This is a genomic window from endosymbiont of Galathealinum brachiosum, assembly GCA_003349885.1.
Taxonomy (GTDB): Bacteria; Pseudomonadota; Gammaproteobacteria; order SZUA-229; family SZUA-229; genus SZUA-229.
The window spans coordinates 403,700-519,042 of sequence record QFXC01000011.1; the positions used below are offsets into that span (position 1 = coordinate 403,700).

General features: G+C 37.7%; 120 protein-coding genes and 1 pseudogene (2 of these 121 running past the window's edge). 79 read left to right on the top strand and 42 right to left on the bottom strand.

All coding sequences use genetic code 11. The features are described 5' to 3' along the window. The 6 genes and pseudogenes from DIZ80_10195 to DIZ80_10220 form a co-directional block, all read left to right on the top strand. Positions 1 to 1,208 carry the 3' portion of a hypothetical protein gene (locus DIZ80_10195; GenBank protein RDH82642.1) on the top strand. 268 nt of this gene lie to the left of the window's left edge, so the window shows 1,208 of its 1,476 coding nt (coding positions 269–1,476); its start codon lies off the left edge, out of view; it ends in the stop codon at positions 1,206 to 1,208. Beyond that, entirely contained in the window at positions 1,205 to 1,840 is a 636-nt protein-coding gene (locus tag DIZ80_10200) for a hypothetical protein (protein ID RDH82643.1), read from the top strand. The genes DIZ80_10195 and DIZ80_10200 overlap by 4 nt, the downstream gene beginning before the upstream one ends. After that, positions 1,840 to 2,361, top strand: coding sequence for a hypothetical protein (locus DIZ80_10205; GenBank protein RDH82644.1), 522 nt, complete (start codon positions 1,840 to 1,842; stop codon positions 2,359 to 2,361). The genes DIZ80_10200 and DIZ80_10205 overlap by 1 nt, the downstream gene beginning before the upstream one ends. Before the next feature lie 833 nt (positions 2,362 to 3,194). Continuing rightward, positions 3,195 to 3,506 (top strand): annotated as a pseudogene (locus DIZ80_10210) (hypothetical protein). A gap of 635 nt (positions 3,507 to 4,141) precedes the next feature. Then, a complete protein-coding gene (locus tag DIZ80_10215) occupies positions 4,142 to 4,975 on the top strand; it encodes a hypothetical protein (protein ID RDH82645.1) in 834 nt (277 codons plus the stop codon). 49 nt (positions 4,976 to 5,024) lie between these two features. Continuing rightward, positions 5,025 to 5,285 (top strand): hypothetical protein, encoded by a 261-nt coding sequence (locus DIZ80_10220; protein RDH82646.1) that lies wholly within the window; start codon positions 5,025 to 5,027, stop codon positions 5,283 to 5,285. A gap of 34 nt (positions 5,286 to 5,319) precedes the next feature. On the opposite strand, the gene DIZ80_10225 is transcribed toward DIZ80_10220, so the two are convergent. The 6 genes from DIZ80_10225 to DIZ80_10250 all read right to left on the bottom strand — a co-directional run bounded on the left by DIZ80_10225 (position 5,320) and on the right by DIZ80_10250 (position 10,084). Continuing rightward, the gene (locus DIZ80_10225) at positions 5,320 to 5,949 is read right to left on the bottom strand and encodes a hypothetical protein (protein RDH82647.1); all 630 of its coding nucleotides are present in this window, start codon (positions 5,947 to 5,949) and stop codon (positions 5,320 to 5,322) included. Between the two features lie 55 nt (positions 5,950 to 6,004). Continuing rightward, positions 6,005 to 7,072 carry a molybdenum ABC transporter ATP-binding protein gene (gene modC / locus DIZ80_10230; protein RDH82648.1) on the bottom strand — a complete coding sequence of 356 codons (1,068 nt, stop codon included), beginning with the start codon at positions 7,070 to 7,072 and terminating at the stop codon, positions 6,005 to 6,007. After that, positions 7,072 to 7,740: a molybdate ABC transporter permease subunit gene (gene modB, locus DIZ80_10235; GenBank protein RDH82649.1), complete on the bottom strand. Its 669-nt coding sequence runs from the start codon at positions 7,738 to 7,740 to the stop codon at positions 7,072 to 7,074. The genes modC and modB overlap by 1 nt, the downstream gene beginning before the upstream one ends. Further along, complete coding sequence (modA, locus tag DIZ80_10240; GenBank protein ID RDH82650.1) at positions 7,737 to 8,492, bottom strand: molybdate ABC transporter substrate-binding protein; 756 nt, start codon at positions 8,490 to 8,492, stop codon at positions 7,737 to 7,739. The genes modB and modA overlap by 4 nt, the downstream gene beginning before the upstream one ends. Then, a complete protein-coding gene (locus DIZ80_10245; GenBank protein RDH82651.1) occupies positions 8,482 to 8,763 on the bottom strand; it encodes a hypothetical protein in 282 nt (93 codons plus the stop codon). The genes modA and DIZ80_10245 overlap by 11 nt, the downstream gene beginning before the upstream one ends. Before the next feature lie 94 nt (positions 8,764 to 8,857). Continuing rightward, positions 8,858 to 10,084 carry a hypothetical protein gene (locus tag DIZ80_10250; protein RDH82652.1) on the bottom strand — a complete coding sequence of 409 codons (1,227 nt, stop codon included), beginning with the start codon at positions 10,082 to 10,084 and terminating at the stop codon, positions 8,858 to 8,860. A gap of 256 nt (positions 10,085 to 10,340) precedes the next feature. On the opposite strand from DIZ80_10250, the gene DIZ80_10255 reads away from it, so the two are divergent. From DIZ80_10255 to DIZ80_10265, 3 genes are read left to right on the top strand one after another with little or no spacing between them, the layout of a single operon-like run. Next, positions 10,341 to 12,530, top strand: a complete 2,190-nt coding sequence (locus DIZ80_10255; GenBank protein RDH82653.1) for a DNA helicase II — start codon at positions 10,341 to 10,343, stop codon at positions 12,528 to 12,530. 38 nt (positions 12,531 to 12,568) lie between these two features. Next, complete coding sequence (locus DIZ80_10260; protein RDH82654.1) at positions 12,569 to 15,949, top strand: hypothetical protein; 3,381 nt, start codon at positions 12,569 to 12,571, stop codon at positions 15,947 to 15,949. Positions 15,950 to 16,006: 57 nt separating this feature from the next. Next, positions 16,007 to 17,086: an ABC transporter substrate-binding protein gene (locus tag DIZ80_10265; protein ID RDH82655.1), complete on the top strand. Its 1,080-nt coding sequence runs from the start codon at positions 16,007 to 16,009 to the stop codon at positions 17,084 to 17,086. Between the two features lie 40 nt (positions 17,087 to 17,126). On the opposite strand, the gene DIZ80_10270 is transcribed toward DIZ80_10265, so the two are convergent. From DIZ80_10270 to DIZ80_10280, 3 genes are read right to left on the bottom strand one after another with little or no spacing between them, the layout of a single operon-like run. Then, complete coding sequence (locus DIZ80_10270; protein ID RDH82656.1) at positions 17,127 to 17,792, bottom strand: hypothetical protein; 666 nt, start codon at positions 17,790 to 17,792, stop codon at positions 17,127 to 17,129. Positions 17,793 to 17,839: 47 nt separating this feature from the next. After that, positions 17,840 to 19,213, bottom strand: a complete 1,374-nt coding sequence (locus DIZ80_10275) for a C4-dicarboxylate ABC transporter (protein ID RDH82657.1) — start codon at positions 19,211 to 19,213, stop codon at positions 17,840 to 17,842. Continuing rightward, complete coding sequence (locus DIZ80_10280) at positions 19,213 to 19,785, bottom strand: C4-dicarboxylate ABC transporter permease (GenBank protein RDH82658.1); 573 nt, start codon at positions 19,783 to 19,785, stop codon at positions 19,213 to 19,215. The genes DIZ80_10275 and DIZ80_10280 overlap by 1 nt, the downstream gene beginning before the upstream one ends. A gap of 129 nt (positions 19,786 to 19,914) precedes the next feature. Between DIZ80_10280 and DIZ80_10285 the strand changes: the two genes are divergently transcribed. Both DIZ80_10285 and DIZ80_10290 read left to right on the top strand, forming a co-directional pair. Beyond that, a complete protein-coding gene (locus tag DIZ80_10285; GenBank protein ID RDH82659.1) occupies positions 19,915 to 20,430 on the top strand; it encodes a hypothetical protein in 516 nt (171 codons plus the stop codon). Between the two features lie 177 nt (positions 20,431 to 20,607). Next, positions 20,608 to 20,811 (top strand): hypothetical protein, encoded by a 204-nt coding sequence (locus DIZ80_10290; GenBank protein ID RDH82660.1) that lies wholly within the window; start codon positions 20,608 to 20,610, stop codon positions 20,809 to 20,811. Between the two features lie 59 nt (positions 20,812 to 20,870). On the opposite strand, the gene DIZ80_10295 is transcribed toward DIZ80_10290, so the two are convergent. Next, positions 20,871 to 21,665 carry a hypothetical protein gene (locus tag DIZ80_10295; protein ID RDH82661.1) on the bottom strand — a complete coding sequence of 265 codons (795 nt, stop codon included), beginning with the start codon at positions 21,663 to 21,665 and terminating at the stop codon, positions 20,871 to 20,873. Positions 21,666 to 21,667: 2 nt separating this feature from the next. Beyond that, the gene (locus DIZ80_10300) at positions 21,668 to 22,381 is read right to left on the bottom strand and encodes a TIGR00730 family Rossman fold protein (GenBank protein RDH82662.1); all 714 of its coding nucleotides are present in this window, start codon (positions 22,379 to 22,381) and stop codon (positions 21,668 to 21,670) included. A gap of 70 nt (positions 22,382 to 22,451) precedes the next feature. Between DIZ80_10300 and DIZ80_10305 the strand changes: the two genes are divergently transcribed. Continuing rightward, on the top strand, positions 22,452 to 25,139 hold the full coding sequence (locus tag DIZ80_10305) for a DNA polymerase I (GenBank protein ID RDH83151.1): 2,688 nt from the start codon (positions 22,452 to 22,454) through the stop codon (positions 25,137 to 25,139). A 395-nt stretch (positions 25,140 to 25,534) separates the two neighbouring features. On the opposite strand, the gene DIZ80_10310 is transcribed toward DIZ80_10305, so the two are convergent. Then, positions 25,535 to 26,137 carry a YihA family ribosome biogenesis GTP-binding protein gene (locus DIZ80_10310; GenBank protein ID RDH82663.1) on the bottom strand — a complete coding sequence of 201 codons (603 nt, stop codon included), beginning with the start codon at positions 26,135 to 26,137 and terminating at the stop codon, positions 25,535 to 25,537. 241 nt (positions 26,138 to 26,378) lie between these two features. On the opposite strand from DIZ80_10310, the gene DIZ80_10315 reads away from it, so the two are divergent. From DIZ80_10315 to DIZ80_10330, 4 genes are all read left to right on the top strand, one after another. After that, positions 26,379 to 26,990 carry a cytochrome c4 gene (locus tag DIZ80_10315; GenBank protein RDH82664.1) on the top strand — a complete coding sequence of 204 codons (612 nt, stop codon included), beginning with the start codon at positions 26,379 to 26,381 and terminating at the stop codon, positions 26,988 to 26,990. Positions 26,991 to 27,133: 143 nt separating this feature from the next. Continuing rightward, the gene (locus tag DIZ80_10320; protein RDH82665.1) at positions 27,134 to 27,769 is read left to right on the top strand and encodes a hypothetical protein; all 636 of its coding nucleotides are present in this window, start codon (positions 27,134 to 27,136) and stop codon (positions 27,767 to 27,769) included. A gap of 136 nt (positions 27,770 to 27,905) precedes the next feature. Next, positions 27,906 to 29,753 (top strand): hypothetical protein, encoded by a 1,848-nt coding sequence (locus DIZ80_10325; protein ID RDH82666.1) that lies wholly within the window; start codon positions 27,906 to 27,908, stop codon positions 29,751 to 29,753. Between the two features lie 17 nt (positions 29,754 to 29,770). Beyond that, entirely contained in the window at positions 29,771 to 31,264 is a 1,494-nt protein-coding gene (locus DIZ80_10330; GenBank protein ID RDH82667.1) for a hypothetical protein, read from the top strand. Between the two features lie 87 nt (positions 31,265 to 31,351). On the opposite strand, the gene DIZ80_10335 is transcribed toward DIZ80_10330, so the two are convergent. After that, entirely contained in the window at positions 31,352 to 31,762 is a 411-nt protein-coding gene (locus DIZ80_10335) for a hypothetical protein (protein ID RDH82668.1), read from the bottom strand. A gap of 308 nt (positions 31,763 to 32,070) precedes the next feature. On the opposite strand from DIZ80_10335, the gene DIZ80_10340 reads away from it, so the two are divergent. Further along, complete coding sequence (locus DIZ80_10340) at positions 32,071 to 32,655, top strand: hypothetical protein (GenBank protein RDH82669.1); 585 nt, start codon at positions 32,071 to 32,073, stop codon at positions 32,653 to 32,655. Positions 32,656 to 32,761: 106 nt separating this feature from the next. Further along, complete coding sequence (locus DIZ80_10345; GenBank protein ID RDH82670.1) at positions 32,762 to 34,318, top strand: hypothetical protein; 1,557 nt, start codon at positions 32,762 to 32,764, stop codon at positions 34,316 to 34,318. An 89-nt stretch (positions 34,319 to 34,407) separates the two neighbouring features. Here the strand turns inward: DIZ80_10345 and DIZ80_10350 are convergent, their stop codons facing one another. From DIZ80_10350 to DIZ80_10375, 6 genes are all read right to left on the bottom strand, one after another. Then, positions 34,408 to 35,688, bottom strand: coding sequence for a C4-dicarboxylate ABC transporter (locus DIZ80_10350; GenBank protein RDH82671.1), 1,281 nt, complete (start codon positions 35,686 to 35,688; stop codon positions 34,408 to 34,410). Next, on the bottom strand, positions 35,685 to 36,170 hold the full coding sequence (locus tag DIZ80_10355; GenBank protein ID RDH82672.1) for a TRAP transporter small permease: 486 nt from the start codon (positions 36,168 to 36,170) through the stop codon (positions 35,685 to 35,687). Before DIZ80_10355 ends, DIZ80_10350 begins: the two co-directional genes overlap by 4 nt. Beyond that, positions 36,152 to 37,168 (bottom strand): C4-dicarboxylate ABC transporter, encoded by a 1,017-nt coding sequence (locus DIZ80_10360; GenBank protein ID RDH82673.1) that lies wholly within the window; start codon positions 37,166 to 37,168, stop codon positions 36,152 to 36,154. Before DIZ80_10360 ends, DIZ80_10355 begins: the two co-directional genes overlap by 19 nt. 15 nt (positions 37,169 to 37,183) lie before the next feature. After that, positions 37,184 to 38,089 carry a hypothetical protein gene (locus tag DIZ80_10365; protein ID RDH82674.1) on the bottom strand — a complete coding sequence of 302 codons (906 nt, stop codon included), beginning with the start codon at positions 38,087 to 38,089 and terminating at the stop codon, positions 37,184 to 37,186. A 274-nt stretch (positions 38,090 to 38,363) separates the two neighbouring features. Further along, positions 38,364 to 40,400 (bottom strand): oligopeptidase A, encoded by a 2,037-nt coding sequence (locus tag DIZ80_10370; GenBank protein RDH82675.1) that lies wholly within the window; start codon positions 40,398 to 40,400, stop codon positions 38,364 to 38,366. A 103-nt stretch (positions 40,401 to 40,503) separates the two neighbouring features. Continuing rightward, positions 40,504 to 41,091 (bottom strand): hypothetical protein, encoded by a 588-nt coding sequence (locus DIZ80_10375; GenBank protein ID RDH82676.1) that lies wholly within the window; start codon positions 41,089 to 41,091, stop codon positions 40,504 to 40,506. 103 nt (positions 41,092 to 41,194) lie between these two features. Between DIZ80_10375 and DIZ80_10380 the strand changes: the two genes are divergently transcribed. Further along, entirely contained in the window at positions 41,195 to 41,749 is a 555-nt protein-coding gene (locus DIZ80_10380; GenBank protein ID RDH82677.1) for a carboxymuconolactone decarboxylase, read from the top strand. 121 nt (positions 41,750 to 41,870) lie between these two features. Here DIZ80_10380 and gyrB read toward each other — a convergent pair whose 3' ends face one another. The 4 genes from gyrB to DIZ80_10400 all read right to left on the bottom strand — a co-directional run bounded on the left by gyrB (position 41,871) and on the right by DIZ80_10400 (position 48,227). Beyond that, positions 41,871 to 44,291 (bottom strand): DNA topoisomerase (ATP-hydrolyzing) subunit B, encoded by a 2,421-nt coding sequence (gyrB, locus tag DIZ80_10385; protein RDH82678.1) that lies wholly within the window; start codon positions 44,289 to 44,291, stop codon positions 41,871 to 41,873. Between the two features lie 129 nt (positions 44,292 to 44,420). After that, positions 44,421 to 45,494, bottom strand: coding sequence for a DNA replication/repair protein RecF (locus DIZ80_10390; GenBank protein ID RDH82679.1), 1,074 nt, complete (start codon positions 45,492 to 45,494; stop codon positions 44,421 to 44,423). A 21-nt stretch (positions 45,495 to 45,515) separates the two neighbouring features. After that, positions 45,516 to 46,616, bottom strand: coding sequence for a DNA polymerase III subunit beta (locus DIZ80_10395; GenBank protein RDH82680.1), 1,101 nt, complete (start codon positions 46,614 to 46,616; stop codon positions 45,516 to 45,518). A gap of 243 nt (positions 46,617 to 46,859) precedes the next feature. Further along, positions 46,860 to 48,227: a chromosomal replication initiator protein DnaA gene (locus tag DIZ80_10400; GenBank protein ID RDH82681.1), complete on the bottom strand. Its 1,368-nt coding sequence runs from the start codon at positions 48,225 to 48,227 to the stop codon at positions 46,860 to 46,862. A gap of 274 nt (positions 48,228 to 48,501) precedes the next feature. On the opposite strand from DIZ80_10400, the gene DIZ80_10405 reads away from it, so the two are divergent. From DIZ80_10405 to DIZ80_10450, 10 genes are all read left to right on the top strand, one after another. Further along, on the top strand, positions 48,502 to 48,636 hold the full coding sequence (locus DIZ80_10405) for a 50S ribosomal protein L34 (GenBank protein RDH82682.1): 135 nt from the start codon (positions 48,502 to 48,504) through the stop codon (positions 48,634 to 48,636). 47 nt (positions 48,637 to 48,683) lie between these two features. Continuing rightward, a complete protein-coding gene (rnpA, locus tag DIZ80_10410; protein RDH82683.1) occupies positions 48,684 to 49,103 on the top strand; it encodes a ribonuclease P protein component in 420 nt (139 codons plus the stop codon). A 2-nt stretch (positions 49,104 to 49,105) separates the two neighbouring features. Continuing rightward, positions 49,106 to 49,345, top strand: a complete 240-nt coding sequence (locus DIZ80_10415; GenBank protein RDH82684.1) for a membrane protein insertion efficiency factor YidD — start codon at positions 49,106 to 49,108, stop codon at positions 49,343 to 49,345. A gap of 29 nt (positions 49,346 to 49,374) precedes the next feature. Then, positions 49,375 to 51,009: a membrane protein insertase YidC gene (locus DIZ80_10420; protein ID RDH82685.1), complete on the top strand. Its 1,635-nt coding sequence runs from the start codon at positions 49,375 to 49,377 to the stop codon at positions 51,007 to 51,009. 109 nt (positions 51,010 to 51,118) lie between these two features. Further along, positions 51,119 to 52,471 (top strand): tRNA uridine-5-carboxymethylaminomethyl(34) synthesis GTPase MnmE, encoded by a 1,353-nt coding sequence (locus DIZ80_10425; GenBank protein RDH82686.1) that lies wholly within the window; start codon positions 51,119 to 51,121, stop codon positions 52,469 to 52,471. A gap of 186 nt (positions 52,472 to 52,657) precedes the next feature. Further along, positions 52,658 to 53,863 carry an integrase gene (locus DIZ80_10430; GenBank protein ID RDH82687.1) on the top strand — a complete coding sequence of 402 codons (1,206 nt, stop codon included), beginning with the start codon at positions 52,658 to 52,660 and terminating at the stop codon, positions 53,861 to 53,863. Next, a complete protein-coding gene (locus DIZ80_10435) occupies positions 53,856 to 54,293 on the top strand; it encodes a hypothetical protein (protein RDH82688.1) in 438 nt (145 codons plus the stop codon). Before DIZ80_10430 ends, DIZ80_10435 begins: the two co-directional genes overlap by 8 nt. Before the next feature lie 76 nt (positions 54,294 to 54,369). Next, positions 54,370 to 54,579: an AlpA family transcriptional regulator gene (locus tag DIZ80_10440; GenBank protein RDH82689.1), complete on the top strand. Its 210-nt coding sequence runs from the start codon at positions 54,370 to 54,372 to the stop codon at positions 54,577 to 54,579. After that, entirely contained in the window at positions 54,576 to 54,839 is a 264-nt protein-coding gene (locus DIZ80_10445; GenBank protein ID RDH82690.1) for a hypothetical protein, read from the top strand. The genes DIZ80_10440 and DIZ80_10445 overlap by 4 nt, the downstream gene beginning before the upstream one ends. A gap of 12 nt (positions 54,840 to 54,851) precedes the next feature. Then, the gene (locus tag DIZ80_10450; GenBank protein RDH82691.1) at positions 54,852 to 55,313 is read left to right on the top strand and encodes a hypothetical protein; all 462 of its coding nucleotides are present in this window, start codon (positions 54,852 to 54,854) and stop codon (positions 55,311 to 55,313) included. Between the two features lie 267 nt (positions 55,314 to 55,580). Here DIZ80_10450 and DIZ80_10455 read toward each other — a convergent pair whose 3' ends face one another. From DIZ80_10455 to DIZ80_10465, 3 genes are all read right to left on the bottom strand, one after another. Next, positions 55,581 to 55,883: a hypothetical protein gene (locus DIZ80_10455; GenBank protein RDH82692.1), complete on the bottom strand. Its 303-nt coding sequence runs from the start codon at positions 55,881 to 55,883 to the stop codon at positions 55,581 to 55,583. Further along, on the bottom strand, positions 55,880 to 56,758 hold the full coding sequence (locus DIZ80_10460) for a hypothetical protein (protein ID RDH82693.1): 879 nt from the start codon (positions 56,756 to 56,758) through the stop codon (positions 55,880 to 55,882). Before DIZ80_10460 ends, DIZ80_10455 begins: the two co-directional genes overlap by 4 nt. A gap of 190 nt (positions 56,759 to 56,948) precedes the next feature. Next, positions 56,949 to 57,590: a hypothetical protein gene (locus DIZ80_10465; protein ID RDH82694.1), complete on the bottom strand. Its 642-nt coding sequence runs from the start codon at positions 57,588 to 57,590 to the stop codon at positions 56,949 to 56,951. A gap of 236 nt (positions 57,591 to 57,826) precedes the next feature. Between DIZ80_10465 and DIZ80_10470 the strand changes: the two genes are divergently transcribed. Both DIZ80_10470 and DIZ80_10475 read left to right on the top strand, forming a co-directional pair. Further along, positions 57,827 to 58,249, top strand: a complete 423-nt coding sequence (locus DIZ80_10470) for a hypothetical protein (protein ID RDH82695.1) — start codon at positions 57,827 to 57,829, stop codon at positions 58,247 to 58,249. Between the two features lie 15 nt (positions 58,250 to 58,264). Further along, on the top strand, positions 58,265 to 60,217 hold the full coding sequence (locus DIZ80_10475; GenBank protein RDH82696.1) for a hypothetical protein: 1,953 nt from the start codon (positions 58,265 to 58,267) through the stop codon (positions 60,215 to 60,217). A gap of 212 nt (positions 60,218 to 60,429) precedes the next feature. Here the strand turns inward: DIZ80_10475 and DIZ80_10480 are convergent, their stop codons facing one another. Both DIZ80_10480 and DIZ80_10485 read right to left on the bottom strand, forming a co-directional pair. Next, on the bottom strand, positions 60,430 to 61,536 hold the full coding sequence (locus DIZ80_10480) for a tRNA 2-selenouridine(34) synthase MnmH (protein ID RDH82697.1): 1,107 nt from the start codon (positions 61,534 to 61,536) through the stop codon (positions 60,430 to 60,432). Positions 61,537 to 61,648: 112 nt separating this feature from the next. Beyond that, on the bottom strand, positions 61,649 to 61,954 hold the full coding sequence (locus tag DIZ80_10485; protein ID RDH82698.1) for a hypothetical protein: 306 nt from the start codon (positions 61,952 to 61,954) through the stop codon (positions 61,649 to 61,651). Between the two features lie 97 nt (positions 61,955 to 62,051). Between DIZ80_10485 and DIZ80_10490 the strand changes: the two genes are divergently transcribed. From DIZ80_10490 to DIZ80_10555, 14 genes are all read left to right on the top strand, one after another. Next, a complete protein-coding gene (locus DIZ80_10490; protein RDH82699.1) occupies positions 62,052 to 62,438 on the top strand; it encodes a DUF454 domain-containing protein in 387 nt (128 codons plus the stop codon). Between the two features lie 8 nt (positions 62,439 to 62,446). After that, on the top strand, positions 62,447 to 62,920 hold the full coding sequence (locus tag DIZ80_10495; protein ID RDH82700.1) for a hypothetical protein: 474 nt from the start codon (positions 62,447 to 62,449) through the stop codon (positions 62,918 to 62,920). 19 nt (positions 62,921 to 62,939) lie between these two features. After that, positions 62,940 to 63,284 (top strand): hypothetical protein, encoded by a 345-nt coding sequence (locus tag DIZ80_10500; protein RDH82701.1) that lies wholly within the window; start codon positions 62,940 to 62,942, stop codon positions 63,282 to 63,284. 42 nt (positions 63,285 to 63,326) lie between these two features. Beyond that, on the top strand, positions 63,327 to 63,773 hold the full coding sequence (locus tag DIZ80_10505; GenBank protein RDH82702.1) for a hypothetical protein: 447 nt from the start codon (positions 63,327 to 63,329) through the stop codon (positions 63,771 to 63,773). 42 nt (positions 63,774 to 63,815) lie between these two features. Further along, positions 63,816 to 64,556: a permease gene (locus DIZ80_10510; protein RDH82703.1), complete on the top strand. Its 741-nt coding sequence runs from the start codon at positions 63,816 to 63,818 to the stop codon at positions 64,554 to 64,556. A 135-nt stretch (positions 64,557 to 64,691) separates the two neighbouring features. Next, positions 64,692 to 65,273 carry a cytochrome B gene (locus tag DIZ80_10515; GenBank protein RDH82704.1) on the top strand — a complete coding sequence of 194 codons (582 nt, stop codon included), beginning with the start codon at positions 64,692 to 64,694 and terminating at the stop codon, positions 65,271 to 65,273. Positions 65,274 to 65,275: 2 nt separating this feature from the next. Continuing rightward, complete coding sequence (locus tag DIZ80_10520; GenBank protein RDH82705.1) at positions 65,276 to 65,689, top strand: hypothetical protein; 414 nt, start codon at positions 65,276 to 65,278, stop codon at positions 65,687 to 65,689. A 10-nt stretch (positions 65,690 to 65,699) separates the two neighbouring features. Continuing rightward, a complete protein-coding gene (locus DIZ80_10525; protein RDH82706.1) occupies positions 65,700 to 66,242 on the top strand; it encodes a cytochrome C in 543 nt (180 codons plus the stop codon). Continuing rightward, entirely contained in the window at positions 66,223 to 66,582 is a 360-nt protein-coding gene (locus DIZ80_10530; GenBank protein ID RDH82707.1) for a peptidase M4, read from the top strand. Before DIZ80_10525 ends, DIZ80_10530 begins: the two co-directional genes overlap by 20 nt. A 2-nt stretch (positions 66,583 to 66,584) precedes the next feature. Then, complete coding sequence (locus DIZ80_10535; protein RDH82708.1) at positions 66,585 to 67,250, top strand: DNA-binding response regulator; 666 nt, start codon at positions 66,585 to 66,587, stop codon at positions 67,248 to 67,250. After that, positions 67,250 to 68,575 carry a hypothetical protein gene (locus DIZ80_10540; GenBank protein RDH82709.1) on the top strand — a complete coding sequence of 442 codons (1,326 nt, stop codon included), beginning with the start codon at positions 67,250 to 67,252 and terminating at the stop codon, positions 68,573 to 68,575. Before DIZ80_10535 ends, DIZ80_10540 begins: the two co-directional genes overlap by 1 nt. A 12-nt stretch (positions 68,576 to 68,587) precedes the next feature. After that, on the top strand, positions 68,588 to 69,052 hold the full coding sequence (locus DIZ80_10545; GenBank protein ID RDH82710.1) for a cytochrome C: 465 nt from the start codon (positions 68,588 to 68,590) through the stop codon (positions 69,050 to 69,052). Positions 69,053 to 69,360: 308 nt separating this feature from the next. Next, positions 69,361 to 70,917, top strand: coding sequence for a cytochrome C (locus DIZ80_10550; GenBank protein RDH83152.1), 1,557 nt, complete (start codon positions 69,361 to 69,363; stop codon positions 70,915 to 70,917). Positions 70,918 to 70,919: 2 nt separating this feature from the next. Beyond that, positions 70,920 to 71,570 (top strand): cytochrome B, encoded by a 651-nt coding sequence (locus DIZ80_10555; GenBank protein ID RDH82711.1) that lies wholly within the window; start codon positions 70,920 to 70,922, stop codon positions 71,568 to 71,570. A gap of 106 nt (positions 71,571 to 71,676) precedes the next feature. Here DIZ80_10555 and DIZ80_10560 read toward each other — a convergent pair whose 3' ends face one another. Then, positions 71,677 to 72,414 (bottom strand): transporter, encoded by a 738-nt coding sequence (locus DIZ80_10560; protein ID RDH82712.1) that lies wholly within the window; start codon positions 72,412 to 72,414, stop codon positions 71,677 to 71,679. 223 nt (positions 72,415 to 72,637) lie between these two features. Here DIZ80_10560 and DIZ80_10565 point away from each other — a divergent pair, with 223 nt between their 5' ends. The 19 genes from DIZ80_10565 (at position 72,638) to DIZ80_10655 (ending at position 90,604) form a co-directional block, all read left to right on the top strand. Next, positions 72,638 to 74,509 carry a tRNA uridine-5-carboxymethylaminomethyl(34) synthesis enzyme MnmG gene (locus DIZ80_10565; protein RDH82713.1) on the top strand — a complete coding sequence of 624 codons (1,872 nt, stop codon included), beginning with the start codon at positions 72,638 to 72,640 and terminating at the stop codon, positions 74,507 to 74,509. A gap of 28 nt (positions 74,510 to 74,537) precedes the next feature. Beyond that, positions 74,538 to 75,065 carry a hypothetical protein gene (locus tag DIZ80_10570; protein ID RDH82714.1) on the top strand — a complete coding sequence of 176 codons (528 nt, stop codon included), beginning with the start codon at positions 74,538 to 74,540 and terminating at the stop codon, positions 75,063 to 75,065. A gap of 148 nt (positions 75,066 to 75,213) precedes the next feature. After that, positions 75,214 to 75,660 (top strand): hypothetical protein, encoded by a 447-nt coding sequence (locus DIZ80_10575; GenBank protein ID RDH82715.1) that lies wholly within the window; start codon positions 75,214 to 75,216, stop codon positions 75,658 to 75,660. Between the two features lie 160 nt (positions 75,661 to 75,820). Continuing rightward, positions 75,821 to 76,438, top strand: a complete 618-nt coding sequence (locus tag DIZ80_10580) for a 16S rRNA (guanine(527)-N(7))-methyltransferase RsmG (protein RDH82716.1) — start codon at positions 75,821 to 75,823, stop codon at positions 76,436 to 76,438. Between the two features lie 35 nt (positions 76,439 to 76,473). After that, a complete protein-coding gene (locus tag DIZ80_10585; GenBank protein ID RDH82717.1) occupies positions 76,474 to 77,262 on the top strand; it encodes a chromosome partitioning protein in 789 nt (262 codons plus the stop codon). Positions 77,263 to 77,317: 55 nt separating this feature from the next. Next, the gene (locus tag DIZ80_10590; GenBank protein RDH82718.1) at positions 77,318 to 78,226 is read left to right on the top strand and encodes a chromosome partitioning protein ParB; all 909 of its coding nucleotides are present in this window, start codon (positions 77,318 to 77,320) and stop codon (positions 78,224 to 78,226) included. A 300-nt stretch (positions 78,227 to 78,526) separates the two neighbouring features. Continuing rightward, complete coding sequence (locus DIZ80_10595) at positions 78,527 to 78,931, top strand: hypothetical protein (protein ID RDH82719.1); 405 nt, start codon at positions 78,527 to 78,529, stop codon at positions 78,929 to 78,931. Next, complete coding sequence (locus DIZ80_10600) at positions 78,921 to 79,784, top strand: F0F1 ATP synthase subunit A (protein RDH82720.1); 864 nt, start codon at positions 78,921 to 78,923, stop codon at positions 79,782 to 79,784. The genes DIZ80_10595 and DIZ80_10600 overlap by 11 nt, the downstream gene beginning before the upstream one ends. A 78-nt stretch (positions 79,785 to 79,862) precedes the next feature. Further along, complete coding sequence (locus tag DIZ80_10605; GenBank protein RDH82721.1) at positions 79,863 to 80,102, top strand: ATP F0F1 synthase subunit C; 240 nt, start codon at positions 79,863 to 79,865, stop codon at positions 80,100 to 80,102. Between the two features lie 71 nt (positions 80,103 to 80,173). Continuing rightward, positions 80,174 to 80,644: a F0F1 ATP synthase subunit B gene (locus DIZ80_10610; protein RDH82722.1), complete on the top strand. Its 471-nt coding sequence runs from the start codon at positions 80,174 to 80,176 to the stop codon at positions 80,642 to 80,644. A 22-nt stretch (positions 80,645 to 80,666) separates the two neighbouring features. Beyond that, entirely contained in the window at positions 80,667 to 81,203 is a 537-nt protein-coding gene (locus DIZ80_10615; protein ID RDH82723.1) for a F0F1 ATP synthase subunit delta, read from the top strand. A gap of 12 nt (positions 81,204 to 81,215) precedes the next feature. After that, a complete protein-coding gene (locus tag DIZ80_10620; protein RDH82724.1) occupies positions 81,216 to 82,757 on the top strand; it encodes a F0F1 ATP synthase subunit alpha in 1,542 nt (513 codons plus the stop codon). A 12-nt stretch (positions 82,758 to 82,769) separates the two neighbouring features. After that, entirely contained in the window at positions 82,770 to 83,630 is an 861-nt protein-coding gene (locus DIZ80_10625; protein ID RDH82725.1) for a F0F1 ATP synthase subunit gamma, read from the top strand. A 54-nt stretch (positions 83,631 to 83,684) separates the two neighbouring features. Next, a complete protein-coding gene (gene atpD, locus DIZ80_10630) occupies positions 83,685 to 85,061 on the top strand; it encodes a F0F1 ATP synthase subunit beta (protein ID RDH82726.1) in 1,377 nt (458 codons plus the stop codon). A gap of 11 nt (positions 85,062 to 85,072) precedes the next feature. Further along, positions 85,073 to 85,492 carry a F0F1 ATP synthase subunit epsilon gene (locus tag DIZ80_10635; protein ID RDH82727.1) on the top strand — a complete coding sequence of 140 codons (420 nt, stop codon included), beginning with the start codon at positions 85,073 to 85,075 and terminating at the stop codon, positions 85,490 to 85,492. A gap of 167 nt (positions 85,493 to 85,659) precedes the next feature. Next, positions 85,660 to 87,018, top strand: coding sequence for a UDP-N-acetylglucosamine diphosphorylase/glucosamine-1-phosphate N-acetyltransferase (gene glmU / locus DIZ80_10640; protein RDH82728.1), 1,359 nt, complete (start codon positions 85,660 to 85,662; stop codon positions 87,016 to 87,018). Positions 87,019 to 87,116: 98 nt separating this feature from the next. Further along, positions 87,117 to 88,442: a bifunctional (p)ppGpp synthetase/guanosine-3',5'-bis(diphosphate) 3'-pyrophosphohydrolase gene (locus DIZ80_10645; protein ID RDH82729.1), complete on the top strand. Its 1,326-nt coding sequence runs from the start codon at positions 87,117 to 87,119 to the stop codon at positions 88,440 to 88,442. A gap of 5 nt (positions 88,443 to 88,447) precedes the next feature. Then, positions 88,448 to 89,629, top strand: a complete 1,182-nt coding sequence (locus DIZ80_10650; GenBank protein RDH82730.1) for an aminoacetone oxidase family FAD-binding enzyme — start codon at positions 88,448 to 88,450, stop codon at positions 89,627 to 89,629. A gap of 147 nt (positions 89,630 to 89,776) precedes the next feature. Further along, on the top strand, positions 89,777 to 90,604 hold the full coding sequence (locus DIZ80_10655) for a sulfurtransferase (protein ID RDH82731.1): 828 nt from the start codon (positions 89,777 to 89,779) through the stop codon (positions 90,602 to 90,604). A 16-nt stretch (positions 90,605 to 90,620) separates the two neighbouring features. Here DIZ80_10655 and DIZ80_10660 read toward each other — a convergent pair whose 3' ends face one another. Together DIZ80_10660 and DIZ80_10665 are read right to left on the bottom strand one after the other, a co-directional pair. Beyond that, on the bottom strand, positions 90,621 to 91,343 hold the full coding sequence (locus DIZ80_10660) for a DUF1223 domain-containing protein (GenBank protein ID RDH82732.1): 723 nt from the start codon (positions 91,341 to 91,343) through the stop codon (positions 90,621 to 90,623). 113 nt (positions 91,344 to 91,456) lie between these two features. Continuing rightward, positions 91,457 to 91,906 (bottom strand): hypothetical protein, encoded by a 450-nt coding sequence (locus tag DIZ80_10665; protein RDH82733.1) that lies wholly within the window; start codon positions 91,904 to 91,906, stop codon positions 91,457 to 91,459. Positions 91,907 to 91,928: 22 nt separating this feature from the next. Here DIZ80_10665 and DIZ80_10670 point away from each other — a divergent pair, with 22 nt between their 5' ends. The 3 genes from DIZ80_10670 to DIZ80_10680 all read left to right on the top strand — a co-directional run bounded on the left by DIZ80_10670 (position 91,929) and on the right by DIZ80_10680 (position 97,489). Beyond that, complete coding sequence (locus DIZ80_10670; GenBank protein ID RDH82734.1) at positions 91,929 to 93,824, top strand: ABC transporter ATP-binding protein; 1,896 nt, start codon at positions 91,929 to 91,931, stop codon at positions 93,822 to 93,824. Then, positions 93,821 to 96,199, top strand: a complete 2,379-nt coding sequence (locus tag DIZ80_10675) for an isomerase (GenBank protein RDH82735.1) — start codon at positions 93,821 to 93,823, stop codon at positions 96,197 to 96,199. The genes DIZ80_10670 and DIZ80_10675 overlap by 4 nt, the downstream gene beginning before the upstream one ends. An 84-nt stretch (positions 96,200 to 96,283) precedes the next feature. Next, a complete protein-coding gene (locus tag DIZ80_10680; GenBank protein RDH82736.1) occupies positions 96,284 to 97,489 on the top strand; it encodes a sodium:proton antiporter in 1,206 nt (401 codons plus the stop codon). 65 nt (positions 97,490 to 97,554) lie between these two features. Here the strand turns inward: DIZ80_10680 and DIZ80_10685 are convergent, their stop codons facing one another. Both DIZ80_10685 and DIZ80_10690 read right to left on the bottom strand, forming a co-directional pair. Further along, the gene (locus DIZ80_10685) at positions 97,555 to 97,914 is read right to left on the bottom strand and encodes a hypothetical protein (protein ID RDH82737.1); all 360 of its coding nucleotides are present in this window, start codon (positions 97,912 to 97,914) and stop codon (positions 97,555 to 97,557) included. Between the two features lie 122 nt (positions 97,915 to 98,036). Further along, complete coding sequence (locus tag DIZ80_10690; GenBank protein RDH82738.1) at positions 98,037 to 98,936, bottom strand: LysR family transcriptional regulator; 900 nt, start codon at positions 98,934 to 98,936, stop codon at positions 98,037 to 98,039. 145 nt (positions 98,937 to 99,081) lie between these two features. Here DIZ80_10690 and DIZ80_10695 point away from each other — a divergent pair, with 145 nt between their 5' ends. Continuing rightward, positions 99,082 to 100,149, top strand: a complete 1,068-nt coding sequence (locus DIZ80_10695) for a hypothetical protein (protein RDH82739.1) — start codon at positions 99,082 to 99,084, stop codon at positions 100,147 to 100,149. Positions 100,150 to 100,313: 164 nt separating this feature from the next. On the opposite strand, the gene DIZ80_10700 is transcribed toward DIZ80_10695, so the two are convergent. Next, positions 100,314 to 100,649 (bottom strand): sulfur relay protein DsrC, encoded by a 336-nt coding sequence (locus tag DIZ80_10700; protein ID RDH82740.1) that lies wholly within the window; start codon positions 100,647 to 100,649, stop codon positions 100,314 to 100,316. A gap of 197 nt (positions 100,650 to 100,846) precedes the next feature. Between DIZ80_10700 and DIZ80_10705 the strand changes: the two genes are divergently transcribed. Both DIZ80_10705 and DIZ80_10710 read left to right on the top strand, forming a co-directional pair. After that, a complete protein-coding gene (locus DIZ80_10705; GenBank protein ID RDH82741.1) occupies positions 100,847 to 101,188 on the top strand; it encodes a hypothetical protein in 342 nt (113 codons plus the stop codon). 23 nt (positions 101,189 to 101,211) lie between these two features. After that, the gene (locus tag DIZ80_10710; protein RDH82742.1) at positions 101,212 to 101,550 is read left to right on the top strand and encodes a hypothetical protein; all 339 of its coding nucleotides are present in this window, start codon (positions 101,212 to 101,214) and stop codon (positions 101,548 to 101,550) included. A gap of 47 nt (positions 101,551 to 101,597) precedes the next feature. Here the strand turns inward: DIZ80_10710 and argH are convergent, their stop codons facing one another. After that, entirely contained in the window at positions 101,598 to 103,001 is a 1,404-nt protein-coding gene (gene argH, locus DIZ80_10715; protein RDH83153.1) for an argininosuccinate lyase, read from the bottom strand. A gap of 281 nt (positions 103,002 to 103,282) precedes the next feature. Between argH and DIZ80_10720 the strand changes: the two genes are divergently transcribed. From DIZ80_10720 to DIZ80_10745, 6 genes are all read left to right on the top strand, one after another. Continuing rightward, on the top strand, positions 103,283 to 104,323 hold the full coding sequence (locus DIZ80_10720) for a sensor histidine kinase (protein ID RDH82743.1): 1,041 nt from the start codon (positions 103,283 to 103,285) through the stop codon (positions 104,321 to 104,323). Then, the gene (locus DIZ80_10725; GenBank protein ID RDH82744.1) at positions 104,320 to 105,066 is read left to right on the top strand and encodes a DNA-binding response regulator; all 747 of its coding nucleotides are present in this window, start codon (positions 104,320 to 104,322) and stop codon (positions 105,064 to 105,066) included. The genes DIZ80_10720 and DIZ80_10725 overlap by 4 nt, the downstream gene beginning before the upstream one ends. A 125-nt stretch (positions 105,067 to 105,191) precedes the next feature. Then, positions 105,192 to 106,121, top strand: coding sequence for a hydroxymethylbilane synthase (locus DIZ80_10730; GenBank protein ID RDH82745.1), 930 nt, complete (start codon positions 105,192 to 105,194; stop codon positions 106,119 to 106,121). After that, a complete protein-coding gene (locus DIZ80_10735) occupies positions 106,114 to 106,956 on the top strand; it encodes a hypothetical protein (protein RDH82746.1) in 843 nt (280 codons plus the stop codon). The genes DIZ80_10730 and DIZ80_10735 overlap by 8 nt, the downstream gene beginning before the upstream one ends. Positions 106,957 to 106,982: 26 nt before the next feature. Then, complete coding sequence (locus tag DIZ80_10740; GenBank protein ID RDH82747.1) at positions 106,983 to 108,152, top strand: hypothetical protein; 1,170 nt, start codon at positions 106,983 to 106,985, stop codon at positions 108,150 to 108,152. Then, a complete protein-coding gene (locus DIZ80_10745) occupies positions 108,152 to 109,417 on the top strand; it encodes a heme biosynthesis protein HemY (GenBank protein ID RDH82748.1) in 1,266 nt (421 codons plus the stop codon). Before DIZ80_10740 ends, DIZ80_10745 begins: the two co-directional genes overlap by 1 nt. Positions 109,418 to 109,499: 82 nt before the next feature. On the opposite strand, the gene DIZ80_10750 is transcribed toward DIZ80_10745, so the two are convergent. Both DIZ80_10750 and DIZ80_10755 read right to left on the bottom strand, forming a co-directional pair. After that, a complete protein-coding gene (locus tag DIZ80_10750) occupies positions 109,500 to 109,943 on the bottom strand; it encodes a thioesterase (protein RDH82749.1) in 444 nt (147 codons plus the stop codon). A 5-nt stretch (positions 109,944 to 109,948) separates the two neighbouring features. Then, on the bottom strand, positions 109,949 to 110,986 hold the full coding sequence (locus DIZ80_10755; protein RDH82750.1) for a CDP-6-deoxy-delta-3,4-glucoseen reductase: 1,038 nt from the start codon (positions 110,984 to 110,986) through the stop codon (positions 109,949 to 109,951). A gap of 124 nt (positions 110,987 to 111,110) precedes the next feature. On the opposite strand from DIZ80_10755, the gene DIZ80_10760 reads away from it, so the two are divergent. Together DIZ80_10760 and DIZ80_10765 are read left to right on the top strand one after the other, a co-directional pair. Continuing rightward, the gene (locus DIZ80_10760; protein ID RDH83154.1) at positions 111,111 to 111,368 is read left to right on the top strand and encodes a glutaredoxin; all 258 of its coding nucleotides are present in this window, start codon (positions 111,111 to 111,113) and stop codon (positions 111,366 to 111,368) included. Positions 111,369 to 111,375: 7 nt separating this feature from the next. Further along, positions 111,376 to 111,567, top strand: a complete 192-nt coding sequence (locus tag DIZ80_10765) for a hypothetical protein (protein ID RDH82751.1) — start codon at positions 111,376 to 111,378, stop codon at positions 111,565 to 111,567. 61 nt (positions 111,568 to 111,628) lie between these two features. Here the strand turns inward: DIZ80_10765 and DIZ80_10770 are convergent, their stop codons facing one another. The 5 genes from DIZ80_10770 to DIZ80_10790 all read right to left on the bottom strand — a co-directional run bounded on the left by DIZ80_10770 (position 111,629) and on the right by DIZ80_10790 (position 114,756). Beyond that, the gene (locus DIZ80_10770) at positions 111,629 to 112,153 is read right to left on the bottom strand and encodes a hypothetical protein (protein ID RDH82752.1); all 525 of its coding nucleotides are present in this window, start codon (positions 112,151 to 112,153) and stop codon (positions 111,629 to 111,631) included. Between the two features lie 83 nt (positions 112,154 to 112,236). Next, a complete protein-coding gene (locus DIZ80_10775; protein RDH82753.1) occupies positions 112,237 to 112,539 on the bottom strand; it encodes an SET domain-containing protein-lysine N-methyltransferase in 303 nt (100 codons plus the stop codon). Between the two features lie 6 nt (positions 112,540 to 112,545). Next, positions 112,546 to 114,021: a 4-hydroxy-3-polyprenylbenzoate decarboxylase gene (locus tag DIZ80_10780; GenBank protein ID RDH82754.1), complete on the bottom strand. Its 1,476-nt coding sequence runs from the start codon at positions 114,019 to 114,021 to the stop codon at positions 112,546 to 112,548. 35 nt (positions 114,022 to 114,056) lie between these two features. Continuing rightward, positions 114,057 to 114,338, bottom strand: a complete 282-nt coding sequence (locus DIZ80_10785) for a hypothetical protein (GenBank protein ID RDH82755.1) — start codon at positions 114,336 to 114,338, stop codon at positions 114,057 to 114,059. 58 nt (positions 114,339 to 114,396) lie between these two features. After that, the gene (locus DIZ80_10790; protein ID RDH82756.1) at positions 114,397 to 114,756 is read right to left on the bottom strand and encodes a hypothetical protein; all 360 of its coding nucleotides are present in this window, start codon (positions 114,754 to 114,756) and stop codon (positions 114,397 to 114,399) included. Between the two features lie 101 nt (positions 114,757 to 114,857). Between DIZ80_10790 and DIZ80_10795 the strand changes: the two genes are divergently transcribed. Beyond that, positions 114,858 to 115,343, top strand: partial view of a DTW domain-containing protein gene (locus DIZ80_10795; GenBank protein RDH82757.1) — the 5' portion only. 135 nt of this gene lie beyond the right edge of the window; 486 of the gene's 621 nt are visible here — the first part of the coding sequence; the start codon lies at positions 114,858 to 114,860; its stop codon lies beyond the right edge, outside the window.

The window sequence follows — 115,343 nt, forward strand, 5'->3', positions numbered from 1 at the left end:
ATACTTCTGTATCAGGCATATGGTCACTACCGTTACTCAGCGAAAAATTATTTAAAAAAATTGACGATAAAACCAGAAACGTTTTACTCGTATCTCAACAGGTTCCAAGTAATCTGCGCCAGACTTTCATTAAAGATGGAAAATTCGAAAGCAGTCGTTCAGCTGTTGTAAACCTTGAAGATGCGACCATTGGCGAATATATCGCATTAGAAGTTGAACAGACTATACGCTTCTTATCAAACCAGCGACACATAGGTTTTGATGAAAAAATTGAAGTTCATATAATATGCCGCGATGCTGATCTGCAAGAAATACAGTCACGCTGCATTGACTCTGCAATGCGTACTTTTCATTACCACGAACTCGAGACCGTAACAGATACACTGGGATGCGATACACAACCTGCCAACAACGACACATCAAACACTGTCGAATACAGTAATGGTATTTACTCTTATGTTTGTGCATCACAGATAATTCCCATCGGTCATTATGGTAACCGATCTTTATTCGCTAAATTTTATGAACAATTAATATCTAAAACCTTATATACATCCAGTGCAATAATGTTACTCATTTCCTTTGTCATGTCTTTTTCTTATTTATCCGAATCGGCAATACTTGACAATGAGGCTGCCACATTAATAACTCAGAAAAACGGGGTTAATAATGATTATGAAAGGACACTGGCAAAACTAAAACCTAAACTGGACAAAACTCAGGTTATGCAGTCTTCTGTTTTATTAACTGAAAAAATTAAGCAAACTAAAATTTTATCTCCACAAAATTTTATGGTTGATATCAGTCGCATATTAACTCGCTCGGGCATGTATGATACTGAAATAACAAAAGTCAGCTGGCAGCAACATCAAAGCAAAAAAATGCCTGCATCAAATAATAACCGTAACAAAGCAACAACTGATTATGCCAGGGCAGATGATATTAATCAGCATGCAGTCATTGGGGGTTATATCCGTGTCTCGCAAAGCAGCCTGAAAGAATCAGTCAATAAAGTTAACTCTATCGTCAGTGCATTTAAAAACAATAAACTGGTACATGATGTAATAATAAAACGTATGCCGGTTGATGTAAGATCAAAATCAAGCATAGAAAATGAAAGCGGCGTAGAACATCAGAATGACTTAAATAGTGATAAAGAAAAAGGCCAGTTCGAAATAGAGCTTATTATGAAAGGTCGTGAATCATGATGCTCGATATATTAAAAAATCTGCAAAAAGAAATATCTACTTTTCTTATCACCATTGCATTAGCAACAATCCTGATTGTAATTTCACAATCCTGGTGGCAAACATCTTATGATGATAAAAGTCTGGCTCAAATGGATTTAAATGCCGCTAAAGATAGATACTATACTGCCATCAACCAGAAAAAATTACTTGAAAAGTTTGAAGAGAGTTATAACAAACTTAAAACAACGGGCATAGTCGGTGAAGAAGAACGCCTTAACTGGGTTGATACAATAGAAAATATTACAGCTAATAATAAAATCCCCTATCTGAAATATAAAATTGACAAACGTCAGCCAATAAATTCTGGTCAATTGACGCAAAAATTTCCGGGCATTGAACTTTATAAATCCCCCATGTCGTTAGAAATGCAGTTATTACATGAGGGCGACCTATACACCATCATTAATAATTTACATGATAAAGCAAAAGGTTTATTCGACATCAGAAGCTGCGCCATTATTCGTAATACAACCTCTGTTGAATCACTTGTCGACTCACAAACCGATAGAAATTTCTCAGCAAAATGTGAATTGAACTGGTATACCATGCAGAAAAAATCAGTTCAGTTACCGAGCCGGAGGAATATTTAATGAAATTTTTATCATCTATTCTCTACCTGATTCTTTTTACCTCCGGTTCTGTTACGGCTGAACCACTGGATGCTCAAAGTAGCCTACGCACACTTTTTACTTCCTCTCAGGTTCGTGATGAATTAGATTCACAAAGAGATCAGGGTAAATTCAAGCTTCAACAATCAACATCAACGGTTATTTTCCGTGAACCTGTCACCGTTAAAATGCAGGGCATTGTTCTTCGTGAAAACAAAAAACCCGTGGTTTTTGTTAATGATGGAAATACAATAAAGTCTCGCAAGGTAGATAATGAAATTATCGTAAGCACAAAAAAAGTCAGTAAAAAAGCCTATAAAGTACCCGTTCGAGTGAATCAACGTAACGTTAAACTCAAACCGGGTCAGCAATGGAATGAAACCGATCGCCAGGTAGAAGAAAACTATCGGATAAAACCGGCAAAAGAAAAGACCAGTGAAAATGACGAAACTACAGATAAAGCGGATAATTTAACTGTTAAAGCACTTGAAAATATATTATGAAAAGACCAAATTCGTCATTTAAAACGCTAAAACAGAAGGGTGCTGCCCTGGTTGTTTTTTTTATGGCGATTATTCTTACCGGTGCTGTTTTTTTAGTTTCTGATCTTGGGCCAGATTTCTTACGTACCAATGCTGAAAATAATACTTCAACCTCTTTATCTAAAGCTAAAGAAGCTCTGCTTTCATATGCTGTGTCATATTACTATGGTCAATCAACTGGCGGTATACCTCATCTAGGAAATCATGGTTTACTTCCCTGTCCTGAAAGGGCTATCGGATATAATGGCGAAGGCAATAGTAGTAACCAGTGTGGTGCTACACATACTAATAGTCTCGGCAGACTTCCCTGGAAAAATCTTGAAATAGAACCATTGCTTGACTCTTCTGGGGAATGTCTCTGGTATGCAGTTTCCGGAGGTTTTTATAATACTCCACGCTCCCCGATGACAAATGATGATACACCTGGTATGTTCCAGATTTTAAATGAGTCCGGAAATATTATTCAGGGCATTACGCCAGAAGATAGAGTGGTCGCCGTAGTAATGGCACCCGGCAGACCTTTAAACAATCAAAATCGAAGCATCGCTGTTGCTACTCAACCCTGTAAGGTTCTAGGAGATGCAATTGTCGCTTCAGATTATCTGGAAACGTACCAGAACACATCCAACTCTTCTTCAAGTATCAATCTTGCAGATAACATAGATCAGTTCATTTCAGCAACTGGACTTAATACAAACACATCTATTAATGATCGAATTATCACAATTACTGCTAAAGAAATATTCGATCGAATTAAAAAAAATAACCTGATATATAACGATAAAGTGACTCAAATGGGGCAAACACTTGGACAATGCTTAATAGAATACGCTCAAGCAGGGTCTGTCACTAGTTGTCCCTCTATCACTAGCTGTTATACGGATTGTGATAATGCACGTGACTTATGTCGAGCCACTGCTGCGCCTGGACTTGAAACTGCCGCATGTAATAAAGCACGCTCTACATGCCGAAAAGTATGCGTAACCAACTGCCTCTCTCCCGGCGGAAATAATGGAAATAATGGAAATAATGGAAATAATGGAAATAACGGGAATAACGGGAATAACGGGAATAACGGGAATAATGGGAATAATGGCGGTGGCAACCCACTACCTGGTGGCGGAGGTGCTGGCGCAGGTATCTATCGACTTCCATGGCCGGCGCTAGTAGATCTAGATGCTGATTATCGTTTAAATGATAATTATATTGATGATGATTCAACAAATTTATTTTTTGGCCGTCTTCCATATATCACAACAAATTCCTCATCTACTATAGAGACTATAACGGGAACACCATTTACAACTGACGATAACTTATTCGAGTTTTGTGGTATCGAAGTAGACCCTAATCAGGAAATGTTTAACTTATGGGAAAACTGGAAAGATCACTGGTTTTACGTTGTTGGGCGTGACTTTGCTCCTGATGTAAACGCTGTACCTGCAGTGCCCTGTTCGAACTGTCCACAATTCAATGGTGGTACACGTTATTCAGCACTATTAATTTTTTCTGAACAACGAACCAATAATCAATTAAGGCGTGTTGATGAAACTGAAAATCCTGCGCCTGTTAATGCAAATTCCAAAGCTGAACTTGCTAATTACCTTGAAGGTAATAATCTACTAAATAATGGCGATCCGGATGGCAATGGAAATTACGACAATATAAACTCTAATGACAGGTTATTTTGCGTACCTCAGGATATGACTCCACCTGCAACCGTTAATGAGTGCACCCCATAATGAAAATCAACAAACAACAAGGTTTTACATTAATAGAAATAGCGATTGTTTTTGTCATTATTGCTGTTCTTTTAAGTTATACATTTATGCCAATGCGTGCACAGCTTGAAACCGCCAATATCAAAAATGCTCGAGCTAAATTAGTTGAAATAGAAGAAGCTTTATATGGTTATGCAATAGCAAATAACCGTTTACCTTGCCCTACGACTCCAGGGGGTAGTGGCATATCAAACCCTGAAGATCCCGCCGCTAATTGTGCAAACAATGCAGCTATTGGTGGATTTATAGGTTTTGTACCCTCAAATACTCTTGGTATCAAAGGAGATGTAAACTGTGATGGTTTGTTAGTCGATCCATGGGGCAGGCCTTATCGTTACAGTATAGTTAATACAGACGGTGGCGAGACTCCTGGTGACGGAGATGGCAGTGCTGATTTTGTCGTAACCGGTGGTATACGTTCTCAGGCAGTATCAACAGGAAACCCTGTACTAACTGGACCAACAGCTGTACGACCTAATATCGTAGTTTGTAATAACCTTGAAGTAAACTGCACCAATGCTGTCGCCTCTACAACAACAGCAGTAGCGGTCATCTATGCCATGGGTACAAAACAAAGAGCAAATAGTGCAACAGAAAATCAAAATGCAGGTGAAGGTGGAACAGTTGCAAGTACCTGCGGTTTACCCGCTTACCCTGTTGCCAGTAATACTCTGTATTATTCTGCTAAAAGAAAAGAAGTTGCTGGTTCTGAATTTGATGATATTTTAATCTGGATATCACCTAATATTCTATACTCTAAACTGTTACAGGCAGGCCACACACTTCAACAATAAGGATTTAAAAAGCACATAATAGTTTGTGCTTCAATATAAATAGACACCTATGTTACTAGAAGAAATATTCGGCTGGATAGCATCCATCCTCACTACACTTATCTTTATCCCACAAATATACAAAGCATTCAAAACACGTCTGACCAATGACATCTCAATGTTAATGATCGTTTTGGCGGTTTTAGGTAATGCGGCCTGGTTAGTTCATGCAAGTTTAACAGGCAATACACCGCTTATTGTATGTGCTTCGCTTATTATCATTATGAGCCTGGTATTGATTGTTTTTAAATATAACAATGAAAAGTCCTAAACACTGGTATACCGGTTCATGAACAAATTCGCACCTACAGATTAGTATCCGAATTTAATCTGGATTTTAAATTTCTTAAAATTTTAAACGGTAATACCCTCTGAATAATATTTATTAACCAGTTAGGTAACCAGCCTTTTGGGTCAGCATGAAACACCAGCTCTACAGAGGTTGTTTCTTTATCTAATACTGTCAGGGTATAAGTGCTTTCATAAAGATCTGCTCTAATCATGGATTTATCAACGGGTTTTAAATCTGATTCTATCGAATGCATTTTATATACTAACTGCTGATCAGATTCTGATATCAACTCTATCTGGTACACAAAATCCCGATGCGATGCGGGCCAGGGTGCATAGAAATGACTGTATTCTATTCGTTTATTTTCTTGATATTCTGTCAGTGGTTTTGAGATCTCCAGGAAAGGGATCCATTCGTGTCTGTGATTTATATCATCAAGTGTAAACCTGACTTTCTCAATGGATGCATTTATGATTGTCTGAGTTTTTGCTTTTACTATATCGCTGTATTCTGTATCGAAGATGTAAACTTTAATACCGTCTTCATCATTTATTAATTGCCAGTTTGTTTCTGTGGCGACAGCTACTGCTGAATGCATAACGACTAGCTGTATGATCAAATAAATTATTATTAATTTTTTCATCTGGTGTTTTCATCGCTAGCTAAAGCTGGCTCCTACAATATAACCTGCTTCGCAGTTATTTTATCATCGCGGTGGCTTTAAACTGGGCGAACATTTTTTTACCTTTTTCGATATTTAATTGATGAGCAGATCTATGGCTTATTAATGATACCATCGTCTGTTTACCGATTTTTGCCATTACACGTAACTTACCATTTTTGTCTGTCTGTAACTCATCTATAATAATAGGTATACAGTTTAAAATACTACTGTCTTTAGGCTGACTTAAACATAAACTCACATCTCTGGCATGAATTAAAATTCTTAACTTTTGATCTAACTGCATATTTTCAGCGGTAATTAATATATTTTCACCGCAATCTAACTGCACTAATTTATCTTCTGTTATTATTTTTGACACCGTTCCTTTCAAAATAAAACTGGCACCTTCTTCCTGCGTTAACAAAGGCTGAGTGATGCATAAATCAGCGATATCACCCTGATCAATAATATTTCCTTTATCCATTACCACGATATAGTCTGCTAGACGTAACACTTCTTTTATATCATGGCTTACATAAATCATGGGTATATTCAGTTCTTTATGAATACATTCAATATAAGGTAATAATTCCTGCCTTGATTGATAATCTAAAGCGCTTAAAGGCTCATCTAGAATAATCAATTCAGGTTGTGACAATAAAGCCCGCACCATTGCAACACGTTGCTTTTGTCCACCAGACAATTGATCTGGACGATGGTTTAATAACTCTTTTATTTTAAATTTTTCTACTAACTCATCAGGGTTCAATTCACTCTTTCGTCTTTTATAACCAAATAGAATATTTTCTTCTGTTGTCATATGCGGGAAAAGACGATGATCCTGAAAAACATAAGCAACATTCCTTAACCAGGGCTCAATATTTATTTTATTATTTAAATCATCTATTATTTTTCCATTTAGTGAAAACTCAGATTGTTGAATATTTTCCTCATTCTCATTCAGGCCGGCCATTAAGTTCAGCACACTGGTCTTACCTGAGCCGGACGGGCCAAACAATACTGTTACCCCTTTTTCTGGCATCTTAAAATCGACATCCAGTAAAAATTCATTCATTCGTTTTTTATACTTAATGCGTATCACTAAAGTCTCACCATTAATTTTCTATTGAGTGAATAAGTAATAAACAGAACAACAAATGAAAAAACCAGCAAACCTAATGAGTAATAATGTGCCTGTGTATATTCCAGCACCTCTACATGATCGTATATAACAATAGACAATACCTGAGTCACTTCTGGAATATTTCCGCCAATCATTAGTACCACACCAAATTCACCCACGGTATGCGCAAAACCCAGCGTAATGGCCACCAGAAACCCACGCATGGAAAGAGGAAGCACTATATTTTTAAATGTATCAAACGAAGAAGCACCCAGTGTATAAGCTGCCTGTTGTAATGGTTTACCCACCATTTCAAAACTGGCCTGCAGAGGCTGAACCACAAATGGCATTGAGTAAATAACAGATCCAATAACAAGACCTGTAAAACTAAAACTCAATGGCGTATCACTAACGTAAGACCAGATATTCCCGATATATCCATCTGGGCTTAATGCGAGTAACAGATAAAACCCTAAAACAGTCGGTGGCAGGACCAGAGGTAATGCGACAACAGATTCTATTATAACTTTTGATTTATGCTGAGTATTTGATAACCACCAGGCTAAGGGTGTACCAATTAGTAACAGGACAAGTGTTGTAATAGTTGCCAGCTTTAATGTGACAAGAATAGGTGCCAGCTCAATCAAAGACTGTAACCATCAGAGGTTATTACTTTTTTAATAGCAGGGCTTTGTAAATATTGCATAAATTCTTTAGCAATTTCTATTTGCTTTGACTGCTTTAATAAGACCACTTTCTGTTTTATCGATTTATGTTGATAACTATCTATTTCCCAATAGATATCCGTATTAACGTACGATCTTGCAACCAGACCTAAATCTGCCGCGCCGCTTTGTACAAATTGCAATGTTTGCGATATGTTTTCGCCATACACCAGTTTATGTTTTATCTCTTCATAAAGCTCCAGTTCTTTTAAAACCTCGACACTGGCTTTTCCATAGGGTGCAATTTTAGGGTTTGCAATTGCCAGCTTGTTAAAGTTTCCCGTTATTAATCGCTCTCTTAATTGCTGAGAGCTATCTGCATCTGGTCGCCAGAGAGCCAGCTGGCCTATGGCGTAAACAAATGATCTTTTCCCTGTTTCAAACTCTAAACTCTTACCCTGTTTAACCAGTTTATCTACCCGGGCACTGTCTGCTGAAAAAAAGATATCATAAGGGGCTCCCTTAACAATTTGGGCATACAACCTACCGGTTGAACCCCGGATAATAGTTACCTTATGATCCGTAATATCTTCAAAGCTCTGTGTTATTTTCTTTAAGGTTGGATAAAAATTCGCGGCTGTTGCTAAACGAAGCTCAGCTGCATTCACAATATTTTGCGAAAAAACGATTAGACAAAACAGAATTAATGACTGTTTCAACACCTTAGTCGCCAATCTGTTCTATATATGTTCGTTCTATAGGCGTTTGCACATAACGTTTTTTACCTGCTTCATTTGTCCAGAAATAATAATAACCTTTTGCTGGTTCTGCGGTTACTTTTCCGTCTTTCACTACCCATGATTTTTGATGTGAACCCTCTGAGAAGGTCACTTTATAATCGCCTTCTAGCCATGTCACGCCCAGACGAGAGAATTTATTTTGTTGTTCTTCGCTGCAACCTGATATCAGTAACAGAGCTGCACTAAGCATTATTAATTTATTCATTTTTAACCTTATTATTTAATTCTTACTTAACTTAAAATATTATTCTGATATTTAAAAATATTTGAATCGTATATAACCGATTTTCTATTAATTTTTACCTATACATAACCAGACCATCAATCCTTCGTTTGATTAACTGTTCCAGAGAAGTATAGGCGGGCTTATTTGCATACTTATTATCAAACTCCTGTTTTGTTAATCCTTCAGGCAAGTTTTCTATTGATGGCATATAGTCACTTTCAAATTTTATTGTTGCCAGTTTTGTCTGAACTTTTCTTGCCTGCTGTTCACCTGTGAGTGAATATTCTGCCAATTTGATTCCTGCATGATCCGCTGCCAAATCTGCAAAACTAAAACCACTACCACCCTGAGAATCTTTAACTTCTTTTTCCAGACCGATAGATTCAGCCAGGCCTGAATCTGCCATACTTGCAATTGCCGCTGAAACTAAAAGATGTCGACTTAGGTCAAAACGTTTTTTCAAATATACTCTTTTAGTTTTAATCGGTTTCTGATCTTTCTTATCAAAGAGTTTTGAGATATTTTTGTTTAAGGCATAAGCACCCAGTGTTATAAACACGGCTTTATTTTCAATCACTGGATCATTTAATAAACTACGACTTTCAGCCAGTTTAAACATGGGTTTCATTACTTCATTTAGTGTTGGTCTTGAACCCAGCTTATAACTTACCTTTGATAAATTATTAGACTGTGCAATTAGAGCTCGTTTTAATTCATCCGAAATGACTCTTGAGCTCAGTCCAGCTTTTAATTGGTTCGCAGTTTTCCTGTCCAGCACATAAGCAACCATCAGCTGTTTCTTTGCGAACGTTATCTTCTGTAGCGACTGGCTCAACAAATTATATTCTGTAATATTATTCTGTAAAAAGTTATGTGTATATTCAGCCACGGGTTGTGCAATATAAGCTGGCAATTCCAGATTGCCAATATTCAATGATTTAAGTCTTAATGTATTCTCACCTACACTTTCAATTTCAGATGAAATATTTATAAATTTACCCGCAGGGTTTTCCGGTAATTTTATACTTATCTGTATATATGCCAGATTCTCATCCAGCATCACATGTGTAAAGGCTCTTTTATTTAAAACTCCGGGTGCATTTTGAGACAGATAGTGTGCAGCCAAATTCAGGTCCTGCTGATTGATCTGACTATTTGTTGTTTCACCTGATTTAATCTTCGCAGGATTATTTTGCCTGATAAAGTTCTTAACCCTTTTTAGTTCTTCACTATTGAGTTCTGCCTGCTGATTTACAATTGCATGCTCGTCAATACTACCTACTGTCATAACACCAAGCATTACTCCCATTAAAAAGAAGAGCACAAACACCCATTTAATTAATCGCATCATTGTTATATCAAATACTCAATATTTAACTGAAAATAGTTTTAGTTACCAGTCTGAGCTAGGCCTGACGCTGCATCCAGTCTTCTAACATCAAGCTAACTATAACATGTTCATGTTATTTTCAAATCGCCTATATTCAACACTTTTATCTGTGTTCTTCTACATCACTTATTCATCAATCCCACACACTAGGTTACAATGCTAACCCATGGATGTTTCACATATATTAGACGGCTTAAATGACGCACAACGCGAAGCGGTAACTGCCCCCCCGGGACCGATGTTAATTCTGGCTGGTGCTGGCAGTGGTAAAACCCGTGTTCTGGTTCACCGTATGGCCTGGCTTATTCAGGTTGAAAATGTTTCACCGTTTAGTGTAATGGCGGTGACCTTTACCAATAAAGCCGCCAGTGAAATGCGAGCCCGAGTGGAACAACTTCAGGGTATAACACCTAATGGCATGTGGGTGGGCACATTCCATGGCATAGCCCATCGATTATTACGCGCTCACTGGAAAGAAGCTAATCTGCCACAGCAGTTCCAGATTCTCGATTCTGACGATCAATACCGTATGATTCGCAGAGTGCTCAAATCACTGGAACTGGATGAAGCTCGCTGGGTGCCTCGCCAGATACAGGGTTTTATCAATGGTCGTAAAGATGAAGGTTTAAGACCCCAGCATGTTGATGCGGGTTCAGATCCCATACGGCAACAACTGGTCAGTATTTACACCGCTTATGAGGCCGCATGCAAGCGAGCAGGGGTGATAGATTTTGCTGAACTGTTACTACGCAGTCTCGAATTAATTCGTGATAATGAAGAGTTGCATAAACATTATCGCAACCGCTTTCAACATATTCTGGTAGATGAGTTTCAGGACACTAATACCATTCAGTACGCCTGGATTCGTCTGCTCTCAGCAGACAAAAACGGGCGTGGTGCTCAGTTATTTGTTGTGGGCGATGACGATCAGGCTATTTATGGCTGGCGTGGTGCTAAAGTTGAGAACATTCTCAGTTTTAACAATGAAAACCCCAATACGCTTGTCATTCGTCTTGAACAGAACTATCGCTCCACCGGCAATATACTTAAAGCCGCAAATGGACTTATTTCCCATAACGATGACCGTATGGGCAAGCAGTTATGGACCGATGGGGAAGAAGGTAACCTGATTCAACTATATGCGGCCTTTAATGAGCAGGATGAAGCCCGTTATGTGATAGACCGTATTGTTGAGCATGTCTCTAATGGCAATGCTCGAGACGATATCGCTATCCTTTATCGCTCTAATGCACAGTCCCGTGTATTTGAAGAACAGCTCATGACTCACGGTATTCCCTACCGTGTTTACGGTGGATTACGCTTCTTCGAACGAGCCGAAATTAGAGATGCCCTGAATTATCTACGATTATTAAATAACCGCAATGATGATCCTGCTTTTGAGCGTGTCGTTAACCAGCCAACCCGGGGCATCGGTAATAAAACCGTTGATACTATTCGTGAAGCGGCTCGATTGGCTGATGTATCTATGTGGCAAGCCTCGCTTGAACTTATCGCCAGTAATAGCCTGACTGCACGCGCACAAAATGCACTAAATGGCTTTATTCAACTTATAAATAATCTGAACACAGATACTGAAGCCGTTGAACTGCATGAACAGTTCGAACACGTTATTCACGGTTCCGGCCTTATAGAACATTATGGCAAGGAAAAAGGTGAAAAAGCTGAAGCTCGTGTAGAAAATCTGGAAGAGCTGGTTAGTGCAGCCAAAGGTTTCCAGTTTGAACAGGATGAAGATGCTCCGCTTGATATTCTTACCGCCTTTTTAACCCATGCTGCCTTAGAAGCTGGTGAAGGACAGGCTGAAGCCTGGGAAGATTGCGTGCAATTAATGACATTACATAGCGCCAAGGGGCTTGAATTTCCACTGGTATTTATGTGTGGCATGGAAGAAGGTTTGTTCCCTCATCAGCGTAGCGCTGAAGAAGAAGGTCGTTTACAGGAAGAGCGTCGACTTTGTTATGTCGGTATTACCCGGGCACGGGATCAGCTGGTTCTCAGTTATGCAGAACAACGCCGTTTATATGGCAAAGAAATGTACCCTATGCCTTCGAGTTTCATTGGCGAAATACCGGCTGAGTTTATCGAGGAAATACGCCCTAAAACCAGTTACTCATCCAATACGAGCTCCTATGGTCAGAAATCTGATTATAGTTTTGCACAACAGGATAATGACTCTGGCCTGACAATAGGGCAAAGAGTATTACACCAGAAATTTGGTGAAGGTTTTGTGCTCAACTATGAAGGTCAGGGGAAAAGTGCACGGGTAGAGGTTAATTTTGATCATGCCGGCAGTAAATGGCTGGTTTTAAGTTATGCCAATCTACAGACTGTGTAATCTAAATAACATGAATTTATTAAAATGATAACCATCGAATGTCATTAGGAAAGGATCATGAACTTGTAAATTTATTTGCCTCCGGCTCTGCTCTGGTATTCGGACTTATCTGGATGTTTTTCGGTAACCAGATTATTAACAGTCTACTACCTGTTCAAAATCAGAACATATTTTATTATTTCTTCAGTGGTGTCATCTTTTCTCTTGCCTGTGTTGGTCTTTATGGCTTCATGCGTACCATACTCTGTTTCACGGAATTCATGGTGGGGCATGATAACCTCAATGCTCAATTATATGAAAACCTGCTATCAGAAGAAGATGAAGGTGTATTTTTAAAAAATAAAAATGGTATTTACAAAATAATCAGTCCGGTTGCCATGCAGGTATTAAAACTCGAAAACAAACAGGTTGTCGGGCAGACAGATGAAGATATACACAAATACGCAACTGCCAATAAAATAATACATGAAGATCAACGGGTACTGGAGTTTGGTGAGTCTGTTTACTGGGAAACATACATCACAACATCACGGGGTAATGAGGCTTATTTATGCAAAAAATTTCCCTGCCGGGACAGCAAAAATAGAGTCACAGGAATAATTGGCGTATGTAAAAATATAAGTCAGTTAAAAAAATCTCAAAATGCAAATCGACATATGGAAGATCGCTATCGTAATTTATTTAATAAATTACCTTATCCTGTGTTAGTTATCGATTCTTCCAGCCTACTGCCCTTTACGTTCAATAGCGCAATGAATAATTTACTGGGTTATGAAAAAGAAGAATTCTCACGTATGCGCATGAGCCTTCACATAGAAGCGGATTATCTTAATGATTTTAGAGATTCAATTACAGAATTAAACAGTTCGCACGGTGGCGAATTTGAAACACATTTAATTACTAAAAATAGAGATGTATTAAATGTAACGGGTTATGCGCAGGAAATCATAATTGAAGATAAGGCCTATCTTCATATGATGTTATACGACAATACTGAAACAAAAAAATCCACTGATATACTAATTGGTTCCGAATTAAAATATCGCTCTCTGTTTGAGCATGCCAATGATGCCATCATCATCGTATCAACAAACTCACTTAATATTATAGATGCAAATGAAATAGCTATTAGTTTCCTCGGTTATATGCGTGATGATTTATTATTAATGTCTATATACGATCTTGATTCATCTGTAAATCATGCATTAACACAGGAAAAAATTACTGATCTAGAAATTTATAACCATGCTCTTTACGAACAGGACATTAAAAATCGCAAAGGTGAAAAACAATCCGTTGAAATAAATGCTCACAAGTTAAATTATGGCAATGAAGATGTTTATCAGTTTGTAATTAGAAACATAAGTAAACGTAAAGAAACCGAAGCTGCTCTTAAATCTTCAGAAAGCAGATATCGCCAGATGTTTGAGTCTAACATGGCAATAAAACTGGTTATTGATCCAGACAATTTTCATATCGAAGATGCCAACCCGGCTGCTGCTGAATTTTATGGTTATTCAATTGAAGAACTTAAAGGCATGGATCTGGCTCAGATAAACATACTATCTCGAGACAAGTTAAATACACTGATTAAACAAACCAGAGAACAGAATCTTGGTTTCTACAGCTGCCCACATCGACTATCAAATGGAGAAATTCGTTTTGTTGAAGTTCGTGATGGACCAATGGAAATTGAAGGCAGGCAATTATTTTATTCAATAATACATGATGTTACCGCCAGTAAAGAAGCTGAAAATCAGGTTCTTGTGGCATCTAAAATGTTTGATTACTCTACTGATGCAGTAATGCTAATTAATGATAAAAATAAAGTTGTTTCTGTTAATTATGCCTTTACTCAAATAACTGGATACCAGCAATCAGAAATACAGAATAAATCACCAGAAATCATTCTAGCTTCACATGACGCCACTTTATTAAATAAAAACGTACTGGAATCGATTGATGATTCAGGGCAGTGGAAAGGTGAAATATGGCATCGTTTAAAAGATGGTCAGAGCAGGCCATTAAGCACTAGCATCAATAGTATACGAAATGAAAACACGAATGTTTCAAGTTATGTTGTTATGCTCACACCCAGACACACCCAAAGTATTGAGCAGGATAATCAGGTTCATTTTGTTGAATTAACTGAGTTACCAAATAAATCACTCTTTGTTGATCGACTTCAAAATGCAATTGACCGCGCCCAGCGAAATAAAAATCGCCTTGGAATAATTCTTATCGACCCTAAAAACTTTTCTGATATAAACGCTCAGTTTGGTTATGATCTTGGTGATCAGCTTTTAAAAGCTATTTCTAAACGCCTTAAATACAATACTCGAGATAGCGACACAATCAGCCATTTCTCTTCTGATGATTTCGCTGTACTCATTGAAGACCTTGGAGATATTCAACAAATGGGCATCGTTGCCCAGAAATTATTATCTACTCTATCTGAAGCATATCAAACATCTGAACATACAATTGATCTGGAGATTGCTATGGGCATAAGCATTTATCCAGACGATGGCAATCAGGCTGATTCACTCATTGCAAGAGCACAAACTGCATTATTAACTGCACAATATTTTAAGGGCAGCCATTTTGAATTAACCAGTGCAAGTATGAATCATAATGCGAAGATGTGGTTACAAACGGAAGCCAATCTTCATACAGCATTACGAAATAATGAATTCTTTGTATCTTTCATGCCACAAATCGATACATCAACAAATACTATCGACTCTATGGAAGCGCTGGTGCGCTGGAATCACCCTCAACAGGGCTGTTTGTTACCGGCTAAATTTTTACCAGGCGCGCAACAATCAGGATTTATTGGCGCTATTGGCATCAACGTAATAGATATGGCTTTAAAAGATTATCGAACATGGCTAGACCTTGATTTACCCATACCAAGACTAACTTTAAATATATGTTATTCACAGATAGATACCGATCTTGCTCAAATACTAATTGAAAAATGTGATAAATATAATATTGATTACCAGAGAATCGGGCTTGAATTTTCTGAAAAAGGTTATGCGCAAACCACTGATTCACAACGTGCTGTTCTACATCAGATACAGAGTAATAATTTTCATATCTGTATAGATGATTTTGGATCTGACAATTCATCTTTAAACTGTTTATTGCATTGTACTGTTACAGAAATTAAAATAGATCCAGAATTTATTGCTAAAACACGTGAATCTCTTGAAGCGAAAAATTTACTTACCGGTATTGTTTCACTCTGTAAGTCTCAGAACATACAAATTATTGCTGAAGGCATTGAAACTGAATTAGATCGTGATTACCTTAATGATTTTGATATTCACCATATGCAGGGTTATTTATTTAGCCAGCCACTTGATTCAAAATCTGTACAAAAATATGTTAAACGAATTACCCAGAAAAAATAATAATACAAAGCTGTTTGTATTATTATTACTTTTAAATACTAACCTGATAAATTAATTATGAAACGAAGACACTTTATAAAAGCTGCAGCCGCTACAGGCCTTGTCACCTCAGCTTCATTAACCAGCGGTCCAGCACAGGCTGGTAGTACAAAAAAAATAAAATGGAAAATGGTCACAACATGGCCTAAAAACTTTCCTGGTCTGGGCACGGGTGCTAATAATCTCGCAAAATTAATTACTGAAATGTCAGGTGGCCGTATAAAAGTTAAAGTTTATGGTGCCAAAGAATTAGTGCCTCCTTTCGAAGTTTTCGATGCGGTTTCACGTGGCACGGCACAAATGGGACATGGCGCCGCTTATTACTGGAAAGGTAAAACACAGGCTGCGCAATTTTTTGCTGCCGTTCCCTTTGGTTTAACTGCACAGGAAATGAATGGCTGGCTCTATCATGGTGGTGGCATGGAACTGTGGAAAGAGACATATGATGCTTTCGGTTTAATACCTGCAGCAGCGGGAAATACGGGCGTTCAAATGGCGGGCTGGTTTAATAAGGAAATTAAATCGATGTCAGATCTTAAAGGTTTAAAAATGCGCATTCCCGGTCTGGGTGGTGAAGTTTTAAAACGTGCAGGTGGTACGCCTGTTAGTTTACCCGGTGGTGAAATATTTACTTCTCTAAAAACCGGTGCAATCGATGCCACCGAATGGGTTGGCCCTTATAATGACCTGGCTTTTGGTTTACATAAAGCTGCGAAATTTTATTATTATCCTGGCTGGCATGAGCCTGGCACAACACTTGAGGCTTTAATTAATAAAGAGGCATTTGAAAAACTACCCGATGACTTACAAAGCATCGTGCTCAATGCCTGCAAAGTTGTTAATCAGGATATGACGACCGAATATACAACCCGTAATCAACGTGCCCTGGATACACTGGTAAATAAACATAAAGTTAAAGTCTTAAAACTACCGGATGAAGTTTTGTCTAAACTACAGAGTTTATCTGATGAAGTTATTAATGAAGTTGCTGCAACTGATGAAATGACAAAAAAAGTATTTAAGTCATTTAAAACTTATCGTGATCAGGTTAAAAAGTGGAGTGATATTTCAGAACTGGCTTATTTGAAATCAAGATAGCATTCTCCCTATATATACTTCATAGGAAGAATGATCTTATCTAGTTCGGATTAGCACAATCCCCTACTAAACCGTAAGGACTATTGCCATCTCCTCCCAATGGTAATATTTCTTCATCTTCAAGATCAGCAAGTAATGCTGGAAGACTTTGCGTTTTGGTAGCAATATTTTCTGAACCTGAAAATGTTGCTGTTGCAGTAATAAGAACAGAAGACCAGTTTGCTTCAGACTTAGGATAGGTAATTGAGAAATATCCAAAACCAGATTCATCTGTAGTGATTGAATTTGAACCTGGTGTTAACGTCGGCGTTAATATTGGATGATTTGCAACGGTTGCCGGATTGGTTGGCTCCAATGTGCCATTGCCATTCGTATCCTCACCAGCATCCAGATTACCATTATTATTTAAATCTTCAGCTGGACAGTTTATTATTGTATAAAAAGGAGCCCAGCCTTCGCCTGTTTTACCATAAGCTCCTTTATTATATAACGTGCTTCTTAATCTAATTTTAACCGTTGTATTTGCTTGTGGATTTCCATCTACATCAGTTACCTGTATTACATAGGGGTCCTGATATTGAAGCTCATTGAGTGAAAACATCGTATTACCATTACCGATAACAATTCTACCTATATCATCATCACTACTACATGCATAAAGTCCTGCACTTAAAATCACTATTCCTAGTGTGTAAATCTGTTTCATTCATTAGCCCCTTTGTATCTTATTGATAATAGCAGTAAAAATTATATTTACTGCAATAACACTGGAAGCCACGTTGCTAATTGTGGCCACCAGGCAATCAGGCCCATTGCCAATAACTGTATTAGTATAAATGGCATAACTCCCTTATATATATCCATAGTATTCACCTCGGCTGGCGCCACACCTCTTAGATAGAATAAAGAAAAACCAAATGGTGGTGTTAAAAATGATGTCTGTAAATTAATTGCAATTAAGACACCTAACCAGACAGGGTCTATTCCCATCGCAAGTAATATTGGACCCACAATGGGAATAACCACAAAGGTAATTTCTATAAAATCGAGAACAAAACCAAGAAAAAACATCACCAGCATCACCAGGAATAATGCACCGTACATTCCACCTGGCAGATCACTCAAAAATTCCTGTATCAGCTCATCACCTTCAAACCCTCTGAATACCAGTGAGAAAATGGAGGCTCCAATCAGAATCATAAACACCATGCTGCTTATACGGGTTGTTTCCTGTGTAACCTCACGTAATATTTTCACATTGAAAAAACCCCGTTTCCATGCAAGCCCCATCGCACCGACTGCACCGACTGCCGCTGCTTCGGTGGGTGTTGCCAAACCACCAATAATAGAACCTAATACCATGAGTATTAAAAACAGGGGAGGCACTAATTCAATCATCACCTGTTTTTTTAACTGGCTTCTATCACACAACTCATCTTTTGGTAATGCAGGCATCATTTCTGGTTTTAATCTGGCAATAATCAGTAAATAACTTATATACAAAAATACCAGCAATAAACCGGGAATGAGAGCACCAATAAATAAGTCACCCACAGATAACGTTTCCGGGCTGAATATACCCATATCAAGCTGAGCCTGTTGATACGCTGTGGACAGCACATCACCCAATAACACCAGAACAATAGAAGGAGGGATAATCTGACCAAGTGTTCCAGACGCACAGATTGTTCCACAGGCAATACGCGGATCATAACCACGTTTTAACATGGTAGGCAGGGACAACAGGCCCATAGTCACAACCGTTGCACCCACTATTCCGGTGCTGGCAGCTAACAACATGCCTACCAGAGTGACGGATATGCCAAGCCCGCCGCGTAATCCGCCAAATAACTGTGCCATGGTTTCGAGCAGATTTTCTGCTATTTTCGATCGCTCTAACATCACCCCCATAAAAACGAACAGGGGCACGGCCAGCAGTACCTGATTCATCATTATGCCAAATAGCCGATTGGGTAATGCCTCTAGAAATGCGCTATCAAACACCTCCAGGTAACTCCCGATACCGGCGAACAGCAAGGCTGTACCTGCCAATGTAAATGCCACCGGATAACCGCTTAACAAAAGGACGAATACACAGACAAACAACCAGATAGCCATATATTCCATTATTGGGAAGCTTCCTTATCTCTTGATGAATGATTATCTAATAATTGAGGGGGTGTTTGCGTAAGCGTTAACAGGATTCTTAAAATCATCGCTGTGGCCTGCAACATCAACAGACCAGCCATAATCAATATCAGACTTTTCAGTAAATATACCCCTGGTAACCCTCCAGCTTCACGTGAGGACTCCATCACTTGCCATGAATCTGCAACATAAGGCCAACTGACCCATATAATAAAAATCATTACAGGCATTAAAATAAACAGATGACCTATCAAATCTACCCATGCTTTACCTGTCTGGCTGAGTCGGTCATAAAAAATATCCACACGAACATGCCCACCCTGCTTCAGGGTATAAGCTGCACCAAGTAGAAAAACCATTGAATGGAAATAAGATATTGATTCCTGCAAAGCAATCCAGCCGGTATCAAACAGATAACGCAAAACAACAACTAAAAATGTTACCACTACCATAAGTAACACCAGCCATGAAACTGATCGGCCTACCCAGTCAATAAACTGCTCAAGTTTTACTGACATAGTCGTCAAATACTGCTTTATGTTTGAATTCATCGGCGCATTTTACACTGTTATCCCCTGTAGATAACAGTTTGTCGGTTATGAATTGATTTAGCCGTTAATTTAAGCAAATCTATTAAAAGTCATCATTTTTAACAAATAACTATAAATAACAGACTTTATATGAAAAAAATATTACTTATTCTCAGCCTATTACTACCTTTTTCTTCTGTACTTGCAAAAAAACCACCCATCATGGATGCCAGTGGTTTTATCACTCAGGAACATGCTTTAAATTGTATACAGACTAATAAAGACATGATTCTGGCCAGTCAACAGATGATTGAGACTGAAAATACCAAGACCCGTTTAAGAAGTAAAATTGAATACCTTCAGAATGAAATTCGTAAACGCAGACAGGTAATAGAAAAACTGGATAGACAGCATGATCAGGGAAATAACGAAAACTATAATCAGTTAATTACACAGTTTGAAGACCTCATGGATGAACGAAAACAGACCATTTCTCTTTATGATCAGAAAAATCAATTACATGTAACCCAGCATAAAAGTGTGATTCGTCTGGAACAACGTTTTTCTGATTTATGTTTTAAAAATATTCAAATTACGCAAAAAATGCATAAAGATATTTGCACCGGTGAGACGATTCGCTGGTGCAGTTTATTTAAGTTTCAATAACAGTTTTTTGCACTGCCAGTGCTCATAACCATCGGGGATGGATATGAGCTTTAGCTTCACAAAACAGTCATAAATTTATTTCATCTGTCCGTTTCGTTATAAAGTCTTTCTATAAGATTTTAATTCACAAAAGGAGTATAATGTACTGATCAGGTCATTAGAAACAGGAGAGTGACCATGTCAGAACTAGCTTTAAAACATTCGCCCTTACCGGATGACGACCAGTTAATTAGTTGTCAGACCTGTCTTGATTCTGTACCACTATCTGAATCTCAAATTTCTGAAGCGGAAGAATATGTAGCCTATTTTTGCGGTCTGGAATGTTACGATTTATGGGTACACCAGAATCAACAGGCTAATAAATTATCAGTTAAAAAATAATTCTTATTTAATCGGTAATCCTGTCATTTATTCAGGATTACCAGAACTAATATTATTTTTTATAATGAGCCAATGAAATTATTAATCTCATTGTAATAATTGTGATGTGTTTGAATTGTATTGTGTCCAACACCGGCATATTGGATAAGTTTATTATTCTTACCGGCAAACAGATATAATTGCTTCAGATGTTCATCTGGTATAATTTCGTCTTTTTCAGCTGCCATCATTAATACTGGATATTTAACCTTATTTATATAGTCCATAGTAGGAAAAGGGTGTTTCAATAAGTATCGGACTGGAAAAAATTTATATTGTTTAGCCGCCATGTTTTCTATGCTATCAAATGGCGTTATCAATATCAGACCTGCAATATTTCTGTTCGCAGCAAGGTAGGTCGCAACAGACGATCCAAGACTTCGACCAACAACAATTATTTCATCTGACCTTAACTGGTATTCATTTATAACCTGATCATAAACATCAAGCGCATTCTTATAAAAATTTTCCTGTGAGGGTGTACCAATACTTTTTCCGTAACCAGGATGATTAACCGATATCATTTGACGTACTTTAAATTCTTTTGCTTCATCATTTAAATAGACAACATCTTCAGCGTTACCTCCAAAATAGAGTATTGTTTTATTTTTAACTGGGTCAACATTAATTTTCCAGCCATGTCGAAGCTCATCATTAATCAAGAATGAAATCTCATTTTGTCTCACTGATTGATATACATCTTTTATCGGTACCGGTGGGAAAAAAATTAATTTGTCCTGTAAAAAATACAAAGCACTACAGCTAAATAAATATATTGCCGCTAAAAATATTAATACATCAATCATACGTTTCATTTTTATAAATTTAGAAGTTTATCCAGATCTTCTCTGGTTGGGCGTACATCTCGATCTTTGTAAAAATTCATTATTTCATCAAACGCCTGCTCAGGCTCATCTACAACTATGAATAACTCAAGATCTTCTTTAGTAATCATACCTTGCTGATATAAAGTGTTTTCAAACCAGTCTAATAAAGGTTGCCAGAATTTTCTGTTCATTAAAATAACGGGAATTTTTGGTGTTTTTCCTGTTTGTGTAAGTGTAAACATCTCTGCCATTTCATCAAGGGTTCCAAAACCACCCGGGCATACCACATAAGCTGACGCATATTTAACAAACATCACTTTTCGGGAAAAAAAGTGACTAAAATTAAGACTTAAATTTTGATAAGGGTTAGGTGTCTGTTCTTTTGGCAGATCAATATTTAAACCGACACTCACCGATTTTCCTTCTGCACCCCCACGGTTCGCTGCCTCCATTATTCCAGGGCCTCCTCCGGATATAATCGAAAAACCCTCATCTGACAATAACCGCGCTACTTCTCTGGCTTTTTTATAATCATCTGAATCTTCATGCACCCGGGCAGAGCCAAATATGCTCACCGCAGGTTTAATGTGACACAGTTGCTCAAATCCATCGACAAATTCAGACATGATTTTAAATACACGCCAGGATTCACGGTTCAGCTCTGTATAAGGGTCACGTCTTTCGGTTATGTCTTTTTTTGTCATCCGATTTACCATCACTTTATTTTTAGTGTCATAATACGCTGAATTTTTTTACATGCACAATGAATCTCTTATGGCAAAAAAAGCTCCTTTAATTCTGGTCGATGGCTCTTCTTATTTATTTAGAGCGTTTCATGCACTCCCACCCTTAACCAATTCTAATGGTCAGCCCACGGGGGCTATTTACGGTGTTATCAATATGCTTAAAAAACTGGTTGATGAATACAAGCCAGAGTATATGGCCGTTGTATTCGATGCCAAGGGAAAAACATTTCGAAGTGATCTGTACAAAGAATATAAAGCCCATCGTCCGCCCATGCCGGATGATTTACGAAGTCAGATTGAACCTATCCACCAGATAGTCGATGCACTGGGTTATCCACGTATTGTGGTACCTAAAGTTGAAGCTGACGATGTCATTGGAACACTGGCTCGTCAGGCGGAAGCTGATGGTTTTGATGTTTTGATATCAACGGGAGATAAAGATTTAGCCCAGTTAGTCACTGACAAAATTACATTAATTAATACCATGAACAACCACTTAAGCACACCAGCTTCTGTTCTGGAAAAATTTGGTGTCTCCACTGATCAGATTATCGATTATCTGGCATTAATTGGTGATACCGCAGATAACATACCGGGTATTAATAAAGTAGGCCCTAAAACGGCGGTTAAATGGCTGGCGCAGTATGAATCTGTAGATAATATTATTGCCCATGCAGATGAGTTTAAAGGCAAAGTGGGTGAGTATTTACGAGAAGGCCTTGAACAACTTCCCCTTTCTTATCAGCTTGCAACCATTGTTTGTGATGTTGAACTTGATGAAGCACCAAAAGACTTACAGTTACAATCGGCTAATACCGACGACCTCAAATCTCTTTATTCTGAATTTGAATTAAAAAGCTGGTTAACTGAATTAGGGGGTGAATCAACAGGAGCATCCGAAACCGCAGTAGAAACAGATTATCAAACTGTGCTAACACAGAAAGATTTTGATAACTGGTTAGAGCAACTTAAAAAAGCCGATATGTTTGCTTTTGATACCGAAACCACCAGCCTTAATTATATGCAGGCTCGCGTCGTGGGTGTTTCTTTCTCAGTTGAATCGGGCAAGGCCGCATATGTTCCTTTTGGGCATGATTATGAAGATGCACCACAGCAACTTTCAGAAGATATCGTTCTCGGTAGCCTGAAGCCCTTACTGGAAGATCCATCAATAAATAAACTCGGTCAGAACCTGAAATACGATGCCCACGTTTTACAGAACCATGACATACAGATGCAGGGCATCAGTGACGATACTTTACTCGAGTCTTTTGTACTGGATTCTACCAAACGCCATGATATGGACAGTATGGCGAGTCGTTTCCTTAATCATAATACTATCCACTTTGAAGATATTGCCGGAAAAGGGGTTAAGCAACTCACATTCAATCAGGTCGAACTGGATAAGGCCGGGCCTTATGCCGCAGAAGATGCAGATATAACCCTGCGATTGCACCAGTGTATTCATGCCCAACTGAAAGACATCCCCGAATTGCTCAACGTATATAAAGATATAGAACTGCCCTTAATGCCCATTATTCAGCACATTGAACGTAACGGGGTAAAAATAGATGCGGGCATGCTGGAAACACAGAGTCAGCAATTGTCAGAACGTATGACTGAAATCGAGCAACAGGCATATGATGTGGCGGGAGAAGAGTTTAATCTGGCATCACCTAAACAGATTCAAACTATTTTCTTTGAGAAAATGGAATTACCCGTTATTCGTAAAACACCTAAAGGCCAGCCGTCTACTGCCGAAGATGTATTACAGGAACTGGCCGAAGACTTTGAATTACCACGCCTCATTCTTGAGCACCGGGGTTTAAGTAAACTTAAATCAACCTATACAGACAAACTGCCTAAACTGATAGATGAAAAAACCGGCCGGGTACATACCAGTTACCATCAAACCGGCGCGGCCACAGGCCGTATGTCTTCCAGTGATCCTAATTTACAGAATATACCCATTCGCTCTGAAGAGGGTAGGCGCATTCGTCAGGCCTTTGTTGCCGATGAGGGTAACTGTATTTTAGCAGCAGACTATTCTCAAATTGAATTACGCATCATGGCGCATTTGTCTGCTGACAAAAGCCTGCTAAAAGCATTCAAAGAAGGCCAGGACATTCATCGTGCCACCGCCGCCGAAGTATTTGATGTAGCGCTGGATGAGGTTGAAACGGAGCAACGACGTGCGGCTAAAGCCATTAACTTCGGCCTTATTTACGGCATGTCTGCATTTGGCCTGGCCAAACAGCTGAATGTCACCCGCTATCAGGCCCAGGATTACATTGACCTTTATTTTGATCGTTATCCTGGCGTGAAAGACTATATGGACAATACCCGTGAGCAGGCTCATGAAACCGGTTATGTTGAAACCTTATTTGGTCGCCGACTGTATTTACCGGAAATTAATTCACGAAACGGTATGCGTCGACAATATGCAGAACGTACCGCTATCAACGCACCAATGCAGGGAACCGCAGCTGATATCATCAAACGTGCAATGATAAATGTGTATAACCGCCTGCAGGAAACTAATATTTCTGCACTTATAATTATGCAGGTACACGATGAACTCGTGTTTGAAGTTGCTAAAGATCAGGTTGAAGCCTTAAGCACGTTATTACATGAAGAGATGGAAAGTGCCGCTGATCTGAATGTTCCTCTTCTGGTTGATATCGGTGTAGGCATAAACTGGGATGAAGCCCATTAATTTGTAAGTTAAAACTAGTAGTAATAACAATTATATAGAGTAACTAGCTTAAATTAGACTTAAGAGAGATAAAAAAAATAACCCTGTTTGGGGTATTTTTTTGCCTGTAAATAGCACACCACTCGTCGCCTTCGTTTTGACATGTGCCCTAATTGAACTTTACTTAATAACAGGAAGACATGAGATTTTAAGAATTGCGCTAAAGCCCGGCGCAAGCTCGCTTGCCTCCCTTAAGCGAGCAAATTGAGGCTAGCCTCCCCAAGCCGGCCTCTACGTTACCCCCGACCACTTCCCTGGTGGCCGGGGTTTTTTTATGTCTAAAATAAATTTTTATACTGTAGGAGCCAGTTTTAGCTGGTGACCCCTGATTCTATACTAACGCCTAAGGATATGATTTAAACAACAACTCCAAGCCAGCCATTCAACACCTTCTGTAACTCTTCCATTCCTGTTTTCTTCAACGCCGAAAACATCTGCACAGTTACATCAAACTCTTCATCTTTAAGCGCTTTTCTGACGCCCAACAGTTGTTTACTCGCCGCACCTTTCTTTAACTTATCTGCTTTCGTTAATAACACATGAGCCGGTGTTCCCATTTCTTCACACCATTCAAGCATTTGCACATCATAATCTTTTAAGGGGTGACGTATGTCCATAATAATAACCAGACCACGAAGCTGTTTTCTTTCACCCAAATACGATTCCATTAACTTTTGCCATTCTTTGCGCATTTTTTCCGGTACTTTTGCATAACCATAACCGGGTAAATCCACCAGACAATGCTCTTCATTCACAGGAAAAAAGTTTATTAACTGAGTCCGTCCTGGTGTTTTACTCGTACGAGCTAGCGCTTTCTGATCGCATAAGGTATTGATTGCACTCGATTTACCCGCATTTGAGCGTCCGGCAAAACCGACTTCTAACATGTCATGCTCTGGAAACTGACTGGCTTTGCTTGCACTGGTTAAAAAGGATGCGGTGCGATAATGGTTGACCATGATTTACTCTTTAAGTCTTAAATTCTGCCGGATATTACCAATGTTATGGGCATACAGCGAATTTTCCATAAGCTTATCTGTTTATTTTTGACTAAATTAAGCAGTCAAAATTGATGAAATAGCCGATCTGGTGTACTATTGCGCCACTTTTTGCTCGTGGCCTGTTTAGGCACATGATTGGCAACACACTATTTACCGGCGTCAATATAAAGACGTGATACTAGTTTGGAGAATACAAACAATGAATTTTAAATCTCTGCTTGCACTATTTGGCCTGACTGTTGGCCTAAACGCGACAGCAATTGCAGCTGACCTTAAAGCTGGTGAAGAAACAGCTGGTGCTATCTGTGCAGGTTGTCATATGCCTGACGGAAACAGTGTGGTTGATATGTTTCCAAAACTGGCTGGCCAGCATGCTCAGTACCTTACTAAGCAACTTAAAGATTATAAGAGCGGTGCTCGTACAGACGATACAATGACGGGCATGGCAGCAACACTTGCAACTGATGACGATATTGAAAATGTTGCTGCTTTCTTTGCAAGTAAAGAAGGTACCGTGGCAACAGCAGATGACGCCAAGGTTGCACTAGGTAAAGCAATTTACCGTGGTGGTAATACAACAACTCATCTACCTGCATGCATGGGCTGCCATGGCACAAATGGATCAGGCAACCCGGCTGCTAAGTTCCCTGCATTAGCGGGTCAGCATGCAACTTATACAATTAACCAGTTAAATGCTTTCCGTGATGGCAAACGTGCAAACGACAGTAACCACATGATGCGTTTTGTAGCTAACAAAATGACGGTTGCTGAAATAGAAGCCGTAGCTAACTATATTGCTCAATTGAAATAAGTTACTCTAGCTTATTCATAAAAAAGGCTGCTTTTGCGGCCTTTTTTATGCCTGCTATTAAACTAAAAGCTATGGCATAATTCATAAAATATGAAATTTTATTACTTACATCCTGTCACAACTAAAATTATATAAAAAATACAATGGGGAAAAAAATGCATTTTATAAAAAAAATCAGCCTGTTAGCTTTGTTGTTTCTGCTACCAGCGCTTACTCAGGCACAAAACTATGAAGAAGGTAAATCCTATTCAAAGTTAGCCAAACCCGTTGTCACGCAGTCTGGTGATAAAATAGAAATACTGGAGTTCTTCTGGTATGGCTGCCCTCACTGTTTTAGCTTTGAGCCAACTCTGAAAAAGTGGCGAAAAGACCTGCCTGCAAATGTAACATTTACACGTGTTCCTGCACCTCTTAATAAAAGCTGGATGCCTCACACAAAAACCTACTACGCATTACAAATCATGGGTGAAGATGAAAAACACCATGAAGCCATCTTCTCTGAAATGCATGTTAAAAAGCAGAAACTCAGAAATAAGGAAGACATAGCTGATTTTCTTGCTACTCGAGGCGTAGATAAAAAGACATTCCTCTCAACTTTTAGCTCATTTGCAGTTGAAATGCGTGCAAATCAGGCTAACCAATTAGGCATACAATACAGAGTAAACGGTGTACCCATGTTAACGGTTAATGGTAAATACACTGTTTCAGGCTCTCAAGCAGGAAGTTATATAGGTATGGTCAAAATATCTGATCACCTGATTAATAAAGAGTCAAAATAAGTGTCCCATGTATAAGAGCTGACCTTAAACTTGTTTAGTCTCTTATTGAAGACTATATTTATAAGGGAGCCTATGGGCTCCCTTTTTTATGTAATGATCAGAACTGTCCGGGGCACTCAATCATGGAACCAGCAACATGGAATTAGAGCAGTGGAAACAGAAATATTATGACCAGCTCGATAGCCTGGAAAAGAAAGAGCAGGACTGGGAGAAACTTGAGACAACCCTGAAACGAACTATCGGGCGCCTTAGTCTGGCCGCCGAAGGTCAACATGCCACACTTGATCGTCATATTAACGATTTACGCACTGCCATTAAAAATAATATTAATCGTCAACGACTTGAAGCTGTTGTTGATGATATCTCACGTGTTCTTTCCAAACTCGAAGACAAGCAAAACGGCCCAAAACGTGACTCTATAAAAACACTTGAACTTTTAATAGAAAAGCTTTCATTACCTGATAGCGCTGAGAAGTCACGTATTAAACTGCTTAAAAAATTCGCTAATTCTGATGATACAAATCGTGATAGCTTATTAAAAGATTCATTAAAGTTAATACTATCTGTAATAGTAACCGATGATACAAAAAATGAAAAAACGGGAATAATAGATCGGTTATTTCACTCTAAAAACACCTCGGAAGAAACAAATAATAGCGTAACCAGCAATTTATCAACTGACACTGATGAACAACTAAGCATATACAAATCCTGCCTTATTGGATTACTTAATAAACTAGATAACTCGGATTCACCAAACGGAAAACTCAGCGCACTTAAAATTAGTGCGCGTGATGCAAAACAAAAAAGAGAATTAGAAAATCTTTCTGATCAATTATCTAATATTTTACGTGAGAAAACAGATAGCACTAATACGTTTGTAGAAATATCTGAAACTATTGAAAAAGTTGATATAGACCCCTCATTACAACCATCTATTCAAGAGCTCTTAATTCGTTTATTGGAGCAACTCATTGTGCCTTCCGATCTTCAGGATGAAGCGGATAAAATGAAACATCGGCTAGAACAGGAAACTGACCCGGGGAACTGGAAACAATTATTAAAAGACGTTGCCTTACTCATCAATTCTATTCGCAGTAGAATGCAGCAGGAAAAACATGAATTTGAAGATTTTTTACAGCAGGTTACTGATCGCTTAAAAGCCATGGATCATTTTCTACAAAATGAAACATCAAATTTACAATTAGCGAAAACACAGGGCAAGGATTTTGATAAAGAAGTCAAACTTAATGTTGATGAAATACGTCAGGATATTAATCAGGCAACAGAGCTATCCAGTCTTAAACAGAATGTAAGCACTAAACTTGATACTATTTCAGGGCATATCAAACTTTATCGGGAATCTGAAAATGAACGCTATCAGGAATCTCAGAAAGAAGTAGATACCATGCATACTAAAATGCTGGCTTTAGAGAGCGAAGCTGAGCAATTAAAAAAAGTAGTAATAGAAAAAAATAAACAGGCTATGTTCGATGCACTTACGGGTATCCCTAACAGGCTATCATACGAAAAAAAATCAGCTGAAGAAATTGCACGGTGGAAACGTTTTTCAAACCCATTAAGTCTTGCCATCTGGGATATAGATTTATTTAAAAAAGTAAATGATACATATGGTCATAAGGCAGGGGACAAGGTTTTAAAGACCGTTGCTCAGTTACTTATAAAAAGTATTCGTGAAACTGATTTTCTAGCGAGATATGGAGGAGAAGAATTTGTTATGCTTCTGCCTGGAACAAAACAGGAAGAAACGCTTCGTCTTGTGAATAAACTACGTCAACAAATTGAAACTTGCGGTTTTCATTATCATGGTGATTCAGTAAAAATTACCATTTCTTGTGGCGTAAGTAGTTTTAATGAAAATGATACTCTCGCACAGGTTTTTGAACGTGCTGATAAAGCTCTTTATAAGGCAAAAGATAATGGTCGAAATCAGTGTGTTGTTTCATCCTGCCTTTCTGATTAAATTATATTCTATTTATTATGAATACTGAAAATAACAAACCTGAATCTATAGAATCTGTTAATACAGATAAAAACATGCATATCTCTGATCCAGAGTATATTTCTAAAGTTATTAATCAGTTTATTCTCAATGATGATAAAACACATCTTAAAGTTGCTGCACATGCATCTGCAGCACGAAGTCAGCATTATAATCGTGAACATATTCTACATGCACTTACCAATATTCAATTAACATTTAAACCACGTTACATTCCCGGACAAACTGTTAATGTTAATACTGAGGAATTTAAATTAGCATTAATGGAAAGCATGGCTAAACTGGATAAAGTAGCTATTCCAAAAACCATGAATCAGATTGATAGCAGAACTATTGATTTTGTTGAAATGATTTTTGGTGTATTTATTCGAGATAAAAACATATCTGACATCATTAAAAGTCTATTATTATTAATACAAATTCCAATATTAAAAATATCTTTAACAGATTCTAATTTTTTTAATAATGATACACACCCTGCAAGACACGTTCTAAATAGTATCGCTCACCTTGGTATAGGAATTGAAGACACTGAAAGCACTTTATACCAAACAATTCATTATATTATTGATCAGTTATTGCATAGTTTTGATAATAATATTGTTGCTTTTATTACAGCGAAAGCCTCTCTTGACAGATTATCAGATATTCAAAAAAATAAATTTATTAAGACTGAAAATCATACTCAGCACCTAATCGCCATTGAATATACTCAGCAACTAGTTTTAAAAGAACTTAAACACTATACTTCAAACATAAAAATACCAAAAGAATTACAGCCATTAATTTTAAGTCACTGGTCAACTTTAATGTTTCATCGATTTATCAGTTATGGAAAAGATAGCATTGAATGGCGAGAGGCTGTTGGCATATTACGATTATTAGTTAAATCATTTAACCCTATTAATAAGAAAGATGAATGGGTTGCTTTGCGAAGTATATATAAAGGTATTGTTAATTGTATTCGTTCATCTCTTAACAATACACGCCAGAATAAGGAAAAAATATTTATTGCGACAAGTAATTTAAACAATTATTATTTTTCTAAATTATGTAATTCTGAATTCTTCTCATCTAAAAATAATGATTCAGATGATGAAGATACCGAATTTATTCTATTTAATACTTTATATGATAACTATACCTCAGATATTGAACCTAGCCCATTTGATTTACAGGCTGAAAATTCAAAAAGTTCTATAACTAATATGCCTGAAGTTATAAAAATAAATGAATGGTTTGAGGTTTTTACAGATTACAGTCACCCTGTTAGGCGCTTAAAACTTTCAAGTATTATGGATGTACAGGCAACACTTATTTTTGTGGATTATATGGGAAATAAAGTGATAGAAAAAGATCTTGAATCTTTCATTACAGAATTAAAGAATGATCAATCTCGCTTAATAAATGATCACTCAATCTTTGAATATGCTTTAAGTATGGTTATTATTTCAATTGCAGCAATAAACTAGTACTTCTTTTAGATACTCTGATTATTGTAAATAACTCATAATCAGAGTATCTAAAATATCTTTTGTGTAAAACTTAAATACGATTTTCTAATTAGAAACAGGGTATACCCAAACCCAGATTTCATCGTACTTTTTATCCAGCCAGGTCTTTCTTACATGCGCTTTAACTACTGTTTTCTTTATACTTTGTAATACTTCTTTATCTGATCGAACATACGCTTTGTCATTAACAATTTTTTCTTTAATTGTCTGTATACTACTAACTTCAACACCATACCGTGCTGCTAAACGCTCTCTTGCCCGGGCAATTGCAAGCTCTTCCTGATAATGTCTACCTTTAACATGCGTTTTGCAAGATCCTACGGCTCCATCACCAGGATCAGTCAGCCATTCTGGTTTCTGTTGTACCTCTTCCTTGTTACATGAAATAAGGAAGATAAGTGTTAATCCAAAAACCATTATTTCTTTTAATTGCATTTTTACCTCTGTTTTAAGCATATTTCTACAAATCGTACTACTTATTTACTCATATTAAGTTTTCAGCCACATAAATCATTATTAAGTCACTGCTGGAACAACGACCATATTAAAATATGCTTCTACGTAAATAACGATAGTACAAGCTACTTGTTAATGCATGACTAATATAAATATTTATTTACTATCATGACTAAATCTACCTATTTTTCCTACACGATACGAGCCTAAATAATATTGCTTAATACACTTTTCTCGGCTATGTTTATATAACTATAAAGAACGCATAGCTAATATATCAATTTAATATAATTAATGGAGAAACTAAGATGAAAAAGGCTGGTTACCTGATTACAGGTGTAGCACTATCTGCTTTACTAGTGGGTTGTGATGATAAGAAACAAGAAGTCGCTGATTGCGTATTCCCTGATGCTCCCGGCACTGCTGCACCTGGCTGGGTATGTGATGAGCCTGTAGAGGGCGTTGAAGTATCCGCAGTTGGTTCTTCTGAAAAATCTGGAGCAGGTCACGATCATATGAAATCAATGGCTTCTACCTCAGCACGAGTTCAACTCGCTCAGAATATGCAGGTACAGGTTCGCAATATGGTTAAACAGTATATCGAAACTACAGGTGCCGGTGATTCGGAAACAGTTGATAAAGTAATGACATCTGTTACTAAACAAATCACAAATCAGACACTTGTCGGTACTAAAATCTATAAAACACGTACAAGTCCAACAGGCAGCTTATACGTACTTGTCGGTATGGATGATGCGAGCGTTCAACAAGCAACTAAAAATGCTGTTAAAACCAGTATGAAAAATGAACGTGCTTTATGGCAACAGTTCAAAGCTCAGAAAAGTCAGGATGAATTAGCAGCTGAAATTTCAAAAATGGATGGCAGTAACTAAGTATTCCATAAACAGGGATGAAAACTACATAGCTAGTCAATACGCCTCACAGGGAAGTGTGTAGGCGATATATTCACCATAAAATCAATAACTTAAAGGACTAACCATGCATAAACGGTCCATTCTACTCGTCAGTATATTAACATTTAGCAGCCTTTCTATTACCGGTACTGCTGGCAATCGTGCAGAATTCGAACAATGGATGAAACAGGAAACGACAAGTTTTCAGGAATATCGTGATAAACGCGATAAGGAATTCACCGGGTTTCTAAAGAATCAGTGGAAAGAAATGCAAACATTTCAGGGCATTGTACGGGATAAAACCCCAAAACCTGTAAGAATGCCTAAAGCACCTATTAAACCAGCTGTTCCCATAAAACAACCTGATCCTGTGCCTGTAATTAAACCAATTACTGATACACCACAAACAAAACCCGTTATTAAATCACCTGTTAAAGTAACACCACCTTCAACACCTAAACCTGTAATTGTTAATGTTCCAGTTATTAAACCGGTACCTGCTCCCGTTAAGGTAGTTCCAGCACCTCTTATTAAGAAACCTAAGGGAATGAAGGTACATCTAACATTTTATGGTCAATCACTGGATTTCTATTACGACCCTAAACTCAAAGTCAGCATACAACGGCCCATCAATGAAAAATCTATGAGCCGTATCTGGTCAGAAATGAGTAAGGCAGATTATGAAGGTTTACTAAAACAAATAAATGCGCAACGTAAACCGCTCATTTTAAATGACTGGGGTTATGCGCTTTTAACTAATGCCATCGCACAAAAAATACACCCTGGCAGTAAAAATGATCAATCTGTTTTTACCTGGTACCTAATGACGAAAGCAGGTTATCAGGCACGAATTGCTTATGACAGCAATTATGTTTATTTATTAATGCCATCTCGCCAACAATTATTTGCCGCACCTTATTTTACTTTTGACAAGATTCGCTATTACGCATTAAGTTTTGATGGCATAAAACAGAAACCTGGTAGAATTTTTACCTATGATGGGCATTACCCAGGTGCTCAGAAACGTCTGGATATGAGTTTAAGTCATGCATTCAATACCGGTCGTAAACAACAGGATCGTTTTCTTAATTTCACATACAAGGGTAAAACACACCGTATTAATGTAGGTTACGACAAAGAAACTATTAGATACCTGAAAACTTATCCGCAAATGGATATTACTTTATATTTCAACTCTGAACTTAACCAGGCGACTGCTAATCCTCTACTAAAGCAGTTAAAACCATTAGTTGAGGGTAAATCTGAAGAAGATGCTGTTAATCTTATATTACGTTTTGTTCAAACTGCATTTAAATATAAAACAGACGAACAACAATTTGGAATAGAAAACTATCTATTTCCGGAAGAAACACTACATTACCCTTACTCTGATTGTGAAGACCGCTCCGTTTTCTTCGCCTGGATAGTTCATCACTTATTGGGTTTACAGGTTGTTGGTCTGGACTATCCTGGTCATATTTCTGCAGCTGTTCACTTTAATGAAAATGTAAGAGGTGATGCGGTTAGTTTTAATGGAAAACGTTATGTTGTTACAGACCCGACTTATATAAATGCAAATTCAGGTATGGCAATGCCAGCCTATAAAAATAAGAAACCCGGTGTTATACGGGTTTTAAATTAAAATTAACTATTAAAGTATTATTCGCTCGTTTCTATAAAGAAACGAGCTTTTTTATGTCTGGTAATGACTAAAAATTCAAATAAAAAACATCAGATAAAATACAAACTCAAAGCTGGTATATATGTGATCAACAGTAATACTATCAATAAAACTAACATAAATGGCAAACTTGCCTTATAAACATCCGCTATAGGCTTCTTAAATCGATAACTTGAAATGAATAAATTAATACCCACTGGAGGGGTTAGATACCCTATCTGCATATTCGCTAGAAAAATTATACCTAGATGAACTGGATGAATTCCAAAACTTATTGCCACCGGTAATATAAGTGGGACAATAATAACCAAAGCAGAAAAAATATCTAAAATAGCACCAATAAATAATAAAAATATATTCAGTATTATTAGAAAACTGATTTTACTATCAATGTTTTCCTGTATAAGTGAGAATATCTGTCCTGGAACTTCTGCATCAATAAATACATTTGTTAATGCAAGTGATACTGCCAGTATTAATAAAATACTACCAACCATTGCCATTGATTCACGTATCACTTCCAAAAGTTTTTTAAATGAAACCTCTTTATATATAAGTGTTTCTATTACTAATATATAGACTGCAACCAGAGCTGCAGCTTCTGAAATTGCAAAGTAACCAGAATATATACCTATAATCAACAAAATTGGCATCGGTAATTCCCAACGCATCGCCCATAAAGCTTTTAGAAATATTTCTTTTTCGAAATCAACTGTTTTTATTTTAAATTGTCTATTTTTTACTATAGCGTAGGATGATAAAGCTATAATCATAATTGCTGCAGGCATAATGCCGGCAATAAACAAATCATTAATCGAAAAATGTACATCTAGCTCCATCTGCTGTGCAATTATTCCATATAAAATTAATGGTAGTGATGGTGCAAGCAGTAAACCCAAACTTCCTGATGATGTAACCATTCCAAGGCTAAATTTTTCTGTATATCCTGCCTTAATAAAAGCAGGGTAGAAGAGTGCTCCCAATGCAACAATCGTTACACCTGAGGCACCCGTAAATGCTGTAAATATTGCGCTAAAAATAAATGCAAATATAACCAGACCACCTGGCATCCAACCAACCATCGACTGTATTAGATTTAACATTCGCTGAGATGTATTACTTTCACTTAATAAGTATCCAGAAAAAGTAAACAGGGGCAATGCCATTAATAATGGGGTTTCCGCAATTCGATATAACTCTATACCGATCACCATAAGATCTATATCTGCAATATAAAAACCATATAAAGCACCTGCTGCTATTATTGAAAATAACGGCGCACCCAGTAATGCCAGTATTATTAAAACCAGAACTACCAGTATCGTAATCATATTTTAGATTTTTTAAAGAGCTTAGCTATATATTTAATTCCCATCAGTGCGAAACCAACTGGAATGACTGATTCTGTTAACCAGGCTGGTACACTTTCAAATGCCATAGTTGAATCCTGATATTCTAGATTTACAAATAATAAACTGTAATAACTTATTATTAGACAAATAGCAGCTGCAAAAAAATGGTTTATTTTCTGTACAGTTTTTTTATAATTATCTGGTACATATGGATATAAAACATCAATACTAATTTGCTTGTCATTTCTACTTGCAAGAATTGCTCCCGCCAGACCTAACCAGAGTACTAAAATTCTTAATAAACTATCACCCCATACAAAACCACTATCAAAAAAGTTACGAAAAATTATCTGCAAAACTGCAAAAATAAGAATTGCAGATAATAGAAAGTAGACAATTATGTCTTCTAATCTCGATATCCATTCTATGATTGTTTTCTGTATTATCTTGCCGCACCCAATGTTTCTTTTGCTAGTCTAAATTCTGACAATAAAGCTGTAATCTGGTTATAAGCATTTTTAGAAAGAATGCCTTTAACTTTTATAGTGTTTCTAGCGTTCTCACCTTTTTTATACCATCTATTTAAATCTTCACTAGTTGGTGACAGTATTTCTATTCCCTGATTTACTAGTGCACTAAATGCTGAAACATTATCTTTACGATTTCTTTCATCTATACGTTTAAATATTTTATTCATAATACTTCTTACTGTCTTTTGATCATCTTTACTAATTTTACTAAATGCCTTTTTATCTATAACAAGTGTTGCATATAAATATGTTAATGGTACATCTGTAATATATTTAATCTGCGTATGCCATTGTAAAGCTATTGCTGCAATTGGTGAAATTGCTACTGTATCAATAAGATGAGTTTGCAAGCCTGCTAATACATCTCCAATATTTAGTGGAATTGGTGTTAAACCAAATGCCTTTAATGTTAGCTCAGCCTGTTTATTATTTGTTGGTGTCCAAATTTTTTGCTGGTTTAAATCTTCTATTTTTTTTATCGGACTAGTCGACATAGCATATGAAAATCCACCCTCCGACAAACCGAAACTTATCATTCCTGCTTTTTCAAGACCTTCAATAATTTTTTTATCAATAACTTTACGTACATAATCTACTTCTTCAAAAGAATTAAATAACATAGGTAACGCATAAATCTGACTATCAGGATAGAAACCTGCTAAAGACCCATTAGATACAGCGGTACCCTGTAGTTGACGAATACGAATCTTTTTAAGTGCAATATCCTCAGAGCCCATTACTCCACCGGGATAAAATTTAAATTTAACTCGTCCATTTGTTATTTTTTTGACTTCTTTTGCACCGGCCCGCATCTGTTTCATCCAGAAAGAACCATCTGGTGCTGTTGTTGCGATTTTAAATGTTTTAGCCTGTAATGATGTATAAGAACACAGACTTAATATAATCAAACAAATATTTAATTTTTTCATTTTTAAAAATCCGACTTAGAAATAATCTTCTGCGCTCATTTGTAGTGCTTTAGCTTTTTGTATGGCAAGTGTATTCATTAACATATATTCATCAGGTAATTCTTTCATACTTAATACATCAGATATTAACTTCTGATGTAACTTTTTATTAAACATTAAACGAGCATAATATTCAGCATATAGAACCTTTGCCATCAGATTATTACCCTTAGTAATTCTAATCGCTGCTTCAAAGTTAATTTTGCCTTCTTCTGGTTTACCGCCAAGTGTAGAAGGTAATAAACTATTCAATACACCTAAATACATATAAGCACCCGCATTGTCCCAGGTTTCATTTATTAAGATTATTTTTTGCATTAATAATTTTATCTGTGGAAGTTTCGCCATAGCATTCCAGTCACTACTATTTGTCTGCATCCAGGCAGCCCAGGCCGTACCCAGGCTATAAAGCATATCAATATCCTCATCCTCTATAATCTGTAATCTTTTTTCAAATTCTGAGAATTTTATTGATGTTAAATCACATAAATTTTCTTCATATAAACAATTTGCCCTTGCAGCTCGCTGTAGTGCTTTTTCAGTCAGCTTCTCCTGTTGCATTTTTAACTTATTCTGATGATATATATTCGTGCCATTTTCTGCTTCACTAGATAGTATCTCAAGTTCTGTACCTAAAAGACCTGCATAAGCCGTCATTAATCTCGAAGATGCAATTAAACTATCTTCATCTTGCGGATCATCTTCTATCAATGCATCCAGTAATAATATATAGGCAGGTAATGCCTGCATTACAGTCTGTGGATCATTATTAGATTTGACTGCCTTATTTAAATTATTCGAAAAATTACTAATAGAGAGAGAACAGCCCGTAATAAACTGAGCTGCTATTATGATGATTAGTGATGTAAGTCTTTGTTTCATATTGTTTTTTATAAAACATAGTATAAAAGACCAGATCTGAATATCAATTTATACTGATATTACCTTCTATGAGTCTGGTTATTCTTTTATGTGATTATATAACTCTAAACAGAAAACTAAGTACATTGGACACTATTTTGACCCTAGATTTTCTTTCTGGTTCAGATGCTGGCTATGTTCTAACACCGATGTATTTTATTTTTCGAAATTATACCGATTTTTAAACTCATTTTTGCTAATACAAGTCAATTTATTGCTATTATTTTATAATCTCTTACATTAAACCGCTATGTCTTAATAAAGCATCAATTCCTGGCTCTCTACCTCTAAATCTAACAAACAGATCCATCGCTTTTTCTGATCCACCTGTTTCCAGTATATTTTCTAAAAATTCCTGACCTGTTTTTCTATCAAATATGCCGTTTTCTTCAAATTTGGAGAATGCATCTGCTGAAAGTACTTCTGCCCATTTATAACTGTAATAACCGGCAGCATAACCGCCAGCAAATATATGAGAAAAACCATGCTGAAACTGATTTATTTCAGGGGGTATAACAACAGCGACCTGTTGTCTAACTTCATTTAATAGATTCTGTATACTTTCAAATTTATGCGTATCAAATTCCATATGTAGTCTAAAATCGAACAGGGCGAATTCTAGTTGTCTCACCATAATCATGGCAGACTGGAAGTTTTTTGCCTTAATTAACTTCTTGTACAAATTCTCAGGTAATACTTCACCCGTCTCTACATGTCCTGATATTAACTCTATTCCTTCTTTTTCCCAGCACCAGTTTTCCATAAACTGACTTGGTAATTCAACTGCATCCCACTCTACACCGCTGATTCCTGATACAAATAGTGGATTTACTGTGGTTAACATATGCTGCAAACCATGACCAAATTCGTGAAACAGGGTAGTTACTTCATCATGGTTTAATAATGCTGGTTTATCACCAACTGGTGATGTCAAATTACAGGTCAAATACGCAACGGGAATCTGAACGGTCTGACCACATTTCATTCTACAAATGCATTCATCCATCCATGCGCCACCACGTTTGTTATTTCTGGCATACAAATCTAGATAAAATTGACCCCTTACTTCACCGGCTTCATCTTTTATTTCATAAAACTTAACATCTCTATGCCAGACATTTACACCTTTAATTTCTTCTATCGTAATTCCATATAATCTTTTTACAATTTCAAATAGTCCATTTATCACTTTCGGGGCAGGAAAATATGGTTTTAATTCTTCCTGACTTATTCCATATTCCTTTTGTTTTAGTTTTTCTGATACATACATTACATCCCATGCTTCCATGGTAATGATTGAACATTCTTTTTTGGCATATTTTTTTAATTTTTCGAACTCTTTAAATGCCTGAGTTTTAGATTTATCAACCAGATTATTTAAGAATACCAGAACATCATCTGTCTTATCTGCCATTTTATCGGCTATTGATACCTCAGCATAATTTTCAAAACTCAGTATATCTGCTAATTGTTTTCTACCTTTTAAAATGTCTTCCATAACTTGTGTATTATCAAATTCACCCGCATTGGGGCCTTTATTTGATGCTCGTGTAGTAAATGCTATATATATTTCTTCACGAAATTTTCTAATATCTGAGTAAGTCATTACAGCTATGTATGATGGCGCATCTAATGTAAATAACCAGCCTTTTAAATCATCTTCTCCAGCAGCCTGTTTTGCCATATCTCTAACAAAGTCAGGTAATCCTGATAGTTGAGATTCATCTTCTATATGTATTTGAAATGCCTGTGTAGCATCCATTACATTTTGCTCAAATTTTGACTTAAGACTCGAAAGGTTTGTTTTTATCTCTTTAAATTCTTTTTTCTGTTCTTCTGATAGTGCAACACCATTTAACTTAAACTTTAATAATGCGTTATTTATTACTTTCTTATTCGCATTATCAAGTTGATTATATTCCTCACTTTCTCTAATACTATTATATGCTTTATATAAATCGCTGTTCTGAGACTGCTCTGTAGAATATGCACTTAATTTGGGTAAGCACTGATCATGTGCTTTTCTCATATCATCTGTATTCATAACTGAATTTAGATGGCTGACAGGGGACCAGACTCTAGATAAATAATTATCCAGTGTTTCCAGTTTTTTTATAAAACTATTCCATTCGATATTTTTTTCTGATTTTAGATAATTTTTAATCTCTTTTTCATTTTCTTCTATTATTTTACTGATAGACGGTTCTATTTCACGTGTTTTAATTTCTGTAAATTTTGGTAATGTTGTTATATCGAGTATCGTATTCTTCATATTCTCTTGTTCTTTATTCAGTTTATCTGTATTTTTTAGGCGTATGTCAGCTTATGCTAGATCTCATTATTACTAATGAGAGTTGTATTTTTCTCTTAATATCTTAAATTTTTTCTAAATTGACTAATAAATTATTCACTATCTGTACCAGTGCATCATGATCCGGTTTCATCCGATTATATACCTGTATGCCAAAAATACCGCTCATTAACATCTTAGCCAGTGACTCAGGGCGCCCGCCAGCAATCAGTGTTCCGTTTTTTTGTGCTTCTTTTAACACATTGCAAAACTCCTGCTCTATTTCTGAAAACATAAAGCTAACTCTTTCGTTAATCTCTCTATCATCAGGGGCTACTTCTAATAAAGTATTAACCAGTAAACAACTTTTTAATTCTTTATCCTCATCTTTCTGACTTAATAAGAAATCAAAAAACTGGCGAATTCTCTTTAATGGTGCTTCTTTAGATTGAAGTATACAACTGACTGCTGAATATAAATTCTCAAAATAGTAATCTAAAGATAATAAAAAGAGATTTCTCTTATTTTTAAATGCCCCATATATACTTCCAGGCTGTAATTTTGTTACTTTTGTGAGGTCTTTAATCGAGGTATTTGTAAAACCATTACGCCAGAATAACTGCATTGCACTATCCAGCACCATATCTTCATTAAATGTCTGTGGTCTACCCATAACGTACTCTTAGATTAATCTACTATATTATACTAACAATTGTTGAACATTTACTCAATAACATATATTATTATTGAACGATCATTCAAATATGGAGTATATTATGTCTGCTTTCCCCGTTTTAACGCTTGATAACGCGCCTTCAAGCTCTAAAGATCTGCTTAAGCAAACTCAGGATAATTTTGGTTTTATTCCCAACTTAATTGGTGTAATGGCTACTTCACCAGCGCTAACTGAAGCTTATTTAACAGTTGCAGGTATCTTTGCTAAATCAAATTTATCATCTACAGAACAACAAATCGTTTTATTAACCGTCAGTCATTATCATGAATGCTGTTATTGTATGGCTGCGCACACAGCTATAGCCGGTATGCAAAAAGTAGATGCAAATGTTGTACAGTCATTACGCGACAACCAACCAATTTCAGACTCAAAACTAGAAGCTTTACGTCAATTTACGTGGTTATTAGTCGATAAAAGAGGTTGGGCTAGTGAAGAGGAAATAGAGACATTTTTAAAAGCAGGTTATGAACCAGTGCATGTACTTGATATTTTAGTTGGAGTTGCACAGAAGACTTTAAGTAACTTTACTAATCATTTAGCAAAAACTCCTTTAGATGATGCTTTTGCAGAAGTTGCCTGGAAACCGACTAAATAACTGATAAATTAAAATTTTCTCGGGGAATAAGCTCTAAAGTTAAGAGCAAGCCCCGGGAAAACTAGCATTTTAAAATACAGCTTTTATGAATACCTAAGATTTATACCCAGATTTAGTTAAACTAAGTATCTATATTCATTGCTGAAAGGGCATTCTCTTCAATGAACGCACGTCTAGGCTCTACCTGATCACCCATTAACGTAGTAAATACTTCGTCAGCAGCAATCGCATCTTCAATTCTTACCTGTAACATACTCCGTGTTTCAGGATTCATTGTGGTTTCCCACAGCTGATCTGGATTCATTTCACCCAGGCCTTTATAACGTTGAATATTAAGACCTTTACGAGCTTCATCAAATAACCAGTTCTTAACATCTGTTATGTCATTTACAAGCTGTGTTTTTTCACCTCGTTGAATATATGAACCTTCAGTAAATAAACCATTTAATTTATTAAACAGTTCATCCATCATCAAATACTCAGGACTTTCAAAGAAATCAGCTGTAAATGTAGTGATATGATCCAGACCATGTACTATTTTAGTTACTTCTAACTGCGCATAGTCTGCATCTTCTAACTGACTAGTTGCAACACTATACTCAACCCCTGAAGGTTTATTTTTATTCAATAAAATCAACAAGTTATCTAAATATTCTGCTGTTTTTTCAGCGTCATTTATGTCTGATTTTTTAAGTGCAGGGATATTTGGCATTTCTTTAAGAATACTTTCATCATATCTTCTGGCTAATCTTGTTATTACATTCTGTACTGCTAAAAATGATTTAATCACTTCTTCTAATGCTGTATCTGAAATAGCAGGTGTATCTTTTTGCACATGTAAATGAGCATTAGATAAAGCCAGTGTTAATAAATAGCTATTTAACTCCTGATCATCCTTAACATATCTTTCCTGTTTACCTTTCTTAACTTTATATAAAGGAGGCTGTGCAATATAGATATAACCTTTTTCTATTAACTCAGGTACCTGACGATAAAAGAAAGTTAATAAAAGTGTCCTGATATGAGATCCGTCAACATCAGCATCGGTCATTATAATAACGCGGTGATAACGCATCTTTTCTGGATTATATTCATCCTTTCCTATGCCACAACCCAAAGCTGTTATTAATGTTCCCACTTCTGCAGATTGCAACATCTTATCAAACCGTGCTTTTTCAACATTCAGGATTTTTCCCTTTAATGGAAGTATTGCCTGAGTCTTACGATCTCGACCCTGCTTAGCGGAACCACCCGCTGAGTCCCCTTCCACCAGATACAGTTCTGAAAGAGATGGATCTTTTTCCTGACAATCAGCTAGCTTTCCAGGCAATCCGGCAATATCCAGTGCACCTTTACGGCGGGTCATTTCACGGGCTTTACGAGCAGCTTCTCTGGCACGAGCAGCTTCGACAATTTTCTGTGTTATCGCTCTAGCATCACCTGGTTTCTCAATTAAAAATTCCTGAAATTTTTCATTCATTGCCGCTTCTACAGCTGTCTTAACTTCAGAAGAAACCAGTTTATCTTTTGTTTGAGATGAAAATTTTGGATCTGGTACTTTTACTGAAAGTACTGCTGTTAATCCTTCACGTGCATCATCACCTGTTGTATTTACTTTATTCTTCTTCGCAACACCTTCTTTTTCCATATATTGATTCAGACTTCGAGTCAGAGATGCTCTAAAGCCTGCCATATGAGTACCACCATCCCTCTGAGGAATATTATTTGTAAAACAAAATATATTCTCCTGATAGGAATCATTCCATTGCATCGCAACTTCTACACCCAGACCTTCATCATTTTCCCAGTTAAAATGCAAAACCTGGTCATGTAATGGTGTTTTATTTCTATTTAGATGTTCTACAAACGAGCTAATACCACCTTCGTATTCAAATATATCCTGTTTGTCTTCTACTCGATTATCTGTCAGGACTATACGGACACCTGAGTTAAGAAATGAAAGTTCTCTCAGACGTTTGGCTAAAATATCATAGTGATATTCAATATTATTAAATATTTCATCAGATGCCCAAAAACGAAGTTCTGTGCCGGTAGATTTGGTTTCACCAATAACTGCTATCGGATTTAGAGGATCACCTAAATGATATTCCTGCTGATGAATTTCGCCACTACGTTTAATAGTTAGCAGGAGTTTATCTGAAAGGGCATTTACAACGGATACACCTACACCATGTAAGCCACCTGATACTTTGTAAGAATTATCATCAAACTTACCACCTGCGTGTAATACCGTCATAATTACTTCAGCTGCTGATACACCTTCTTCATGAACATCAACAGGTATACCACGACCATTATCGCTTACTGAAATAGAGCCATCATTATGTATCTGTACATTAATTTCACTACAATGCCCAGCCAGTGCTTCATCGATAGAGTTATCTACAACTTCAAACACCATATGGTGTAATCCGGTACCATCATCCGTATCACCAATATACATTCCCGGACGTTTTCGAACCGCTTCCAGACCTTTTAAAACCTGTATACTCGATGAATCGTAAGTAGCGCCTTCGCTCATAAATAACCCCTAAAAATAGTCGAAATAGTATAACTGATAACACCTCTTCATGGTTGATTTATAATGCTTTTTTTAATCATATTTGAAGATGTATTAAATATTGGTTTTAATTCTTAATAGTCTATATTTCTATCTAAAAACTTCACTCACACAACCATGTTCCACGTGGAACACTTTGTGTTTACCCCAATAATCACAATCTATCTGATTACTTTCTATTGCTGTAATAAATAACTGGATATTAAGTTTAGAGAGTATTGACATAATTTTGTTTTGATTTTCTTTATCTAACTCAGCTGGTAAATCATCGAAGAGCAATATGCAGCGTCTATCTGAGGATTTACTAAAAAAAGAAAGCTGTGCGATTTTCAATAAAGTAACTAGTTTTTTCTGTTGACCTCTGGAAATAGATGATTGTGCAGATTTACCATCTATTGTTATTTTTATATCAGCTCTGTGTGGTCCTGATTGTGTAAAACCTTTATCTTTATCTCTGGCCAAGTTTGCAAGTAGATAGTTTTCATATTCTACATCTTCAGGCCAACCTCGTTTATATGCCATTTCGATACAATGCTCCGGGAACAAATCATTTGCTAGAACAGTGATAATCTTTTGTATTTCGCCTAAATAATTAAGTCTGTGTGTTTCAATAATCTTTGCATGTTCAATTAATTCCATATTCCATAATGAACACAATTTATCAGACTGTTGCATTCTTAATGCTGCATTTCTCTGACTTAATGCCTTTTTATAACTTTTCCATGAATCTATGAACTGATGTTCCACGTGGAACACACCCCAATCCATAAACTGTCTCCTGTTTTCAGGGCCTGAAGATATTAACTGATGACTATCTGGATGTAATACAAGCACAGGGAGTAGGGTGGATAATTCAGAAATGCGAGATACTGTTTGTCTATTGATGCGAATAGTTTGTTCTTTTAAATTACGTTCTAATCCTATGCGTGTTGAATTATCATTAAGATTACAAATTAGACGGAAAAAATCACTTTCATAAGAAACTAGATGTCTTATCTGAGAGTTACGGAATGAACGCCCATAACTGAGGTAAAAAATTGATTCTAGTAGACTTGTTTTACCAGCTGCATTTTCACCAATAATAAGATTTAAACCTGCATCAGGTTCTATAAGAACAGATTGCAGATTTCTAAAATGTTTAATTTCAAGGCTAGATAAGCCCATAAGAGTGATGACTTAAAAAAACTAAAGACGCATGGGCATAATTACATATTTAGCTTCACCTTCATCAGGAAACATAAGTAGACAGCTACTATTAGCATCTTTAATAAAACCTTGAACTGTATCCTGGTTAGAAGTGTTTAAAACATCAATCATGTAATTAACATTTATACCCATTTCTATCGGGCTTCCTTCATATGTAATTTCAAGTTCTACATCAGCTTCTTCCTGATCTGGATTTTGAGCCTGTAATTTTAATAGATTATTTTCTATTATCATTCGAATACCACGGTATTTTTCATTTGATAAGATTGAAGCTCTAACCAATGCCTGTTTAAGACCATCTCGATCGAGAATCATGTTATTACCTGATGCTTCAGGCATAACACGTTTATAGTCAGGAAAACGTCCATCAATTAATTTAGAGGTAAATCGTTGGTTGGCTAAAATACATTGAATATGATTATTACCTAAAATTACTTTGACATCTTCATCCGAATCGGAAAGAAGTCTTAATAGTTCACTAACGCCTTTTCTTGGAATGATAACCTGTTTGTTATCAGCCAAATCTGCATCAATATTTTTTTCACAGAAGGATAATCTATGCCCATCTGTAGCAACAGTTCTGATTATTCCTGAAGCAACTTCTAACATTAATCCATTTAGATAATAACGAACATCCTGTTGTGCCATAGCAAAAGATGTTTTTTCAATTAGTGTTTTTAATAAACCTTGAGCAACGCTAAACTCGTATACGCTGCTGATATCGTCTAAAGCAGGAAAATCAGAAGCAGGTAACGTAGTTAAGCTAAAACGACTACGTCCTGATTTAATTAAAGCTTTATCCCCGTTTATTTCGATATTAAGTTCTGCATCAGAAGGCAGTGCCTTACATATATCAAGAAGTTTTTTCGCAGGTAATGTAATTTCACCTGCTTCATCCATCATTTGATTAACAGTTGATACTAATTCAATTTCAAGATCCGTTGTTGTCAAAGTGAAATGATTATCATTAGCCTTAATCAGTACATTGGAAAGAGCCGGTAATGTTTGTCTTTTTTCAACCGCTCCAATTACTTGCTGAAGGGGTGTTAATAAATCATCACGTAGGATTTTTATCTTCATGGGTGTTCCTAATTATTATATATATTTATATACTTAGTTATTATAATTAAGTCCACAGCTTTCTGTGGATAACTTTAAAATAATCTTTATTTTCAATAACTTATTCAAAAAAATCATGCTGAGTAAGTTTTTAGTAAATTACCTGTAAACTGTAGACAGAATGTGGATAACTTAAGGTTCTAAATTTATTCACAACTACATACAATACTTATCCACAGGATTTAAATAAGTCATTTTAGCTTTCTAATTACTCAGAATACGCAATAAATTGGTGTAATCTTCATCAATTTTACTATCTGATTCTCTTAATTCAGCAATTTTTCTGCAACCATGTAAAACAGTAGTATGGTCACGGCCACCAAATGCATTTCCAATTTCTGGCAGGCTATGGTTAGTTAATTCTTTGGATAACGCCATTGCAAGTTGTCGTGGACGGGTAATTGAGCGACTACGACTATTAGAATGTAAATCTGAAATTCTTATCTTGTAATACTCTGCGACCGTTTTTTGAATATTTTCAATTGTAATTAAACGATCATGGAGTGCAATTAAATCTCGTAAGGTATCTTTTGCAAATTCAAGCGTTACAGGTTTGCCGGTAAAATTTGCGGTTGCCATAACACGACGTAAAGAACCTTCAAGTTCACGAATGTTTGAACGTATGCGTTTAGCTATGAAGAATGCAACTTCATTAGGCAGGGCTATACCGAACTCTTCGGCTTTCTTTTGTAATATGGCGACACGTGTTTCCAGTTCAGGAGGTTCAATGCAAACGGGTAAACCCCAGCCAAAACGTGATTTTAATCGTTCTTCAAGGCCATCTATTTCTTTAGGATATCGATCACAGGTAAGAATGATTTGTCTGCCGCCTTCAAGTAGCGCGTTAAAGGTATGAAAAAACTCTTCCTGCGAACGTTCTTTGCCAGCAAAAAACTGAATGTCATCAATAAGAAGCACATCGAGTGATCGATAAAATTGTTTAAATTCATCCATTGTATTGTGCTGTAACGCTTTGATCATGTGGGTAACAAAACGTTCTGAATGAAGATATACAATTCTGGCCTGAGGGTTATTGGCTAATATCTGGTTACCAACCGCATGCATTAAATGTGTTTTACCCAGGCCAACACCACCATAGAGAAAAAGTGGGTTATAAGATCCAGCTGGATTCTCTACTACCTGTAATGATGCTGCTTTAGCAAGCTGATTACTTTTACCCTCTATAAAATTATCAAAGGTAAAACCAATATTCAGGTGGTGCTCAACCTTAACATTAGAGGGTTTCGTAACCATTGATGGTTGAATAGGTTCAGGTGTTGAAACAGGTTGTGATGGTGGTGTCGGTGATTTGAATTGGGGTTTCGGGTTTTTACTACCAATATCAAGTGAAACAGAAATGTTTCGATCTGCAGATATTTCTTTGCAAATGGAGGTGATTTGTTGCAAAAAGTGCTGTTTAACCCAGTCCATTACAAAACTATTCGGGGCGAACAAAGACAACTGATCATTCGACTCTTGAGTTTGCAAAGGTCGAATCCAGGTATTTAACTGTTGATCTGATAGCTCCTGTTCTAATCGTTGTAGACACTGATCCCACAAAGCGCTCGACACGAAATTTAATCCCCGAATAAAGTAAATAGCATAACCTGCCCGTTATTAATAAACGGCTTTTAATAGGTTATGGAAAGTGAACAGGCAATATTAACCCGCAATGTAATATCGTTAAACTACTATTTTTAGTGTTTTTATAAGTTTATCTGTATATCCCCATAACAAAGCTAATTTTAAAGCCTTTTTAATATTTACTAATATTGTTTTGACTACTAGACCGACTGCGATTAGAATACATGCCCCAATTTTTCAAGATTATATTAGGTCCGGACCAATGAAAAGAACCTTTCAACCAAGTCGCATTAAACGTGCACGTACTCATGGTTTTCGCGCGCGCAGTCGTACTGTTGGCGGTCGTAAAGTATTAAAAGCACGTCGCGCAAAAGGTAGAGCTCGTCTGTCTGCATAAGTTTTGCACAGGCTGATCTTTAGCATCCTTTATAGAAGTACCAGGTAATGACAGATGAAAATGCATGTTTTTCGAGACATGTTCGTCTGCTAAAACCAGATGAATTCAGCCGGGTCTTTAAAAACCCGGTTCGTTCCAGTGATCGATATTTAACTATATTAGCGGTTGCTAGAGAGGGAGCGGATGTAGAAATTTCAGGTTTGAAGATCTCAGATCAAATTTCAAGTCCACGATTAGGTTTGGCTATTTCAAAAAAAAATGCCAAACGTGCAGTTGATCGAAATCGTATAAAACGCTTAATACGCGAGAGCTTTCGACAAAATTTACATGCTTTACCCTCAATCGATCTAGTTGTGATGGCGAAACCCATTGCTAAAAAAGCAGAAAACCAGCAAATATTCCAATCCCTGGAACAACACTGGAATAAACTAGCCAGAAATTTTGAAACTCAGAGTGTTCAAAAATAGCGATGCGCAAAATTTTCATCGGACTTATTCGTTTTTACCAATACGCTATTAGTCCGTATTTACCACCTCATTGCAGATATACACCAACCTGTTCAACTTATGCAGTTGAAGCTATTGGTCGATTTGGTATATTGCGTGGTGGCTGGATGGCATTACGCCGGATTGGGCGTTGTCACCCCTGGCAAGAAGGTGGTTATGACCCTCTTCCAGATGACAAGCATAAAACTGAATGTAACCACTAAACGAATTATAAAAAGTAATCAGGATATCAATGGAAAACCAACGCACCATTCTTTACCTCGCCTTCTTTTTTACTCTGTTTTTACTTTATCAGGAGTGGCAAAAAAGCTATGGGCCTCAACCTGTAGTAACAGACATAGAAAATGCTGCTTCATCTGTTCCCGGTGCTGACGCTGATTTATCTTCTTTACCGCAAGCAGTTATTCCGACAGGAACAAAATCCATTAATGCGTCACCTCTGGCATCAGAGGAAAATGTTTCTCGAAATGCTGTTCATGTGGTGACAGATGTGATGGATTTAATGATTGATACGCAGGGTGGCACAATTTATCAGTTAGATTTGCGTGATTATCAGTTAAGTGCAGAACAGATAGATAAACCATTCCGCTTATTTTCAACAAAAGAAAGTCTTTATCATACAGCTCAATCAGGCCTGGTTTCATCCGCTCACCCTGCGCCTAATCATAAAGATATTTACCAGGCAGAAAGAACTGAATATCGTCTGGAAGAAGGCACAGATGAACTGAAAGTAACATTGTACTGGCAAAAAGAAGGTGTAACAGTTAATAAAATTTTCACTTTCACTCGTGATAGTTATGTTATTGATGTTGAACATGTTGTGTCGGCACAAAACTGGAATGGCTCGGAGTATCGTCAGTTAGTTCGATCATTACAGGAACGTGAGTCAACTATGATTCCTACTTATGTAGGTGGCGTTGTATTTAATGAAGAAATTAAATATGAAAAAGTTGATTTTGATGATATCGAAGAGCAGAGCTTTAAAACAGATATGAAAGGTGGCTGGATAGCAATGATCCAGCATTATTTTATGTCTGCGTGGGTACCTGATCAGAAGCAGGAAAATTTTACGTATACCTCTCATCCAACGGGAAATCGATATATTCTGGGTATGCGCTCACCTGCAGTTAATGCCACTGCACAAAGTCCGGCTGTATTTAATAGTCAGTTAGTTGTGGGTCCAAAGCTACAGGGCAAGCTGGAAGAAATTTCTCCAGGACTGGAACTAGTAGTTGATTACGGCATATTAACCATTCTTGCAAAACCCCTATTCTGGTTATTAGAATTTTATCACTCCCAATTTAATAACTGGGGCTGGGCAATTATCTTTTTAACCATAACGGTTAAAGCAGCTTTTTACTGGTTATCAGCAAAAGGTTATCGTTCTATGGCTCGCATGCGTAAAGTGGGCCCACGTATGCAGCAATTAAAAGAACGTTATGGTGATGACCGCCAGCGCATGTCTGCAGAAATGATGAAAATGTATAAAGAAGAGAAAATAAACCCATTGGGTGGATGTTTCCCTATCCTGATACAAATTCCCGTGTTTATTGCGCTTTACTGGGTATTACTAGAATCTGTTGAAATGCGTAATGCGCCATTTGCTCTATGGATTCAAAATTTATCAGAACAGGATCCATATTTTATTCTGCCAATATTGATGGGTGCAACGATGTATATTCAGCAGAAACTGAACCCTGCACCGGTTGATCCCGTACAGCAGAAAGTATTCCAGTTTATGCCTCTGGTATTCACTATCTTCTTCCTGTTCTTCCCGGCGGGTCTGGTACTTTACTGGGTAGTGAATAATACACTTTCAATTATTCAGCAATGGATTATTACCAGAAATATCGAATCTGAAAAGTAGTTCATCACTAAGGCACATATTCCCCGAGGGATATGTGTCAGAGCAGGGTAATACTTTTCAGATTCAAATCTTTATTTCAAAATCTTGTCATGGCAAGTAAACTCCTCACATGACGCATTCTAACAAAGATACAATTGCAGCTATTGCTACAGCTCCCGGCAGAGGTGGTGTGGGAATCGTTCGGGTATCTGGTCCGAAAAGTTTCGAAATAGCTAAAAAAATTCTGGGTAAAACGCCAAAAATACGCAAAGCGGAATATTTGCCGTTTAATGATAGTGATGATCAGGCTATCGACACAGGTATCGCGCTGCTTTTCCAAAATCCAAACTCATTCACCGGTGAAGATATATTAGAGCTACAGGCCCATGGTGGCCCAGTGGTGCTGGATATGATTCTTAAGCGTGTGCTTGAACTGGGTGCCAGACCCGCGCGAGCAGGTGAATTTACTGAGCAGGCATTTATAAATGATAAAATGGATCTGGCTCAGGCAGAAGCTGTTGCCGATTTAATAGAAGCAGAATCAGCGGAGGCTGCTAAAGCTGCTGTTAAATCTTTGCAGGGTGAATTTTCTAAAACAATATATGATCTGGTAGAAAGCCTGATAGAACTTCGTTTATATGTCGAAGCATCATTAGATTTTCCAGAAGAAGAAATAGATTTTCTAAGTGATGGAAAAGTAGAAGCTAAACTGGCTTTAATTGAAGCAGCTTTGTTAGCGGTTTTTAAATCGGCAAGGCAGGGCTGTTTGTTACGCGAAGGTATGACACTGGTTATAGCGGGTCGGCCTAATGCAGGTAAGTCGAGTTTATTAAATCAGTTAGCGGGTCGTGAATCAGCAATTGTTACTGATATTCCAGGCACAACACGGGATGTTTTGCGTGAACATATTCAAATTGATGGTTTACCCTTGCACGTAATAGACACGGCAGGATTACGTGAATCTGAAGATCCTATTGAACAGGAAGGTGTACGACGTGCCTGGAAAGAGATTGAACAGGCTGACAGAATTATATTATTAGTAGATGATACGCACCGAGATGATGATCACCTTGAAATAGAAGATAAACTACCACGGCATATTGGAGTTACCCGCGTATTTAATAAAATTGATACTTCAGGTAGAAAGGCAGAATTAATCGAAATTGAATCTGAAACGGATATAGCCCTCAGCGCTAAAACCGGAGCAGGTATGGATATTTTAAAAAATCATCTGAAACAATGCATGGGGTATGAGCAGAGTAATGAAGGTCGTTTTATGGCAAGAAGACGTCATATTGAAGCGCTGGAAAATGCAGATCAACATTTGCAAAGAGCAAGATATAATCTAATAGAGTTACAGGCGGGTGAATTATTAGCTGAAGAATTACGTATGGCGCAGGATTTTCTTAGTCAGATAACCGGTGAGTTTACTTCTGATGATTTACTAGGGAAGATTTTTTCAAGTTTCTGTATAGGAAAATAAATTAGTATTCAATAAGATCTTATAACGTCTAATAAGATCTATTCTCTTTGATTTATCAATAATTTAGTGTCTCATAATGTCTTGCGAGGTCTAATAATATCCAGTTAATATTGTGCCCAATAGTGTGCCTATGATCATTTATTAATCAAAAGTCATGGGCACAAATCATAAAGGTGGTATGTATTAATGGCATTAACAGAAACTAAACTTAAAAATCTTAAACCTCGTGTAAAGTCTTATCAAATGTCAGATGGAAATGGTCTTTTCATAGAAGTTATGTCAGGTGGTAAGAAGGTATGGCGCTTACGCTATCGTCTGAATGGTGTTCAGGAAAAAGTTACTCTTGGAGAATATCCTGCATATACACTGCTTGAAGCCAGACAGTGGCGGGAAGAATGTAGAGGCATGGTAGCTAAAGGTATTTCTCCAATGAAGGAGAAGCAGAAGAGCAAGGGCTTCTTGAGTGGGCAGATTTCAGTTATTGAGTTTTGTGATGTTTGGGTGTCGGAAGTAGTAAACAAGACAACGAAAGAACCTAAAAATATTCGTAGAGTATTGGATAAAGATGTAATTCCAGCTATTGGACGAAAAAAACTGCCTGAAGTTAGCATTTCTGATGTTCAGTCTATTATTGATGCGATAAAGGCTCGTGGGTCTGATCAAGTAGCATTATTAACAAGGAATGTTATGAAGAGGTTATTTGCATATGCTATTTCACGTGAGAAATGTAATTTTAATCCTGCTGCAGCAATCGAGGGACGGTATATAGCCAAAACAAAAAATCGTGATGTTGTATTAACACCTAAAGAAATTGGTAAGTTACTAAAAGTTATTTATATGTCATCTATGAAAAGATCTAACAAGTTGGCTCTTCATTTGTTGATTTTATGCATGGTAAGGAAGTCAGAGCTTCTTGAAGCAACTTGGGATGAAATAGATTTTAAAAAGTGCGTTTGGTGTATTCCTGCAAGGCGAATGAAAAAGGATAAGCCTCATGTTGTGTACCTTTCAAATCAAGCATTAAATATATTAACTGAACTAAAATCATTGAGTAGTAACTCAAGCTATGTATTACCAAGTCGTACTACACTGAATCGTCCTATTTCAAAAACTACTTTGAACGCTGCTATAAAATCTTTAGACCTACAAATCAGTGCTTTTGTAATACATGATTTTAGGCGAACAGCTTCTACTCACTTACATGAAGCGGGTTTCAATTCAGATTGGATCGAAAAATCATTGGCACATGAGCAAGGTGGTGTGCGTGGTGTTTACAACCGAGCAGAATATTCAGAACAACGTCAAAAAATGCTTCAATGGTGGGCTAATTTTGTAGATGATCAAATTGTTGATAGAGACAATGTTATTCTGGGGCGTTTTTCAAATGTCTGATAAACAGGATTATTATTCACTGCCTACAGGCTGTGATGATGAATCTACAGCAGGGGCTGCTTTATCTACAGATGTTCAATTAGCTTTTAGCTTTAAAGTTGGTCAACTTGGTAAGGATAAGGTAAATGAAATTATTGAGACAGAAGGTTTGCTGACTAAAAGGGATTTTGTACGACATGAGTACGGATCAATTAAAAACGCTCTTGAACACGTGCATAATTTAGCGGTAAAACAAGATAAACAACAATCAAGATTGCCAAAAACAGATTATAAACTTTCAGCTTCAGATAGGCAGAAAGCATTAAATAGGGTAAAGGTACTAAAAGATAAAAACCTGTCACGTTCTGATGAAGATGTATTCAATCAGGTAGGTACTGAGTATGGTGTTGTATCCAGAACAATCCGAAGGTTAGTAAACAGTATGAAATAATTTGACACCCTCTCGCGTGTCAATCCTAAGACGTTATTAAATCTAACTGTGTTCAATGAGATCTATGAGGTCAAACATGGTTGATTCAATATTACGTTTACCAATCGTAACTGCTCGTACAGGCCTATCACGAGCAACAATATATTTAAAAATTAAACAGAAAAGATTTCCTCAGCAAGTAGCTCTTGGTGGAAGAGCTGTAGGCTGGTGGGAAAGTGAAGTGAACTCTTGGTTAGATTCACTGGAACGTGTAAAGGAAGATCCATTGAGGGGGGTTAAGAAATGATTCTCCCAATAGATGATAACTACAGAGTAGTTGGGAATGCGTACGGATGGTCGATCGAGAAAAAACGACCGTATAAAAAGACATCAAAGTGGGAACCGATTAAATGGTTTGGTTCTTTAGAGCAGGCAATTAATGGATTAGGTAGATTATGGCTACGGACATCAGATGCAGAGACTTTGGAGTCTGCATTGTTAGAAGTTGAACGTATCTCAGCCAGACTAAGCCGAGCTTTAGATAAAGATTATTATCAAAGTCTTTGAGGGGTACCGACTATGAGTAGTCGCAATGTAGTCCAGATCACAGATATGGGAATTATCACCGATGAAAAGCCCCCATTAATTAAGCCAGGTGTATATGAGCTTGCATTTGTCGAATACCAAACAGCATTAATGTTTGGCCGTGCATCAAAGCTAATAATGAAATTTAGAATTGTGTCTTTAGGAGAGCATTTTGGAGTAGAACTATTTAGGTATTACAACATCCAGAACTTTTGTGGCAAACCTGGTAGAAGCGGAAAATTTAAAGCTGGTTGGAAAAGTGACTTTGCTCGCGAATATGCATCTTTGTTTGAAGAATTACCAAATAGAACAGACCGGTTTTCTATGTCACTGTATAAGGAAAAAATAATAAGGGGCAGGGTAACGACTGTCAAACAAGGTAGTCGACAGAGAAAATTGCATAATGTATGTCAGTACAGTGTTATTAATGAGTTAATGGAGGTAAAGAAGTTATAGTAAATAGTTTTACCTGACCTATGCCTAAACCTACACCTACTTAAAAATCTCTGATAGCTTGATGACACAGAGGATGTAAAGAGGTGTATTGGCAAAGCATTGGCCCTTTGGCTAAAAGTAGTGGGCTAATAATCTGACTACTAATGACTACTGCCCCAGATAGCTGAAGATTATCAAATTTAGATGCTGTTTGGGGGCCAAAATGACTAATAATTTATATATTGTTTGATTAATATAATCAAAGACTTAGATCTTAAATGTGCAATATTAAGCTGCTACATTCTGATTGAGGCGATTAAGAATATTCAACGCTATTACTTTATAAATAGAATCTTTAGCATTAATGACTTTTATATAATCACTAATGCCATCACGACCTATTTCATATGCAAGAACCCCAAATAGTTCATCGGCAAATGAGTCAGATATAGAGAAAACGTTGGAAAAATCAAACTCCACCCTGTTTCCACGGGTTATAATTTGATTTACAGCCTCCCTATAGTTTCTCGCTTTAGCTCGAGAAGCTAAGTCACTTTCTAACAGTACTATAATGTTTGTTTTCATTCTCATCTCCTCAGAAGGCTCACAATGTCTGAAATTTCGGGGCTATCTTTAGTTTCTTCGGCCTTAGAAAGATTACCTATAGGAAATCTACACGAAATAGCTACACCTTGCCAAGGTTCGCTTATAATTTCATTTGAGATATTTCCAGTGCTATCTATAGTATATATACAATCACCGGAACAAATGCAAAGGTTTCCTGCATACTTTCTGACCAGCTGAATCAGCTTATACAGACCTAATCCTTGATGATGATTATCAGAATGGAACGTAGGCACATTGTTCCCATATGGGTTTCCACCTGTTTGATCTGTTGGTACCTTTTGATCCCAATCATTCTCAGGGGCGTCTCTTAGCTTGGTCGAATGCCCTTTTTGAATACACCATTCTATAGCTCCTTGGTGATCAGAGACTTCTAACCCAATACTTGTAACTTCTCGTAGAAACCCAAGCCCACTGTCTACCAGAGCAAATTCGAGACTTCCATTAAATTTCTGTGCCATAGAGAAGCCAGTATTGAGGCCATGTGACCAAACATTATCATGGAGTTCTCCAACAACATTACATAAGTCTGATATGCCCTGTCCCTCCTCATGTTCACTACAGCTTCTTATGCAGCTATTAATGGTAGAAGTCGCTTGATCTGTAACCTCTTGGCAATCAAGCTGTACAAGTGTTGAATAATTCAGCCCTTCATTTATTCGTTCATATTCATATGAATCAACCCCTGAAAGGTGCTTATCAAAAGCAATTGCCTTGGAATAGCCTTCTTGCACTTGATTACCAAATTGAACATTTTCTGTGGTGTATTTTTGCTTTTTACCTAAGCAAGCAGCAATAACCCAAAATCCTGGACTACAAAATTCATCTGGTAAAAGGAGCATATTTATCTCCAGTACATTAATGTCATTTATGTTCTTAAGTGTTTTTCGAAGACTATACATCTATTGTCTATGTTAGTGAGTCTATGTTAGTGAGTTTTTGTTGTTGGTCATTATAGTGGGGGATCAAAATTTAGATACAAATATAGTAACTGAATAGAAATATCGATTGGAAATATATTCTGTTTTGTACCTATTTTGAGATCTTTGGAAATTTAGATAGAAATAAGTTCTCAATCATATTTTGTGCTTGATCGTTAAAATCTTTAATAGGTCGGGTTCTGTATACGGTACCCCTCCATACTTGATGGTTGTATTTAGGGGCTCCTGTCCACAATATTGGCTTAATACCTAATTCCCAGTAAGGTACATCATAGGACTCATGCCCTCCTGACCAACCAGACCCTCCGTATTGCCCTAAATAAACACCACTATATGCTTGACCTGGAACGGTGACTTTCATTTGGCTTTCGATGAATGCTACAGTCAGAATTAGATCTGGATAATTTTTTAGGTCACGGACGTTTATTTGTTTACCACCGTCTATATGATGTAAGTTCTTTAGGGGAATGAAATGTACTATATAACCTCTATTTTCCAGTTCAGTCTTACAATAAGCTAACAGTGTTTTTTCAATAAGACCATCCACACCCAACTTTTTTCCTTCCTCTGTCCAGTAGCCTGTAACGAGTCCTATGGTTCTGGTAGATTTAAGGTCAAATAATGGATCTGTAATGCCATCATAGGTGGTTTTATGGTTTATTGGTCCGACGGGTTGGCAACCAGATATTAGGGGAAGCATTATAGCCAGATATGTGATGGTGCTTTTTAGCATACATTTCACCTTTAGTTATTATGTAATTATTCTTAATATATAACCATGCCACATGAGTATTAGTATATTAAAAATACCTATGTTTAAATTTGAGTTTAAGCAACCAATATGTAAAGTAGCCTGATTTTAATAAATTTGTGCCCATTATAGTGCCCATTTAATGATTAAAGGAAATATAGATGTTAGGTAAATCAAAGACTTATAACAATTTGTTACATTTTGTATAGGTAAGTGAAATGAAATATATCATTAAATATCTGGTGTTAATGCTGTTAATAAACACGAATGTATTTGCCGTAGAAAAATATAATCCGGACAGTGGTGATAAGGAGCTTGATGAATCATTGGTCTTAATACATAAAAATATTAATAGAAATAAAAAATCAAAATTAAGCCATTTTGTAGACAGGATAGCAGAAGAGTTTCAGATTCCTGTTGGAAAAGTTGAAGAACTGTTTAACCATTATAAGTTTAAAGTTCCAGATGTACTAATGAGTGTGTCGATTGCCGATGTGAGTGGTGAACCATTACAGAATGTCGCTGGACTGTATTTTAAAAATAAAGAGAAAGGCTGGAAATATGCATTGAAGCAATTAAATATACGCAAGGGCAGTAAGATTTATAATCAGATAAAAAAAGACATAACAAGTATTCAATAATAAGAATAATTAAAAATGAAGTATTTTAGGTATCCTCTGATAATAATATGTACATTAATCATAGTTATTATTTCGGCATTAACAATAATTAATTTCTCAAATATAAACTTTTCAAAACCCTATATTACAAAATTAATAAGTGAAGCATTAAATAGAGAGATTAAATTTAATGGCGACATAAATATTAAATTTATACCCCCTCATATAACAATTAATAATGTAGAACTTGAAAATGCAGCATGGAAGACATCAGAAAATCAGATTGATTTAGAAAGCATGGATGTAATTCTGGATTTAGATTCTTTACTATCCGCGGAAGTGAAAATCAGCCAGATTAATCTTAAAGGTATAAAATTAGATTTACATAATGACAGCAAAGACAGGGCAAACTGGTTTTTTGGAAAAACGACTCAATCTGATGATGATAAAAGTGAAAAGAACAAGAAACCTGTCGTTTTACCATTCCACTCTAATATTGATATCAGTCTTTCAGATATTACTGTTATCTATAAAGATGAAATCATAAAACATGATCATTCTTTTTTTATAGAAGAATTAAAACTGAGAAATAAAAATAATAAATCACATATTTTTATAAATGCTGTACATAATAGTGAACATCTAAATTTAGATATAGAAACTGAGTTGCTAAAGAATATTTTGGTTGTAAAAAAATTACCAATAATGATTACAGGTAATTATGGAAATATAGAAATTGAGCTTGATACGGAAATTCCGCTTAAGGAAATAGACACAGAAAAACTTGTCATTGAGTTTGATATAGATTTTGAGAATTTTTCTACAATTGATAAGTTTATTAAGTCAGGACTACCAGTAATACGTAATGAACTGGGAAGAATAGATATAAAGGGAAAACTTATAAAGAAAGAGAAAAAAATAACATTAGAGATGAAAAGTTCAAAAATAGGAAAATCTGTGTTTGAAGGTGATATAGAATATGTTGCTGATGCTGTTAGGCCGAAAATAAAAGCGGCAATGGAGTTTGAGAAACTTGATTTACTGTTTTTAAACAAAGATTCGAATAAAAAACAGGTGAAAACAGAACCAATAGAGAAAACTGAAAGAGATGTTCTGTTTTCTGAAACTAAACTTGATTTGAATTTTTTAAATAAAGTAGATACAGATTTAAATATAAAAATTGAAGATATTGATCATAAACAGTTAGAGTTTGAGACGTTAGATCTTATAGCCTCTCTGAAAAATGGTTTATTAATAATTAAAAAATTGCATATAGTTAATAATCGAGATGAAGAAATTGACCTGAAATTACGTCTTGATACTAAAAATGATAATAAAGTTGATTTATTATTTATAACAGAAAATTTAAAATTAGGTGAAAATGATGTTTTGTCTGAGTACATAACCGGTGCGAATACAAATTTAAAAGTAAATCTTCAGGGTAAAGGGGATTCCGTTAAAAATATGATGGCAAACCTCAATGGACAGGTGGTAGTGAAAGTAGGAGAAGGTACGGTTGATAAAGATCTTTTAAAGTTTATAGGCAGCAATATTTTAATGGATCTAGTTGATGCTGTGAATCCAGTTTCTGATTCATCTGAAACATCCAGTCTTGAATGTGCAGTTGTAAGACTGGATATAAAAGATGGCGTAGCAACCGCAAATAAGGGTGTTGTTATGCAAACGGATAAAATACAGGTTATCAGTAGTGGCATGATTGATTTAAAAAATGAAACATTAGAATTTGGTATAAAACCACAGGCAAGAGAAGGCATAGAGCTTAATCTTAATAGTCTGGCATCAATGGTAAAAATAGATGGATCAATTAAAACCCCTACTATCTCCATGAGTGTTAAAGATACAGCGGTGGTTTATTCTTATTTTGCTACGGGAGGTGTTACTTTTTTGGCCAAGTCGTTATTTGATACAGCAACACGGGATGGTAATCCATGTAAAACGGCATTGTTGGGGCCTGATGAAGTAAATTAGATTATAGAATGAGGGAGTTTTGTTGATGTGTCTGCAAGCCCCTGGCTTCATGAGAATCTGATTTCTGTGTAGTCACCGCGCTGGTCACTTTCTTTTTTCTGTAGAAAAGAAAGTGACTTGCTAAGCTAGCAACACCACAGAATTCTAATTCGAATAAAGATTAGAGCTTGATAGGACTTCTGCAGTCGAAATAACGGATTAACAATTAAACCCTAAGACAAATGATAATGATCACTCAAAAATTCAAGTACCTCATTATGAGAACCCTTAAAAACAACACGTTCTACTTTCTTACTAAACTGATAGTCATACATAGGGTCATAATAATCCACCAGTAAAGACTTTATCCAGTCCCTATGGAATTCCGTAATATTATTTTCTCGTTGTTGATCAATTGCATAAGTTAATAATGATTTGAGCTGCTTATGTCTGACACCGCCTAAACGACGTTGAATTTTATCAATGGCCTCTATTAACTGCATGGACCATTTTTCAAAACCTGCGTCATCACCATAATGTTGTTGATGCTCAGCTAGCGCTTCAATAATGTATTCATGAAAGGTAATATTAATACGTTCGTCCACAGTGGCTTCCAGCTGAATAAGCGGTGATTGCTGCATTTTATTATATAAAATTTCAGGTATACGCCTTGAGCCAATATTTGGGGCCTCGTCTTCAAATACAATTTGTGAAACCTGATTGTCCAGGTGACGAATAAGTGAGATAGATAAATTATTCTCAATATCAATTTGAGATGGTTGAGCCGTTACGTGTTTACCAAAAACAGAGCCTCTGTGATGAAACAGTCCTTCAAGATCAATTTGCTGTTTCAGTTTATCTAATAAGATTGTTTTTCCTATGCCGGTACGACCACCAAGCATAATAGGCTGAATATTTTCTACAGAGTTTTCAAGTTCATCGATCAGGTAGCGGCGCATGGCTTTATAACCACCTTTAACCCGCGGAAAGATAATACCTGTTTTTTCATATATCCATTGTTGAGATATTTTTGAACGCATGCCACCACGAAAACAATACAGTACACCTTGAGGGTATTGATCGAAAAATGACTGCCAGTGATTAACCCGTTCTTCCTTAATATCTCCCTGAACCAGATTATGTCCCAGTTTAATGGCTTCATCCTGCCCCATATTTTTATATTTAATACCGATGGTTTCCCTTTCTTTATCGTTTATAAGCGGAAAGTTTTCGGCAAAGGGGAATGCACCCTGAGAAAACTCAACAGGTGCACGTACATCAAGTAAAGGGGTCTGGTTTAAGAATAATGAACGGTAATCGTCAATTTGAGGAAGATCCATAAATACAGCTTACGATGCTAGATAGTAATTGAAGTAGGCCATTATACGCCTATATAGGTGCTTATGAGGGTAATCGTCAGTTATAGATGTGTTAATGTTGATATAACGTAATCTATATTAGCCGTTTGAGAAAAACCTTCATTTCTTTTGCAGCCTGAATATCACCCTTATTTTCAGCTATTTGGATGCCTTTATTATAGGTATTTATAGCTAGCTGATTTTGCTCTGTTTTGGCATAGGCTTTACCTAATAGTTTATAAGCAGCGGAATATTCGTGATCAAATTCCAGTGCTTTAAGCAGGTGTTCGATTGAGGTTAAATAATCCCCCTGCTTTAGCAGGGCCTGACCAAGGCCAAAACGCAGGATTAAACTGTCCTGACCCTGATCTAACATTGAATTAAGGGAATCTATATTCATAACTACTATTATATATGAGATGAATAGTACAATAACAGTTAATAGCTGAGAGCCAGATTACGGTTTTCAGGCGCAGTAAGTGTAATAATTGAGAATTATGAGAACCATATACTTTATATTAGGTTGGGCCTTCTTTGCTTTAGGAGCAATAGGCGTACTTTTACCCGTAGTGCCTACTACACCATTTATGCTGCTGGCGTTATGGGCTTTTTCACGGAGTTCAGAACGATTTCATAGCTGGTTGTATAACCATCGTTTTTTTGGGCCCCCATTACAAATGTGGAATAAACACAGTGTGATACCCCTGCCAGCTAAAATAATGTCGATCGGTTTTATGGGCATCAGTTTTGTGTTTATGATGGTTTTTTCACCGCACAGCATTATATTGAAAGCGGCTATAGGCCTACTTATGTTATATGGAGGCTGGTTTGTTTTAAGCAAACCCTCAAATCCACCTAAAAATGATCATTGCGTAGAACTATAAGAAATAGTATGTCTAGTATATTGAAAAAATTTCTACAGGCTGATGAATTCAAACAGCCTCATGTCTGTGAAATCGTTAATTACGAAAGTGGCGATTGCATCATGATGGAAGGAGAAGAGAGCCTGGATGTTTATTATATAGAACAAGGTCATGTTCGAATTAATAAACGGGTAGTTTTGCATGATGGCAGGCAAATACAATCAGGTTTTTGTGATTTAGGACCAGGTGATACATTTGGAGAATTAAACCTTTTTGATGGCTCACCCCGAAGTGCATCGGTTATTGCATGTGATGATGTGGAAGTTACGCGGATAAATAGAAAAATATTATTAGACTATATGGATAAGCATCCTGAGGAGGCTTATCTCTTATTTAAACATTGGTTACAAAGGTTGGCGAGTAATATACGTCAGTCAAATGATCGAAGTAGTCATTTGTTTGCCTGGGGGCTTAATCAGTATGGAATTGATGAAGAATTATAAATTAGGTCTATTATAAAAAATGAATAATAAATTGAAATTGCCACTGCCAAAAGATAAAAAACTGGAAGTTTTTTTTAGGGTTGAATCCGGATGTCTTGGTCCTCAGGGTGAAGAGCATGTAAATGATTTTTGTACCTCAGCACAAAAAGAAGTTGATGTAATTGATGCCGATTTTGTTCACTGGAATATTATTCCAAGGCATGACAAAAAATTACCTGAAATGGAATATAAACTAAATAATAAAAAATTAACCCATGATAAAGCAGCAAAGTATTTAAGTTTTTTTGATAAAAATCTTGATGAATTTGAAGGCCACTTACATGATAAGCTGGCATTACTAATTGATGAATATTTAGGGCATTAGTTTTAATGTCTTGATTAAATGGTTATGAGTATAAATATGAGAATGAAAATAATATTTTTAACAATATTCGTTCTGTTTACACAGCCAACAACAGCGGATGAAAAATTAACCTTAAATAAACTCGTTGAAAATAAATATCATTTAATGACGAGCAATGAAATCAGTGAAATTCTGATAGACAAAACAGTGATACTAAAAGATCTGTTATCAGAAGCTGTTTATGAAATATCTATTAATAAAGAAGGTAAGATTGATAAAAAAATTATCAAAGAAAAAACCCCTAAAATGTTAACAAATATTGAATATCACTCACGGGCCGATATGTTAAGTGGCTCTATTAAATTTTCAATAGGCGGCAACAAAATAATATCCACAGATGGGGTAAGAACATATATGTCCAGTTTATACAAGAAAGGTAACAAAATTTTCGGTGTGCGTGATATTGATCATGATATTGTGAATTTTGAAATAATCAGTAAAAAAGAATAATCCCCTCAAGTTAAAACTTAATAACAAGTCTATACGTACAAAATGGATGTTCTTTTAAATTTTAGTTTTATAGAATTATGTTTTGTTGCTTTGGTGTTTATCTGGACCGGGTTTGTTCGTAGTGGTCTGGGCTTTGGGGGTGGTGCTTTAGGCTTGCCCCTGATGTTGTTTATATATGATCAGCCATTATTCTGGTTACCCGTCATTGGGTTTCATCTTCTGTTTTTTTCAAGCCTTACTTTACGTTCACGTATTAGTAAAGTTGACTGGTTATATCTAAAAAAAGCGATCTTAATAATTATTCCATTTGTATTGGTAGGTGTGCTTGGTTTAATAAAATTACCAACTAACTGGTTACTGGTGTTTATATATTCTATCACTCTGTTATATGCCATTTTATGGGTATCAGGTTTAAATATACGCAGTAATAATAAATGGGTAGATCGGTTTTTATTATGTATTGGTGGATATGTGGCGGGTACATCATTAACCGGTGCGCCTCTGATTGTGGCGGTATTTTTACGCCATGTATCAGCAGCATTTTTACGAAATACATTATTTGTACTGTGGTTCAGCATTGTCATGATTAAAATGACTGCTTTCATTGTGGTTGGTATAGATCTAAATTTAATAACAGCCCTTACATTAATACCCGTAGCAACCATCGGTCATATTATTGGTTTGAAGGCTCATGATAAAATTATACAGAATGATGCGTTATTCAAACGACTAGTAGGTGCAGTATTAATACTTATTAGTAGCCTGGGATTATACAATATTTAAAGTTGCCAGAGACTGTCAGTCTTTTAGATATATTCAACCATCTTTTTATCCCTGAAAGTGGAAAATCGTCCTTTTTCAGTTTGGTTTCAGTTTCAGCTGATATTGTTAAGTTACTGAAAAGCAGGGATATACATAATGACAAATTCATCACAAATTAAAGTATGGGACCCATTGGTGCGGTTTTTTCACTGGTCTCTGGTCAGTGCTTTTATTATCGCATTTATTACAGAAGATGACTTTCTAAGTATACATAGCTGGGCTGGATACCTGATTCTAGCGTTACTTATCATTCGATTTGTCTGGGGGTTTGTTGGTACACGATATGCCAGATTTTCAGATTTTGTCTATTCCATTGAAAATATCAAACAGTTTTTAAAAGATACATTGTCGCTTAAAGCGAAACGATATATCGGCCATAACCCGGCTGGTGGTGCGATGGTCGTTTTATTAATGCTGAGTTTGTTAATGACGACAACAACAGGCATTTTAGTATTGGGTGCTGAAGAACACGCAGGGCCTGTGGCTCACTGGTTCAGTGAAACAAATGGTTTCTGGGGTAGTGCGCTTGAAAATCTGCATGAGTTTTTTGCTAATTTCACACTTTTACTTGTGTTTGTACATGTTGCTGGTGTGTTAGTAGAAAGCCTGATACATAAAGAAAATCTGGTATCAGCGATGCTAACAGGATTTAAAAATAAAGAAGTAGAGGAGGATTAATAATGAGATACCAAACTCTATTTGTAGTGTTACTTATTGGTATGCCCGGGTTACTTCTGGCAGAAAGTGTAGCCGTAGATAAACTGTTAGAAAAATACAAAAGTCAGGGCGTAACGTTGGCAGATACTAAAAAAGGAGAGGCTTTGTGGAAAAAAACATTTGTTAGCAAAGGTGAATTTCCTGAGCGTAGTTGTACAACATGCCATACAGATGAATTAACAAAAACGGGCAAACATATTAAAACAGGTAAAGAAATTAAACCTATGTCACCTGTTATTAATTCTGAACGATTAACAAATAAGAAAATGATTAATAAATGGTTCAAACGAAACTGCAAGTGGACTATGGGGCGTGAGTGTACGGCTCAGGAAAAGGCAAACATACTGGTTTATATAGAAAATCGGACAAGATTCTAGAGGTGATATTATGAAAGGTTTACTCGCAATAAGCGCTATGGTTATAACTACTGGATTTCTTTCTATTCCGGCTGTGTGGAGTGATAGTGATTTTAACTGGAATAAATCATCTGGGGTTGATGCGGTTACATCACCCGTTTACAGGGAAGAATGTGGCAGTTGTCATATGAGTTATCCGCCAGGGTTATTACCTGAAAAATCATGGGCACTTATTATGTCCGGACTTGAAGATCATTTTGGAGATAATGCTGAGCTGGATGATGAAACAGGTCAGATAATAAAACGGTTTCTGGTTAAAAATAGTGCAGATAAGTCAGGTTATAGAAAATCACATAAGTTTAATCGATCAATTAAATCGGTTGATACACCATTACGAATATCAGAAATCGATTATTTTAAACATGAACATGATGAAATTCCCCAACGACTGGTATCAGGTAATGAAAAGGTAAAAAGTTTTAGTCACTGTAATGCCTGTCATTCAGGTGCAGAGCAGGGTAAGTTTAATGAGGATGATATAAATATCCCTGGATATGGCCAGTGGGATGACTAGGGCAGGATTAAGGTATACTTTAAATATGAAAAATAAAATTCTTATTATTATAAGTTTACTTTTGATATTAAGTCCATTGACTACGATTAAGGTAGCTCATGCGGATGATGACTATATTGAGGCCAGACGTCTGCAGAATGCGGGTGAAATTTTATCACTGGAGAATATACTCAAAATTATAAGACCAGAGTTTCCAGGAAGAATTCTGGAAGTAGAACTTGAGAGTGAAGATGGTCAAATAGTATATGAAGTCGAAATACTCAGTAATAATGGCATAGTAAGAGAGATTTATATCAATGCCAGAACAGGCAAGCTGTTATCGGTTAAGGAAGAAGATTAAAGATGCGATTATTATTAGCTGAAGATGATCATTATCTGGTAGAAACATTGAAAAAAGATCTTCAGGCAGCGGGTTATGCTGTAGATGTGGCTGATAATGGTGTTGATGCTGAATATCTGGGTAATGAAAAGATTTATGATATTGCCGTGCTTGATCTGGGGTTGCCTAAACGAAACGGTCTGGATGTTCTAAAAAACTGGCGAGAAGCGAATAATCATTTACCAGTAATCGTGCTGACAGCAAGAAATGCCTGGCATGAACGGGTGGATGGTTTTAAAGCCGGAGCAGATGATTACCTGGGTAAACCTTTTCATATTGAAGAGTTATTAGCCAGAATTGTTGCTTTACTTCATCGTTCAAGTCAGCAGCCGGGAGGTATTTTGAATGTTGCGGGCTTATCACTGGATGAAGAAAGTCAGACAGTGACAACAAAAGATAATAAAACACATAAATTAACCGGTATAGAATATCGGTTATTACGATATTTTTTATTGAACCCGCAACGTGTTTTATCAAAGTCAAAAATAACCGAACATATCTATGATTTTGACTCTGAAAAAGACAGTAATGTGATTGAAGTGTATGTAAGGCATTTACGACAGATATTAGGTAAGGAGAGCATTGAGACACGCAGAGGTCAGGGTTATGTTTTCAGGGGAGATGGTTAATGCAGTCCCTGCAATCTAAACTCAGTACGGGTTTATTTATTAGTCTTGTGATCACGTTTTCTGCTTTGTGGTTATTAGTGAGTTTTAATGTTCAATTTCTGGCAGAAGAATATATTGCCTCACGCCTTAAACATGATGCCGATACGTTACTTAGCCGTATTAGTTTCGATCAGAATAGTCAATTAATAATTGACTCATCACGAGTTGATCTTATTTATACGCAGCCATTTTCCGGTCACTATTATGTTATTAATACAGGTAAACAGTCTGTGACTTCTCGATCATTATGGGATCAGAAAATAACGCATAAAATAGTTGATACTGGTCAACAACTGCAATCAACACAAAAGGGGCCGGAGCAACAATCCTTATTAATAATATCGGCGGGTTATAAGAAACAGGGTAATAAACTCACTATCACTGTTGCTGAAGATCTTAATCCTATTAATGAAAATATAACTAAATTTAAAACCGGTTTTGCTGTAATGGCCGTTAGTTTTCTGTTGGTTCTACTTATATTTCAAATCATTATATTACGACTAAGTTTAAAACCATTGAATAAAATTCAAAATGAATTAAAAGCACTTCAACAGGGAAGGCTTGAGAAGTTAAGTACGGATACGCCTGATGAGTTACAGCCATTAATCTATGAAGTGAATCATTTGCTGGAGATAATGCAAAAGAACTTACTTCGTTCGCGTAATGCATTAGGTGACCTGGCCCATTCAATAAAAAAACCCCTAACTGTTATAAAACAGATAACCAGTAAGATTGATACATCGGAAAAAAATAGAGCGATACTGGATGAACAAAGTGAAGATATTTATCAGATAACTGATCGTATATTAAAACGAGCAAGATTAGCTGGCCATAGTCATAGTGGAACATTGTTTTCATTTTCAGATGATTTACCGATATTAGTAAAAACACTGGAAATGATGCATGCAAATAAAACCATTCAGTTAAACTTAGATATAACACATAACACTATCTGTCCGGTTGATCGAGAAGACATGCTGGAGTTGTTGGGTAACCTGCTGGATAATGCTTACAAATGGGCTGCCCATAAAATTACAGTCAAAGTAAAAATTAATTCTGAATTACATATTGTCATTGAAGATGATGGGCCAGGTGCTGATAATGAGAAGATAAATGAAATTTCAAAAAGAGGTGTTCGACTGGATGAAAAAGTTCATGGTCATGGATTTGGACTGGCAATTTCTGCAGATATTATTGCAGACTATAAGGGTAGTATAAGTTTTAAGCACTCTGACGAACTTGGTGGCTTCAGAGTTGATATAACATTACCAGTGCATCAACAGTAATCGAGATATAAAATGATTAAATTACAGTTTTTAATACTATTAAGTGCAATATTACTTCCTATAACCTCTATGGCATTGAGCCCACAAGCCATTGAAGGCAAGAATCTCTATCCAAGCTGTCATGTCTGTCATAACCCGGAAATGGATCCGCCTTTAGGGCCACCCATGTGGGGTGTGCAACGTCGTTATAAAAACAACAGCCTCGATGATGAAGACTTTATACAAAGTATGACTGATTTTGTAAAAGCGCCAACACTTAAAAAAGCGCTACAGGATAAAGCAGTTAAACGTATGGGGTTAATGCCGGCTCTTGCCTTACCGGATGATATGTTAAAGAAAATAGCGACCTATATTCTTGAGGAAACGTTCCCACCTCCCTGTGCACACTGGAAGATTGGAGTAAAGCGATCTACAGAGCAGGGTGATTTGGAACATGCAAAAAAAGATCAGAATAAACTGAAACGATTTTGTAACTAGTTGTTTAACTTAAGCTTATAGAAGAAGTTAACTAATAATCTCTCTACAGCGATTAATTGTTGATAATTGTCATATCGACAAATATATAAAATTTGTTATAAATGAAAAGATTACTATTAGAATTGATACATAATGTAGTTTAATTGAGAATATTTCTGTGCTGGAGGAATCTTATGATCATCATCGGTAGGCACACAATTTTCAGACAGATATTAACTATTATTTTTAGCCTGCTACTGATATTTCAGGCAATCAGCGCACAGGCATCAAACGAGCAGTCACAACCGGCACAGACTAAAGATGTCGATATGAACTTTCGTCTCGATAAAGTCGTAGAAAAACCCACTGTACGTTTAGATTCTAATTCTACTGCTGATCATACAAAATTTGAAGAACTGAAAAATCCCCTTATGAGTGGTCCCGAAGTCACTAAAGCCTGTCTTAAGTGTCATACCGAAGCGGGTCAGCAGTTTATGAAAAATATCCATTGGACGTGGAGTTACGAAAACAAAAAAACGGGTCAGCTTCTGGGTAAAAAATATCTGGTTAATACATTCTGTACCAACTCCCGTGGTAATGAGGGAATGTGTGCTCAATGCCATGCGGGGTATGGCTGGAAGGATGATAGTTTTGATTTTAAAAATGAGAGCAATATTGATTGTGTAGTCTGTCACGACAGAACGGGCACTTATTATAAAACACCACCGACCAAAGGTAATAAATCCTGTTCGGTTATGTTTGAAGGTAAACAGCCAATCCAGTGGTCTAAAGTGGCACAAAATGTCGGGCTGCCCGCACGTGAAAACTGTGGAGGCTGTCATTTCTATGGAGGAGGTGGTGACGGTGTAAAACATGGTGATCTTGATTCATCACTGATCCACCCAGATAAAAAACTCGATGTGCACATGGATGAAGCCGGACTGAATATGGCCTGCACAAATTGTCACGTTACAAAAAAACATGTGTGGGCAGGTAGTCGTTATGATGTTATTGCAAAAGATATTCAAGGCACCGGTAAACCCGGGCAACGTAGAGATGTAGCGACCTGTGAATCTTGTCACAGTACATCGCCACATCCGAATAATAGCCTTTCAAATATTAAACTGAATGATCATGTCGATCGAGTTGCCTGTCAGACATGCCATATACCAGCCATCGCCCGTGGGGGTGTTGCGACCAAAACAGACTGGGACTGGCGAACAGCCGGTAAAACAAAAGATGGTGAAGGTTATAAAGAAAAGAATTATACCCAGGGCAATGGTGAACATCGAGCGACCTATAAATCCATAAAGGGCAGTTTTGAATACGGTGAAAATCTGCAGCCACATTATGGCTGGTTCGATGGTCAGATGATTTACACCACCATCGATACACAATTTGACCCGAGCAGTGGTCCGGTAGATGTAAATCGTTATACCGGTTCAGCAGCAGATGAAAATTCACGTATCTGGCCATTTAAACAGATGCATACGATTCAGCCGTATGACAAAGTTAACAATACACTGGTTTATATGCAGCTATGGGGAAATGATAAAGATGCCTACTGGGGTAACTATGATTTTGGTAAAGCAATCAGGGCAGGAATGGAAAAAAATAATCTGCCATACAGTGGAGAATATAGTTTTGTAGAAACTTATTCATACTGGCCAATTACTCATATGGTGGCACCTAAAGAAGATGCATTAAGTTGTGATGAATGCCATTCGAAAGAAGGTCGACTAAAAGGTCTTGAAGGTTTTTATTTACCGGGATCGGGCGATCATTCATGGTTAGATATTCTCGGATTATTGGCACTAGCCGGTACACTGTTCGGTGTTCTGGCTCATGGTCTGATCCGGTTTGTTTTAAATAGAGCGAGGAAATAATTATGGCACAGCGTCGTATAATGTTGTTTACCCGCTTTGAACGCTTCTGGCACTGGTCGCAGATGATATTAATAATGATATTGCTGTTTACCGGTTTCGCCGTTCACGGTTTTCATAATCTGGTCTCTTTTAAAGTGGCAGTGAGCTGGCACACGGGTAGCGCAATTGCATTGCTGTTGTTATGGGTGTTCGCTATTTTCTGGCATTTAACGACCGGCACCTGGCGGCATTATGTACCCACGACGAATGGATTACTGAAAGTGGCAAAATTTTATGCTTTTGGTATTTTCAAAGGTGAGCGCCATCCTTACCGTAAAGCCTACTGGCGTAAACACAATCCACTGCAGGCAATTTCTTATCTGGCGCTTAAATTAGTTTTATTTCCCGGTATCTGGATCAGCGGATTATTTTACCTGCTTTATTCTTTCTGGGGTGCAGCTGCTTCTGGTGAAGTATTAATGTGGGTAGCGATAATCCATACGATATTCGCTTTTGCTATTGCCGCATTTATAATTATTCACGTGTACTTATTAACAACCGGACACTCAATTAAAGAACATGTAATGCCAATGATTGACGGCTTTGACGAAGTTGAGTTGAGTGAAGCTGAAGAGGCTTATCTGGAAAAAGATGAGCCGGGGCATATACAGTAAACAATATTAAAAGGGGACGGAGGGATTATTTTTTAATCCCTCCGTCCCCTTTATGCTTTTGTATATACCAGACTATCAGTTAAAAACTAATGAGTTAACCCAATCTTCATGATCGTAATTCAGATATTACAGTCGATTCAATATTGGGTATTTCATCTGTGAGTTTGGCGTAAGTAAGTGACATGCTTGCTTCTTCAATATCAGAGACTTTCCACTGTCCATTTTCCATGGTAAACGACCAGACGGTTTCGACTTCTTTATAACGTTTGCTGCCTTCTACAACTTTTCCTGTTTGCCGGCTCTGAAGATAGTCTTTCATTTTGGCTTCCATTGAAATAATAACGATAGAATCTTCATGTTCTTTTCCCTGATTTCTATGTACAAACATAACCGGTTTGATATTAGTAATTTTTTTAACATCACAGATATTCACAAGACCGTCTTTTTTCCATTTATCAAGATGTACCAGTTGCTGATTTTGCCAGTACCAGTCAGTCATCCAGTGGGAAACCTCAGACAGGTCTTCTTTATCCCAGGCGGAATGTACTCTAAAGAAACAGTCTTTGGCTCGTTGTTGAATGTTAATCCAGTCAAATAACGGGTCATATGCGGCCATAAATCGCAGGTCTTTACGTGCCCGACGTTCAGCAATTTTCTCCTGTAGCATAACGTAAAGTATTAATGGTAAGAATACGAGAGTAAGAAGGCCAAGAATAATGCGCCCCCAGAATGTCTCGAAAGCAGCACTGGCTATTTTGCCTCCGGGTCCAGCTATAGCAGGTTCTATAAGAAGCAGGCTGACAATAAACATGATGAAAACACTAAAAATAACATTACGTTTCATGAGATCTTCCTGATATCCGAGTTTACGTGTAGAAAAGAATACTCTTTAATATTAGATGTAATTTCTCGCTTATCCAGTTATATGATTCATAGCCTGAGTATTGATTGTCAGGTATCAAGTACCGCAAGGGTGATGTGAGAAGGGATATAAAAATATTTATCTCAGTGTACTCACGCTAAATTTGCTAAAATTGCTGAATTATTAAGCAATAAGTTAGAAATTGATGTTCTATAACGAATCCTACGATGTAATTGTGATTGGCGGTGGCCATGCGGGCACAGAGGCCGCGCTGGCAGCTGCTCGTATGGGATCAAAAACACTGTTACTCACCCATAATATTGAAACACTAGGCATAATGAGCTGTAATCCGGCTATCGGGGGCATCGGTAAAGGGCATTTGGTTAAAGAAATTGATGCCATGGGTGGCATTATGGCGAAAGCGGCGGATAAGGGCGGCATCCAGTTTCGCACCTTAAATAGCAGCAAAGGCCCCGCAGTTCGTGCGACCCGTGCACAGGCTGATCGTCAGTTATATCGTCAGGCGATTCGCATTGCGCTTGAAACTCAACCTAATCTGTCTATCTTTCAACAGGCGGTAGAAGACCTGATTATTGAAAATGACCAGGTTGTGGGTGTGGTTACACAAATGGGGCTTAATTTTAAATGTAAATCTGCCATATTAACGGTAGGTACATTTCTGGATGGCTTGATTCATATTGGTCAAAGCAATCATTCTGGTGGACGTGCAGGTGATCCGCCTTCAATTTCATTATCAAAACGCCTGCGTGATTTACCTTTTAGAGTGAGTCGTTTAAAAACCGGTACGCCACCGCGTATTGATACCCGGTCTATTGATTATAGTGACTTACAGGAGCAGCCCGGTGATACACCAACGCCTGTATTTTCAATAACCGGTACAGTTGAGGATCATCCGCGACAGATTTCCTGTCATATCACCCATACTAATGCCAATACACATGACATTATTCGAGGTGGTTTAGATCGCTCACCAATGTATTCTGGTGTGATAGAAGGGGTTGGTCCAAGATACTGTCCGTCAATTGAAGATAAAGTGGTGCGTTTTGCGGATAAAGATTCACACCAGATATTTATTGAGCCGGAAGGTTTAAACAGTTTTGAAGTTTATCCAAACGGCATTTCAACCAGTTTACCTTTCGATGTACAAATGGATCTTGTGCGATCAATGAAAGGGTTTGAAAATGCGTTTATAACACGCCCCGGTTATGCCATTGAATATGATTTCTTTGACCCCCGTGATTTAAAGCCAAGTTTAGAAACACGATTTATAAATGGTTTATATTTTGCGGGTCAGATCAATGGAACAACCGGTTATGAAGAAGCCGCAGCACAGGGTATGACGGCGGCCATTAATGCCAGCTTAAAGATTCAGGAAAAAGATGCCTGGTCACCGAGAAGAGATCAGGCATACATTGGTGTACTAGTTGATGACTTAATCACGAATGGTACGCAGGAGCCTTATCGCATGTTTACATCACGCGCGGAATATAGATTATTATTACGTGAAGATAATGCAGATTTACGTTTGTCAGAAACCGCGCATGAAATGGGTTTATTAAGTGAATATCAGTGGCAATTATTTAATGAAAAACGTGAAGCGATTGAACAAGAGCAACAGCGTTTAAAAGACATGTGGATTCAACCCACATCAAATGCAGCAAAATCATTGGAAGCGGTTTTAGCCAAGCCTTTAAGTAAAGAATCACGTGCACTGGATTTACTCAAGCGCCCTGAAATGGATTATGAAAAACTCACACAGGTTGCAGAAATTGGCCCTGCCGTGAGTGATGCAAGAGTTGCTGAACAGGTTCAGATTCAGGTTAAATATGAAGGTTATTTAAACCGTCAAAAAGAAGAGATTGAAAAAGCACGACGTTACGAAGATAAAAATATTCCTGAAAAAATTGAGTATGATCAGGTAAAAGGCCTGTCGAATGAAGTGCGTCAGAAACTGATTGATCATCGTCCAGCAACGCTGGGGCAGGCGGGTAGAATATCGGGTGTAACACCCGCGGCAATTTCACTTTTATTAGTCCATCTTAAAAAGAAATCATAAAAAATATTTTTTATTTTTAGGAATATAAATGCCATTTACACCATTTCACATGGGGCCTGGAATATTAATTAAAGCCCTATTTCAAGGTGGTTTTAGTTTAATGATATTTGGTTGGTCACAAATTGTAATGGATATTCAGCCATTAATAGTTTTATTGACGCATGAAGGTCACTTGCATGGTTTTTCACACACTTATATTGGTGCGACACTACTGGCGATTTTCTCAGCTTTATCTGGAAAATATCTTTCTGAACTGGTTTTACGTTGGCTTGATATAACAAATGGTGATAAACCGATAATAATTGTCTGGTGGATTAGTTTTATTAGTGCGTTTATTGGCACATATAGTCATGTGTTATTAGATAGTTTAATGCATGCTGATTTACAGCCATATTACCCATTTAGCAATGTTAATCATTTGTTAGGTTTGTTAAATAATGAACAAATATATTTGTTATGTATTATTACAGCGATAACCGGTGTGATAATTTATTTCACGATTATTTTTTTATGTAAGAAGCCAAATCCTTTTAAAAAAATATTTAAAGTCCGATGAATTAAATATGTTTTTATTTCTGCCGGATTAGGACTGGTAATGGCTGGAGTTGAGCAGGCAATAACGAGTAGTGTCGGCATAGCTGAACTCTTTATAGATTAATCGACACAATTAAGTTAATAACAAATTTACTATTTAAGGATAAAAGATGATAAAAACTATTGTGATGTTGCTCATATTGATACCTTCTTTTGCTCATGCATCAGAAGAACACACCGTTAAACAAAGTCGCTACAGTGTAGGTGAAACGCTGGATCGATTAGAGCATGTATTAAAAGAGAAAGGCGTGATTATTTTTAGCCGTATTTATCATTCTGTGGGCGCTAAAAAAGTGAATATTCCGATGCGGCCGACCCAGTTACTTATTTTTGGTAAACCAGTTGTAGGTTCTCCTTTGATAAATGAAAATCCACTGGTTGCGTTGGATCTACCAATGAAGGTGCTGGCATGGCAGGATGAAAAAGGTCAGACCTGGCTGGCTTATCTCAATCCGTCTGAATTGCAGAAACGCCATAATATCCAGAATAGAGAGTTAATTAATAAAATGAAAAATGCCTTAAACAATTTAACGAATAAGGCTCTGGGGTATAAATAAACAGCAATCTGGTATGTTCGGGTCGGAGTCAAGTCTATTAGAGGCATGGTTCAGATTACGCTGTGTTAAGCGGTGCTATCAATTATAATGATATTGAAATATTTGACTCCGCCCCCTGAGGTGATTTCCCGGGGCGATCCCCGGGGTTCTGGAATAAAAAATGCAAGCAGAAGATAGATTAAAAGAAGGTTTAGATAAGCTGGGTTTGAGTATATCTGCCGATACTCAGCAAAAATTGATCGATTATTTACAGTTGATGCTGAAGTGGAATAAGGCTTATAACCTGACGGCCATCAGAGAGCTGGACTCTATGGTGATTCGACATGTGCTGGATAGTTTGAGCATTATGCCATATATAAATGCCGGACCTGTACTGGATGTGGGAACCGGTCCTGGTCTTCCAGGTATTCCGCTGGCGTTATGTATGCCCGATTGTCAGTTTGTTTTACTGGACAGTAATGGCAAGAAAACCCGTTTTCTAACCCAGTGTAAAATTGACTTAAAGCTTGAAAACATTGACATTATCCATAGTCGTGTAGAAGACTATAAGTCGGGTTCTGGCTTCGAAATAATCACCTGTCGAGCCTTTGCGGCATTAAATACTATATTGGATCGTACTCAACATCTGTTAACATCAACAACCCGGATCATGGCAATGAAGGGTAAAGATGAGTTGCCGGAGTTGATCGAGGGGTTTGAGCAGCTAGCGCAACATCAATTACGGGTGCCCTGGCTGGATGAAGATCGACAGTTAATAGAAATTTGTCGTTCGAAATAAGGTTGTAATAAGAGCATCACTAAAGAATTGAATTCATGGCAAAAATAATAGCAGTAACAAATCAGAAAGGTGGCGTAGGTAAAACTACAACATCGGTTAACCTGGCGGCATCTCTGGCATTAACCAAGAAACGGGTTTTGCTGGTGGATCTCGATCCTCAGGGCAATGCCACAATGGGTAGTAGTGTCGATAAACACGAGCTTGAAATCAGTGTTCTGGATGTATTACTTGCAGAAGAGGATATTAAGGACTGTATTCATAAAGTTGAAGAGATCGGTTTTGATGTATTACCCTCAAACAGTGATTTAACTGCTGCTGAAGTAGAGTTGTTAAATGTAGACGGACGGGAATCACGTTTAAGAAATGCACTGGCACAGGTAGAGGCGAATTATGATTTTATTATTATCGACTGCCCGCCATCATTGAATATGCTGACCCTGAATGCACTGGTCTCTGCACAGGGTGTATTAATCCCGATGCAGTGTGAATATTATGCATTAGAAGGCCTGTCATCTTTGATAGAAACCATTGAGCAGGTGAAAAGCAGTGTTAACCCGAATTTACAGATAGAGGGTTTGTTACGCACTATGTATGATCCTCGCAATAAACTGGCTACAGATGTATCAGCGCAACTTATTGAGCATTTTGGTGATCGTGTTTATCGAACGGTTGTGCCTCGTAATGTGCGTCTGGCGGAAGCGCCATCTCATGGTGTGCCCGTTTTGAATTATGATAAAACCTCACGCGGCGCACTGGCGTATTTTTCTCTGGCGGGTGAAGTCATTCGTAAACAGGTTAAACCAGTTCAACCAGCGGTTGCGTAGATTCGAGACCCTGACCGTTAGAACCATATAAATATAAGCATAAATTAGAGTTAACATGGTAAAAAAGAAAAGAGGCCTTGGCCGCGGTTTAAATGCGTTATTAGGTAGTGCAGCAGAAGTAAAAGAACTGACTGACCCCAAACCGGCACCAACAGCACCCGTTGAGGCTCCTGTTGAAACGACTGATAATGGCTTAAGGCATATTGCTGTTGAGCTTATTCAACGTGGCACCTATCAGCCTCGAGTGCATTTTGAACCTGAAGCACTTCAGGAGCTGGCAGATTCTATTAAAACTCAGGGCGTTATTCAGCCGATAGTCGTACGCCCTGTCTCTGCCGGTAAGTTTGAAATAATTGCAGGTGAGCGTCGATGGCGTGCCTGTCAGCTGGCGGGGTTACATGAAGTACCGGCAGTTGTAAAAGAGTTAAATGATCAGTCTGCAGCAGCGATATCGCTAATTGAAAATATTCAGCGTGAAAACCTTAATCCGCTGGAAGAATCCCGTGCGTTACAACGTCTGATAGATGAGTTCGATATGACGCATCAACAGGTTTCAGAGGTGGTGAGTCGCTCCCGTGCCAGTGTTACCAATCTGTTACGCCTTAAAGATTTAAATGAAGATGTAAAACTGCTGGTAGATGAGCGCAAGATTGATATGGGGCATGCACGTGCTTTATTGGCATTGACAGGTGCAGAACAAAGCCTGCTTGCAAATAAAGCGTCAGCACAGGGCTGGTCGGTAAGAGAAACTGAAAAGCAGGTAAAGCGCCAGTTAAATCCGGCGCCAAAGGTAACAGAGTCATCTGCAAGCATTGATCCGGATATCAAACGACTGCAGGAGCAGGTAAGTGAACGCCTGGGTGCGCCGGTTAATGTGCAGCACAAAAGTAATGGCAAGGGTAAATTGGTCATTAATTATTCCAGCCTGGATGAACTTGACGGTATTCTTGCAAAAATACAGTAGTTAAATCCGCATATAAAATACGAATTTATAGGCAAATTACTCGTCCGCGCACAAATACGGTGCAAAAGCATTAATTGTTTAATATCAAAGACATGCGGTTGCAAATATGCTCAGTAGTCGGTTGATTTAAAAAGAGCTTAATTGGGAAAAGCCCTAGAAAGCCCGCTCTATCACCTTCATCACTACATTAGCAATTACTAAATAAACTGGACTTATTCGTACATTAAGGTTGACCGGACAGTCGCATCCTCATATAATTTGCGCGCGTTTTCAGACGCGTGAAGAGGGCTTGTTGAACCCATGTTGAAAACGGGCACGACCCAGATTAAGAAGATTGTTTTTATCCAGTTTGCCGCAAGCCTTATGGCTGGTTTCGTAACCTGGTTAATATACCCTTCGTTAGCAATTTCTGTTTTAACAGGATCATTGATAGCAAGTCTGACAAATGTGTATTTTGCCTGGAAAGTGTTTTCCAGACAGAAAGAAGCAAAATCAAGTGAAATCCTTGTTACCTATTATGGTGCCGAGGTCGGCAAAATAATTTTGACCGTGATGTTGTTTGTAACGGCGTTTAGCGTCATCAAACCACTCAATGTAGTCGCCATGATGGGCGCCTATTTAATAATTACACTAATCCCTGTAATTGCATCATTTGTATTTAATGATGATGAAATTACGAACCGGAGAGATAAGAATGTCGAGTGAAGGCATAACTTCAGGCGAATATATAAAGCACCATTTGCAGAACATGACCTATGGAAATCATCCAGAAGGTGGATGGATGTTTGCTCAAACGGCTGAGCAAGCAAAAGAAATGGGTTTCTGGGCTTTTCATGTTGACTCATTAGGCTGGTCATTTGGCCTGGCTATTGTGTTTTTCTTTATGTTTCGCAGCGTAGCAAAAACAGCAACAACAGGTGTGCCTCAAGGTTTTCAGAATTTTGTAGAAATGATCATCGAATTTGTTAATGACAGTGTTCGTGGTTCATTCAGCGGTAAGAACGATATTGTAGCGCCACTCGCGTTAACCGTATTTGCCTGGGTGTTCTTAATGAACCTGATGGATTTAATACCGGTTGACTGGTTGCCAATGTTAGCGCAGCAGATTGGCGCGGCATTCGGCGCTGATCCACACCATGTCTTCTTTAAAGTTGTACCAAGTACAGATCCAAACGTAACATTTGGTATGGCATTAGGTGTATTCTGGTTAATGCTTTATTACAGCATCAAAATTAAAGGCATAGGCGGTTTCTTCGGTGAGCTGGCATTCCAGCCATTCGGTAAAGCCGGTATGCCAGTTAACCTGGTATTAGAATTAGTATCTCTAATCTCTAAGCCAATCTCACTAGCGTTACGACTCTTCGGAAACATGTACGCGGGTGAAACTATTTTCATTCTAATTGCAATTATGTACTCGGCAGGCCTGGCAACAGGTATGTTCGGTGGTGTACTGCAGTTAGGCTGGGCAATATTCCATATCCTGATTATTACTTTGCAGGCGTTTATCTTCATGACGTTGACCATTGTATATTTAGATATGGCACACCAGGAACATTAAATAGTACTTAAATTAGTGCTATTTTTAGAAAAGATTTTTTGAATTTAAATTAAAACTACTCTCACAGGAGATTTTACAATGTCAGAAGCTCAAGCTTTACTATTTATCGCCGGCGCATTAATGATGGGTCTGGGTGCACTAGGTGCAGCTGTTGGTATCGGTATATTAGGTGGTCGTTTCTTAGAAGGCGCTGCTCGTCAGCCAGAACTGATTCCAATGTTACGTACACAGTTCTTCATCGTTATGGGTCTTGTTGACGCGGTTCCTATGATCGCTGTTGGTATCGCTCTATACGTTTTATTCGCTGTAGCTGCCTAATTATTCAGTCACTTACCCACTTGTTGGGCAAGACACCTGAACAGTTAACGAAATAGTTACGAGGAATAAACATGAACATCAATGCAACTCTTATCGGACAGTCAATCGCGTTTTTCGTGTTTGTGTGGTTCGTAATGAAGTATGTTTGGCCACCGCTAATTGCAGCGCTGGACGAACGTAAAAAGACGATTGCCGATGGACTTGCTGCCGCAGAGCGCGGACAGCATGAGCAAGAGCTAGCTGAAAAAGCAGCTGAGAAACATATTAGAGAAGCCAAAAATCAGGCATCTGATATTGTGACTCAGGCGCAAAAGCGTGCATCTGAAATTGTTGAAGAAGCGAAAGATACTGCAAAAGAAGAAGCGGGTCGTGTTAAAACGGCAGCTGAAGCTGAGATTGATCAAGAGATCAATCGTGCAAAAGAAGCGCTGAGACAACAAGTTGCAGGTATCGCAATGGCTGGTGCTGCTAAAGTCCTTAATCGTGAAGTTAACGAAAGCGCACATAGCGAAATCGTTGATGACATGATTGCCCAGATATAGAAAAAGGGTATAGGTAAACACCATGTCTGAATTTACAACAGCAGCAAGACCATACGCGAAAGCAGCTTTTGAAGTGGCGCAAGCCGAATCGAAGCAGGCGGAATGGTCAGACGCCCTGCAATTTATTGATGCAGTAGTATGCAACGATGAATTTGCAGCCGTGATTGATAACCCAGCAATGGGTGCTGAAGCTAAAGGTGATATTTTATTAAGTATCTGCGCTGATAAAATTTCTGATACTCAGAAAAACTTTATCAAAGTTATGGCTGAAAATAGCCGCCTTATGTTAATGCCAGAAATTGTAGTTTTGTTTGAAGCGCTTCGCGCAGCAGCAGAAAATACGGTTGAAGCAATTGCAACAGCAGCATACGCATTAAGCGATGCACAAGTTCAATCAATGACCGACGCCCTGAAAAAGAAATTAGGCTGTGAAGTTACGTTATCGACTGAAGTAGATTCGTCGTTAATAGGCGGTGTAATTATTCGCGCAGGCGACTTAGTTATCGATGGTTCAACAAAAGCAAAAATTGAGTCTCTGACTCAAGCTGTTGGCCATTAAAGAGGAATTAGAATGCAACTGAATCCATCAGAAATCAGTGAACTGATTAAAAAACGAATAGAAAACTTTGAGACGGTAGCAGAAGCCCGTACCGAAGGTACTATTGTAAGCATGAGCGACGGTATCGTTCGTATCCACGGATTATCCGAGGCAATGCAGGGCGAGATGATCGAACTGCCAGGCGAAACTTATGCATTAGCACTTAACCTGGAGCGCGATTCAGTAGGCGCGGTTGTACTAGGTTCAGACAAGCACCTGAAAGAAGGTGATGTTGCCAAGTGCACAGGTAAAATTTTAGAAGTACCAACAGGCGATGCACTTTTAGGTCGTGTTGTTGATTCATTAGGCTCACCTATCGACGGTAAAGGCCCAATCGAAACAACTACATTCGCACCTATCGAAAAGATTGCACCGGGTGTTATCGAACGTAAGTCAGTTGATCAACCAGTACAAACTGGTTTGAAATCAATCGATGCGATGGTACCCATCGGTCGTGGCCAGCGTGAGTTAATCATCGGTGACCGCCAGACAGGTAAAACAGCAGTAGCGTTAGATGCCATCATCAATCAGAAAGACACAGGCGTTAAATGTGTATACGTTGCGATTGGTCAGAAAGCATCAACCATTGCTAACCTGGTTCATAAATTAGAAGAGCACGATGCAATGGCTCACACTATCATCGTTGCGGCGGCAGCGTCTGATTCTGCGGCTATGCAATATATTGCACCTTACTCTGGTTGTTCAATGGGTGAGTTTTATCGTGACCAAGGCGAAGATGCACTGATTGTATATGATGATTTAACTAAGCAGGCATGGGCTTACCGTCAGGTATCTCTACTGTTACGTCGTCCACCAGGTCGTGAAGCATATCCAGGTGACGTTTTCTACTTACACTCTCGTTTATTAGAGCGTGCAGCACGAGTTAATGCTGACTTCGTAGAAAAAGCAACTAACGGTGCTGTAAAAGGTAAGACTGGTTCTTTAACTGCTCTTCCTATTATCGAAACACAGGACGGTGACGTTTCTGCATTCGTACCAACCAACGTTATCTCAATTACGGATGGCCAGATCTTCTTAGAATCTGACTTATTCAATGCAGGTATTCGTCCAGCGATCAATGCAGGTTTATCTGTATCTCGTGTTGGTGGTGCAGCTCAGACTAAGATCATCAAGAAGTTAGGCGGCGGTGTTCGTTTAGCATTGGCTCAGTATCGTGAACTTGCAGCATTCGCTCAATTCGCATCTGACCTTGATGACGCAACTCGCGCACAGTTAGCCTTAGGTGAACGTGCGGTTGAGTTAATGAAGCAGGCTCAGTACTCACCTATGGGTGTGGCTGAAATGGGCTTCAGTCTATATGCGATGAATGAAGGTTATATGGATGATATTGAAGTTAAGGCAGTTCTTAATTTCGAAGCAGCCATGTGGGCTTACGTTAAATCTAATAACGCCGATCTCGTTTCTAAGATAGATGAAGCGGGTGATTATAATGACGATATTGCTGGTGAAATGAAAACAGCTCTAGACGCATTTAAAGCTAACGGTGTTTGGTAGCGGAGACTTAGTATGTCCGGTGCAAAAGAAATACGCGGTAAAATAAAGAGTATTAAAAATACTCAGAAAATTACCAAAGCAATGGAAATGGTAGCCGCTTCTAAAATGCGTAAAGCGCAGGAAAGAATGCGAGCTAGCCGTCCATATGCTGAGAAAATGCGCAATGTAATTGCCCATTTATCTCAGGCTCATGCGGAAATAAAACATCCGTATATGATCGAACGTGAAGTGAAGCGTGTTGGTTATATTGTGGTTACATCAGACCGTGGTTTGTGTGGTGGCTTAAACGTTAATATCTTTAAAAAAGCGATTAACGACATGAAAGCCTACCATGACAAAGGCGTGGAAATTGATGTAGTGCCGGTTGGTCGTAAAGCGGTTGATTTTTTCAAGCGCAACCCAGGCAACGTAGTTGCTGAGGCCAGCCAGTTAGGTGATTCACCCCACATTAATGACCTAATAGGTTCTATCAAGGTAATGCTTGATGCATTTACTGACGGTAAAATCGATCAGCTGCATTTAATTAGCAATACGTTTGTTAATACGATGACGCAAGAGCCAACAGTTTTACAAATGTTACCCGTAAGCGGTTCCACTGATGAAAATTTAAAACATCACTGGGATTACATTTATGAGCCGGACTCTAAAGAGATTCTTGATGGCCTGCTCATGCGTTTTGTTGAATCACAAGTTTATCAGGGTGTTGTTGAAAACATCGCCTGTGAAATGTCTGCTCGAATGATTGCCATGAAATCGGCAACGGATAATGCGGGCGATATTATCGGCGAACTTGAAACGGTTTATAACAAAGCGCGTCAGGCAGCAATTACTCAGGAAATTTCTGAGATTGTTGCAGGTGCATCTGCGGTTTAATTGTCGACGCGTAAGCGTCGACATAAAAGAATTTAAATTTATGAGGATCAGTCTATGAGTGCTGGAAAAATAGTCGAGATTATCGGTGCGGTAATCGACGTTGAGTTCCCAAGGGATTCAATTCCTAAGGTATACGATGCGTTAAGAATCGAAAGCGCGAGTTTGACATTAGAAGTTCAGGCTCAGTTGGGTGATGGTGTTGTTCGTACAATTGCCATGGGTTCAACTGAAGGTTTGAAACGTGGCTTAGATGTTATCAACACAGGTTCAGCAATTACTGTTCCAGTTGGTCTTAAAACATTAGGTCGCGTAATGAATGTACTGGGTGAGCCAATCGATGAAGCTGGCCCAATTGGTGAAGAAAAATCTTTACCTATTCACCGTGCGGCACCTAAGTATGAAGAGTTATCTTCTGAAGTAGAAATACTGGAAACCGGTGTTAAAGTTATCGATCTGGTTATGCCAATCGCTAAGGGTGGTAAAGTTGGTTTATTCGGTGGTGCGGGTGTTGGTAAAACCGTTACATTGATGGAGCTTATTCGTAACATCGCGGTTGAGCACAGCGGCTACTCTGTATTTGCAGGTGTTGGTGAGCGTACTCGTGAAGGTAACGATTTTTACTACGAAATGGAAGAAGGCGGCGTACTAGATAAAGTTGCTCTAGTTTACGGTCAGATGAATGAGCCTCCAGGAAACAGACTACGTGTTGCATTAACAGGTCTGACTATTGCGGAAAACTTCCGTGACGAAGGTCGTGATGTCTTAATGTTTATCGATAACATCTATCGTTACACACTTGCTGGAACAGAAGTATCTGCACTGTTAGGCCGTATGCCTTCAGCGGTTGGATACCAGCCAACACTAGCAGAAGAAATGGGTGTTCTTCAGGAACGTATTACATCAACTAAAACCGGTTCGATTACTTCGTTCCAGGCAGTTTATGTACCTGCGGATGATTTAACCGATCCATCTCCTGCAACGACATTCGCTCACTTAGATGCGACATTAGTACTGTCTCGTCAAATTGCTGAGTTAGGTGTTTACCCGGCGGTTGATCCATTGGACTCAAGTTCTCGTCAGCTTGATCCACAGATCGTTGGCCAGGAACATTACGATATAGCTCGTGGTGTACAGGGTATATTGCAGCGTTATAAAGAATTAAAAGATATCATTGCGATCCTGGGTATGGACGAATTATCTGATGAAGATAAGCAGGCCGTTGCCCGTGCTCGTAAAATTCAGAAATTCTTATCACAGCCATTCTTCGTAGCTGAAGTATTTACCGGTGCTGAAGGTAAATACGTAGGTTTAAAAGAAACTTTAGCTAGCTTTAAAGCAATCCTTGATGGTGAACTGGATGATATTCCAGAGCAGGCGTTCTACATGGTAGGCGGCATCGATGAAGTTAAAGAAAAAGCGAAAAACATGTAAGGTGAGCTGATATGGCTATGACAACACATGTAGATATTGTTTCTGCGGAAAAAGAAATCTGGTCAGGCGAAGCCACTATGGTTTTTGCCCCGGGTATCATGGGTGAATTAGGTATTGCACCACGTCACACTCCATTACTGACTAAGCTGAAAGCTGGCGAAGTTCGAGTACGTGGACGTGACGGAGAAGATGAGTCTTATTTCATCTCAGGTGGCATGCTGGAAATTCAACCACACGTGGTAACAATATTGTCTGATACCGCAGTTCGTGCAGATGATCTGGACGAAGCTGCTGCAATTGAAGCTAAGCAACGCGCTGAAGAAGCCATGCAGGATCAACATTCTGAAATGGACTTCGCAAAAGCCAGCTCTCAATTAGCTGAAGCCGCTGCAATGGTTGAGACAATCAAGAAGGTGCGAGGACGTAGATAAAGCGTTTTTTTACTTTTTAAAAAAGCCGGACTTGTTCCGGCTTTTTTATTGTCTTATAAAAATGCAATTAGTTATAAATGTTGTATTATTAGCTTAAATTTAATGCTTCTATTAACAATAAGTAGTTAATAACAATTGATGAAGCTCACATAATGAAAGGAACCCTAATGCCATTAAGTGTAGTAATCCTGGCCGCCGGAAAAGGCACACGCATGAAATCAAGCACGCCTAAAGTGCTGCATAAGCTTGCAAATAAACCCCTGGTAGAACATGTCTACGATACTGCTAAAGAGTTAGGAGCAGAAGAAGTGGTTGTTATATATGGTCATGGTGGCGATCAGGTAATGGAAACCTGCAAACATTTTGATGCTAAATGGGTAGAGCAGAAAGAGCAGCTAGGCACGGGTCATGCTGTAATGCAGGCATTTGATTCAGTAAATCTAAATAACAATGTTCTGGTTTTATATGGTGATGTGCCTTTAACTAAAAAAGAAACATTAGAAGACCTGCTTGATGGCTCAGAAGGTAAAGTCGGTTTGCTTTCAGTAAATCTGGATAACCCATTTGGTTATGGCCGTATTTTACGCAATGCGGATAACCAGGTAACCGGTATCGTTGAGCAAAAAGATGCAAATGATGAGCAACAAAAGATACAGGAAGTTAATACTGGCATTCTCTCCTGTAATGGAGAAACATTAAAAAGATTATTAAATAATATTGATAATAAAAATAGTCAGGGTGAATATTATTTAACAGATATTTTCGAACTGGCAGAAAAAGAAAATATTGCCATCAAAACAGCTCAGCCAAATTCAAGCTATGAAGTTGAAGGTGTTAATAATCGTTTACAATTGGGTACGTTAGAACGAATTTATCAGAGAAATATTGCAGATGAACTTATGACTAATGGTGTTGCACTGGCAGATCCTGCTCGTATAGATATACGTGGTAATGCTGATATCAGTAACGATGTATATATAGACATAAATGCAGTGATTGAAGGTAATGTAAAAATTGGTTCTGGAACAAATATAGGTCCAAATTGTGTAATAATTAATTCAATCATTGGTGAAAATGTAAATATAAAAGCCAATTGTGTTTTAGAGAATGCAATTGTTGAAAATAATTGCGAAGTAGGTCCATACGCTCGATTAAGACCAGAAGCGCATTTAAGTGAAAATGCTAAAGTGGGAAACTTTGTAGAAATTAAAAAAGCAAATATTGGTGTTGGAAGTAAAGTAAATCATCTCTCCTATATTGGTGATACAGAAATGGGTTCAAATGTTAATGTTGGCGCCGGAACCATAACCTGTAATTATGACGGTGCAAATAAACACAAAACAATTATTGGCGATAATGTATTTGTAGGCTCAGATACTCAGTTAGTTGCCCCTGTTAATATTGCTGATGGAGCAACGATTGGTGCAGGAGCGACAGTAACTAAAGATGTATCTGAAGGGGAATTAGTGATAAGTCGTTCACCACAGAAAAGTATTCCAGGATGGGAACGCCCTACAAAAAAATAATTAATATAGAGCGCTATAGGAAAGAGGTGTGTAGGTAATTATTTTAGTAACCATACAGAATAAGTGCTTACATAACTCAGCTTCAAGTTCGGAAAAATATGTCTAGTTTAATTACAAAAGCTCAAGAGTTCGCAACGACAGAACATCAACGAATTAATCACGTACGTAAATATTCTAATTTACCCTATCAGACACACCTACAAGCTGTAGCGAAACTTGTGTCAACAGTTACTGATGATGAAGAAATGATTGCAGCGGCATGGTTGCATGACACTGTTGAGGATACACCAGCAACATTAGGTGATATTGAAAAAGCCTTCGGAATTCATGTTGCTGAACTTGTTGAAGAGTTAACGGATGTTAGTAAGCCGTCAGATGGAAATAGAGCAACGCGAAAAGAAATAGATCGTCAACATCTTGCAACAGCATCACGTAGAGCTAAAACGATTAAGTTGGCAGATTTAATTCATAATTGTGCTGATATAGTAAAAAATGATGAGAAATTTGCAAGAACTTTTATTTCAGAAATGAAGGCTCTTTTAGAGGTATTGTCAACAGGTGATAAAACGTTGTTTAAACGGGCTCAGAATCTCATAAGTAAAAGTAGTGAAAAATTAGGTATAGATCCATCGATAGAAAGATTAGTAGAACCAGTTAATAGCGTTTTACTAAATTTAATTGGATTTTCTGATTTACATTTTAAGGATAAATATCTTCAATTATTTACAGCAAGAGATGTAGCGGAAAGTTTACTGTCTTTTGATAGTGATGCATTAATAGATGAAGCGGATAAAGCTTTTAATTATCATAGACAAAGTGTTGCAAGTATTAGAATAAATGGCAGAGTTCAGGGTTATGTAAAGCAGAGTCGTTTAAAAGGCGAGGTATGTGGTGATAGCATGCGACACTTTACAGTTGATCAGGTGATACGAGGAACAGCTAGTTTAAGTGATGTAATACATGTTTTAACAAGGCATGATTTTTGTTTTGTTAATATATTTGGCGAAGTAACTGGTGTTGTTACTCGAGAAGATATTAATAAGCCACAGGTAAGAATGTGGCTGTTTGGTCTGGTTACTATGATTGAAACTTCTATAACAGAACTTATTGATAGAGTGTACCCGGATGAAGCCTGGAAACAAATTATGTCAAAAGGTCGGCTGGAGAAAATGGAAGAAATCTGGTCAGAACGAAAACGAAGAAATTTGCATTGCCAGCTAATTGAATGTCTACAGTTTTCAGATAAAGCAGGAATTTTAATTACAGATAAAGCTTCTCTTGAGCAAATGGGTTTTGAAACGGGTAAGCAAGCTAAGAAGGTTATAAAAGAGCTTGAATCTTTAAGAAACCATCTTGCTCATTCTCAGGATATTGTTTCTCATGATTGGGCACAAATTGCCCGCCTAGTGAATCGCTTAAGTTGAATAACATGAAAAACCATTATGATGTTATTGTGATCGGTGCTGGAGCAGCAGGTTTGTTTTGTGCATTTAATAGTGCGATAAGAAATAAACGAGTGTTAGTGTTAGACCATGCTAATAAGGTGGGTAAGAAAATTTTAATGTCCGGTGGTGGACGTTGTAATTTTACAAATTTGAACACGATGTATGATGACTTTACATCAGAAAATATACATTTTGTAAAATCAGCTCTAAATCAATATAGTGCTTATGATTATCTTAATTTAGTAGAGAGTCATAATATTGAGTATGTAGAAAAGTCACCTGGGCAGTTATTTTGTAAAAATAGCTCAAAAGATATTCTAAAAATGTTACTTGATGAATGCGCAAAAGCATCGGTAAAGATCTTTAAAAAATGCAGCATTAATAAGATCAATAAGAGTGATATTTATAGTATTGAAACAAATGTTGAAAATTATACTGCAAATTCATTAGTTGTTGCTACGGGAGGTCTGTCAATACCTACACTGGGAGCAACAGGATTTGGATATGAAATTGCCCAACAATTTGGCCATAAAATAGTTAAAACTAACGCATCTTTAGTGCCATTTACTTTAAGCAAAAAAATTCTGGATAAACAGAAAGAGTTGTCAGGTGTATCATTACCGGTATTAGTAAGTAACAAAAATCATAATGTAGAAGATGATTTGTTATTTACTCATCGGGGTTTAAGTGGCCCGGCAATTCTTAAAATGTCTGTATACTGGAAATTTGGTGAAGAAATATTAATAGACTTGCTTCCATCTAAAAATATAAAAGAAGTGATAAAGTCAGAAAGGCTTAAGCATCCTGATAAATTATTGATTAATAGTTTATCAGTAGTATTGCCAAAACGACTGGTTTTATATCTCTGCAATGAAAATTTAAAAGAATTAAAGTTAAAACAGCTGGATAAACCCGTAATTGATCAGTTAGTTAAAACCATACATGAATGGACGGTGACTCCATCTGGCACAGAAGGTTACAAAACAGCAGAAGTAACCTCAGGTGGTATAAGTACTGAAGATATATCATCTAAAACATTAGAATCAAAGTTGCACAACAATTTATATTTTATTGGTGAAGTTCTGGATGTTACGGGACAGCTAGGAGGTTATAACTTTCAGTGGGCGTGGTCTTCAGCATGGTGTGCGTCACAGGCTGTCAAATGAGAGTTATTACTTTTATTTAAAGTGCAAATAATAGTGATGTTACATTACTGAATATGTGAGCATTTACTCATTAATGAATTTGTTGATTTAAAGCTGTATTAATTTAAGCATAAATCTGGCAAGGTATAATGCGATTCATCAAACAGGATGTGGGAATATTTAATAATGAAATTAATATGGGTTATTTTACTTACCGTTATTTCAGCTTCAGTCTTAGCAGAAGATAGTTTTCCAGGACGTAAACTGTATCCCAGTGTCCCATTTATTGAGCTAGACGATCTCTATAAACAGATAAATGATGTTGTAATAATAGATGCCAGATCAAAATATGAATATGAAACCCTGAAGATCAAATCGGCCGTATCTATCCCGCTTGCATTATCAACCAAACGATTCCAGAAAAGAATGATGACAATAAGACAGGAAAATCCAGAGAAGAAACTGGTGTTTTACTGTAATGGTCATAAATGTATGAAATCATATAAAGCTGCAAAACGCAGTATCTCATATCTTGGTTTAAATAATATTTTTGCATATGATGCAGGTGTTTTTGAATGGGCCAAGAAATATCCTGCTGAATCTCTACTATTAGGGGAGGTACTAGTAAGTCCGGATAAGCTTATATCAAAAAGCGCATTTACAGAGCACCTTCTTCCAGGAGAAGCATTCATCAAAAATGCCAATTCTGAAGTCACTATACTGGATATCAGAGATAGAATAGAGAGAGATGGATTTTATATATTTTCTGGTGAGGAAAATTCGATTAGTCTGGATAAGCGAGAAAAATCAAAACTTGATAAGCTTATTGCATCTGTAAAAAAGAGTAATAAAACACTTTTTGTATATGATATGGTCGGTAAACAGGTTAGATGGTTTCAATACTATCTTGAGTCTAAAGGTATAAAAAAATACTATTTTATGAAAGGTGGAGCAGATGCCTTTTTTGATATCCCGCTCAACAAACTAATAGATTAATATTTCGACTTAATGCCTAATCAAGCCAGCCACCTGTGGCTTGTATGGGTTGTAAGTTACCAGGTGCATTAATCCAGATAGCTAATGCGTAACGCTGGCTAACAAAATTACTTGTAGTTTCCAGTTCTATATCCCATGTACCATTCTTAGAAAGTTTCGATATTTTATTTAAAACGATGAAATTTTCAGAAAATAATTCACCACTATTTTCTCCGTGTTTCACATCTGTTTTAATTGAAAAACCTAATAAAGCAACATTAAGATTCAAAGGGATTTTGTGTTTGTAATGTACATGTAAGTTATTGTCATTTAAGTCAGCAGACAGAATGCCTGGTTTAACCAGAGACTCTGGTAAGGTCTTACCACGATACCAGCCACGCCACTCATTACCGTTAGCTATCATACCCGGTGTATAAACCGAGCTGACCCCGCCCTGATAATGATAGGTTCTTTGTCTCTGAGAATACTGCTTTTTAGAGAAAGGATCCTTCCATCCCAGATAGTCCCAGTAATCAACATGAAAAACAAGGGGTATGAAATCAATCCATAAACCCGGGTTATCAATTTGTCTGGAAATCCAGCGTTCTGCTGGAGGGCAACTGCTACAACCCTGGGATGAATACAGTTCGAGTAGCTGGGTATTAGCACTCGTACTCTGGAATGTTTGTGCCTGACCGGTTAGTACATACCCGACAGTAAGGCTTAATATCAGGTTTAGCGTAATAATGGCATTTTTCATAATCTCTCTCCGTATTACATAGAGTGAGTAAAGTAAGGGCAGTTCAACGATGTTAATATTTTGTGATAAATATTAAATATTTAAGCAGGAAAAATGGTGCTAGTTTTGAAAAATTATGACTTCTCGCCATTTAGGCAGGCTTCAATTGCATCTTCAGGTGTATCATGTAAGAACGCACCCTGTAGAGGATACAGATCATTAAGTTTACTAACAAATTGACTTTCCTCTTTCAGTACAAAAACAATCGTTTTTGTATCGGGACTGTATTTGGGTAATGATGATAGTAGAACATCGAGATTACTAACATTAACGCCAGCATAATTATTGCCATAACCATAAAAAAATTCCGCCACGATAAAATCAGGTTTATATGTTTTTAAGGCTTTAATGGCATTTCGGCTTGAATTAACCTTAATTTCACGCGCACCCATCTGTTTATACAAATTACTTAATTTTGGATGGGTTGGGGACTCAATAATTGAGAGTATTGTCAGGTTCATAATATTTCTATGGTGTGAAAAACATAATAATACTATCAGGCTCTGATAAAATACACGCCACATAACAGGAATTTACAGAAGTACTATGGCATTACTCACTCTACGCAATATCAATCTGGGCTTTGGCGGGCCGAATTTATTTGACTCTCTGAATCTGCAGATAGACCCCAAAGAACGTTTATGTCTATTAGGGCGTAACGGAGAGGGTAAATCGACTCTGATGAAGCTTATCGGAGGCATGGTAAAAGCGGATGAGGGGAGTATTGAGCAACAGCAGAATCTAAAAATTGCCTATCTAACACAGGATATTCCAGATGATATTGAAGGCAGTGTTTATGATGTGGTTTCATCCGGACTGGAAGGTGTAGGTGAAATTTTAAAGAATTATCATCATTGTAGCCTCGAATTAGCGGAAGATTACACTGATCAAAAGATGGAAGAGTTATCTCGGATTCAGCATGAATTAGAAGCAGTAGACGGCTGGAGTCTGTCGCAACAGGTTGAAACGACCATCTCACAACTGGAGTTACCGGCAGATGATGAGTTTAGTTCGTTATCCGGAGGTTTAAAGCGTCGGGTGTTGTTGGGAAGAGCGCTGGTTACTACACCAGATTTGTTATTACTGGATGAGCCGACTAATCATCTGGATGTTGAAGCCATACAATGGATAGAAGAGTTTCTGCTTAACTGGAATGGTAGTGTGTTATTTGTGACCCACGATAGGTCATTCCTGAGAAGGCTGGCAACAAGAATTATAGAGCTAGATCGTGGCAAGTTAACCTCCTGGCCGGGCAATTATGAAACGTACCTTGTGCGTAAACAGGAGTCACTTGAAAACGAAGAAAAGGAGAATGCACTTTTTGATAAACGCCTAGCTCAGGAAGAAGTATGGATTCGTCAGGGCATAAAAGCCCGTCGTACTCGCAACGAAGGTCGGGTGCGTGCACTTAAAGCGATGCGTAATGAGCGATCGGCAAGACGAGAGCAGAAAGGTCAGGTCAATATGCAGGTTTCAGCTCAGGATAGTTCGGGCAAACGAGTCATTGAAGCTGAGAACCTTACTTATAGTTATGGAGATATGCCTATCGTTAAGGGCTTAACAACATTAATTACCAGAGGTGATCGAATAGGTATTATCGGGCCAAATGGTGTTGGTAAATCAACCCTGATTAAACTAATGTTAGGCGAGTTACAGCCTGACGAAGGTAAAGTTGAACTAGGAACAAAACTTGAGATTGCTTATTTTGATCAGCTTCGTTCAGAGTTAGATTTACAAAAAAGTGTGCGAGATAATTTAGCGCCAGGCACCGATAAAATTACAGTTGCAGGCCGGGAAAAACATGTCATGAGTTACCTCAGTGATTTTCTGTTTGCCCCAACACGTGCAAATTCACCAGTAAGCACTTTATCCGGTGGTGAACGTAACCGATTAATGCTGGCCAAATTATTTGCAAAACCATTTAATCTTCTGGTAATGGATGAGCCAACTAATGACCTGGACGTAGAAACTCTAGAATTACTTGAAGACCTGTTAATGTCATATGAAGGTACTTTGATCTTAATCAGTCATGACCGTGCTTTTTTAGATAATGTAGTAACAAGTACATTGGTCTTTGAAGGAAATGCGCAGGTTAATGAATATGTAGGTGGGTATGAGGACTGGCTAAGGCAGTTTAAAAATAAATTTAGCAGGAAAAAAGACAAAAAAGAGAAACAGGTAAAGACAGAAGTAAAACCAGTAGAGCAGAACAAACCAGTTAAGAAACGTACATTTAAAGAACAAAAAGAATTAGAAGAGCTGCCGGTATTAATTGAAACACTGGATGCAGAAATGGCTGAGATAACAGAAAAAATGGCTGAACCTAAATTTTATCAGCAGAATAAAGAAATTATTGCGATAACTACAACGCGTGTTTCAGAAATAGAGTATGCATTAAAACAGGCCTATGAGCGCTGGGAGCAGTTAGAGGATACAGAATGACGAAGTATTTGATTCACGGTTTAGTTGTTGTTTTTTCATTGCTTATCGTCTCATGTGGAAGTGATAAAGAAAGTATAACGAAGCAGCAGTCTGATATTGAATATGATATTTTATTAAAAGGAGGAGAGAAAAATATCTCCTTTATAAATCAGGCAAGACCCGTTTTAGAAAAGCGTTGTATTGTGTGTCATGGATGTTATGACGCACCATGCCAGTTAAAGTTGACTTCAATAGAAGGGATTAAACGCGGTGCGAATCCTGAAAAAGTATATAATTCGGAAAGAATTATTGCGGCACAACCTACACGGTTATTTATAGATGCAAAGTCTGAAGAAGAATGGCGAGAAAAAGGTTTCAACTCTGTTTTAAATGAACAGGAAAATAACGAGATTAATAATTTACGTCACTCTGTGCTGTACAAAATGCTGCGTCTGAAACAGCTTAATCCCCAGCCAAGAGTGGGCATGATAGATGAAAAAATTGATCTAGGCCTAAACAGGGAACAGACGTGCCCGGTTAATGAAGAGTTTAATGATTATGCTGAAGAATTTCCCTTTCAGGGTATGCCATTTGCCACTCCCAACTTATCAGATGACGAATATCATATATTAGTTAAGTGGATCTCTCAGGGTATGCCAGATGATAGTCAGATAACTTTTACTGAATCAACCCAAAATCAGATTAAGACATGGGAAGATTTTTTAAATAAAAAAGGATTGAAATACCAGCTGATAAGTCGTTATTTGTATGAGCATTTGTTTATGGCTCATCTTAATTTTAAAGGTGAAAGTAGTCGTGAATTTTTTCGTATTGTTCGTTCATCTACACCTGCAGGACAAACGATAAATGAAATAGCAACTATTCGCCCATATGACTACCCCGGTCCGGATTCCTTTTATTATCGTTTACGATATGAGGAATCGTCTATAGTAGATAAATCACATGTTGTTTATCAGTTGTCAGATAAAAAGCTAGAAAGATTCAAAGAGTTATTTATTAATCCAGATTATAAAGTTGATAAATTACCATCATATGAGGCAGCGGTTGCATCTAATCCTATAAGAACATTTGCAGATATACCTGTTGAATCTCGATATCGTTTTTTACTTGATGATGCAAAGTTTTTCATTGATGGTTTTATAAAAGGCCCTGTATGTAGAGGGCAGGTCGCATTAAATGTTATCGAAGATAATTTCTGGGTTTTTTTTAGCGACCCGAAAAAATTACGTGTTAATCATAATACTGAATATTTGAAGGAAATCGCAGGTGATTTTAATCTGCCGGCAGAGCAGGGTAATACATATAATCCATTTAGTATCTGGACAAATTACTGGGAATTACAACGCGACAATATGCTTAAGCGTCAGGAAGAATATATTAAACTACCTAAAATGAATCTTGATAAAGCGCTCGAGTTTATATGGGATGGTAGTGATAGTTTAAACAAAAATAATAACGCATTAACAGTATTCAGACATTTTGATAGCGCAACAGTGAAGCAGGGGTTGCTAGGTGATTACCCTGAGACGGCCTGGGTAATTGATTACCCGATTTTTGAGAGAATACATTATTTACTGGTTGCAGGATATGATGTTAGCGGAAATGTAGGCCACCAGTTTAATACCAGAATATATATGGATTTTTTACGCATGGAAGCAGAAAACACCTTTCTGGCTTTTTTGCCGGTTAAACATAGAAGAGAAATTCGAGCGTCGTGGTATAAGGGAATACGTGAAGGCTTGCAGCCGTATTTCAAAGAGCCTGATGACTGGTTAAATGTGCAGATAGTAAACGGGTTTAAGACGAATGACCCGCAAATGGAGTTTTATAGAAAAATTGAACAAAGATTAAGTGCCTCAGACAAAAACATTGATCTTATTAATCGCTGTAAGGGGGTTAAATGTAATGTTAAAAATAAATTGTCGGAAATGGAAAGGCATATTCAACGCATAGCAAAAATTAAAGGTGAAAGATTAAGTATATTTCCAGACACAGCTTTCTTAAAGGTAATATCAGAAAAAGAAACGCAGGTGTATACCATTATAAATAATAAAGGTTATAAAAATATTAGTTCTCTTTTAAGTGATACGGAGAACAGAGATAAGCACTCAGATACACTGACTATATATAAAGGGTTGCTCGGATCTTATCCAAACTTCTTTTTTGTTGTTAATGAAAATAAATTAAGTGATTTTGCGAATGAAATTATTGCTATTAGCTCAAGAGATGATTATGAACGTTTTGTTGGTCGTTATGGAGTGCGTAGAACATCTTCAGATTTCTGGAAAGAGGCGGACTGGTTTAATGAGCAGTTTGCAAAACAGGATCCGGTAGATTACGGAATATTTGATTTGTATCGATATAACAATCGTTGAGGTGAAATATAATACGTAGGTAGGTAGTGAGAAAATTATGATATAAAATCATAAGGTTAAGGCTAAGTTGATGATGGATTAGATATGCAGGCTCATGATTTTTTTCTGACATTATTAATTATATTGTTAGCTGCGCGTATTTTTGCTGAGTTAGCAACACGATTAAAGACCCCTGCTGTGATAGGTGAGTTGTTTGCGGGTGTGGTTTTAGGGCCAAGTCTGTTTGGATGGATTGAGCCTACAGAAGCAATACGATTAATGGCTGGCATTGGCATTATTCTGTTACTCTTTGAAGTTGGGCTTGGTACAGATGTAAAACGTCTTGTGCGCACAGGTGGTGCTTCTGTTCTGGTCGCGTTTTCCGGGTTTATCCTGCCATTAATACTTGGTTTTACACTGGCATATTGGGTATTTGATCTCTCAGTAATGGTGTCGTTATTTATTGGTGGCACTCTGACAGCAACCAGTATTGGTATTACCGTAAGGGTGCTGGCTGATCTCAAACGTCAAAACTCAAAGGAAGGCCAAATTGTTCTCGGCGCAGCTGTTTTAGATGATGTAATGGGTGTGGTATTACTCGCGCTACTTTATGAGTTTTCTACTGCTGGTGGTGTAAGCGTCATGAATGTGGGCAAAGTGCTTGTATTTATTACTGCCTTTTTTGTTCTAGCGCCGGTTGCGGCCAAATTGATGTCAATAATTATTAAACGTTTTGATGCTGCCAGTGAAATACCTGGACTTATACCAACAACAATTGTTTCTTTAGTTTTATTTTTTGCATGGTTGGCACATGTAATTGGTGCTCCAGAATTACTTGGTGGATTTGCTGCGGGGCTTGCATTGTCTCGGCGCTTTTTTATGCCGCTTGGCATTGCACTGCATGCGGACGAAGCTTTTGCAGATCGTATTGAATCTCAGATGAAACCCATTGTGCAACTATTTACCCCAATCTTTTTTGTTATGGTCGGTCTGTCATTAAATTTACGAGAGATAGATTGGGGTTCAGCATTCATCTGGATATTTTCGTTTTCTTTATTATTAGTAGCCGTTGCAGGAAAATTGACTGGCCCGTTGTTTCTAAAAGATAAATGGGCTAGCCGATTAATGATTGGTACGGCAATGATACCTCGTGGTGAAGTGGGTCTTATATTTGCAGAGCTTGGTAGAGCAGGTGGTATATTTAATAATGAAATTTATGCAGGAATGATAATTGTAATTGCGTTAACAACGTTATTACCACCGCTTTTCATGAAATGGTATTACGGTAGATATAGTCAGGAGTTTAAATGAGTAATACAAATTGTATTTCTATTTAAACCAGCCGAAAAAGTAAATATAACAAATATTATTATGCTTCAGGTTCTTTTGATTTTTTCTTTTATTATTAAGACTAAAATCAAAAGAATAAAAACAAGTATATTAATTAAAGGTAAAGCGGCTATAAAAATAGAAGTGCTTTCATTCTTTTCAATAACGGGTACCCACCGACTACAAATTAATGAAATAAGATAAACAATGGGGTAACTGAACACTGTGCTAATAAATATATTTGACGAGGTGCTTGAGCCAGAGTCTGTTGATATAATTGCAGGAATATAAAGTACGCCTGATAAAATCAGTCCCAGTCCAAAAATAATATTTAATGTAGTTACTGTTAAGTTGGATAGCAACGCATACGCTGTTGCCAGCACAATATAACTTCCCAGCATATACATTGAATATGTATATAATTAAGCGGCTCCCCAGGGGATGATTTTTATAATGTTATTCATTCGTATCTAGTGTCCATTTCAAATCGGTTAATTATTTTAAGGTAATTCAGAATTTAGTAAGTTCATTACTTATGATTACCGCAAAATAATGAGCTATCCAGCTTATCTATAAACCATTGTAGAGAGCGACCGGTTTTTCCAGTACGCCATGCAAGATAACTTGTAGCCGTTTGATGCCCTGTTTCCACTTCTTTTTCAATTAATAAACCCTGTTCAATTTCATTTTGAACAAAATATCGAGGTAAAAATCCTACCCCCATTCCCATAATATGAGCTTTTATTTTAGTTTTAAAATTGGGTACTGTAAAAATGTCCTGTCCAGAGTAAATTCCAGCGGTGCGTGGCGGAAGGTTGCGTGAAGTATCAGCTACCGCAATAACCCGATATTTAGAAATAATATCTTCAGGTATAGGCGTTTGTATTTTAGCTAATGGATGATCCGCTGCAATAACAAATATCCAGTCAATCTGACATAGTTTGCGTACGTGATACCCACCACCTGTTGGTCCATTGTCTGGTGCGCCGATCACGAGGTCGGCTCGATTACTCATTAATGCATCCCATGTGCCGCCATAAACTTCTGAGTGTAAACGTATGCGTGTTCCGCTTTGTTGTTGGTAAAACTCGTTTATGAGTTCAAGTAAACCTTCTATAGGTAACATATCTGCTATAGCGATATTTAATTCAATCTCCCATCCTCTTGATACTTTTTTTACCTGATTCTCAAGTTCAGAAACGGCTTCGAGTAAATGTCGCCCTTCATCCAGTAAGAATTTACCGGATTCTGTAAGTTTAGCTCTATGACCAGCTCTATTAAATAAAGGTGTATTTAAATCCTGTTCCAGTTTTTTCATGCTGTAGGTAATCGCAGATGGAACGCGATGTAATGTTTCAGCGGCAGCAGCAAAACTTCCCTGTCTATGTATGGCATCCAGAACAATTAATGCATCGAGTGTTAATTTCATTCAATTATTTTAAACAAAATATGCAGATTATTCCAATATTAATAATGCAACTGTCTGATTATTATTAAGTCCTAATATATGTCTGAAATTAAACAATCAATAAGAAGTGAATTATCTTATTGATTAATAAGGGTTTAGTGTAAAAATGAATAAGTGCGAATTTATGAATTACGATGAACTATTTGCTCGGTTTATTCATAATAAAAAACAAGTAACTATCAAATATATTGAATTAGTTGCAATTATAGTGCTGTTAGTTTTGTCAGTCAGTGAGTCATGGGCAGATACTTTTGCGCCAGATCCGTATTGGCAGGGTACTTTAGGGCCTTTAAATATTCGCTCTCTTTCGCCTGGCCAGGCCTTACGCCTGGCTCCCTTACCGAGATCCCCATATGGTTTGCCTGATGGAGAAACGGAACTACAGTTTCATATTGCTGCAGCCAGTGTTTATTTGCGCTCAGAAGGTGAGTACCTGATTGATTTCAACTTTATTGATACGCGTCTGGCTATTAACCATGGATTTTCTGATAGCTGGTCAACGGAGTTATCATTTAATGATAGACGTATAAAGAATCTGTACCTTGATGAGGTTGTAGAATCCTTTCATGATGTTTTTGGAATTGAACAAAATGGACGTGATATCAATCAGAATGAAACACATATCGTTATACCCGGATATTCGGCAAACTTTGCTAATGAACTGGACGGTGTTTTCTCACAAACACTGGGTTTCTCAATTCAAAAAGTACTTATAGATAAAAGTGTAGAGTGGCCTGCAGTCGCGATTATTTTCAATACAGGTTTAGAAATACTTTCAGGTGGCATGATAGAAAAAGGTGCATTTGATTATGGTTTACAGTTAACCATGGCGCAGAAACAGTCGTCAGGTTATATGTTTGCAAATCTTTCATATACGCGATTTGGATCGGAAAAAACGCTGGAAGTTATCCCGTTAACTGAAAAGCAGTTTTCGGGTATGTTTGGATATGAATTTACAATGACTGGTAATGAAGCCTTTATAGTGCAGTATTTGTTTAGTGAGGGTGTATTGAAAGATCTGGGAGCGCTGGATAAAGTAAGCCATGAGATACATTTTGGTTACAAGTGGCGTACTGAGAATAATATTATTGAAGTGGGTCTGGTTGAAAATATAGTCAATTTTGATAATGGGCCGGATGTGGCATTTACATTTGGGGTTACACGCAGAATTTGAGTATTCAGTGAAAGAAGCATTAAATCACTGAAGATGTAGAGGTTTGATGGATTGCATCGCATGTGAATCCAGATCTAATTTTAATAAACTGTATTTAAATAGAGGCATAAAAAAAGGGTGACATGATAGTCACCCTTTTTTTGTCCTGAGGAGGAAGTAGTAAATTAACTACAGCCCTTAGGGCGTGGTAAACCCGCAATTTTATTTGCGCATTTAATTAGACCAGTTGGGAACAGAGAATATATATATTTCTGATCACTTTTGTCTTTGCCGTACTCTTTCTTCATCTTTTTAGAAAAAGCGCGTGGCTCACAAACCTGGCCATTATCATGAAAGTGCTCACGGGCCATATTAATAATGTTCCAGTGTTCTTCAGTTAGTTCAGGAACATTTTCAGTAATCGCGATTTTCTCCGCTAACCCTTCACTCCACTCTTCTAAATTTAGCAGCCAGCCTGCTTCGCTTAATTCAATTGTTTTACCGTCAACAACCGCTTCCATTACATCACCTCGTAAAAAATAAATAATCTTGACTAATTTGGTCGGGTATTATCCATGAAATCGCCTTCAGAGGCAAATACTTTTAAGATATTTGTTAGACAGTCGTCTTAGTTAGTGATAATGTTAATTTCTTCGCGTTCTCGTATGAGATCGTCTAAGCTCAATATATACACTAGCTTAATTCATGTGAGAAGCTTATGTCTGATCAGAAAATTGATATGTTTAAAGGTGTTCTCCCCGGGGAGCCATTGTATAAAATTGCGCCCACACGTGATGAAAATGGTAAATCATTTGTTGATTTTATGCTGATTATTCCCAGGCTAAAGAAAAAACCACAGGATTATATTGATCGAACTTTGACGGATATCCAGATGGTATTATCCCGTTATAGTTCAGATGTGGTTTTTGCTAATATGGACTTAAAAATCAATTGCTTATGGGTTTCCCATAAAGCAAAACCCGGTTTATGTAAGGAGTTAACCGCCGCTATCCGACAATATGTGCCTGAGGCGACATTGGTCGGTGACGTTTCTCGCTAAACTTAAATATACTGAATAAAATTATGACAGATGCAGTAATCGATACACTGGTTTTTAATGAAATTGCTGACCTAATGGGTGATTCAATAAATGAATTTATTGAAATCTACCTCGATAATTCGCCTAAATTGCTTAAAGGCATTGGCATTGCTGTCCCAGCGGGTGATCTTGAGGGCGTGATAGCGAATTCGCATCAGTTAAAAGGTGGCAGTGGAAGTATTGGGGCGATGCAGGTTTTTCACTATGCAAAACAGCTGGAAGATGATGCTAGAGCAGGTGAATCTGCTGATCTGGCGAGTGTATTTGTGCAGCTAGAAACAGCTTATGAGCAGGTGGAAGCAGATTTGAGAAATCGCCTGTAGGTCATCAAGCCTCTATGAAAGATAGCAGGTGTCTACAGGCATTTGTTTTATTTTATTCTTTCACGTCCATCAGCTACAGCTTTTAATACCTGTTCAGGTGCTGTGCCACCAATATGATTACGTGCTGCCACCGAGCCTTCCAGTGTTAATACATCAAATACATCTTTATGAATGATATCTGAAAACTTCTGTAGTTCTTCTAGTGACATTTCACTTAAGTCTTTATTTGAGTCAACGCCAAAAGCAACGGCTTTACCCACTACTTCATGTGCGTCACGAAATGGCAGGCCTTTAACAACCAGATAATCAGCTAAATCTGTGGCAGTAGAAAAACCCTGTTTAGCTGCCTTGTACATATTCTCTTTTTTAGATTCAATTGCGGGAATCATGTCAGCAAATGCACGTAAAGAACCTAATAACGTATCGATTGTGTCAAAAATAGGTTCTTTATCTTCCTGATTGTCCTTGTTGTAAGCCAGTGGTTGAGATTTCATTAGTGTGAGAAGTGAAATTAAATGGCCGTTAACTCGACCTGTTTTACCGCGAACTAACTCAGGCACGTCCGGGTTTTTCTTTTGCGGCATAATCGAAGAACCGGTACAGAAACGATCAGGTAAATTGATAAAATTAAACTGTGCAGATGACCAGAGAACCAGCTCTTCAGAGAAGCGAGAAAGATGGGTCATTAAAATAGCCGCGTCAGCACAGAACTCGATAGCAAAGTCCCGGTCACTTACCGCATCTAGTGAATTGCGGCAAACGTCGTCGAACTTGAGCTGTTCTGCAGTGAAATGTCTATCAATTGGATATGTTGTGCCCGCTAGTGCGGCTGCACCCAGAGGTAAAACATTTAATCGGCGAGCGCAGTCTTGCAGGCGAGAAGCATCTCGGTGCATGTTTTCGAACCAGGCTAACAGGTGGTGACCGAATGTAACAGGTTGAGCCACCTGTAAATGTGTAAAACCGGGCATGATGGTGTTAGCTTCACGTTCGGCCAGATCAAGTAAACCGGTTTGCAGTCGGCGAATTTCAGCGATTGCAAAAGCAATTTGATCACGTAGATACAGGCGAATATCGGTAGCGACCTGATCATTACGTGAGCGCCCGGTATGCAGACGTTTACCCGCATCTCCAACTATTTCAGTAAGACGTGCTTCGATATTCATATGCACGTCTTCACGGGCGATTGACCATTCGAATTTACCGTCGGTTATTTCCTGTTCTATTTGATCAAGCCCTTTTAATAGAGCCTGTAAATCTTCATCAGTTAACACGTTAATTTTCTTTAACATGCGGGCATGTGCACGAGAGCCTTCGATATCCTGTCGATACATACGCTGATCGAACTGAACAGAGGCGGTAAATGCCTCTACAAATGCATCGGTTGGTTCTGTAAAACGACCACCCCATAATTTCTCAGGTGGTGTATTTGAATCTGAAGAGTTGCTCATGATGATGCCGAATCCTGAAACTGGTTTTGAATTAGCGCGGAGTATAGCAAAACCCATACAGCTAACCAATTGAAGTGTTTTTTCTTCTGTGAAGCAATAGACGAATTCTTTCGGATTGGTAAACTGGTGTCGCTTTACCCTGTTCATGCTCATCTCCATTGGGGAAATGTCAAAACAGGGTAAAGCGACACCAGCTTAACAATCTGACAAATGCCCACTTCAGTGCAACAACTGCCTTAGTAATAATTAACATACCTACCGTTTATCGTCTAAACTGAAGTATGGATATGGAATTGAATTCAAATCGGGGGTTTATCCCGAATTTATGCGAAGTTTCAGCTGTTTTTATGCTGATTTTAATGGTCGAGCTCCTGTCACTGCTTCTTGCTTTAGCATCTTCTGAGCAAACAGGCTTCTGGCAGCGTTTAGCATTTATTTCATTTTTTGCTCAATGGTTGGGTTTAATTAATGCCAGTTTGTTGTGCCTGTTAAAAAATTGGCTGAATAAACAGACCGTACTTTTATGTGCGTCATTTAGTTTTGTGATGATGTTGTTCGTTACGTTTATATTCAGCGCACTGGTTATATATATAGGTGACATGCTGGCAATATCAGGCAGCCCCAGTAAACAGCAGATCATTTATTTCATTGTGCGAAATATGGCTATCAGTAGCATTATTTATGGTGTATTGCTGCGTTACTTCTATGTTCAATACCAATGGCGTTCGAATTTACAGGCACAAAGTCATGCGCAGGTTCAGGCGTTAAAGGCACGTATTCGGCCTCATTTTCTGTTCAATTGCATGAATACCATTGCCAGCCTGGTGCATATTGATGCGGATAAAGCGGAGAAGGCGGTTGAGGATTTATCCGATCTGTTTAGAGCCAGTTTGCAGGAAGATACGGTTCATACATTACGTGATGAATTAGATCTCGTTGCAAGTTACCTTGATATTGAACATTTGCGTCTGGATCAGCGCCTTTCTACGGATTGGCAGTTAGATGATGATGCAATGACAATAGAAGTGCCTTCATTATGTTTACAGCCTTTAGTTGAAAATGCAATTTACCATGGTATTGAGCCGCTTCCTGATGGAGGTAATATAAAAATTTCAGCGCAACTTGAAAACAATCGACTATGCTTAAGTGTAAGCAATCCGGTTATAGGGCATGGTGCTATGAGCCGGCACAAGGGAAATCATATGGCACAGGCAAATATACAGACTCGTCTGGCACTGATGTATGGAGACGAAGCCGAATTTAATATTAATGCAGAGCCTGATCTGTATACGGTTTCCATAGGAATACCTTTAAAAATATGAATATATTGATTGTCGATGATGAGCCGTTGGCCAGACAGAGATTGATTGGTCTGGTACAGGAGTTAAATGGTTTTGAAACTTGCGCTAATGCGTCTAATGGTAAAGATGCCTTACGACTTGCGCAGGAGTTAAAGCCAGATGTGGTTTTGCTGGATATTCGTATGCCCGGTATGGACGGTATTGAAACAGCACATCATATGAATCGATTGAGCAAACCCCCGGCAATCATATTTACAACAGCTTTTAGTGAGCATGCATTAAAAGCGTTTGAAACCCATGCTGTTGATTATCTGCTTAAACCGATTAAGCAGGATCGCTTACATGAAGCACTGGATGCAGCTGCTCGATTGACCAAACCTCAGTTAGAACAGCTTAAATATATTGATGAGCAGCCAAAAGTTCGCACTCATATCTGTGTTAAAACCCGGGGTACGCTTGAACTGGTGCCAATTGAAAGTATTCGTTATTTTCTTGCGGATCATAAGTATGTGACGTTACGTACCGGCGATCATGAATGTTTGATAGAAGAGTCGTTAAAGTCGCTTGAAACTGAGTTTGATCATATATTTACCCGCATTCATCGAAATGCACTGGTTGCTGACCAGTTTATGAATGGACTGGAAAAAAATTCTGAAGGTCATTGCGTCATTACCATAGAGGGTATTGAAGAGCGACTGGAAATATCCAGACGTCATTTGCCCCATGTGCGTAAAAAAATCAAGAATATGGCAACTTATAAGTAACAGCAGGCGTAATTAAGAAGTAAATTTCAGCTACATTAATCTAAAACAAGATAAGCAAAGAGTTATCCTACGCATCAGTATTAATCTGCGCTAAAATATGCTGTTTTAAATGTCTGGATTAATTCATGTCACAAACCATCCGCATCGCTACACGTAAAAGCCCCCTTGCTCTCTGGCAGGCTGAAGAAGTTTCACGTCAGTTAACGCTTTTATATCCAGATATAAATATAGAGTTAATTAAAATCCTTTCAAAAGGTGACAAAATTCTTGATGCGCCTCTGGCCAAAGTCGGTGGTAAAGGTCTGTTTGTAAAAGAGCTTGAGCAGTCCATGCTTGACGGGGAATCAGATATAGCCGTTCATTCAATGAAAGATGTACCCATGGTATTTCCTGATGGATTGCACCTTCCGGTTATTATGGAGCGTGAAGATCCAACTGATGCATTTGTGTCTAATAATTATAAGAGCCTGGAAGAATTACCAGAAGATGCGCGTATTGGATCGTCCAGTTTGCGTCGTCAGTTACAGATTAAAGAAGTGATGCCTAAAGCGCAGATGCTGAATTTACGGGGCAATGTAAATAGTCGCCTGCAAAAGCTCGATAATGGTGATTACGATGCCATTATACTGGCAACAGCTGGTTTATTAAGGCTTGAATTTGAAGAACGTATTAAAGGCCGGATTACACCTGAGCAAAGTCTACCGTCAGTTGGTCAGGGCGCTGTTGGTATCGAGTGTCGTGTAGGCGATGAAAGAATAGAGTCATTAATTGCACCCTTAAACCATGCTGATACTCATACTCGACTGAGTGCAGAGCGAGCAATGAATAATCGTTTAAATGGTGGTTGTCAGGTGCCAATAGCAGGATTTGCTCTTTTGGAAAATAATGAAATATATCTCCGCGGACTGGTCGGGCGCCCGGATGGCAGTGAGGTGGTACGAGGTGATATTAGAGGGCCATCTCAGGATGCTGAAGCCTTAGGTAGACAATTGGCTGAGCAGTTATTAAATGATGGTGCGGATGTAATATTGCGCGAAATGGGAATGATTGATTGATTTATTTATTTCGTTATTATCGACCGAATTATTCGTTATCAGGTCTGTAATGTCAGAAAGTAATAAAATCGTACTGGTTACCCGGCCCCAACAACAGGCGGCCGAGTTTATAGGTTTATTAAAAGATAAAGGCATTAATTCACTGCCTTTTCCAAGTATAGAAATACAGGCTGTTGAATTAAATCAGTCACTTAAAAAAATATTAGATACGCTAAATCGTTTTGATTTGATATTTTTTATAAGCGTTAATGCAGTCAGGTATGCTGAAAAGGCTTTACTACAGGCAGGGATAGAGCCGGATTCTATTACGGCAAAAATTGCGACCATTGGTAAAGCTACATTTGCTGTAGCGAAATCATCGGGCTTCAATGTGACACTGAGCCCAGATAATGGATTTAATAGTGATTCTCTATTGGCATTGAATGAATTGCAGGCAGAATATATAAGTAATACACAATGCCTGATATTCAGAGGGGCCGGTGGCCTGGATTATCTGTCTAATGAATTGCAGAAACGGGGTGCGCAGGTGCAGTATGCTGAGGTATATAAACGCACTAAACCGTTAGAGGATAAAGGTATAAGCCGTTTGCAACTCAGTGAAGACTGGAGTGGGCAGAGAATAAGTGTCATTACAGTTACCAGTAATGAATCATTACAAAATCTGTATGATATGCTTGAGCGGCCGGGTAAAGATGAAATATTAAAAACACCATTAGTGGTGGCATCTTCACGAGGATTCGAGCTGGCTAAAAGTCTCGGATTTAAGACGATACAACTAGCGTCATCAGCGATGAATCATCATATGCTTGAAGCTGTTGAAAAAACATTAAAATGAACAGGTTATTTTAAAGTAAATTTATTATGTCAAACTTAGAAAGTACAGTACCAAACATTGATTCTGATGCTGAAAATATGAAAGCGTCTACATCTGATAATGAATCACAGAATCAATCAGAGAAGAAATCATCAGGTAACGGCTTTATATTGTTTTTAATGTTGCTCGTTGTTGGAGTGAGTGCGGCAGCTGCATTTTATCTTTGGGATTTACAGAAAAAGCAGGATGCGATCTTACAAAGCCAGCAGTTATCAATAGAAGAATTAAAAGAACAGGTAGAAAAAACTGTAGTTGGATTTAGTGAAAACGTTAAATTAGTGGCTGACAATAAACAGCACATTGAACTAGTCGGCAGTAAGATAGAACAAGCAGAAAAAATTTCACAACAGGCAATTGAAACGGTTAATCGCAGTCAGCGTGGCTGGGTTATTGCAGAAATAGATTATTTATTACGAATTGCGCATCAAAGGATCGCTGTTGCAAAGGATATTGGCGGAGCGATAGCCGCACTAAAAGGTGCCGATTCCAGACTAGAGCAACTGGGTGATTTAAGTTTATTTAAAATTCGTGAACAACTCTCAAAAGATATAGGAAATTTAAATGCCATTCATCAGGCAGATGTAAACGGCATTTCATTAGCGTTAGATCAGATTATTGCTTCTTTGCCATCGCTTCCTTATAAAACAGTTAAAGATGAAATAAAAATTCAGTTTACTCAGGATGATGCGGTTGAACAGCCAAAAACAGAAGATAAAACATTTATAGATTCTGTCGTTGAAACAGTAAAACAGATTGGTGATATAAAAGTTCATCAGAAAAGCATAGAAGCTGCAAGTAGTGTGGAGCAGAAAAGCGGTATTGAGCAGTTATTGCGAACTTACCTGTTAGGTGCGCGGTTAGCTGCGCTTCGATTTAATCAGATGCAATTTTTACATGAGATAGAAAAAGCAAATGAAATTATCAGATTGCATTATGATGACAAGGATAATCGAATACAGCAAATGCAAAAAACATTACTTGATTACTCTGCATTACAGTTAAGCCCTGATCTGCCAGAATTAACAAAAGCCTGGACAATGTTACAGTCGGAAATAAAAAGTCCTGCGAGAAAAACAGTCAATGCTGCAGTGGCAAATAAAAGTAAAAAGACAGCGTCTAAAGCAGGTGTAAAACCTGAAGAGCAGGAGAAGCAATAATGAAACGTATTATACTTGCAATATTATTGGCGACAATACTTTCCGTTATTATTGGTGTTACCGCATTTTATAATGGTGCTGGTTATGTTGTATTTAGTTTTGCTGATTATACCGTAGAGACATCGTTTATCTTTATGGCAGGTTTTCTTGCAGCAAGTTTTTTTGTGTTTTATTATTTTTTACGCATCCTTTCAAGATTGCTTCATTTTCCAGACTACATGAGTCAGAGGCATTCATATCGTCAGTCTGAACGAGCAAAAGATGCTCTTGTTAAAGGATTGATAGAAATGTCTGAAGGTCGTTTTGAGCAAGCTGAAAAAATATTACTAAAACAGGCGGGTTCCAGTAATACGTCTCTATTAAATTATTTAATGGCAGCAAGGTCAGCTCAGCAGGTTGCTGCATATGATAGACGAGACGAATATTTACGCCTGGCACATGAAGTGACACCATCTGCTGATATCGCTATTGGATTAACTCAGGCTGAGTTACAGTTAAGTCATAAACAGTACGAGCAGGCATTAGCAACATTAAATCATCTTTCTAGTGTTTCACCTAAACATGGTTATGTGAAAAAGCTACAGGCGAAAGCTTATCAACAGCTTGAAGACTGGGATAACCTGGGTCCTATACTTGAAGATGTTCGTAAGATGAAAGCACTGGAAGAATCACAGCTTGAGAAAGATGAAATAGAAGCATACTACGGCATGTTAAAAGGTAGTATCAAACAGGTAGATGGTGAAAAGACAGATCGTATCTGGCAAAAAATACCAAAACGATTAAAAGTTAATTCTGAATTAATACATGTCTATTGTGGTTTTTTATTAAAGAATAATAAGGCAGAAGAGGCTGAAGTTTTAATTAGAAATCAGTTAAGTAATAGTTGGGATAATGAGCTGGCCATGTTGTATTCTAATTTATCAGTAGGGGATTGTACCAAACAGTTAGAAACAGCTGAAACATGGCTGCACGGTCAATCACGTAATCCGGTTTTATTATTAGTGTTAGGTAAACTTTGTTTAAACTGTCAGTTATGGGGCAAAGCTAGAAGTTATTTTGAATCGAGCATAGGTATAAAGCCGGGCTCAGAAGCATATTTGAAATTAGCTGAATTACTTGATAGCAAAATGGATGAGCATGAAGAGTCTCAACAGATGTACCAGTTAGGTTTATTGAATGCGGTAGATAGTCAGTGTGAAGATAATAAACAGGCTCTTTCTAGTGAAAATAATACGGCTAGACCATTATTGAAAGTAATTCAGTAGAAAATAATTACTTTGGTCTGAAGGCTCTTATGCCTTGCAGAATCTTCAGGTGATATTAGAATTGTTTCTGATTTGATGTTAGTTATTGATGAACTACATAATGGCCACGAAATAATAAAGCATCTTTTCCATTAAATAAAACTTTAATCTCTAATTTAATGCGCGCCAACCCTTTACGGTGATAGGTTTTTAGAAATCGTGATAAAACGTTACTATCATTTAATTCACATACTGCTCTTATCTCTCCATCAACGGGCAGCAGGTAATCAACTTCACTATGTTGAATAACAATGTGACCAGTAAGATTATGTAACTTCATCTGATGGAAAACAAAACTCCACCCGCATAAAACAGCAACAGAATATAAACTGCCTCCAAAAGCGGTGCATTTGTGATTTATATTTGGCTCTAGAGGTGCTGTGAGTTCGACTCTGTTAACATCGCAATGGGCAACAGAAATTTCCATTGCCCGTGTAAGCGGGATTTCACTATGAAGCACTGACTGTAAATGCTTGCAAGATTTCATATGATTTATTTTTTTGCAGCAATTGCCTGCGTAGCATCTGCAGAGTATTCAAAAGCATCGGAAAACATATTGTCTTTAGATGCTCCTAGTGTTGTGAATAAATCAACCGCAGCATTTACCATAGGTGGTGGGCCGCTCATATAAATATCAAAAGCAGATAGTTGAGGGAATTTATTGGCAACGGCCTGATGAACAAAACCGGTTTCACCTTGCCAGTTATCCTCATCCATCGGATCAGAGAGAACAGCTGTAAAAGTAAGGTTACTATTGTTTTTGATCCATTGTTTGGCCATGTCGTCCATATACAGATCACGTAATGCCCTTACTCCCATAAACATATGAATCGGCTGATCAAAACCAACATGTTCAATATGTTCTATCATGGCTTTTAAGGGGCCAAAACCTGTTCCGCCACCCATCATGATAATTGGGCGATGTCGGTCTTCACGTAAATAAAAGCTGCCCAGAGGTCCTTGTATTTGAAGTCTGGAATCATCAGGCATAGACTCAAATAAAAAGTCAGTGAACATGCCGCCTTTGACGTGACGAATATGTAATTCTATGACGTCATCATTGTGAGGTGCGTTTGCAATAGAAAAAGCGCGACGCTTTCCGTCTTCTAGTAAGAATTCAATGTACTGACCTGCATGGTATTGTAGGCGTTCGTTATTATCCAGATTGATTTTAAGCGCAATAACATCATGGCTAAGGTGTTCTTTAGAGTGAACTTGACAGTTTATCTGCTTTATATCAAAACTGGCCTGTCCTTCAATCTCATCAATACTAATTTCAAGATCACTGGAAGTTTTACATACGCAGAATAATGCCTGTTTATTCGCTTTCATGTCGTCATCAAGTGCTATGGGGTCTTCATCATAGAAAACATTACCCTTTACAACGAAACCGGTACAGGCACCACACGCACCACCGCGACAGCCATAGGGGAGCTCGATGTTTTGTCTCATCGCAGCATCTAGAATTGCCTCGCCATCATCAACTTCAAATTGATGACCGGATGGATGAACAGTGACTTTGTGTGACATTATTAATCCTTAAAATCTTGTTTAGCCCGACATTTTGCACCATATATGTGCAAAGTAAAAGCCTATAAAGTTAGCTTTAATTATTTTTGCTATAATAGCGATTCGTTTTTAGGAGAAGATGAAAATGGCCCGCGTTAAAATTTATAGCACAGCACGTTGCCCGATCTGTGATAAAACAAAAACCTTACTGAATAAATGGAAAATTCCTTATGAAGAAGCCATGGTTGATGCCGATCACAGTGCGTTACGGGAAATGTCTGAGATCACTCAGGGAGCAAGAACAGTTCCACAAATAGCCATAGATGGAAAGTGGATTGGTGGGTTCTCTGAACTGACAATGTTGCATATGGACGATGAACTTGATGAGTTTGTTGAAGCCTGATTTAAGTATGATAAATGTACCTGAATGGGTGCGTTTTATTGCCCAGGATTCAGACGGTAGCTGGTGGGGGTATTCAGTTGAACCACTGGAAAATCATCGGGGCTGGTATGAGAATGAGCTTGGGCGAAATGTTAAATTAATAAAAACAGCACCTGTGGAGCAATGGCGCAAGTGCTTATTTTCTTATAATTCAAAATGAAAGTTTCGGGGATAGCGTGCAGTTATTTAGACGCGCTGTCTCCAGGATAAAGTTTACATAACTAGATTTTCAATCCTTTCTTTAAGATATCCATAAATGTTTTACTGTTTAAATCCTGACTATCGCCACCACTAAATACAAGTGCACCCGATGAGTAGCTGTCACCATAGCTATTTACCAGTGTTATGGTTTGAGCCAGGCCAGAAAAAAACTGTTCATCTGTTAATTCTGAGAGTGGATGTATAAATGCGCTCCAGAGTTTGCCTTTAGCAATGGAGTAACGAGCATCCAGGGCACTATCAAAGTTTGCCTGCATCATTCTATAAAGTTGATCTTTACTCAGGCTCTCTGATGATTTAATCGGAGAAATAATGCGCAAACGATTGGCTTTTTCAGAGGTAATGATATAAACGGGAATATTTTTATATTTAATTTTCCAGTAACCCTTCTGGCCATCAGGTTTGGCATCAATTCGAGAAATAAGTTCACCGAGACGGTTATTGTCCATTGCTGAATCAGTGGCATTAGATAATTGAGAGTGAAGTAAAATAAGTAGAGAAAATACGCTTATGAGTATGGGTTTCATTTTTGCTTCCTTTTTAAACTAACTGCCGCACGGTTTTGTATATAGGTGATCATTCGCGTCACCCTGTTATAACAATTTTAAAATTATATCCAGTCGTCCCCGTAATCATGGGTTATTTCATCGCCTGTTTTTATATTTTTTATGGCAATGACCTGTAAATCTTCGCAGTAACATGCATTCGGTTCGGGATTGTGATTAATATATTTTAAATCACAATCCACCTGTATGCCGAGCGTTTCATTAACCCATAACACATATGGTCCGTCTTCTTCGACAGGGTTATATTTAATGATGCCTATAATATCTCCCTCAGAAATATTACAACTGGCAAATAATCCCTTACCATGAATATCACTTTCTTTAACTACAAATAATTCGTCAGTCATAATTTTTTATTCTTTATCAAATATATTTAGCTGATCCCATTTTGCATCAACTTTTTGTTTGATGTCTTCTTGCATAACGATGGGTTTTCCCCATTCTCGACTGGTTTCACCGGGTAATTTGTTAGTTGCATCAAAACCCATTTTAGAGCCAAGACCGGAAACAGGTGAAGCGAAATCGAGATAATCGATGGGTGTGTTTTCGACAATCGTGGTATCTCGAGATGGGTCCATGCGAGTGGTCATCGCCCAGATAACGTCATTCCAGTCACGTGTATTGATGTCGTCATCAACAACGATAATAAATTTTGTGTACATAAACTGACGTAGAAAAGACCAGACACCCATCATGACTCGTTTAGCATGACCCGGGTATTGCTTCTTCATGCTAACGACAGCCATTCGGTATGAGCAGCCCTCAGGAGGAAGATAAAAATCAATAATCTCCGGGAACTGTTTTTTGAGAATAGGCACAAAAACTTCATTGAGAGCCAGGCCAAGAATAGCCGGCTCATCGGGAGGTCTGCCAGTATAAGTGGTGTGGTAGATTGGATCATTGCGATGTGTGATTTTTTCAATGGTGAAGACGGGGAACTCTTCTACTTCATTGTAATAACCGGTGTGATCACCATAGGGGCCCTCAGGTGCGGTATCGTCAGGATATATATAACCTTCCAGTACGTACTCAGCTGAAGCAGGCACCTGTAAGTCAGATAACAGGCATTGCGTGACCTCTGTTTTGCTGCCGCGTAATAAACCTGCAAATGCATACTCGGATAAACTATCGGGTACTGGCGTTACTGCGCCTAAAATCGTAGCAGGGTCAGCCCCTAAAGCAACTGCAACAGGGAAAGGTTCACCCGGGTGAGTTTCCTGCCACTCTTTAAAGTCGAGTGCACCTCCCCGATGCGAGAGCCAGCGCATAATAACGCGGTTTTTACTGATAACCTGTTGACGGTATATGCCCAGGTTCTGCCTGTCTTTATTTGGGCCTTTTGTTATGACGAGCCCCCAGGTGATAAGAGGGGCAGCATCTTCAGGCCAGCAAGTTTGCACCGGAATCCGCTCAAGATCGACTTGCTCTTTATCGATGATATTCTTCTGGCAACCGGCTTTGTTAACTATTTTGGGTGCCATATTTAACACCTGTTTGAAAATAGGTAATTTTTCCCAGGCGTCTTTCATGCCTTTTGGGGGCTCAGGTTCTTTAAGAAAAGCCAGTAATTTTCCTACTTCATGTAATGCATCTACTGATTCCTCGCCCATGCCCATTGCAACCCTTTGAGGTGTGCCGAACAGATTAGCTAAAACCGGAACAGATGAATTTTTTACATTTTCAAAAAGTAAAGCAGGTCCTGAAGCGCGTAGTGTTCTGTCACAGATTTCCGTCATTTCAAGATAGGGGTCAACTTCAACGTTTATACGTTTAAGCTCACCTTTCTGTTCGAGCTGTGTAATGAAATCACGGAGATCTTTATATTTCATAAGTCAGGCTTAAATAAGTAGTTTATAGGGCAGGGTTATTTGTATATGCAGAGGTAAGCTGTATCACAAGCAGTTTTGACAAGAAAAGAAACATTTGCTTCAACGATAAACATTTCGTTTATAGCAATTTCTCGCCAGTTATCTTCGTTTGGTAATTTAACGGACATTTCGCCACTGATTAATGTCATATGTTCAATTGAGCTGGTGCCAAACTCATAATCACCTGCAGCCATAACGCCCATTGTCGCCTTGTCATCGCCTGATTTAAAAGCCAGTGATTTGACCTTGCCATCAAAATATTCATTTACATCAAACATAATAGACCTGTGTTTAAGTTTAAAAAGTGTCGATATTTTAGCATGACCTGAGAATGAGTTAAGCAGGATTGTGCCGGTGTTTCATTAAGCAGATTTTTTTTCCATTTTTCAGGTAACGGTTAAATTTGTCGGAAATAGCTTCTGGAGCAGAATCGACATCATAACTTATAAAATTAGCGGCTGAATAAAAGTCTGACAAGTGCGTGTAGGGGAAGCTATAACATTGTAGATCACTAAGCTGTGGTTGTATGTGCTTAAGAAGGGCGCTTCCTATCCCCGTTCGGCGCATATCAGCACTTACACACATGCTCCGTAAAAGATAAAAGTTGTTAACGGGGTGTAGTCTCAGAGCAGCAACTATCACATTATTTAAAGTGGCGATGTATATAAAGTCGCCTTTAGGAGCCTGGGCCCGCATACCATTTTTTTTATAAAATGATTTTACTAATGGCAGGGTATAATTATCTGCCTGTTTGAATATAAGTAATTCAGAAGTGTTCTCTGATGGAGTATTAAATAATGTCCCGTGCGTTTTGCTATCAGTGTCGCCGCGCAAAAATCACCTGCCTGTGTGGCCGCATCGAAAAACAGCCGAATGAAATAAAAATAGTGGTACTGCAGCACCCGGATGAGCGTAATAACCCAAAAGGTAGTGCAATCATAGCAGAACTGGGCTTACAGAAGTATCAACGATGGACCGCTGAGGACTTTAGTCAACATGAAGAATTTAATGATTTCTTAATAAAGCATAAATCTGAGGTTGCTGTGCTGTATCCATCTAAAGATGCTATTGAATTAAATAAAAAATGGAAAAATAAGGATGGATGGAATCCGAAGTATTTGATTGTGATTGATGCAACCTGGCGTAAAGCGAAAAAAATATGGGAACTACAGCCTCTTTTGCATAAATTACCTGTTTTAAGGTTAACAGAGGAAGAATTTTCTAATTACCGAATTAGAAAGGCGCCAAAAGATGGTTATTTATCAACAATAGAGAGCATTGTC

What these genes read in the sequence shown, in the direction of transcription:
- DIZ80_10200 (RDH82643.1), top strand. Translation starts at nt 1,205, where the DNA reads ATGATGCTCGATATATTAAAAAATCTGCAAAAAGAAATATCTACTTTT.
- DIZ80_10205 (RDH82644.1), top strand. Translation starts at nt 1,840, where the DNA reads ATGAAATTTTTATCATCTATTCTCTACCTGATTCTTTTTACCTCCGGT.
- DIZ80_10215 (RDH82645.1), top strand. Translation starts at nt 4,142, where the DNA reads ATGAAAATCAACAAACAACAAGGTTTTACATTAATAGAAATAGCGATT.
- DIZ80_10220 (RDH82646.1), top strand. Translation starts at nt 5,025, where the DNA reads ATGTTACTAGAAGAAATATTCGGCTGGATAGCATCCATCCTCACTACA.
- DIZ80_10225 (RDH82647.1), bottom strand. Translation starts at nt 5,949, where the DNA reads ATGAAAAAATTAATAATAATTTATTTGATCATACAGCTAGTCGTTATG.
- DIZ80_10245 (RDH82651.1), bottom strand. Translation starts at nt 8,763, where the DNA reads ATGAATAAATTAATAATGCTTAGTGCAGCTCTGTTACTGATATCAGGT.
- DIZ80_10250 (RDH82652.1), bottom strand. Translation starts at nt 10,084, where the DNA reads ATGCTTGGTGTTATGACAGTAGGTAGTATTGACGAGCATGCAATTGTA.
- DIZ80_10255 (RDH82653.1), top strand. Translation starts at nt 10,341, where the DNA reads ATGGATGTTTCACATATATTAGACGGCTTAAATGACGCACAACGCGAA.
- DIZ80_10260 (RDH82654.1), top strand. Translation starts at nt 12,569, where the DNA reads ATGTCATTAGGAAAGGATCATGAACTTGTAAATTTATTTGCCTCCGGC.
- DIZ80_10265 (RDH82655.1), top strand. Translation starts at nt 16,007, where the DNA reads ATGAAACGAAGACACTTTATAAAAGCTGCAGCCGCTACAGGCCTTGTC.
- DIZ80_10270 (RDH82656.1), bottom strand. Translation starts at nt 17,792, where the DNA reads ATGAAACAGATTTACACACTAGGAATAGTGATTTTAAGTGCAGGACTT.
- DIZ80_10275 (RDH82657.1), bottom strand. Translation starts at nt 19,213, where the DNA reads ATGGAATATATGGCTATCTGGTTGTTTGTCTGTGTATTCGTCCTTTTG.
- DIZ80_10280 (RDH82658.1), bottom strand. Translation starts at nt 19,785, where the DNA reads ATGAATTCAAACATAAAGCAGTATTTGACGACTATGTCAGTAAAACTT.
- DIZ80_10285 (RDH82659.1), top strand. Translation starts at nt 19,915, where the DNA reads ATGAAAAAAATATTACTTATTCTCAGCCTATTACTACCTTTTTCTTCT.
- DIZ80_10290 (RDH82660.1), top strand. Translation starts at nt 20,608, where the DNA reads ATGTCAGAACTAGCTTTAAAACATTCGCCCTTACCGGATGACGACCAG.
- DIZ80_10295 (RDH82661.1), bottom strand. Translation starts at nt 21,665, where the DNA reads ATGAAACGTATGATTGATGTATTAATATTTTTAGCGGCAATATATTTA.
- DIZ80_10300 (RDH82662.1), bottom strand. Translation starts at nt 22,381, where the DNA reads ATGACAAAAAAAGACATAACCGAAAGACGTGACCCTTATACAGAGCTG.
- DIZ80_10305 (RDH83151.1), top strand. Translation starts at nt 22,452, where the DNA reads ATGGCAAAAAAAGCTCCTTTAATTCTGGTCGATGGCTCTTCTTATTTA.
- DIZ80_10310 (RDH82663.1), bottom strand. Translation starts at nt 26,137, where the DNA reads ATGGTCAACCATTATCGCACCGCATCCTTTTTAACCAGTGCAAGCAAA.
- DIZ80_10315 (RDH82664.1), top strand. Translation starts at nt 26,379, where the DNA reads ATGAATTTTAAATCTCTGCTTGCACTATTTGGCCTGACTGTTGGCCTA.
- DIZ80_10320 (RDH82665.1), top strand. Translation starts at nt 27,134, where the DNA reads ATGGGGAAAAAAATGCATTTTATAAAAAAAATCAGCCTGTTAGCTTTG.
- DIZ80_10325 (RDH82666.1), top strand. Translation starts at nt 27,906, where the DNA reads ATGGAATTAGAGCAGTGGAAACAGAAATATTATGACCAGCTCGATAGC.
- DIZ80_10330 (RDH82667.1), top strand. Translation starts at nt 29,771, where the DNA reads ATGAATACTGAAAATAACAAACCTGAATCTATAGAATCTGTTAATACA.
- DIZ80_10335 (RDH82668.1), bottom strand. Translation starts at nt 31,762, where the DNA reads ATGCTTAAAACAGAGGTAAAAATGCAATTAAAAGAAATAATGGTTTTT.
- DIZ80_10340 (RDH82669.1), top strand. Translation starts at nt 32,071, where the DNA reads ATGAAAAAGGCTGGTTACCTGATTACAGGTGTAGCACTATCTGCTTTA.
- DIZ80_10345 (RDH82670.1), top strand. Translation starts at nt 32,762, where the DNA reads ATGCATAAACGGTCCATTCTACTCGTCAGTATATTAACATTTAGCAGC.
- DIZ80_10350 (RDH82671.1), bottom strand. Translation starts at nt 35,688, where the DNA reads ATGATTACGATACTGGTAGTTCTGGTTTTAATAATACTGGCATTACTG.
- DIZ80_10360 (RDH82673.1), bottom strand. Translation starts at nt 37,168, where the DNA reads ATGAAAAAATTAAATATTTGTTTGATTATATTAAGTCTGTGTTCTTAT.
- DIZ80_10365 (RDH82674.1), bottom strand. Translation starts at nt 38,089, where the DNA reads ATGAAACAAAGACTTACATCACTAATCATCATAATAGCAGCTCAGTTT.
- DIZ80_10370 (RDH82675.1), bottom strand. Translation starts at nt 40,400, where the DNA reads ATGAAGAATACGATACTCGATATAACAACATTACCAAAATTTACAGAA.
- DIZ80_10375 (RDH82676.1), bottom strand. Translation starts at nt 41,091, where the DNA reads ATGGGTAGACCACAGACATTTAATGAAGATATGGTGCTGGATAGTGCA.
- DIZ80_10380 (RDH82677.1), top strand. Translation starts at nt 41,195, where the DNA reads ATGTCTGCTTTCCCCGTTTTAACGCTTGATAACGCGCCTTCAAGCTCT.
- gyrB (RDH82678.1), bottom strand. Translation starts at nt 44,291, where the DNA reads ATGAGCGAAGGCGCTACTTACGATTCATCGAGTATACAGGTTTTAAAA.
- DIZ80_10390 (RDH82679.1), bottom strand. Translation starts at nt 45,494, where the DNA reads ATGGGCTTATCTAGCCTTGAAATTAAACATTTTAGAAATCTGCAATCT.
- DIZ80_10395 (RDH82680.1), bottom strand. Translation starts at nt 46,616, where the DNA reads ATGAAGATAAAAATCCTACGTGATGATTTATTAACACCCCTTCAGCAA.
- DIZ80_10405 (RDH82682.1), top strand. Translation starts at nt 48,502, where the DNA reads ATGAAAAGAACCTTTCAACCAAGTCGCATTAAACGTGCACGTACTCAT.
- rnpA (RDH82683.1), top strand. Translation starts at nt 48,684, where the DNA reads ATGACAGATGAAAATGCATGTTTTTCGAGACATGTTCGTCTGCTAAAA.
- DIZ80_10415 (RDH82684.1), top strand. Translation starts at nt 49,106, where the DNA reads ATGCGCAAAATTTTCATCGGACTTATTCGTTTTTACCAATACGCTATT.
- DIZ80_10420 (RDH82685.1), top strand. Translation starts at nt 49,375, where the DNA reads ATGGAAAACCAACGCACCATTCTTTACCTCGCCTTCTTTTTTACTCTG.
- DIZ80_10425 (RDH82686.1), top strand. Translation starts at nt 51,119, where the DNA reads ATGACGCATTCTAACAAAGATACAATTGCAGCTATTGCTACAGCTCCC.
- DIZ80_10430 (RDH82687.1), top strand. Translation starts at nt 52,658, where the DNA reads ATGGCATTAACAGAAACTAAACTTAAAAATCTTAAACCTCGTGTAAAG.
- DIZ80_10435 (RDH82688.1), top strand. Translation starts at nt 53,856, where the DNA reads ATGTCTGATAAACAGGATTATTATTCACTGCCTACAGGCTGTGATGAT.
- DIZ80_10440 (RDH82689.1), top strand. Translation starts at nt 54,370, where the DNA reads ATGGTTGATTCAATATTACGTTTACCAATCGTAACTGCTCGTACAGGC.
- DIZ80_10445 (RDH82690.1), top strand. Translation starts at nt 54,576, where the DNA reads ATGATTCTCCCAATAGATGATAACTACAGAGTAGTTGGGAATGCGTAC.
- DIZ80_10450 (RDH82691.1), top strand. Translation starts at nt 54,852, where the DNA reads ATGAGTAGTCGCAATGTAGTCCAGATCACAGATATGGGAATTATCACC.
- DIZ80_10455 (RDH82692.1), bottom strand. Translation starts at nt 55,883, where the DNA reads ATGAGAATGAAAACAAACATTATAGTACTGTTAGAAAGTGACTTAGCT.
- DIZ80_10460 (RDH82693.1), bottom strand. Translation starts at nt 56,758, where the DNA reads ATGCTCCTTTTACCAGATGAATTTTGTAGTCCAGGATTTTGGGTTATT.
- DIZ80_10465 (RDH82694.1), bottom strand. Translation starts at nt 57,590, where the DNA reads ATGCTAAAAAGCACCATCACATATCTGGCTATAATGCTTCCCCTAATA.
- DIZ80_10470 (RDH82695.1), top strand. Translation starts at nt 57,827, where the DNA reads ATGAAATATATCATTAAATATCTGGTGTTAATGCTGTTAATAAACACG.
- DIZ80_10475 (RDH82696.1), top strand. Translation starts at nt 58,265, where the DNA reads ATGAAGTATTTTAGGTATCCTCTGATAATAATATGTACATTAATCATA.
- DIZ80_10480 (RDH82697.1), bottom strand. Translation starts at nt 61,536, where the DNA reads ATGGATCTTCCTCAAATTGACGATTACCGTTCATTATTCTTAAACCAG.
- DIZ80_10485 (RDH82698.1), bottom strand. Translation starts at nt 61,954, where the DNA reads ATGAATATAGATTCCCTTAATTCAATGTTAGATCAGGGTCAGGACAGT.
- DIZ80_10490 (RDH82699.1), top strand. Translation starts at nt 62,052, where the DNA reads ATGAGAACCATATACTTTATATTAGGTTGGGCCTTCTTTGCTTTAGGA.
- DIZ80_10495 (RDH82700.1), top strand. Translation starts at nt 62,447, where the DNA reads ATGTCTAGTATATTGAAAAAATTTCTACAGGCTGATGAATTCAAACAG.
- DIZ80_10500 (RDH82701.1), top strand. Translation starts at nt 62,940, where the DNA reads ATGAATAATAAATTGAAATTGCCACTGCCAAAAGATAAAAAACTGGAA.
- DIZ80_10505 (RDH82702.1), top strand. Translation starts at nt 63,327, where the DNA reads ATGAAAATAATATTTTTAACAATATTCGTTCTGTTTACACAGCCAACA.
- DIZ80_10510 (RDH82703.1), top strand. Translation starts at nt 63,816, where the DNA reads ATGGATGTTCTTTTAAATTTTAGTTTTATAGAATTATGTTTTGTTGCT.
- DIZ80_10515 (RDH82704.1), top strand. Translation starts at nt 64,692, where the DNA reads ATGACAAATTCATCACAAATTAAAGTATGGGACCCATTGGTGCGGTTT.
- DIZ80_10520 (RDH82705.1), top strand. Translation starts at nt 65,276, where the DNA reads ATGAGATACCAAACTCTATTTGTAGTGTTACTTATTGGTATGCCCGGG.
- DIZ80_10525 (RDH82706.1), top strand. Translation starts at nt 65,700, where the DNA reads ATGAAAGGTTTACTCGCAATAAGCGCTATGGTTATAACTACTGGATTT.
- DIZ80_10530 (RDH82707.1), top strand. Translation starts at nt 66,223, where the DNA reads ATGGCCAGTGGGATGACTAGGGCAGGATTAAGGTATACTTTAAATATG.
- DIZ80_10535 (RDH82708.1), top strand. Translation starts at nt 66,585, where the DNA reads ATGCGATTATTATTAGCTGAAGATGATCATTATCTGGTAGAAACATTG.
- DIZ80_10540 (RDH82709.1), top strand. Translation starts at nt 67,250, where the DNA reads ATGCAGTCCCTGCAATCTAAACTCAGTACGGGTTTATTTATTAGTCTT.
- DIZ80_10545 (RDH82710.1), top strand. Translation starts at nt 68,588, where the DNA reads ATGATTAAATTACAGTTTTTAATACTATTAAGTGCAATATTACTTCCT.
- DIZ80_10550 (RDH83152.1), top strand. Translation starts at nt 69,361, where the DNA reads ATGAACTTTCGTCTCGATAAAGTCGTAGAAAAACCCACTGTACGTTTA.
- DIZ80_10555 (RDH82711.1), top strand. Translation starts at nt 70,920, where the DNA reads ATGGCACAGCGTCGTATAATGTTGTTTACCCGCTTTGAACGCTTCTGG.
- DIZ80_10560 (RDH82712.1), bottom strand. Translation starts at nt 72,414, where the DNA reads ATGAAACGTAATGTTATTTTTAGTGTTTTCATCATGTTTATTGTCAGC.
- DIZ80_10565 (RDH82713.1), top strand. Translation starts at nt 72,638, where the DNA reads ATGTTCTATAACGAATCCTACGATGTAATTGTGATTGGCGGTGGCCAT.
- DIZ80_10570 (RDH82714.1), top strand. Translation starts at nt 74,538, where the DNA reads ATGCCATTTACACCATTTCACATGGGGCCTGGAATATTAATTAAAGCC.
- DIZ80_10575 (RDH82715.1), top strand. Translation starts at nt 75,214, where the DNA reads ATGATAAAAACTATTGTGATGTTGCTCATATTGATACCTTCTTTTGCT.
- DIZ80_10580 (RDH82716.1), top strand. Translation starts at nt 75,821, where the DNA reads ATGCAAGCAGAAGATAGATTAAAAGAAGGTTTAGATAAGCTGGGTTTG.
- DIZ80_10585 (RDH82717.1), top strand. Translation starts at nt 76,474, where the DNA reads ATGGCAAAAATAATAGCAGTAACAAATCAGAAAGGTGGCGTAGGTAAA.
- DIZ80_10590 (RDH82718.1), top strand. Translation starts at nt 77,318, where the DNA reads ATGGTAAAAAAGAAAAGAGGCCTTGGCCGCGGTTTAAATGCGTTATTA.
- DIZ80_10595 (RDH82719.1), top strand. Translation starts at nt 78,527, where the DNA reads ATGTTGAAAACGGGCACGACCCAGATTAAGAAGATTGTTTTTATCCAG.
- DIZ80_10600 (RDH82720.1), top strand. Translation starts at nt 78,921, where the DNA reads ATGTCGAGTGAAGGCATAACTTCAGGCGAATATATAAAGCACCATTTG.
- DIZ80_10605 (RDH82721.1), top strand. Translation starts at nt 79,863, where the DNA reads ATGTCAGAAGCTCAAGCTTTACTATTTATCGCCGGCGCATTAATGATG.
- DIZ80_10610 (RDH82722.1), top strand. Translation starts at nt 80,174, where the DNA reads ATGAACATCAATGCAACTCTTATCGGACAGTCAATCGCGTTTTTCGTG.
- DIZ80_10615 (RDH82723.1), top strand. Translation starts at nt 80,667, where the DNA reads ATGTCTGAATTTACAACAGCAGCAAGACCATACGCGAAAGCAGCTTTT.
- DIZ80_10620 (RDH82724.1), top strand. Translation starts at nt 81,216, where the DNA reads ATGCAACTGAATCCATCAGAAATCAGTGAACTGATTAAAAAACGAATA.
- DIZ80_10625 (RDH82725.1), top strand. Translation starts at nt 82,770, where the DNA reads ATGTCCGGTGCAAAAGAAATACGCGGTAAAATAAAGAGTATTAAAAAT.
- atpD (RDH82726.1), top strand. Translation starts at nt 83,685, where the DNA reads ATGAGTGCTGGAAAAATAGTCGAGATTATCGGTGCGGTAATCGACGTT.
- DIZ80_10635 (RDH82727.1), top strand. Translation starts at nt 85,073, where the DNA reads ATGGCTATGACAACACATGTAGATATTGTTTCTGCGGAAAAAGAAATC.
- glmU (RDH82728.1), top strand. Translation starts at nt 85,660, where the DNA reads ATGCCATTAAGTGTAGTAATCCTGGCCGCCGGAAAAGGCACACGCATG.
- DIZ80_10645 (RDH82729.1), top strand. Translation starts at nt 87,117, where the DNA reads ATGTCTAGTTTAATTACAAAAGCTCAAGAGTTCGCAACGACAGAACAT.
- DIZ80_10650 (RDH82730.1), top strand. Translation starts at nt 88,448, where the DNA reads ATGAAAAACCATTATGATGTTATTGTGATCGGTGCTGGAGCAGCAGGT.
- DIZ80_10655 (RDH82731.1), top strand. Translation starts at nt 89,777, where the DNA reads ATGTGGGAATATTTAATAATGAAATTAATATGGGTTATTTTACTTACC.
- DIZ80_10660 (RDH82732.1), bottom strand. Translation starts at nt 91,343, where the DNA reads ATGAAAAATGCCATTATTACGCTAAACCTGATATTAAGCCTTACTGTC.
- DIZ80_10665 (RDH82733.1), bottom strand. Translation starts at nt 91,906, where the DNA reads ATGTGGCGTGTATTTTATCAGAGCCTGATAGTATTATTATGTTTTTCA.
- DIZ80_10670 (RDH82734.1), top strand. Translation starts at nt 91,929, where the DNA reads ATGGCATTACTCACTCTACGCAATATCAATCTGGGCTTTGGCGGGCCG.
- DIZ80_10675 (RDH82735.1), top strand. Translation starts at nt 93,821, where the DNA reads ATGACGAAGTATTTGATTCACGGTTTAGTTGTTGTTTTTTCATTGCTT.
- DIZ80_10680 (RDH82736.1), top strand. Translation starts at nt 96,284, where the DNA reads ATGCAGGCTCATGATTTTTTTCTGACATTATTAATTATATTGTTAGCT.
- DIZ80_10685 (RDH82737.1), bottom strand. Translation starts at nt 97,914, where the DNA reads ATGTATATGCTGGGAAGTTATATTGTGCTGGCAACAGCGTATGCGTTG.
- DIZ80_10690 (RDH82738.1), bottom strand. Translation starts at nt 98,936, where the DNA reads ATGAAATTAACACTCGATGCATTAATTGTTCTGGATGCCATACATAGA.
- DIZ80_10695 (RDH82739.1), top strand. Translation starts at nt 99,082, where the DNA reads ATGAATAAGTGCGAATTTATGAATTACGATGAACTATTTGCTCGGTTT.
- DIZ80_10700 (RDH82740.1), bottom strand. Translation starts at nt 100,649, where the DNA reads ATGGAAGCGGTTGTTGACGGTAAAACAATTGAATTAAGCGAAGCAGGC.
- DIZ80_10705 (RDH82741.1), top strand. Translation starts at nt 100,847, where the DNA reads ATGTCTGATCAGAAAATTGATATGTTTAAAGGTGTTCTCCCCGGGGAG.
- DIZ80_10710 (RDH82742.1), top strand. Translation starts at nt 101,212, where the DNA reads ATGACAGATGCAGTAATCGATACACTGGTTTTTAATGAAATTGCTGAC.
- argH (RDH83153.1), bottom strand. Translation starts at nt 103,001, where the DNA reads ATGAGCAACTCTTCAGATTCAAATACACCACCTGAGAAATTATGGGGT.
- DIZ80_10720 (RDH82743.1), top strand. Translation starts at nt 103,283, where the DNA reads ATGGATATGGAATTGAATTCAAATCGGGGGTTTATCCCGAATTTATGC.
- DIZ80_10725 (RDH82744.1), top strand. Translation starts at nt 104,320, where the DNA reads ATGAATATATTGATTGTCGATGATGAGCCGTTGGCCAGACAGAGATTG.
- DIZ80_10730 (RDH82745.1), top strand. Translation starts at nt 105,192, where the DNA reads ATGTCACAAACCATCCGCATCGCTACACGTAAAAGCCCCCTTGCTCTC.
- DIZ80_10740 (RDH82747.1), top strand. Translation starts at nt 106,983, where the DNA reads ATGTCAAACTTAGAAAGTACAGTACCAAACATTGATTCTGATGCTGAA.
- DIZ80_10745 (RDH82748.1), top strand. Translation starts at nt 108,152, where the DNA reads ATGAAACGTATTATACTTGCAATATTATTGGCGACAATACTTTCCGTT.
- DIZ80_10750 (RDH82749.1), bottom strand. Translation starts at nt 109,943, where the DNA reads ATGAAATCTTGCAAGCATTTACAGTCAGTGCTTCATAGTGAAATCCCG.
- DIZ80_10755 (RDH82750.1), bottom strand. Translation starts at nt 110,986, where the DNA reads ATGTCACACAAAGTCACTGTTCATCCATCCGGTCATCAATTTGAAGTT.
- DIZ80_10760 (RDH83154.1), top strand. Translation starts at nt 111,111, where the DNA reads ATGGCCCGCGTTAAAATTTATAGCACAGCACGTTGCCCGATCTGTGAT.
- DIZ80_10765 (RDH82751.1), top strand. Translation starts at nt 111,376, where the DNA reads ATGATAAATGTACCTGAATGGGTGCGTTTTATTGCCCAGGATTCAGAC.
- DIZ80_10770 (RDH82752.1), bottom strand. Translation starts at nt 112,153, where the DNA reads ATGAAACCCATACTCATAAGCGTATTTTCTCTACTTATTTTACTTCAC.
- DIZ80_10775 (RDH82753.1), bottom strand. Translation starts at nt 112,539, where the DNA reads ATGACTGACGAATTATTTGTAGTTAAAGAAAGTGATATTCATGGTAAG.
- DIZ80_10780 (RDH82754.1), bottom strand. Translation starts at nt 114,021, where the DNA reads ATGAAATATAAAGATCTCCGTGATTTCATTACACAGCTCGAACAGAAA.
- DIZ80_10785 (RDH82755.1), bottom strand. Translation starts at nt 114,338, where the DNA reads ATGTTTGATGTAAATGAATATTTTGATGGCAAGGTCAAATCACTGGCT.
- DIZ80_10790 (RDH82756.1), bottom strand. Translation starts at nt 114,756, where the DNA reads ATGCGGGCCCAGGCTCCTAAAGGCGACTTTATATACATCGCCACTTTA.